Raw genomic sequence first — 114,500 nt, forward strand, 5'->3', positions numbered from 1 at the left:
CTCCTCGATCTCTTGGCGCGAGTAGACCAAGCGTCCGGCCACCCGCGGCACCCCGGAGGCTCCCAGGAGCCGACGCGTGGTCCCGGACCGACCGATGAGCTGCCGAGGAGCAATGGTGTCACTGACGCCCAAGAAGTTCCTGGTGAACCAGGCGACCCCGCCCTCCGGGTCCTCGACGGCGAGGACGTCCTGGGAACAGGGCCGGATTCTCCAGCCCCACGATTCGAGCATGGAGCTGACCAGACGCGAGAGGCGCGTAGTCCGGTGACCCCCACTCCGGTCGCCCACATACAGCGACATATCAGAGTCGGCCCGGCGCGAAGCCGGAAGCTCAGCCTGGCCTGTGGGCTTCGGACGGGTTCCCGCCAGGCGGATCTTCCACGTCTGCTCAGCCACATCCCGAGGCGTGCCGTAAAGCGGATAGGTGGAGCCCAGAAGGTCGGGGGTGGAGTTGATCTCGATGACCCAAGGACGGCCGGTGCCCTTCTCGACGAGGATGTCGCTGCCGCTCCAGGTCAGGCCCGGCACAGCTGCGGCTGCGGCCACGGCCGCTTCCTTGACGGCGTCCTCGACGTCGTCGAGCCTCTCAGCCGGCTCACCGCCGCTGGACAGGCCCCCCACGTCCCGCACGACCTCGCGGCGCCCGGCCTCCAGCACGGCGTTCAGGGCGAGGCCTTGGCACGCGAGATGCCGCTCGGTGACCGCATCGAGGGGGATGTAGCGGTTGATCAGAGCGGGGTTCCGACGTCTCAGCGCGTTCTTGGCGGTGATCAGTTCACGGATGGTGCTCACTCCGTCGCCGGTCACATGGGGAAGGAGCCGCTGCACCACGGAGATGCATCTGTCCTGCGTCGCGAGCACACGGTACTCACGGTCTCCTTCAATGTGCTCCTCTGCGATCACCCCGCCGCCGACATCAACGCGGAGCGCCCGCTCGAAGGCTTCTGTGACCTCGTGCCTGCCACGCAGGTTCACCGAGACTCCCTTGCCACCCATACCCGCCAGCGGCTTCACCACGATGCCGCCGCCTACCTCGCGCTCGAACTCGAGCGCCTCGGCCACGGACGCGCACCGACGAGCCGCAGGGGCGGGGACACCAGCCCCCCTCAGAAACTCCTTGGTCAGCCACTTGTCGGCGGCGATCTTGCTGCCCACCCACGCCTGGTCGCAGATGTAGCCCCCGAGCAGGACCTGCCTGCCGTCGAGTTCAGCCACGGCAGTCTTGCGGCCGAACCAGGACACAGCGGCCCCCGCTGCCTCCGCAGCCCGGGCATTGAGGATGCTCCCCAGATTCCGCCGCTCTTCCACATGTTGGCGAAGCACCTCTGCGGTATCCGCGTCCTCATAGGTCTGAGGCGGGCCGTCGAATCGCGGCAGCCGGTCAGTGGGGAAGCGGTCCATGGAGCGAACCATACTAGAGAGTTCAGGCCGCGTGACTCATTCCCCTGCGGGGTTCGACCTCGGCCTTCATCGCCGTCTGCCCGGCTATCCCCGAGGCCAGGGCCTTCTCCACCGTCTCCGAGACATCGGCGGCGGAGGCCTGCACAGTTCCGGCGACCCGTCCTCGGGCGATGTCGGTCACGGTGTACCCAGTCCTGGCCCCTTGGGCGCGTGCGTCCTCATTCAACGCGGCGGCGAAATCCTCTGGCGCCACCACACCGTCGAAGGCCACGTGGAACTCCCTGCGACCGAGATCCGGCAGGCCGAGCTCCCAGCCAGGAAGGGCCGCTCTGAGCACCTCTCTCGCAAGAAGGGCAGCACGCTCCGGTTCCTGACGGTGCTGGACCTCCAGCCAGGGACGCTCCGAGACGTCCACGACGACAGGCGCCGCCTTCGGCGACTCAGGCACGACAACATCGACGCTCAACACCGCCAGCCCGGGCAATGCAGCGACCGCAGCGGCCACCGCCTGCGCCAGGGAAGCCGGTCGGCGATCCTGGGCGACAACCTCTGCTCGCCCGCTCCAAGGGCCGCCCGGGCAGTACAGGACGTCCAGGACCTCCCCGTCGAGTACCAAGACCCTCAGATAGTCGCCGCGGACCTCCTCCTCCACGAGGAAGCGATATCCAGGAGGCACGGTCATCTGGCCGTTCCTGTGGCCGGGCTTCCGCAGCTCGGTGATCCCGTAGGCCGCCTGCGTGCTGCCGGGACGCTTCTCCGGAGGGGTGAGCAGGCTGTCTACAGCAGCCTCGAACTGGAGCCGATCGTGGATGCCCCGAGTGACGTCGATCGTACTGTCACCCAAAGCAGGCTTCACCACCACTGGATAACCGATGGTGGCCGCATAGCGGGCCGCGGCGCCTCGACTGCGCCCCACAGAGAAGGTCGCGCCGCGGGGCTGCCGCACGCCTGCCCGTCCCAGCAGGCCACGACGCATCCGCAGGTCCTGGGTGAAGGTCACTCCGGACAGACTGGAGGTCTGCGGGATTCCGTGGGTGAAAGCCGCTCTCCCCCCGTCTCCCGGGGCAAGGACCTGCAGGACCTGACGGGGAAACAGCCGGGTGCTCAGGCCACAGGTCAGCGCAGCCTTGTGGACCTCGACGCCGTCGCGCATCCCGCGCGTCACGCTACCGCCCGGCACGACACCCGTGCGCTGGTCATGGGCGGCCGTATGACTCATTCGGTCTCCTCGTTCTCTCGGTCGCCCCGGAGATCACCTGGGGAATCGTCGTCATCGGCACGGGCCAGAGCCGACATCTCCTCTCGCTCCTGGGCGGAGAGCTCCTCGGCGCTCGGTCGAGGTCGAATCTCGAACCCCGTCCCCGTCGTCGTCGCGTCCCGGGTGGGGATCACCGTGGCATTGTATGACGTCGGTATGGCGCGTGCCGGTCCCACGATGCACGAGGCGACCAATGGCGTGACCCGCTCAGTAGGACCGCTGAGGACTGCCTCAAGCGTGCGGCTGTCGAGATTGCGGACCCAACCCTGCACCTTCGCCCGCTCAGCCAGCCGATGCATCCACTTCCGAAAACCCACATTCGTCACGCGCCCCCGCACCGTCAAGTGGACGGCCAGCTGGTCCTGGGGCTCCGAGACGCGCAACCCCTTCTGTTCGATCGTCAGGTCCATCAGCCGCTGGGCCACTGGCCGTCCCGTGCCGAACATCGGGTATTCGCAGTTGCCAATCGCAGCGTGGGCATTCAGCTCGATGATCGCCGCATCCTGCTCCGGCAGGGACCTCGAGGGGTCCTCCAGCAGAAAGTCGACCCCGCAGTACTGCATGCCCGGGACTGCCGCGACGGCCCTCTCACAGGCCTCCACGATGCTGGGGTGGAGAGTGTCGAAGACGTCGATGGAGTCGGCGCCCTGGGAGATGTTCGCCGTGTTCGACAGAATCACTTCACGGCCCTCTGGCAGCACTGAGGCGAGGGGAAGGCCGAGCTTCGCCAGCTGGAGCTCCATGGACCTGTCGATCTTGGCCGGACGAGTCCACAGGTGAGGATTGCTGCGGCGTGCGACATTGCGGTGGATCAGCAGCTCGGCGATGCTGCTGCGCCCATCTCCGACGACGGACGCCGGCTTCCTCTGAATGGCCGCCACCACCTCTCCGCCGACCACCAGGATTCGGTGGTCGCGGCCGTGGATGTGCTTCTCCACGATGAAGTCCTGGCCCCCGAATCTGCTGTCGGCCATGAAGGAGAAGGCGTCCTCAAGCTGCCCGGGAGTCTCGATGCCGGCGATGACACCGATGCCTCGGATGCCCATGCTCGGTTTGACCACGACGGGGAAACCGATGACCTCCACAAAGGCTCGGGCACTGTCGAAGTCGCCGTTGCGAAAAGTCCGCCCCTGGGGGGTCGGGACACCGGCGTCCTCGAGCATGAGCCGGGTCGCCTCCTTGTGCGTGCAGACGGAGAGTGCCACCGCACTGGAGATCGGGCTGCGACTCCACTTGAAGTTCACCGGCGGATGGTCACCGTCGAAGGCCACGAAAGCGCTCTTCGAGTACCGCGTGGTCGAGAGGCCGCGAGCGAGCGCCCGCTTCTCCAACAGGTACCCTTTGGTGCCGTTCGGACCGAGAGGACGGACGTCCTCCACATGCTCATATCTGGCAGGCAGGCGCCCTTCATTCCGGGGCTCGGGGAAAGGCGGCGCCTGCGCGAAACGGCGTACTTCGCTGACCAACGGACCATAGTCGATCCCAATCCCATGTCCGGGGAGCTTTCGGGGTGCCGTGGTCTGGACGATCTGCACCTCAGGGCAGTCCGCGGCTGGGCGCACAGGGGCCATCTGCAGCCGCTGATCCTTGAGGTCGAGCGCGCCCGGCGCCGCCGCAGGCTCCTCCTCGAGCACCTCGGCCTCAGAGCTGTCCTCGACTTCGTCATCCTCGTCTGCGGCCCAGGCGAGGCCGTTCTCCGTGGCGGATTCGTCGTCGTCCGTCCATCGGAGGCCCTCCTGAGTCTCCAGCTCCTCTTCCCCTTCAAGCTCCTCGAACTGGAGCCAGTGGTCCCGCCACCGGGCGAACGGCAGGTCCGAGTGGCGGAAGGCAGTGGTCTGGACCCCATGGACCACGGGAAGAGCCAGCGCAAGATGCTGGATCGCGGACTTCGTGATCCAGCCTGCCCCATCCATCCTGGAGAGCATCACCACCGCGTCCTCCGACTGGCGCAGCGCCGCCTGCGCGAGGTCGATGGCGGGGAGCAGCCCGCCGGACTGCGCCGGACGGACCGTCACGCCACGCAAGCCCCCGAGCTTCCGGAGACGCCCCAGGCTGTGCTGATCCCAGATGGACTCATCTCCCAGCACCGTCAGCTTCAAGGGGCCTCCGCCAGCGGCGTCGACGATCTCATCGGCGCGGCGTTGCAGCAGAGGAAGGTGGTCGCCGAACCTCGCCGGGACAGGCTGCTCCAGGATCACCTCAGCGGGCAGATGGCCACGCACCATGCTCCGCGTGACCTCCTCCACGAGCGTCGTGGCACGCTCGCGCTCCAGCTGCCCGCCGCATTCGACCCACAGCGGCAACTCGTCCTGCCCCACAGCCCGTGAACGACTCACCGTGGCCAGGATCTCGAGGCGGTCCAGCGTCTTCCCCACCGTCCGAGCGGCCTTCACCCGGAGGCGCTCGTGACGGCCTGCCTGCTGACGAAGGCTGCGGCGCAGCTCCTTCACCGAAGGACGCACCTTCACCAGGGACGGGAACACTGGAGCCGACTCCCGCACGTCGCCCAGAAGCTCATGCAGGGAGATCCCCGCAGCACAGGCGAAGAAATCGAGCAGCGCCACCTCCACGCCCAGGAGTGTGCCCCGGAAGGGCCGCTTCAGACCAGGATCGTGGGCCATCTCCGCCGCCAGGTCGAAGAACTCATCCATGATGCTTCGGACCTGCTCCAGGGCCTGAGCCGGCGAGCCGACCTGCAGTGACCTGCCATGGAGACGATCGAGCATGGCCTCCAAGAACGCCCAGGACTCCTCGGCGGAGTCTCCTGTCAGTGCGGCCCGTGGCTGCCCCTCGCCCACGCCCTCCACGGTGATCCCGGCACCATCTGTGGCGGTCACCGTCACAACATGGTTCGTCGTCACCTTCTGCTGCCCCGGGACCTTGTAGGAGAAGGCCCGAGCCCTGGTGATCTCCACGGCACCGGGCCGGAGAACAGGACCGGTCGTTCGGGTCGACAGCGGTTCTTCACGAAGTGATGTGGTCATACGAGGTAACTCGTCAGGCTTTCATTCAGGGTTGCGCCGGGAGTGGGAACAAGGCCGACCGGAGGTCGTCCTCGCTCAGATCCCCGAGGGACTGTCCGCGCCGCAGCACCAGCATGTCATGAGCGTGGATCGAGAAGATCCTACCACCGGCGCTCAGCACACTCTGGGTGAATGCCGGGCCCGCGGACGCAGCTCGCCGGGTCAAGCCGATGCGTCGAGCAGTCTCCGTGGCAAGCATGATCGTGCCCAACGCCGGCGTCACATCGAAGGTCCGCTGGAGCTTGGGCGACTTGACGCGTACGGCACCATCGTCCGCTTTCACGTGCCAGCTCGCCCTGCCCACCATGTCTGCGCCAGAGTGCTGCACGGCCTGCAGCAGATCCGTGACGTGCCAGGGGCCGTAATGGGCGGTCTCCTCGATCACCGTGACATAGCCCCCTGCCGCCTGGTCGATCCCGATGTTCAGGCGGTCAGCCAATGTGCTGCGCGGCGGGGCCGTCACAATCCGCACCGACACCTCCCAGTCGGCCGTCTCCTCGCGGGCCCGGTCCTCGAACAGCGGATCGATGACGAGCAGCGGCTCGATCCGCGGGTGCATCTGATGTGTCAGGTTCGCCAGGGTGTGCCCCAGATTCTCCGCACGGCGCGAGACGATCAGGGCGGTGACGAGCGGCTCCGCCTGGACGGGAAGCCCTAGGAAGTCCAGCAGGCGCGAGGCCTGAGCCGCAGGGCCCCGCGTGGCGATCCTGGACCGCCGGTCAGCGATCCGCTCTCCAGCGAGCCCCTCAGGCTCCCCCAGCTCCTCCAGCAGCGTTCCCCTGGGGTCGACCGTCGGCTCCAGAAGCAGCGCACGCCCGGCGCCGAACCTCCGCCGCACCAGGTCGTGGAGATCAGGCCGAGTGGTGACAACATGGGAGACGACGGCCGCCAGCTGCCCCTCCAGGTCCTGCGACGACGCGACGCGGAGCACCGTGGGGATCCCGTCAGCCTCGCAGACCATGAGCAGCTCCAGAACCTCGGCGGCGAGACCGTCCGCGCCATCGGCCCGCTCCAGCGAGGCTCCCAATGCCACTAGATCCAGACCCCGGTGACGTTCCTTCTCCAGGTGATCCTCTGTGAGACCGGAGAGATCGACGGCGGCGCCCACCCGCTCCGGCAACGGATCTGTCCCGAGGTGGGCGGCTCGCAAGTACGGGTACGGCGCAGGTGGGGCTGAGAGCTCATTCATGGCGGGCCTTCCGATTCACGGAGCTTCGAGGCGTGATCTCAGGTTCAGCACAGGTCAGACGGGGCCCGTATTCCTCCAACCACAGGGCGAGCAACGCCAGGCCGCGCAACAGATGCTGGGGCTTGGTCCGGGACAGCTCCTCCGCCCATCCCTGAGCAGTGGCGACCCGCATCGACGCCGAAAGGAGCTCTCCCGCTGGACTGCCCAAGATGAGCTCCCGCAGCCATGCCGCCGACTCCAGGCTCGAGATCCGCCGGATATGCTGGCGGCGTCCGGTGCGGTCGGCGGCCGTCGCCAGTCCGACAAGGCGGGAATCGGCCCGTTCAAGCAGGTGCGGGTACCAGAGACCCTCCTGCTTCGCCTCCGCAGGGACCCGTAGGGCCTGCGACACGACCTCTTCGGCCATGATGGGAGTCCGGGTGGGAGCACCAGAACCCAGGACTTTCACCGGCGCCAGGCTGATTCCGGGGAGAGTCCGGGTCAGGTACGCGGTCAGCGTCGCTCCGTTGGGATGGTGGGCCAGCGGACGCGCGACGCTCTCGAAGTCGCTGCGGGCACGCTCCCTGAGGTCCTCTCCGACGCCGGGTGCGAGGATGTCCTCGGTCGCGTCGAGATATCGCCCCAGGCGCGCGAACCGGGAAGCCACCACGGCCTGCGTCGAAGCGGCTCGCACGCCTACTCCGATGACTGCCGGTTCATCGGGGAAGCCCCCGCCGAGGAACACCCCGCCGCCGAGGCCATCGAGCACGACCCCTGCCCCGGCCCGTGTGGCGCTCTGCGCGATCGCCCGGGAGACCGGCATCAGCCACATGTGGAAGGACGCCATGTGGTGCACAGTGCGGGCATAGTCTCGGGCATCGCAGGGGAAGTCCTCCACTGCGGCGGGCACGATCCGGTGATCGACCCCCAGGATCTGGGCCGTCCGGGCAGCGACCAGCTCCTCCATCGAGGTGCCCGTGTCGGAGGACGTGGTCCACGCCGTGAGGCCGTCCGGCCGCACCTGCTGGGCCAACGCCGTGAGCAGGCGGGAGTCTCGTCCACCAGACAGCATGGGGCTCAAAGGGCCCGCGTCACCCGCCTGCCGCAGCTGCGTACGGAGGATCTCGAGGATCTCGTCGGTCAGGGTCCGAGGATCCAGGCCGCCCTCCGGCTCGATCTCTGTCCATTCCCACGTGCCACGTCGGATCACCGCCTCGTCCTGCTCGCGCACGGCAGACTCTCCGGGCTGCAGACGACGGATCTCTTGGAACGGTGTCCGGCCCGCCAGAGGCGCGCCGAAGGCCAGGATCTCGGCCCACGCGGTCCAATCCGGGGTCAATGACGATCCGGAGGGGCCCAGCAGTGCGTCAAGCCTGTCGGAGGCGAAGGGAACGCCCTCGTCATCCCCAGCCGGAGCTGTCGGGGGCCGTCCTACGCGGACGAAGACAGGAGCGACCGCGGACGACGTCGCGTGGACTGTCTGGGCGAAAGGTTCCTGGACTGGCACTGCTACGATCATAGCGCGCTGACGCGCCCCCGGCCGCGCCGGGGCACTATGCATCTGCGTCGGCGCTTCCGGACCCGAGCACCCTGATGTGAGGCAAAAACCACCCATGGACCATTCCGGCCAGGACGAGCCCACTCCGCAGAACCGCCGCTTCCTCGTGAGCCCCGCTATGATCCGCACCCAGTTGGCCACCCTTGTGCAGGACGCAGACGAGACACGACGACGGATCAGGTCCACGGTCCGGAAGAAGCAGCGCACCTGGGAGGACTACCGGAAGTTCCTGCGCAAGGAGTTTCGCTGGGAGGCGCCTTTGACCCACCGGCGTCCGCTGTGGTGGCGTCGCGGGTTCCTCTCCCGTTCGGTCACGGTCTACGAACTCGACAAGAACGACCCGTCCCTCTATGTCAACGACGTCCAGCGATACACACGCACCAAGCGCATGGTCCACCCGACCCTTCAGGAACTGCTGGACAACAAGTTCGCCTTCTTCCTCCTGATGCACCATCTCGGGCTCAAGACCGACGTCGTACCACTGCTGGGGCTCTATGTCCGCGGCGGCGTCAATCTGTTCCCCCATGATCGCCGGGTGCCGCTCCAGGTCTTCCTCCAGAGCCACATTGAGGTGGACCAGAAGGTCTTCGTCAAGCCGCTCCGCGGTGCGGAAGGCCGCCGTGTGCGAGCCATCACCCGGACATCATCGGGTTTCCGGATGAACGGGGAATCCACCACTGCAGCCGAGATCCGTCAGTGGATCCAGGACCAGAAACGACCCATGATCTTCGAACGCGGCATCGAACAGCATGAGGATCAGGCCGCGCTGAATCCTGAGGCGACCAACACGCTGAGAATCCTCACCATGCCCGATGTGGACCAGGCGAAAGACCCGTTCATCGCTGTGGCCGTTCAGCGGATCGGCACAGCCCGGTCCGGCCATGTGGACAATTGGACGCAGGGCGGGCTCAGCGCCAAGGTCGACATCGAAACCGGCCGGCTCAGCCGGGCAGGTCAGCTGCCCGATGGACGACGTCCGGCGTGGTTCAGCGAGCACCCGGACTCCGGCGCCCCCCTCGAGGGAAGCACCGTCCCCTTCTGGGAGGAGACCAAGGAGCTCGTGATGGACGCATCCCGTCGGCTGAGCTTCATGGAGTACATCGGCTGGGACATCATCATCAGCCCGTCCGGTCCGGTCATCCTGGAAGGCAACATCAACTCCGGGATGAACGTGCTCCAGGTACACGGTCCCCTGCTGGCCGATGAGCGGGTGCGCAGCTACTACCTCAAGCGCGGCGTCATCTGAGATCTGCTCGCCCAGGTCCTGTGGCGCTCAGCAGCGAGCACCGTCAGAGATGAGCCCGCCGCAGAGCCCTCAGGACCTCCGCCGCCTGCTCGCGGGGGAACTCCACCACCGCGCCGACGCGTGTCACGAGCCGCCCAGCGCCGGAAGCTCCGATCAACCGGGCATCGATTCCCCTCCAGTCAGCGTCAAGGGCCGCGCTATCCGCCACGCACTGCACGACCGGACCACCATCGGCGAGTCCTTCCCCGGCGGCTCGCGCGATCGCCAAAGGCCCGGCTCCCGACGTCCTGCCCGAGGAAGGACCGATGATCTGTGCTGTGCTCCACTCCGCCGTCTGCGCCTCGGTCAGAGCCCAGGACACCTCACCCTCGGTCACTTCGATCACCGCCCCGGATGGCTGGGCCGAGGCCCTCTGCGCGTGGTGGACCACACAGGACAGCTGTGCACCGCCCCATGCGAACTCGACGGCCGTCCGGCCGGCGGGCAGGTCCCCCCACCAACCACGCAGTCCCTGTCGGACTCCTTCGACCCGGGTGACGAGCTCCTGCGCTCGCTGGACCGCAGTCTCGACGATCTTCGCGGGTGCGCGAAAGGTCACGGCGATCCGCCGTACAGCGTCCAGGCAGGACTCCTCGTCCTCCGGTGCCAGGACCAGAGACGCGCCGTACTCCCGCTGGGCCCAGGTCAGATGTTCCCCCACCGTCTCCAGCCAGTTCTTCCCAGGTTGCAGACGATGCAGCGAATCCTCGGCCAAGCAATGCTCCACGACCCAGTCCACTTGGCCGAACGCCGGAGAGGCGGCGTCATCGGTGAAGACAACGGCGCGGAACCCGTAGGTGGCTTCACGGATGAGTTCCACCGCCTGGCACAGCCCTGCGTGGAGGTGCCTTGATCGGCGCGTGAGCACGATCATCACCACTGGGATCCGCTGGAACGCCCGAGGCTTGGGAGCCTCGCGCGGGGCGAAGGGCATCGTGCCTCGCACAGCCACCGGGGCGTCCCCGTACCGTGATCGCGTCCACTGCTCGAGCGTCTGTGTCCAAGGACCCGTCGTCCGGCCGATGATCGTGCTGGTCATGCCCACAGTGCGCTCTCCTCAAGAATCTTCACAGCGACATCTTCCTGGGTGGTCTCTGCGTCCACGGCGCTCACTCCGCTCATCCGCACGGCGAGCTGGACGTCCAGCGGCGCACCGTCGTCGGGCCGCACCCAATGGTGTTCTATCGCCCGGCCCTCGAGAGCCTCCATGACCGGCTCCGGAACTTCGCCGGACACGGTGACGACACGTCTGGCCTCGGCGCTGCCAAGCAGCAGCCCCAGGCGACGGACGACGTACCGCCGTCGTGCGGCATCGCCGGCCTCCTCGGGAATGTTGAAGGACGCCGCACTGGGAACGTGGATCTCCCCCTCGTCCAGAGCGACTTCTGCGGGGTGATCGCTGAACATGGCCACCACCACAGGGGCTCCGGATCGGCGCAGATGCTGCGCGATCCCTCGCGAGAGCTTCAGATCAGCGGTGGAGAGGCACAGGACGACGGTCGGCACCGCAGCACACGGCCGACGCGACAGATCTCGGGGCTCAGCGGCGGGTGCCGCCGGGAGTTCGACTCCCAGCTTGTGGAGGCGACGAAGGTGCATGTCGGGGCTGAAACCTCGGGCGAACTCCTGAGCGCGGCGTGACTGCTTCAGGTACTTCTCCGGAGACCGCCAGTGATCGTCCACGAGCTTCAGGACCTCGGAAGGCTCCGCATACAACGCTGCGTCGCCGAAGAGCTCCTTCATGTAAGGAGGCAGGATCGCCACGCACCCCGCCGCGAGTGCCTCCATCGCGGCACGCCCGAACGCCTCCCTGAGGTCTGGATGATGCATGTAGACCCAGAAGTCGATACGCCGCAGGAAGTTGAAGGGTTCCTCGCCCCCGAAAGGGATCACGGTCCAGCGCCCCGGGATCCACCCGATCTTCCGCCGGGCGATCTTGGCTCCGCCCAGGATCTGGACGTCATAGCCTTCCGAGTTCGGGTAGGCCGCGAGGATGTCTTCCTTCGTGTCGGGCCATTTGCCCGGCTGTGGCCGAGAGTGTCGCCCGATCACCGGCTTCGAGCTGACGAAGCCCTCACGAGTCGTCGACCCGGCAGGCATCTGGAAGATGTTGACCCAGTCCGTCTCAAGCAGTGGGACTGCCTGTGTCTGCTGCAGGACAGTGCCCCGGACGACCGGGCCGATGGGAGCCCAGATCGGGTCCCTGCAGAACAGGGACCGGACCCGACGGTCTGTGGCCTCCACATCGTAGTGCTGAGTGCCGCCGCCGTCGATCGCAGCGTGGTTGACGACCACGACCACCTCATCCGCGGTGACGTGGTCGAAGGTGGACGGCGTGGACCAGATGACAGTGGGGTGCCGGATGACCAGCACCTTCGCGTGGAGGCGGTCCCGCGGCGTGGCCACGTGGACTCCGGGCAGGTCTAGGATCCTCCGGATGTGGGTGCTCCACGGGATCGGGTATCCCGTCACGGACCCGGCGGCATGCATCACAGCCGTGGAGAGACCAGCTTGGGACTGGGCCCGCACTTCCTCGGCGATGCTGCTGGTCGTCCCGCCGGGGAGCCGGAAGTCTGAGATCTGGACGACGTCGTACTCGGCGCGAGTCTCCATGGTCAGCGGGCACCGTCCCGGACACCGTCGGGGTCCTCCCAGGTCATCGTGACACAGGGAATCGAGGAGAAGGCGTCGTGGTACCTGCCGCGACGGACCTGATCGAGGGCCATGTCCTGCAGTCGACGCGCTTCGCGGAGGTTGCCTTGCAAGGCGTCGAAGGACGCCTCGGACTCCCCACGGACCTGGTGAAGCTCCTCGGTGATCAGAGCGAGGGCTTCACGGAGCTCCGCCGTGCTGGCTGCTCCGCGTCCGGAGTGTCGGCGCACGATCGTCTTGAGGTCAACGCGGGTCCGCTTGCCCTGGGCCTTCAGCTCAGCCATGTGCTGCTCGGCCAGCTCCTGGATCAGCCCGCGCGTGCGCTCGTGCTCAGCCTCCAGACTGGCCAGCCTCCCTGACAATGACCCGGTGGGCTCCGCCGCCTGAGATGTGCGCCCAGAGACCTGACCCTCCGCCCCCGGCGCGGCCTCGGCGGCGTCGTCGCCCAGCGTGACGATGCTGTTCTCGGCGTCGAGGTGGACCACCTTGGGCTTGTGCTCGGCGATCTCGGAGTCGGTGCCCATCTGGTAGGAGAGGATGATCACCAGGTCTCCAGGGGCCACGAGGTGTGCGGCGGCGCCGTTGATGCCGATCACCCCAGAGCCGCGCTCCCCGGCGATCGTGTAGGTCTCCAAGCGGGCGCCGTTGGTGACGTCGACGACGTGCACCTGCTCGCCCTCGAGGATGCCCGCCGCATCGAGGAGATCCTGGTCGACAGTGATGGAACCGACGTAGTGGAGGTCAGCCTGAGTCACCGTGGCTCGATGGATTTTGCCGCCCATGACGGTTCTCAGCATGCGGTGCTCGCTTTCGACATCGGTCCGCTCGGTTCAGGGTGCTGCGGGCGCGCGACACGCCTTCACCAGAATACTAGAGAGTACGGGAACGCCTTGGGTCCCACCGGATGTTCCAGTGGGACCCAAGGCGTTCGTGCAGTGGAGTGAGCGTTCAACTGCGGACGGTCGGCGCGTTGGAGTATTCAGCGTCCTTGGTCAGCTCGGCCACCAGCTTCTTGCGGCGCACCGCGTAGACCTCTTCGAGGCGAGCCTGGCGACGGGCCCGGCGGCGCTTGGTGGGCCAGGTGATGATCAGCGTGAGGATCGCCAGGATCGCGACCAGCCCGACCACGGCGATGCCCGCATCCATCCAGAACTGCTCCGGGTAGAGACGGATCAGCGTGGACTCCGGGCTGAACGTCCACGTTCCGTCGGCGAAGAAGACGCGGTGGAAGGCTTCGAAGAACTGCTGCCAGCTCAGAATCGCGACGACGGCGGCCGCGGCGATCAGCCCCAGGGTCACCCAGGCGCCGGCGAAGAAGCCGCGGGCCACTCCCCCCGGACGCCAACGCCGCAGCAGCAGAGCGAAGATGAGGACGAGCAGCAGCAGGACCAGCCCACCGCCCATGGCTGCCAGCATGACCACCTTGACATCGGTCATGTGGCTGACCTCTGCGTCGGTGAACAGCGCTTCCCCACCGGGGGCCAGCTCCGCCAGGTAGCGGGAGCCCGCAGCGTTGAAGAGGTAGTCCATGCCGTAGGAGCCGTAGAGCAGCCGGTCGGCGAGGTCGAAGCCGAAGGTGTCCTCCGGGAAGCCCGGCCTGTTGTAGGCGACCCAGAGGAACGCCGGAGAGGCCACCAGGCGGATCGCCGCCACGGTGACCAGCAACGGCACGAAGATCGCGATGAGGACCTGCAGGAAGCGGGAGACTCCGCGCTTGTCCCGAGAGACCTCCTCATCGAGGTCGGCATCGGTGATGGCCTCACCGGAGTCGGTGCGAGAGACAGGGCCCGCCACGGCGGCTGGTTCGTAAGGTCGGTAAGGTTCTTCCTCCTGGACGGCAGGAGCAGCCGAGGCTGCCGCTGGGGAGGTCTCCTTCGGGGAGCTCGCCGCAGAGATCGTCTCCGGGGAGTCAGCAGCGGCAGGGGAACCCGCCACCGGGGAGGCCGCCGTCGTCTTCGGCAGCGCGGTCGTGTCGGAGGTGGTGCCAGCTGCGGTGCTGGCGGTGGTGTCCGCAGCGGCGTCGTCGCCCGTGGCTGCGGCGCCGGCGGGCGCCGCCGTCCCCACTGCGGCGATGTCGCCAAGCGGGCGGGTCTCGTCCTGGGAGGGGCGCGGCACCGCTGTGGTGGCGTCCCCGTCTGCCGGGTCAGGGGTCACGGGCGGCGCCACGCCGCCCTGATCCTGAGGGGCCTCACCGGAGGTCTCCTGTGCCGAGGCCTCCTCGGCCTCCAGGTGATCCTCCGGGAAGTCCGGCTCGTCCTCAGCGAACTCACCGTAGTTGAGCCCCGACTCGAAGTCATTGCTGGCCCTGGCGGTCTCCTCGTTCTCGGACCGCTTCGAATTCGCGCTCATGTTCGCCTCTCCACGCAGTGCTTTCCACTCTCGAGAGTACGGTCTCCCCGAGACAATTCCATGGAGACCTGCCGCAGAGTGTCGGAACACCGGGCCTACCGGGCCGGTATAGCCCTGTCAGGCCGTTAACTCGTGGGCGCCGGCGTCGTACCGGCCCAGATCGCCGGTGACACCTGCACGGTGGGCGCGCCCGCCCAGCACCAGGGTGTACACCCAGTAGGCGGCCAGCACGACCGCGCCGATGAGGATCTTCAACCACGGGGGCAGCCCACTGGGCGTCACGAAGCCCTCCACGATCCCGGAGACCAGCAGCACGATCACCAGCCCGACGGCCACAGTGATCAGCCGCCGCCCCTCATAGGCCAAGGAGGTCAAGCGCCGCTGCTGTCCCGGCGCCACCCAGGCCCAGAAGATCCTCAGCCCGGCAGCCCCGGCGATGAAGATCGCCGTGATTTCCATCAGCCCGTGCGGCAGGATGTTCAGCCAGAAGACGTCGGCCGCACCCTGCTCAGCCATGATCCCTGCAGCGATGCCTATGCTCTGGGCATTGACAAACAGGATGAACGGCACCCAGACCCCAGACACTCCGAAGGCCACCTCCTGGGCAGCGATCCACGCGTTGTTCGTCCACACCTGAGCCGCGAACGAGGAGTTCGGGTGCTCGGAGTAGTACTCCACAAACAGGGACTCCGCGAGCTCCTGGCGCTCAGCCTCCGGCATGAGCAGATCAAGCTGCGGATGGTGAGAGGTCCAGACCCCGTAGCCGACCGCCACGGCGATGAACGCCGCGCCCAGGATCAGGGTCAGCCAGCGGATCCGATAGAACGCCGCCGGCAGCGATTGCGCGAAGAAGTAGGCGATACCTTCGAAGACGTTGCCTCCGGAGCCTGTCAGCTGGGTGCGGGCCCGGCCCAGCCGGGCGGAGAGGCCCGCTGCGAGCGAGCCGCCGGGCTCCACAGCCTGGACCATGGACAGATGCGTGGAGGTGCGCTCATAGAGCCGCAGCAGCTCATCAGCCTCCCCCGCACTCAGGCGGCGGCGGTCGGAGAGCACCGCCAGGCGGTCCCACTCCGACTGATGCACGGCGACGAAGGCATCGATGTCCACAGCATCGAGACTATCGGACCACCACAACTCCTCGTCAGCGGGGCCCGACTTCCACCCTCGTCTCGGGAAACATGACGTCCAGAACAGCGCCGGCCGCATCTCGCGGCGTTCCGGCCCAGGGAAAGTGGTGTCCCTGGATCTGCGGACTCGCGTTGATCTCGATGACGTTCATCTCGCCGCTGTGCCGCTCGACAGCCACGTCGAACCCAGCGCATCTCAACCCTGGCACAGCCTGCACACTGCGGGACACGAGCTCCCGGACCTGTCCCTTCAGCTCATCCGTGACATCGACGGCATCGCCGCCAGTGGCCAAGTTGGCTGATTCGCGGATCTGCACGTCCTCTCCTGATGCCGGAACGCTGTCCAGGGTGCGACCCTGGGAGACCAGGAATCCGCGGGCGACTCCATCCAACGAAATCTTCTTATGGGCGATGCTCCGATCGGCGTTCTTCCGCTCCACGAGTTCAGCGATCGTTGAGACGCCGTCACCCTGCACGTTGGCCGGTCGACGGCAGGTGATGGCGATGACGTCACCATCGACGACGAAAACTCGGTGGTCCCGCCCGGAGACCTGCTTCTCCACCAGGACGCTCTGGTGCCGGGCGGCCAGATCCCGGAACACCTGAGCAAGGGCCCCGCATCTCTGACACCCATGTGGACATCATTTCCCTGGCGGGCGTCCACAGGCTTGATCACCACCGGCGCGATCGACCGGGCCCAAGCCCATGCCCGGTCAGCGTCTCCGACATCAAAGACACAGTTCTCCGGACATCCGACCCCTGCGTTGCGCAAGAGCCGACTGAGGACGTCCTTCTGCGACACGCACCGTCGCGCCAGGCTGGAGTTCAACCCTGAATTACCTGCGTACCACCGATGCTCCGTGGCGCCGTGGCGCAGGTAGATGCTCTTTCTGTCTGGCTTGCCGAAAACCTCGATGCCACGTGCGATCGCCGACGCCACCATCACCACGTTGTTCCAGGCCGACGGGTTGAAACCCTGCTGCTCCATGATGTGTTGCGCAGCTTGATAGTCGGGTGAAGCCACGATCAGCCTCCTGATGTCATCGACAAACCTGGCACGAGACCGTGCATAGACTCTGCGACAGGGACCGGACGAACTTCTGATCCGACATTGACGCTAGGCACCCGACCTGATGGCTGCCTTTATGGCAGGTGGAAGCACCCTGCCCGAGCCGAAGAAGAGTGAACGGCGAAGATCGCTTCAGTACAGTGGACCCATGCGCACCGTGATCACCGGCGAGGCCGTCCAGCTTGAGCTTCCCGCGGCCTCCGTGGTGGTGCGTGGCACGTCGCTGCTGATCGATCTCGCCCTGTACGTGCTGATCTACATCGGCATCCAGCTGCTCTTCGGCTACTACTCGGGCCAGATCCTCCAGACCATGGACCCCGCCATGTACGCGGCCTTCAGCCTCAGCACCCTGGTCTTGTGCTTCGTGATCCTGCCCATCGTCATCGAGACGCTCTCCCGGGGGCGCTCGCTGGGCCGGCTCATCATGGGGGTCCGCATCGTCCGCGACGACGGCGGCACCGTCCGCATGCGCCACGCCCTGATCCGCGGCCTGGTCGGCTTTCCGGAGATCTTCATCACCCTGGGGGTGCTGCCGCTGTTCTGCGGCATGCTCAACGCCCGCGGCAAACGGCTGGGCGACATGGCCGCCGGCACCTACGGGATCCTGGTCCGCCAGCCGAAGGTCAGGCCGATGATGCTGCCGGTGCCGCAGCACCTGACCTCCTGGACCCAGATCGCGGACCTGGGCCGAATCCCCGACCGTCTCGCGCTGCGCCTCTCCCGGCTGCTGCGCCGGATGGAGACAACCGGCCGAGGCGACAACATCGCCGTGCTGCACCGCACCGCCGAACAGCTCGCTGAAGAGCTGCGTCCGCATATCTCCCCTCCTCCGCCACCGGCGACCTCCCTGGAGTTCCTCACCGCCGTGATGGCCGAGCGGCGCAACCGCGAGTACCGCCGGATGCGCCGACAGCAGGACCGCACCGCAGAGCTCGGACGGCGGCTGCACACCCTGCCCTACTCCTGAGTGACCTGACGGCGGAAAGGTTTGCCCACCACGGTGCTCCACCACTCATCCTTCTCGATCCAGTCACCACGAAGCCGATCTCTGCTGAGGGCTTGCCAGCATCATCGGTCAAGCTCCCAGACCTGGCGGGATGGGTTCCAGTGAGCCCCATCGGCGCTGCGATCCAGCACCGGCTCTGCAAAGCCCAGATAGCGGGCGAAGAGCTCTGCGAAGCGCTCAGGAGTCGTCGAGTGAAGCCGTTGTTTGCGCCGCCAGATCTCCCATTTCCTCTGCGCCAGCTCCGGCATTGTCACTGACAGGGGATGAAGGGACTGAAGCACGACCTGCCGGTGGTGCGCGACGACGTCGATGGCGGCCCGCTGCTCGGAATAGTCGATGTACCGTGAACTCGTCAGCGCGACGACGTCGACGAAATCCCGCCAGCGGGTGTTCTGCTCGCCCCGATCGAGAGCCGTGACGATCTTCTCCGCAAGCACCATATGATCTGGGTACCCCCGCAGCCGCAGTGTCCCGCCCAGCAGAAGCGGAATCGTCGCGTCGGTGGGCGCGGGCCAGATGGGATCGCCGAAGTTCACATCGACGTGCAACGGTATGCGTGCCTGGGCCAGGCGTGCGAGGACTTTGACGCGAACGCCGGTGTACTCAGCGTGATCCCGGATCGCTTCACTCGTCAGGGAGCCGGACTCGAAGGAAAGCCCATCGTCTGCGGGCCTGGCGATGACGGCACGAATGCGCTCTTCGACTTCAGTGACGTTGTTCGGGAATCCTGCTGTGGCGAGGTCGATGTCCCGAGTAGGGCGGCGTGCGGCGAAAGCGGCCATCAGCACGCCGCCCTTGAGCACGAAGTCCGAGGCCAGGTCCGAGGCGGCAAGTCGGACGAGAAATCCTTCGAGCCCGTACAAGGTGAAGTACTCGGCCGGATCACGGCCGTCTCGACGTGCGAGGTTTCGAAGATCGTTGTACACCTGCCCTTCGCGGGTGTCCCGAGTGGGCCCCGGCGTCACAGCAGCACCTCGAGCGCAAGACGCAGCTGCGCGTGAGCCTTGGGGAAATGCGCGCTCACCGACAGCAGCGCTGCCGGAGAAGAGCTGCTGCGGCGCAACCACCGCCGAAGCGCTTCGTAGGCCACGTCACTGCCTTCACGATGCCTGAGGCGGAAGCAATCGACGATCGTACGCTCGGCGGAGTAGATGCCGACGGTCACACCACCGGTGATCTCTGTGGTTTCTCGACCGAGGGAGAAAGTTTTCGCGTCGAAGCTATGCCAGATCACATGGTCGAATCCCGCAGGCTGACGAGTACCGCGAGGGATGGCTATGTCACTGCCGAAGGGAATCGAGTCAGTCAGATCATGATGAGTCAGCGCGCTGGTGAGGCACATGGCGGCCTCCGGTCGCACCGTTGCCACCGCGGCCAAGGAGGCGAAGAACGGGTCGATTGAGTCCGGCCGCAGATAGACGCCGCGGCCGATCCGCTCGATCTCCCCTGCTGCGATGAGGTCGTACACCTGATCCTTGCGCAGGCCCGTTGCTCGTGCCTGTTCGAGAGTGAACACTGGTGCCAGGTCGATCACGGCCATCGCACCCTCCTAACTGTTTACACATATAGCGTATCTGTTGACGGTTAGGAAAAGAAGCTGGAGCACTCCGCTGCGACTCGGCCGTCGGTTGCACACGCTTCCGCACTGCTGAGCGACCTGACTCCTGAGTGACCTGAGGTGACGCCACCGGGGCCTTGCGTCAGCGCCCCGCGATAGGCTGTGATTCATGCCCAGTGCGCCCCAGACGAACGTCATCTCCCCCGACGTCCTCGAGATCCTGCGCTGTCCTGTCACGGCTTCCGCGCTGCGCCAGGACGGCGACTTCCTGGTCTCCGTCAGCGATGACACCATCCGCTATCCCATCGAGCACGGCGTGCCGCGGCTGCTGGCCGACGCCGCCTCCCGCGACACTCCCGAGGAGACCCCCACCCCATGAGCTTCGACCACAAGATCGCCGACATCTCCCTGCATGAGGCCGGCCGGCACCAGATCCGCCTCGCCGAACACGAGATGCCCGGCCTGATGGCGCTGCGCGAGGAGTACGGCGAGTCCCAGCCGCTGGCCGGGGCCCGCATCGCCGGCTCCCTGCACATGACCGTGCAGACCGCCGTGCTGATCGAGACCCTCACCGCACTGGGCGCCGAGGTCCGCTGGGCCTCCTGCAACATCTTCTCCACCCAGGACGAGGCCGCGGCCGCCGTCGTCGTCGGCACCGGCACGCCGGAGGACCCGCAGGGCGTGCCGGTCTTCGCCTGGAAGAACGAGACGCTGGAGGAGTACTGGTGGACCGCCTCGCAGATCTTCGCCTGGCCCGGCGTGGATGAGGACCCCACCAAGGGCGCCAACATCATCCTCGACGACGGCGGCGACGCCACCATGCTGGTCCACAAGGGCGTGGAGTTCGAGGCCGCCGGTGCCGTCCCCTCGGCAGGTGAAGAGGACCCGGAGGAGTACCGCATCGTCCTGGAGACCCTTCGCAAGTCCCTGGGCGAGAACCCGCAGCGGTGGACCGGAGTGGCACAGAACCTGCTCGGCGTCACCGAGGAGACCACCACCGGTGTAAACCGGCTCTACCAGCTGGCCCGCGAGGACTCGCTGCTGTTCCCAGCGATCAACGTCAACGACTCGGTCACCAAGTCCAAGTTCGACAACAAGTACGGCATCCGCCACTCGCTGCCCGACGGCATCATGCGCGCCACCGATGTGCTCATCGGTGGCAAGGTCGCCGTCGTGTGCGGCTACGGCGACGTCGGCAAGGGTGCTGCGGAGGCGCTGCGCGGGCAGGGTGCGCGCGTGATCATCACCGAGATCGACCCCATCATCGCCCTGCAGGCCGCGATGGACGGGTACCAGGTGGCCACCTTGGACGAGGTCATCGACCAGGGCGACATCTTCATCACCACTACCGGCGGTAAGGACATCATCTCCGCCGCGGACATGCAGAAGATGAAGAACAAGGCCATCGTGGGCAATGTGGGCCACTTCGACAACGAGATCGACATCGCTGGCCTGGCCGCGATCCCCGGCGTGGAAAAGATCGAGATCAAGCCCCAGGTCCACGAGTGGGTGTTCCCCGACAGCAAGGGGAAATCCATCATCGTGCTCTCAGAGGGTCGCCTGCTGAACCTGGGCAACGCCACCGGCCACCCCAGCTTCGTGATGAGCGCGAGCTTCGCCAACCAGGTGATCGCCCAGATCGAGATCTTCGCGAAGTCCCACAAGACCCACGCCGGCGAGGACGTGTACCAGAACGCGGTGTACACGCTGCCGAAGGTCCTCGATGAGAAGGTCGCCAGGCTGCACCTGCCGGCCCTGGGCGTGAAGCTCACCGAACTGAGCAAGGACCAGGCCGACTATCTCGGCCTCGATGTCGCCGGCCCGTACAAGCCGGAGCACTACCGCTACTGAGCCACACTCAGGCCCACGGCACAGGGCCCGTTCCGAGCACACCATCAGGGTGATCGGGACGGGCCCTGTGCCGTCTGCAGGAGCGGCGCCCAGCACCCCAGCGCTGCAGACAGCTGTTTCCTTCTGCGTCGCAAACCCGCCAGGATTGGGTCGACGAACATGCCCACACAAAGAGCTGCCCCCGCGGTTCATAGGAGAACCACGGAGGCGGCTCCCGATGGGTCACAAGACCTCCTACATCGGTCAGGCCCGGACTCTGCTCCGACGGATCAGCGCCAGGCCCAGTGACAGGGCTGCTGCCGCAGCTGCAGCCATCAGGACAAAGCCAGAGGCACCTGTGGAAGCTAGATAGTCGCCTCCGGTGCCGTCTTCGGTGCCGTCTTCGGTACCGTCTTCGGTCACACCGTCTTCAGAACCGTCCTCGGTGCCATCCTCAGTCACACCGTCCTCGGTGCCGTCCTCAGTCACACCGTCTTCGGTGCCGTCCTCGGTGCCCTCCTCGGTACCCTCCTCGGTGCCACCGTCCTCGGTGCCATCCTCAGTCACACCGTCCTCGGTGCCGTCTTCGGTGCCCTCTTCGGTACCGTCCTCAGTCACACCGTCCTCAGTCACACCGTCCTCAGTCACACCGTCTTCAGTACCGTCCTCGGTGCCATCTTCGGTGCCACCGTCTTCGGTGCCATCCTCGGTACCGTCCTCGGTGCCATCCTCGGTGCCGTCCTCGGTGCCATCCTCGGTGCCATCCTCAGTCACACCGTCTTCGGTGCCATCCTCGGTGCCGTCCTCGGTGCCATCCTCGGTGCCATCCTCAGTCACACCGTCTTCAGTGCCATCCTCGGTGCCGTCCTCGGTGCCATCCTCGGTGCCATCCTCAGTCACACCGTCTTCAGTGCCATCCTCGGTGCCATCCTCAGTCACACCGTCCTCAGTCACACCGTCTTCAGTACCGTCCTCGGTGCCATCTTCGGTGCCACCGTCTTCGGTGCCATCCTCGGTACCGTCCTCGGTACCGTCCTCGGTGCCATCCTCGGTGCCGTCCTCGGTGCCGTCCTCGGTGCCACCGTCTTCAGTGCCATCCTCAGTCACACCGTCTTCAGTGCCATCCTCGGTGCCGTCCTCGGTGCCATCCTCGGTGCCATCCTCAGTCACACCGTCTTCAGTACCGTCCTCGGTGCCATCTTCGGTGCCACCGTCTTCGGTGCCATCCTCGGTACCGTCCTCGGTACCGTCCTCGGTGCCATCCTCGGTGCCGTCCTCGGTGCCGTCCTCGGTGCCGTCCTCGGTGCCACCGTCTTCAGTGCCATCCTCAGTCACACCGTCTTCAGTACCGTCTTCGGTGCCGTCTTCGGTGCCGTCTTCGGTACCGTCCTCGGTGCCACCGTCCTCGGTGCCATCCTCAGTCACACCGTCTTCAGTACCGTCTTCGGTGCCGTCTTCGGTGCCGTCTTCGGTGCCCTCTTCGGTGCCATCCTCGGTACCCTCCTCGGTGCCACCGTCCTCGGTGCCATCCTCAGTCACACCGTCTTCAGTACCGTCCTCGGTGCCATCTTCGGTCACACCGTCTTCGGTGCCCTCTTCGGTACCGTCCTCGGTACCGTCCTCGGTGCCATCCTCAGTCACACCGTCTTCGGTGCCACCGTCTTCGGTCACACCGTCTTCGGTGCCACCGTCTTCAGTGCCACCGTCTTCAGTGCCATCCTCAGTGCCATCCTCGGTGCCATCCTCAGTCACACCGTCTTCGGTGCCGTCTTCGGTGCCGTCTTCGGTGCCGTCCTCGGTGCCGTCCTCGGTCTCCACCGGAAGTTCATGCACATCATCGTCTGTCACCGGGTCGCCCTCACTCGGTGGGACGCCCTCCACACTCACGTGGTTGTCGATGAATCCGGTGTCCGCATCTGTATCCGTCGCCGTGTATGTCGCCCACGCGTTCACTGACTCGCCAGGCGCCAGCACGTGGGCCTCCCCCGGCCACTCGCCGTACTCGATCTCAGAGATCCCCTCCAGAGCATCGGTCAGCTGGATATCGCGCAGCGTCAGCACACCGGTGTTGGTGACGGTGAACTCATAACGGACATCGTCTCCCGCGTAACCAGGATCGCCCTCCACGAACAGTCCGTCTTTCTCGACCGAGATCCCGGCGCACTGTTTGTCGATCTGACCGATGAGGGCATTGCGCAGACGTGCGAAGTCCACCTCGAGGTAGTCATCCCCGAACTGTGGGCCCGTCACCTGCGGCATGTGCTCATGGAACAGCCCGTACTCGGAATGCGTCAGGTTGTCGACGACGCCGACTCCGATGACGCGAGACCCGGCCTCCTTGACCTGATTGGCGCTCCGGACGGCCGCGTCGATCGTGGCCTGATCAGTGGCGTTGCCGAGCCCTCTGGGCGGCACTCCCCGCTGGGTCGGGTTGCCGTCAGTGACGAACAGAACCGCGTCGTAGGACTCGCTGGAGCCGCTCAGCTCTTGGAACGCCCGGTCCCAGTTGGTGCCTCCTTGCATGGTGGCGGGCCGTTGTATACCGGTCACATGCTGGTCGATAGTCTCCAGCCCGGCACCTGACGTGGCGGTCAGCTCCAGCGGAAGGTTCGACGCCTGGGAGGTGGCCGGTGCGTAGGACGCCCAGTTGTGGAATGCCAGCCGGACCGGGTACTCCTCGAGTGACTGGGCGAACTCCACCAGGCCTGAACGCAACGTGGTGAGCTGCTGGTCATTGATGGAGTTCGACAGGTCGATGCTGACTGCCACGTCCAGCTCACACTGATCTGCCAGGGCAGGATTCGGAGCAGGTGTCACAGTGGATTGGACGGCGGAAGCCGGCGTCGCCACGGTCAGCGTCGCGCCGAATGCGAGGGACAGTGCTCCGGCGAGGGCTTCCACCCTGCGTGCGGTCCCACGTGACTTCGGCGGGGCGCTGGCCTGTCCTCCAGGACCTGGCCACGACGGCGAGTGATTCTTCGGGTTCACATCATCTCCTAGGTATGGGTGTCGAACGGGTGTTTACGGCTCATCGAGCCGAAGCACCAGGCGTGCAGCCTGGTGTGTTCAAGTGATGCAGCAGCGCGCCATGGAGCACGGAGAATGACCTCTCTGCCAGATCCTCGAGCCCTGCGCCCGAGACGGTCCCCGTCGTCCCGCTGTGCGCCAGCTGATTCCTCAGGGATACGAGCTCCGCGGCCCATGTCGATCTCCCCTGCGGAAGCAGCACGTCCTGGTTCTGCACCTCTGGACAGGAGCGGAACCGTTCTGCCGCCTCCGCCAGATCCGTCAGCTTGTGCCTCATGGGCGTGTCCTTGCGCTGGCGGGGGCTCTTCCCGGTGCTCGCCGCCCAGAGCGATTCGAGTGTCGAGAGCAGCAGGACCAGTCGCCCCTCGGGACTCATTCCTCCGCTGCGGAGCACATCGCCGATGAGCCGCCGCGTGGCGGGTCTCGTCCTGCGGAACATGAACCATGCGGGGACAAGATGAAGAAACTCCGGCATCACGTGTGCTGAGGTCGACGGCGGCGACCAGACACCGCCGGCAGACGAGGGATCGCCGCCGGGTACCGTTCCATTCGCTGCTGAGGCCTCCCCTGACTGCTGGGCATTCTGCCGACGTCGAGTCTCCGACTTTCCGCGCTCGTGCGGAGTTCCGCCCACGAGCAGCGCCAGTTCGTACAGCAGCTGGCCCACAGCCCGCGCGGAGGCATGACTCATCGACCTTGGTGCCGTGAGAGAGACCGAGATCTCGAAGAACGGGGACAACACCGCACTCGACTGCGGTGGATGCACAGTGATGGTGACCGTCCGGTCACGTCTGGGCGCCGCATCTGCAGCGCCGTCGGAGACGGTGACGGTCCCAGATGACCATGGCGTGAGAGTCGCGGAATCGGCGGATGGCCCGTGTGCGAGGAACCTGATGCTGGTGGGGTCCAGGGCCGTGAACATCGAGGGCCTGGTGACTGAACGGCTCGCTGGATCGACCGGCGGATGCGGTCACCTGGGTGTCCGCATCCGCCGAAAGCATCAGCGACGCTTCGTCAGGAATCCCCAGACAAAGGAGAACACCAGGGCGCCGATCACGGCGATGCCCAAGGAACCCCACGACCAGGGGTCACTGAGCACATCCCCGACACCCTTGCCGCCGAACAGGCCGAACAGGATCCCTCCGACGATGGCGCCGACGATCCCGAGCAGCATGGCGCCGATCCAGCCGCCGCCCTGCTTCCCGGGGAGGATGAGACGTGCCAGGGCGCCGGCGATCAGGCCGACGACGATCCAACCGATGATGGTCATGAACAATGCCAACTTTCTTCAGGTGAGAGGTGATGATCAACGGGCCGCGGCGTGTTCGCCGCCGGTCCGCACTGTCTCCGCATCATGTGATGGGAAGGGGACGGTGGCTGTGGAGGATGAGCGGGTGCGCAGCACCGGGTCGAGCACTACGGTGACCGATCCGAGGCGGGCCTCCAGGGACCGCGACAGATCACCGCAGACGTCGATCGTCAGGCGACGGAGCGCCTCTTGGAGGTCACCGCGCTCATCGACCTCCGCGACAAGCAGAACCTCCGGTCGGCGGGCCCGTCCGCCGATGTGCGCGCTGACGCCGACCACGTCGGGAATCTCCTCGGCCGCCTCTTCCACAGCGGAGGTGAGCACCTTGGACGGCAGAACAGTCACCCCGGTCCGTCCGTCCTGCTGCAGCTGAAAGTCAGGGCGCCGAGCCGGGCGGGGGAATCCGCGGACCAGCCAGGTCAGGACAAGGACTGCCACCAGGATGCTCAGCCCCAGAACCAGGGCGGGAAGCCATGTCAGGCCTGCCACCGCCTCGTCGAGCGTCTGATCCGTACCGGCGAGCTCGATGCCCTCAGGCAGCTGACGCTGCCACTGATCGGCCAGCCCGGTGCCCAGCAGCACCAGCAGTCCTCCGGCCACCACCGAGACCAGCCCGATGCCTGCCAGCCATGTGCGGTTTCGAGCATGCGAACGGGCGATCATGAGGTACCTCCGCTCCGCACGTGGACGCGCACCCGGTGCTGTCCTCGGGGGTGCAGGGCCAGAACTCTGCGGTCGATCCGCTCCTGGATCTCCCGGCGGGTCTCCACCAGGTCCGCCGCGACCGAACGTGCGTCCACCGAGATGCGGCGGCCCGTACAACGAGCTCCTACGCTGGTCACTCCGTCGGTGCGCCTCGCCTCACCCTCCGCCAGACGTCCCAGACCTCGCGAGGTCACGAAGCACGTGAGGTCCCCGACGTGGTCAGCAGATGTCCCAGAGGACGGGGCGATTCCGTGGACGACCGGTCGGCCCGGCCAGATCGCGGCACAGAGAACCAGGACCCCAACCAGCAGGAGCAATGCTCCGAGCGTCAGGACGACGGGGGATCCCCAGCTGAGTGTGCCAGCGGTCTCCAACGGCGGCACGCTCTCCCCTGCCAGCAGCAGCGCCGAGACCCATCCGGTCAGGCCTGCCACCACCAGGAGCACGATTCCCACGATCCACGCCGCGATGACCCGCTGAGGTCTGCGCCTGATCACCTGGTCTCGTCTCATGCGAGTCTCCTTCCCTCGGTGCCGTCCCGGGAGCCCAACCGTCCGGGAGAGCCCATCCGTTCGATCTGCAGATCCACCCGGCGCACCGGGATGCCGGTGAGCAGCTCGACACGGTCGGAGAGGTGCCGCCGTGCCGATTCGGTGACCTCGCGCACCGGCACCGGGTACGGAAGCGCCAGACGCACCTCGAGCGCAGCTGTGCCTCCGGAGAGGGTCGCCTCGACTCTGGGACGGGTGTTCCTGTCCACGCGCCGGAGGCCGAGAGGGCCCCGCCCGGCGGCCCAGACCTCCGGAAGCTCCGAGGCGGCCTGGGCGGCCGACTTCGCCACCACAGACTCGTGAATCACCAGGCTGCCGCCGACGCCTGCTGGGGCACTCATCGCCGGGCCCTCTCGCGGGAGAGCAGCCTGGTGAGATCCAGCCGTCCATCGACGACCGCTCCGACTGTGAGCCCGAGCGCTCCGAAGAACGCCACTCCCAGCATGGCCAGGAAGCTCCCGAAGACAGCGACGAGTCCCAGGACGAGACCGACAAAGAGTCCTGCGATGGTCGTATTCATGGTGCGCTCCTCTCGAACAGTTCGACGATCAGGCCAGGTCGTGGTCGTCGCCCTCGTCGTCGTCCTCCGGGAGGTGCACGTCAGCGACAGTGATGTTGACCTCCACCACCTTCAGTCCGGTGCCGTGCTCGACAGACCGGATGACGTTGCGGCGGATGTTCTCCGCGACCTCCACGACCGCGGCGCCGTACTCGACGATGACGGTGAGGTCGACAGCGGTCTCCTTCTCGCCCTTCTCCACGGAGACACCACCGCTGACCTGGGTCTTGGATCCCGGGATGCGCTCGGAGATCGCGTCGAAGGTGCGTCGTGCGACGTTGCCCATGGCATACACTCCGGGGATCTCACGTGCGGCGATCCCGGCGAGCTTCTGCACCACCGTCTCCTCGACCGTGGTGGTGCCGTAGGCGGTGACCAGAGGGCTGTCTGCGGGACGCCCGTCGTTCGGAGCCTGTACGGCCTTGCCCGTGCTGGTACCCGCGCTGCTCTGCGCGACGGCGGACGGGGTGGCGGTCTGACGGTTCTCAGCCATGATGTTCTCCTTCTGATTCACCCCCACGGGCCTTCCCGTGAGGTGTTGACATCAGTGATGACGATGACCGTTCGGTAACCTCACGCTCGATCTGAGAACTTTTTCGAGAATCTCTTCCCCCGTCCGGACCCCGCGCCGGATGTACCATGAGCCCATGAGGAGCAGTCATGCCTCGCGGCCACCGGCCTCACGTGACGTGGGGACCGCCGTCGCGCGGGCTCAGGATGGCGATGTCCAGGCCTTCGAACAGCTGCTGGACATGTACGAGGCGCCGTTGCTGCGCCTGGCGGTCCGCATGCTCCGGGACCGCTCCGAGGCCGAAGACATCGTGCAGGACACCTTCTTGACCGTGTGGAGGAGATTGCACACGCTGGAGGATGTCGAGAAGTTCAAGACCTGGATCTATCGACTGACCAGCAATGCCTGCATCGACGTGATCCGTCGCCGGGAACGGCAGCGCACGACGGCGACGGACCCGTCCGACCTCGTGACCGTGGTGTCGTCGGAGTCATCGCTGGAAGACGCCACCGAGAGAGGCGAAGCGCTCCGCCACCTGGAGTCGGTCCTGGTGACCCTGCCGGCCGAACAGCGCCTGGCCTGGCTGCTGTTCGAGATCGAGGGCCAGTCCTACGCGGAGATCGCCGCTGTCATGGACAGCACGGAAGGCAGCGTCCGGGGACGGATCTATCGGGCGCGCGCAGCCATCGTCAGGGGAATGGAGGGATGGGCATGACACGCACTCCAGACCAGTTCGCGCACGACCCTGATGACGCGCAGCTACACGATCAGGAGCTCGTAGGGGCCAGCTATCGGCGTCTCCAGGGCGTCATCGACGATTATCGGGACACGGAGCCCGAGGGCCCGTCCACGCTGGAGTCCCTGCGAGGGCGCATCATGGACATCGTCCATCGCGAATCGGCGCTGGGGCCCACCACGGAGCTCGCCACCTCCTCCGGTGGACGCTTCGAGATGCTGACCTCGACGATTCGGCAGGTGGTCCGTGAGGCGGTCGACGACGAACCCGGGGTCGTCGCACGGCGGGTGCACGTGCGCGTGACCGAGCAGGTTGATCAGCAGGGGCTCGACCTGGAGGTCTCGGTGTCGATCGGGCCCGACGTCTCCATCCCCGCAGTCGAGGACCTGGTACGAGACCGAGTCGCCCGCGCTGTGACAGCAACTGTGGGGACGCGGCTGGCGACCATGGACATCAGAGTGGAGGACATCCATGACATCTGAGCAGCAGCAGGTCCTCGACCCGCATGCAGCGGTGGTCCGGGCCATCGAAGGGGTCCCCGGGGTGGCGCGTGTGGTCCCGGGCTTCCGCCAGATCCTCACGTCGGCGGCCAAGTCCCTGCTGCGCCTGGACACCGCAGAGCGGGCCACAGGCGTGGACATCGTCACGCGGGAGGGGTCCCGGCGGGTCTATGTGGACTGCCACATCGACGGGACGCGTCCGGCGACTCTGGTCGCCGAGGACGTGCTGGCCGCCGTCGCCGAGGTGCTCAGCATGTCCCCGCAGGACGTCACCCTGCGGATCATGCGGGTGGAGCAGCAGGACGACAGAGGCTGAGAGCTCAGTCCTTCAGCATGCGCAGGTGGCCGCGCGTGAGGGCCGCCTCAGGAGTGGGCGGTTCGATCCGGCTGCGGCTCTCCCGGGTGGGCAGGCTCCCCGGGGCACGGGCGCCGGTCTCTTCCGCCGGGTTCTGCTCGGCACGAGCACGCTGGGCGGCTCGGTCGGCGTCCTCGCCGTGCCGCACGGCGTCGGCCAGGGCCAGCAGGTCATCCTGCGGCTCGGCGGGAGCTGAGGGGTAGTCCAGGCGCATCACCTCCCAGCCGCGCGGCGGGTTCACCGTGTCGGCGTGGTGGGCGCAGAGGTCGTAGCTGTGAGGCTCTGAGTACACGCTCATCGGCCCCACGACGACCGTGGAGTCTTGGTAGCTGTAGGTCAGCGTGGCGACAGCCGGTCGCCCACAGCCACTTCGAGTGCATCGTCGCGAGGAATCCACGGTGCTCAACCCTAACGGAGGCCGACGCCGGGACCCAACAGGCGCACCGGCAGGTGCAGGAGCAGTTCGGCGAAGCGGCCCATCTTCAGTGCGGCAGCCGGACGGGGACGGTCTGGCTGGGATCACGCAGAAGGTCCACGGTGCTCAGCGAGAGACGTTCCTCGTCACGGGTGGTCATCGCGGCATAGACGCCCGGCTCCGCCTCGTCCACGACGACGGCGACGGCATCACCGAGATCATCCGGGCTCAGCGTCAGCTCTCCTTCCGCCGGCACGGTCACCTCCTGGGCATCTGAGAACTCTCCGTCCTCGTCGAGCAGCCGGTAGCTGAGCCGAGACTCATCCTGCAGGCTGGTCAGCCGCAGCTCCGACTCCCCCACGTCCGGGATGAGCGCGCCCGAGCCCTCCGAGAGCGCCGTGGCACCGACCTGCCAGGAGAAGTCCAGCGCAGCGGTGTCCTCGGCGGGCTCCCCACCGTCGATCCCGTGGCTGGAGACGGCCACGTGCGTGGGTTCATCGGAGCGGACGACGACGTCGTACACCCCGGCGTCGAGCCCGCGCAGATCGACGGTGTCCACCTCGCCGGGCTCCACTGTGAAGACCGCAGGGCCCTCCAGCAGCTCCACGCCGTCCGCCCCATAGACCTGGACCTCCATGGTGGTCCGGGTGTCGCCGGGGGCATGGATCCACAGCTGGGCGGGACGGGGCGCGGGATCCTCCTCCGTCGACTCAGGCACCGGGATCCCCGGCATCACATGCTCGACGGCGGGGGCGGCACGTCCCGGAAGGAAGTCGATGCCCTGACCGGTGAGCCCCACCGCGCGGGAGGACTGCAGCTGAGCAGAGACCGGTGCGCCGGAGGCCTGCACGGCGACGGCGAACTCCGGATCCGATCCGGCCAGTGCCGCGATGTTGACGGTGCGCACGGACTCGCCGGGCACCACCAGGGTGCGAGTTCCCGAGGAGCCGCGGTGCCCGTCGGTGTCATAGCCGACCACCTCCACGGTGGCGGGACGGTCGAAAGGGTTGGCCAAGGTCAGCAGCGAGGTGGACCCGGCCCCGACCTCAGGGCCGAAGAACCACTGGGAACGCTGCGGAACGGTGCATGTCGCGGTGGCCAGGCCGGTCACCGGGCCGGAGTCGGCGAGGTAGGTGTAGCGCGCCGCCCCCGCGCCGGAGACCCCGCTGGGCAGCCCCTGGACCTCCAGCAGGGGGGCACGGGTCATCCCCCCGAACGATTCGTAGACCGCATCCAGCTCCCCCAGTGCGGGCGGATCCGGCGGCAGCTGGTCCAGGTCGACGCTCTCGGACTCCTTAGGATCAGTCAGCTCCGTGGTGTTCACCCGGTACTCCTGCCCCAACTGAGCCCACCAGGCCGCCGGGAAGGTGCCCTCGGCATCGGCCGCCAGCACCAGCGCCTGGAAGCGGACGGCGGCGGAGTCGTCACGGTCTCGGTACTGGAGCAGCCCATCCGTGCTCAACGAGTCGGCCAGCCCCGGCATCGGCGGACACACGGCAGCCGTGCCGGAGTCCGCGGCGGGGAATGCAGCCGCGGCGACCCCTCCCGGCTCGGTGGATCCGCCGCGCGGGTCCAGCGCCACCGAGCCGCCCACCACTCCGAGGATGCCCAGAGTGGCCAGCACCGCGCCGGCGCGCACGCCCGCACCAGGACGACGGGTGCGCTCCGGCTGTTCAGGCTGTTCAGGCTCTGCGAGCAGCTCAGGCTGTTCAGGCTGTTCAGGCTCTGCGAGCAGCTCAGGCTGCTCCGCCGCGTCTGCCGGCTCCGGCACCTCTTCCCGCTCGGGCGGCTCTTCCCGCTTTGGCGGCTCAGCGGGCCCGATGGCGGCATCCTCCGCCACAGGCTCAGCCGGGACGGCCTCCGGCTCCTGCCGCGCGGCACGGCGGAGCTCCTGACGACGCTCCTTCTTCAGCTGACGGATATGACGGCGGACCTTCTTCGCACTCACAACTGCTCACCCCTCCCGTCCATACGGGCCAGCTCGGCGTCGGCGGCCACCGGCAGCAGGCGTGCCCCACGCGGCAGCGGCACCGCGATCAGCACCACCAGCAGCAGGAGACCGCCCACCAGGATCAGCAGCGGCCACCGGTATGGGCTGCTGTGCTCGGCGGTGAGCTCTCCCGAGACCTCACCGGTGGACTGGCCGGTCAGCAACTCGGCGGGAACGTGGAAGCTCTGTGTCCAGGTGCCTCCGGGAGCAGGTTCCAGGGCCTCGCCGTCGAGCTGGGCGGACCATCCGGACGCCCGTTCCGTGGCCAAGCGCAGCACCAGGTCCTGATCAACGACCAGAGGCTCCCCAGCGACGTCGACCAGCTCGGCCAGGTCCACGTCGACCTGCCGCCCCTGGGAGGGCAGCAGTGCCACGGTGTGGCCATACTCATCCACGAGCCGCGCCCACGCCGTGGAGGCGCCCTCCACATCGGGGACGGCGAACACTTCCGCCCGCTCAGGGACCTCCGCGCGCCAGAGCAGGCCACGATCAGTCGGCCCCACCCCGATCAGTCCCCCGGCCGTGTCCACGGCGTCCACCAGCGGGGAGTCCTCACCGCTGCGGATCAGCACGTACCCGATGCCGAGCTCCTCCATCAAGGGGCCGACCTCCCCGGAACCGGGGGTCACCAGTGCCGCGACGAGCTGCCCCAGACGCCGGTCGCCGGGGGTCAGGTCACGAGCTGAAGCGGCCGGCTCGACCCACAGCGGGACGTCGCCGGCGCTCACGACGGCCCGGGTGGAGTCCAGCGTGCGGCCTTGCTCGGAGACCAGCTCACCGACGACGCCGTCGCGACCGGCGTCGAGCACCAGAGTGCGCAGCTGGGCGGGGCCGGTGCCCTGATCCGCCGCCGTGGCGGGGACCTGCCGCACCTGGCCTGGGGCGATCAGCGTCTCAGTGGGGGTGACCGCGGTCAGCGACTCGTTGCTCAGCTGCGACCCCGGCAGCGCACGCGGCACTGCCCAGGAACCCAGCGAGGCGATCACCGAGAGCACCAGCAGCGTGGCGGCCACCGGCGCCAGTGTGGGGCCCATCTGCGGCAGCGCACGCGGCAGGCGGTCCAACGAGCCCACGGCGGCGATCAGCAGGCAGAACGCCATCACTGAGACCAGTGGGCCGACGTCGGCGGGGATGAGCTGGACGCCGTCGTCGCCGGCAGCCATCCGGGAGGCTGCTGCCGAGACGCCCAACGCGGCCAGCAGGACCACCCCGGCCGTCAGCGCATGGGAGCTGCGGCGGGTCGCGGTGACCACGCCCAGCAGGGCCACCAGCAGCAGCGGGGCTCCGACCACCAGCGCCAGGCGCAGGCTCCAGAAGTCGGAGGCGAAGAACTCGGGCATCGTCGCGCCGAACAGGCCCGCGGAAGGATCGAAGGGACGCGAATGGCCGAGCAGCTGCTGCCACAGCGGCGCCGCTGCGGCGACCAGCGGGCGGGTCGGGTCCGAGAGCAGCACGGCGATCGCGTTCTGCCCAGTCAGCACAGCCGAGCCGAGCATGGGTGCGGCCAGTGCCAGCGAAGGCAGCGGGAGCAGCCAGAGCACCCGGCCCCGGCCACGCAGGACCAAAGCCCCGACCACGCACACCACGACCGTGAGCACCAGCAGCACCGGGGCGGCGGCGGTCACCACGGTCAGCAGCAGTGCGGCCGCCGCAGCGTGCTCCCAGGAGGCGGCGTAGAAACTGCGCGTCTGTCCGGGGCGCGAGGGCGACTCGTACACCGGTCTCGCGCCCAGTGCCCGAGCACCGGTGAGCACCACCAGCGGCAGCAGAACATGGGCCAGCACCACGCCCACCCTCCCTTCGCCGAGGGCGATGTGCAGACTCGGCACCCCGGCCCAAAGCAGCGCCGCCACCACACGGACCGTGGCCCGGGCGGTGACCAGCCGGGAGGCCAGCCAGGCGGTCAGCGCCGCCAGCGGCAGTGCGAGGACCGTCAACCAGACCAGAACTGTGGAGGCGTGCCCCCCGGAGAGCACAGAGAGGATCAGCAGCACCAGGGTGAACGGGTCAGCCCCGGAAAGCTGCCCCAGGCCGTCAGTGGAGATCAGGCTGACCATCGAGGCGGCGATCTCTGCCGGCACGGCAGTCACCGGCAGGGCCGCGCCCCCGATGAGTGCCTCGGCGGGGAGCAGGTCGCGGAACACCAGCAGAGAGAGACCGGTGAGCCCCAGAAGCATCAGGAACAGGCCCAGCCGGTCCCCCGAACGGCGGGTGGGCATCTCGTCGAACTCACCGTCGGCAGAGCCCTGTCCCAGCAGCGCGTCGTGGTCATCCTCTTCGTCACCCCGCGCCCCGGCCAGGCCATAGCCGGCCCGCTGCGGCGCGACCGTCTCGGCGGTCATCAACCGCCGGCGGTGCCTGCGCAGTTCAGCCGAACTCAGCCTCAGTTCGCGCTCAGCCCGGCGTCCGGAGCGCAGCAGCTCATGCTCGGAGTCGATCCGCTCGTCCCGCAGCAGCCTCTCCATCACGGCGCGCCGTCCCGCGCGGATGAAACGACGGGAATGCCCGATCGCACCGAATCCGAACAGCGCACCGGCTGAGGAGACCAGCTGGCCCACGGCCGCGTCAGGCGCCTTCACAGCGGTGAGCAGGACCGTGCGCAGCACGGCGGCCACCCATTGGCCGATCCAGAGGAAGGGCACCGCCGTCGGGGAAGATTCGGTGAGTCGCCGGCGGATCTGACCACGACGCTCAGGCCCGGGCAGGTGCAGAGCGCCGCCGAGCCGGTGGACCTCCTCACGAGGAGTCGGGTCCAGTCGGCGGATGCGGGCTGCCGGCCGGATGACGACGTGGGCACCGACTTCCCGGGCGCGTCGGCAGAACTGGGCCGCCGCGCCATCGGGTGGGAGCGTCGGGTCGAATCCACCCAGATCTCCGAAGAGCGGGGCATGGACGAGCATGCCGTGAGCGGCGACCGCCGGCACGGCGTCGCGGCCGTCGTACTGTCCCTGATCCAGCTCCTTGGGCTCGCTGAGCGGCACGACCTCCCCGGAGCGGGCGCTCCAGAGCCCGACGTCGACCAGCCGGTCGACGCCGACCTCCTCCGCGGAACCGCTCGCATGCAGCTGCTTGGCACCGATCACCTGGATCTGCGGGTGGGTCTCCTCATCGGTGACCGTGAACAGCCGCTCCTCGAGCTGCTCCAATGCGTCGGGCTCAGGAAGGGCGTCGCTGGGAAGGATCCACAACCACTGGGGGCGGGGGGAGAATCCGTCCGGCAGCCGGCGCTCCAGATGACGCCAGAGCGACGTCACGCGGCTGCCGCCCGGGCCGGGGTTGGTGGTGCGGGAGGCCTGCCCACGATCGCGCAGCAGACGGGAACGCAGCGAACGCGAGAGGTCCTGGGGGCCCCGCCACGTCTCGGCGGAGAGCTCGATGACCGCGTCGGGCTGCCGAGTCTGGGCGGCCAATGCCGCCCGCAGCTCCTGAACCCGCCCGTCGGACGAGGAATCGCCGCCGGCGTGCAGGACGACGGCGGCGATGTGTGGGACGGAGATGCCGGCGATCAGACCGCTCGCTTCCGCAGCTTGCGGCGCTCGCGCTCGGAGAGACCTCCCCAGATGCCGAATCGCTCGTCATTGGCCAAGGCGTAGTCCAGGCATTCCTGCTGGACGTGGCAGGCACCGCAGACCTTCTTCGCGTCCCGGGTCGACCCGCCCTTCTCCGGGAAGAAGGCCTCGGGGTCGGTCTGTGCGCAGAGCGCGTCGACCTGCCAGGCGAGCTCGCCCTCGATCTGCTCCGCAGGGATCAGCGACGGCAGTCCGAGCCACGCCTCGTTTCGGACGGGCTGGACCTCGGGCTCAGTGCGGCGGGAAGGAGCCTCACTGAGCGCGACCGGCGGCTCGACGTCGTCCTCGGACTGTGGGGTGATCTCGGGGTGCTTCTCCGCCTTTTCATGGGCGGCAAGGAAAGAGGTGGCCTGGTCATCCAGGGAGCGTCCGTGCTCCAGCCGGTCCGCGGCCTGCGGGTCCGCCGGGTCCACGAACCAATCGGCAGGGACGTCCAGCGAGGGTCGCTGGGCGGCGCGAGAGTGCTCGTGCTGCTCGTCGCTCAGCCGCTGTGCGTTCCCCATGGAGGCCTCCCCTGTCATCAGTCAGTGGTGTGAAGTACAGATGGTCCTTGACCACCATGCGGCCCGAAGCCGCCGACACCCCCTAATTACACTGGCGTAAGTAACCATCCGTCAAGTGCTGTGAGCCTGGTCTCCAGAGGCCTCGATCAGCGCCATGACGCCCGACACGCCGCGCCACGACCGGTCGACGATCGGTGTGGCGCAGGAGGAGGAATCCATGACACCGCTCAGCCTGGGCACAGGATCCCACGGAGTTCCCAGGGACTTCCCAGCTCTGATGGAGCTGCTGGGGTCCCGGCCCCAGCCCGCCGTCGTCTGGTATGGGCCGTCCGAGGACCGCGTGGAGCTCTCTGGAAGGGTCCTGCAGAACTGGGCGATCAAGCTGGTCGGGCTCTTCCGCGAAGAGGCCGAGCTGGAGCTCGGCGATCATGTGCTGGTGGACGTCGCCCCGCATTGGAAGGCCTGCGCCGTCGTGCTGGCGGCCAGCTCACTGGGCTGCCAGGTGACGCTGGGCCGCCCTCGGGAGATCGAGGCGGAGGAGGTCCGCCTGGTGGTCACCGACCGGCCCCAGGCCTGGGAGGCGTCCGAGGCGCTCGGCGACGCCGAACTGGCGGCCCTGTCCCCCGGCCTGCTCGATGACTCCTACGCCGACGCCCTCGGAGAAGACATCCCCGGATGGGTGCTCGATGTCTCCGCGGAGGTCCGCCAGCACCCCGATCAGCTCCTGGACCCGCTGCCGCAGGTCGCCCTTCCAGCGCACGAGGGGGCCAGCACAGCCGGATCCGAGCTGATGGCGCGCCGCGACGTCATCTGCGCCGACGCGGAGGGCCTGGCCGTCATCCTCGACTCTGCCCAGCGATGGACGGCCTGGCGCGCCCAGGCCTGGGACCCGCAGGCACCAGGAGCGATGCTCCACGCCTGGGCCGGCAGCGGGACAGTGGTGGTGGTCGACGCCCGCAGCCCTGGGGGCCGCGACGAGATCTGGGATCGGGTGCTCAGGAACGAGGGTGTCGACTGAGATCCTCGTCGCGGGCGGGCCGGTGCTCTCCGGTGACCACAGGGATGTCCCCGGTGAGCAGCTCGCGGTCGGAGATCATGTGCGGACCCGGCTCATGCTCGACCTCGGCCTCGCCGGTGAAGACCCAGAACTTATAGGCCACGAAGCGGAACGCGGTGGCCAGCACCAGGCCGATGACGTTGCCGGCGATGAACACCTGGGTGACCGAGTCCATCCCCAGGAGGTACTTGCTCACGCCCACGCAGCCGGTCTGGATTCCCAGCCCGATAGCGTTCATCAGCAGGAACATCATCAGTTCACGCATCTTGCCGCGAGTACGGCTGTGCCGGAAGGTCCAGTACCGGTTCGCGACCCAGGAGAACATGGTGGCCACCGCACCGGCGACGACCTTCGCCTTGAGCTGGGAGTCGTCGAGCGGCCCGCTGAGGAGCCAGAGGAAGATCGCGGAGTCGATCACGAACGCCACGCCGCCGACCACGCCGAACTTGGCGAGCTCCCGCCACAGGGCGAGGAAGAGGTCGCGGGCGCGGAACAAGAGGCGGGAGATCATGGACTGCAGGGACTCCATCAGCGGAAATAACGGGGGCGGGCGAGCAACTCAGGCCACAGCCTAGGCCTTACCCGCCGTCGTCCAGTGTACGGAAAACCCTGGACGTCTCCTGCAGAGCAGCTGGTTCGACCCCCGGCTATGAGCAGAATCACGGCCCCGCCGCGCCGACCGACACCCCGCGGGCGCGGCCGTGGGCGCACCCGCCATGCCCTCCCGGGTGTTTCCTCACCGCCGGGGCATCCCCGATGCTCCATAATGAGGGACTGTGACTCCAGCCGAAGCCCACTCATCAGTGACCCCGCCCCACCTGGCAGCTGCGGCCCGCGGCGATGCGCCGCGCGTCGGCGTCCTCGGAGACGGCCAGCTGGCCCGCATGATGGCGCCGGCCGCCGTGGAGCTCGGCATCGAGCTGCGGCTGCTCGCCAGCTCCGCGGACTCCTCCGCCGGTCAGGTGATTCCCCGCACCACCCTCGGGGACTACCGCTCCGTGGCAGACGTGCTGGGCTTCGCCGGCGAGGTCGACGTCATCACCTTCGACCATGAACACGTCCCGGCCGAGGTGCTCACCGCGCTGATCGACCAGGGCACGGCACTGCACCCAGGCCCAGAAGCCCTGCACTACGCCCAGGACAAGCTGGCCATGCGCCGCGCCGTCGAGGAGCTCGGCCTGCCCAACCCGCGCTGGGCGGAGGTGCACAGCGTCGAGGAGCTGATCGGTTTCGGCGAGGAGACCGGCTGGCCCGTGGTCCTCAAGACCTCGCGCGGCGGCTACGACGGCAAGGGCGTGCGCATCATCGCCTCCGCTGAGACCGCCGTCCAAGCTCAGGACTGGTTCGACCGCGCCGCAGCCCAGCACACCGGGCTGCTCGCCGAGGAGAAGGTCCCCTTCACCCGTGAGCTCTCCGCCCAGGTGGCACGCTCCGCCCTCGGCGAGATCCGTGCCTATCCTGTGGTCGAGTCCAACCAGGCCCACGGCGTCTGCGATGAGGTCATCGCCCCCGCCCCGCACTCCCACCCCACCCATATGGAGGACGCCGCGAGCATCGCCCGGCTCATCGCCGAGCGCCTCGCCGTGACCGGGATGCTCGCCGTGGAGCTCTTCGAAATCGCCGAGGGCGAGCGCGCCGGCGTCTACGTCAACGAGCTGGCCATGCGTCCCCACAACTCGGGCCACTGGTCCATGGACGGGGCCGTCACCGGTCAGTTCGAGCAGCACCTGCGCGCGGTGCTGGGCCTCCCCCTGGGCTCCACCGCCCCGATCGCCGGCCCCGGCAGCCGCACCGTGATGAAGAACCTCTTCGGAGCCTCCGCGCCGAACCTGCACGCCGGAGTGCCCGACGCCGCCCGCCACCTGCCCGAGAGCAGGATCCACCTCTACGGCAAGGAGCCCCGCCCCGGGCGCAAGGTGGGCCATGTGAACCTGGTGCTGGCTCCAGAGCCCGGCGAGCCCGCCGTCGCCGCCGGGGAGCTCCAGCGCGCCCGGCAGGCCGCTGCACGCGCCGCGGAGCTGATCACCGAGACGACTGCCGCACGACCACACCACGACGAAGGGACCGGCACCGATGGCCGATGACTCCAGCCCACTGGTCGGACTCGTGATGGGTTCGAACTCCGACTGGCCCACCATGAAGGCTGCCGCCGCGGCTCTCGACGAGTTCGGCATCCCCTTTGAAGCCGACGTCGTCTCCGCCCACCGGATGGCCGAGGAGATGATCGACTACGGGCGCACCGCCCACGACCGAGGGCTGCGGGTGATCATCGCCGGCGCCGGCGGAGCGGCCCATCTGCCCGGGATGCTCGCCTCCGTGACACCGCTGCCGGTGATCGGCGTGCCGGTGGCGCTGCGGCACCTCGACGGCATGGACTCGCTGCTGTCCATCGTCCAGATGCCAGCCGGGGTCCCGGTGGCCACCGTGTCGATCGGCGGGGCGCGCAACGCCGGGCTCCTGGCCGTGCGCACCCTGGCCTCCGGCGACGGTGACCTGGCCGCCCGCCTGCGCGAGCAGCTCGTGGAGTTCGCCGCCGACCTCTCCGCGCAGGCTCACGCGAAAGGGGCCTCGCTGCGCGAGGAGGCCGCTGAGCTGCCCACCTACCGTCGTCGCCACACGCATTCCTGACCGATGACCCCGGCGAACGTCACCTATCACCGCTTCACGACCGAACCCGAGGTCGTCCGCAGCCCGCAGAGGGGCTCCTCCACCGACCGCACCCGGCGGGCCGTCCTGCTGCTGGCCATGACCCTGTTCCTGCCCGGCTCCGCGCAGATCGCCGCCGGCCACCGGGGCTTCGGGCGCAAGGCTGTGGCGGTGACGATCGCGGTCTGGGCGGTGCTGCTGGTCGGCGTCGTCATGTTCTTCACGCTGCGCGGGCTGGTGCTGGGCCTGGCGACCCGTCCCTTCACCCTGTGGATGCTCACCGTGCTGCTCGGCGCCCTGGCCGTCGGCTGGGCCGTCCTGTGGATCGACACCTTCCGACTGCTGCGGATCACCACCCTCGCGCCCGGGCTGAAGCCGATCATGGCCGTCGCCACCGTGCTGCTGATGGCGATCACCTCGGGCGGACTGGGCTACGCCGCGCACCTAGTCAACGAGTCCCGCGGGTCGCTCTCGGGCATCTTCAGCGCCGGCCCGGCCATCGACGCCGTCGACGGCCGGTACAACTTCCTGCTGCTCGGCGCCGACGCGGGCGAGGGCCGCGAAGGGCTGCGCCCGGACTCCATCCACGTGGTCAGCGTCAACGAGAACAGCGGAGAGTCGATCCTCATCTCCATCCCGCGGAACTTCCAGAACGCACGGTTCAACGAGGGATCCCCCCTCTGGGACGCCTACCCCACCGGCTATGACTGCGGCAACGAGTGCATCATCAACTTCCTCTACACGGATGTGATGAACCACCATCAGGACCTCTACCCCGACGCCGACGACCCCGGCGCCGAAGCGATGATGGACGCCACCTCCGGCATCCTGGACCTCGACGTCAACGGCTACGTGATGATCGACATGGACGGCTTCGCCCACCTCATCGACGCCATGGGCGGGGTCACCGTGGACTCCGGAGGCTGGGTCCCCTACCGCGGCCCGCGACCGGACGGCACCTGGGGCGACAACTGGTGGGGCCCCGGAGAGCACACCTTCAGCGGCGAGGACGCGCTGGCCTACGCACGCTCCCGCACGTTCTCCTCCGACTACAACCGCATCCAGCGGCAGCAGTGCATCCAGCAGGCGATGATCGCCCAGTTCAACCCGCAGACCCTGCTCACCCGGTTCACCGAGATCATGGATGCCGGCGAGCAGGTCGTGGAGACCAACCTGCCGCAGTCACAGCTGGGCTCCTTCCTGGACCTCGCCGTGGACGCCAAGGAGCAGAAGCCGCAGCGCCTGGTCCTGGGGGCCCCGGACTTCGGCTCAGCCGGCGATCAGTTCTCCACCTACCCGGACTTCGATGAGATCCATCAACGCGTGGACGAGCTCATCGAGCAGGAGGAGGGAGGCGGCAGCTGGTTCAGCTCCGCCGGACCGCAGAAGCCGGTGCTGGGCGCCGCGGTGGTCACCACCGCCTCCGTGGAGACCCGTGATGCCGTGGAGGATGACGAGCCCTCCCTGGAGGATGAGACCGAGATCCCCACCCAGCCCGACGGCTCCCCCCTGACCGTGGAGTACCTGCGGGACCTGCAGGACGCCGGACAGCAGGGCGTCCTGGAAGAGGCAGCCTCCAGCAACTATGAGTGCACACCGCTGCGCTGAGCCCACCCGTCGGAGCAGGAAGGCTCCCCTGGGAGCTTGGCCACAGTTCTCCGGAAGTCCGCCCGCATCTGCCGGACCACGCCGCGCCCGCTGATAGTGTTCTGGCGATGTTCAGGATGACCAACCCCGTACGCGACTATGCCTGGGGCTCGACCACTGCGTTCAGCCGGCTCTTCGGCCTGCCTGCCGACGGACCGCAGGCCGAGCTGTGGATGGGTGCCCACCCTGCGGCCCCCTCCCAGGTGGTAGTCGACGGCGCGCCCACCGGCCTCGATGCCCTGTGCGAAGGCCGCCCCGAGCTGCTGGACGGGCACGACGGATTCCCCTACCTGTTCAAGGTGCTGGCCGCCGACCGGCCGCTGTCCATCCAGACCCATCCCACCAGGGAACGCGCCCAGGCAGGCTTCGCCGCCGAGGATGCGGCCGGGATCCCCCGGGACTCCCCACGACGCAGCTACAAGGACACTCACCACAAGCCGGAGCTGGTGGTGGCGGTGGAGGACTTCTCCGCGCTCTGCGGGTTCCGCCCATCTCCGGCGGCCGCCGACGACGTCGCCGTACTGCGCAGTCTGCTGGCCGACGTCTCAGCCGGCAGCACGGCCGACGTGCCGATGCTCGCGGCGCTGGAGCAGCTGCAGCATCTCCTGGAGGCTGAACGCCTGGCCGAGGCCCTGGAACTGATCCTGCGCGGAGAACGCGGAGCCTTCGCGAGGACCGCTGCCGCCGTGGTCGAGATGCTGGACGAGACGGGCACGGAAAAGTCCGGGCTGGACCCGACGGCTGCAGACACCCTGCGGTGTGCCGGCTCCGCCTTCCCGGACGACCCCGGCCTGATCGTGGCGCTGCTGCTGAACCGGGTGGATCTCTCCCCCGGCCAGGCCCTGTACCTGCCCGCCGGGAACCTGCATGCCTACCTGCACGGGGTGGCCGTGGAGATCATGGCCAACTCGGACAATGTGCTGCGCGGCGGGCTGACGTCCAAGCACATCGATGTGGACGAACTGCTGGCCGTGACGGACGCGGCGGTGCTGCCGGTGCCCTGGTGCACCCCTGCCTCGGTGGACGAGCACCGACGGCGCTACGCCCCGGACTGCGAGGAGTTCCAGCTCGAGCATCTGTCCCTGGGGGCTCACCGCCGGGAGACCGGTCAGGAGACCGCTGCCGTTCGAATCCGCCCCCATGGGCCGAGCGTGCTGCTGTGCCTGCGTGGCGAGCTCCACGTCGAGGGCGAAGCCGCCGACGGGACCTCGCTGGTCCTTCGAGCCGGTGAGTCGGCGTTCCTGGCTCCGGATGAGGGCGTCTCCGTGAGCGCCGAGGCTGAGTCTGAAGCTTTCCTCGCCGCACCCGGCCGTCCGGGGCAGGACTGACCCTCAGTCTCGGCTCTCCCCAGGAGGCGGCTCCCGCCGCAGCTCCCTGGGCCGAGCCTCACGGCGGCGGCGCGCCGTCCAGTAGGCCCGCGCCTCCTCCGGCGACTCGGTCGGCTCATGCGTGACGGCCGCCGAGGGCGGTGGCACGTCCTCCGAGGAGCGTTCCTCGGCGTCGTCCTCCTGGCCTTCACGGCCTTCACCCTCGACGGTCGTCATGCGTGGTCCTCTCTCAGGGTCCTGGTCTCAGGGTCCGGGCCCCGATCATACGCCTGGCTCAGCGTGTGGAGGCGTAGTCGTACACCTGCTCGGCCTCAGCGCCGAAGTAGGGCCCGAACATCACGTCGGGCAGGAAGGTGTAGCCGTAGGAGTTCACGGAGTTCTGCGCGCCGGCAGAGCCGGTGCCCAGGAACCAGGGGCCGCCGGAGGAGCCGCCGGTCATGTCGCACGGGATTCCCTGGGTGCTGCCGCCGAGCGGATCGTTGCTGGCGGTGCCCTGGCACTGGTGCAGCTCCTGGCCGTTGAAGGGTGCGGCAGCCGGATAGCCGTAGGCCGAGTAGTACTGGCCGCGGGGCTGGTTGAAGGTGATCGCGGAGGCGACGCCGACCTGCTGCTGCACGGTGGTGCCGTTCTTGGTCTCCAGGACCGCGAAGGCATAGTCATGCTCGAAGTCGCCGCTTCGCGCCCACTGGTCGGAGGTCACGAGCTCCTCGGCAGCCCAGACGCCGTGCTGCGACTCCCCGTAGTCGTAGGCGGGGGCGAAGACGAAGTTGCTCGCGAAGTCTCCCCCGCCGCCGTCGTGCAGACAGTGCCCGGCAGTGGCGACGGTGGACTGGTTGGCCGACGCCACCACGTTCGCCGAGCAGACGAAGTCGCCTGCGGAGGTGGAGAAGAAGACCTTGCCGATGTGCGGACTGTCCGCCGGGTTCTGCTGCTGGCTCTGGTGGGGCTCGATCGTCCGCGGGTCTGCCGCCTCGAACTCGCTGAAGATGTCCTCCAGGGTGGCGCCGTCCACCTCTTCCACGATCTCCGGCTCCACGGGTTCGGCGGCAGCCATCCGCTCCGGCGTCCAGTACTCCTCAGCCTCGGCCTGCTCGCCGTCAGGCACGACGTCGACTTCGACGCCGTCCTGGGCGGGCCCGGACGGAAGGTCCGCTCCGGAGTCTGCGGAGACGGGGGTGACCGTCACCAGTGCTGCGGCACTCAGTCCGAGGACGCCGCCCAGGCTCATGATTCGCCTGATGCTCATATTCTTCTCCCCTTTCAGGAGTTTCTCTGTCAGACCACAGCCCATGTTCCGAGCTGTGACCAACGACACAGTAGCAACGGGATTCACTCCTGTGAAGAGGTTGCCAGAAGAAAGTAACTCAGAAGTCACATGCTGATCAGGCTGACAGGAAGCACCCGAGAGTCGATGAATCGTTCCAGGTCAGCGAGACTCTGCGCGAAGATCAGACGACGAGGTCGTCGACGGCTACCAGATGTGCCGCCGCCGCGACTGAGCATCGTGGACCACCTGGCGCCGTGGCACTCCAGGGGACGTGTTACGATACGGACCGTGACGGATCTAAACCCAGATGTGACGACGAGACCACCTGGTCGCCCCCGTGACACCGCCAGAGAAGATGAGATTCTCGGTGTCGTCCTCGAGGTGCTGAGCACATCGGGCGTCGACGGTGTCACGTTCGAAGAAGTCGCTCGGCGCGCCCGAGCATCGAAACGCACTCTCTACCGCCGGTGGGCGACGAAGCAGGAGATGATCGTCGCCGCCATCAAGGCCGGTCCCGCCGCGGCGACCAAGCCCGAGCCGATCGACACGGGATCTCTGCGAGGAGATCTGCTGGCACTGCTCGAACGGCTGGAGGCGACGATGGACGCCGGCGAGCCCATCAGCCTGACGATCATGCAGGCAGGGTTGCGTGACCCTGAACTCTGCGAACACATCGAGGCGTCAGCAGGTCCGACCGGCGCCCGCCTCACCGATGCCGTCCTGCAGTCCGCGATAGCCCGCGGTGAGCTCCCCGCGACAGCGGACCGCTTCGCCTATGAGGAAGTCGCCGCCGGGGCGCTCATCATCCGCAAGCTCAACGGCCTGTCGACCGACGCGACCTACCGCGAAATCCTGGTCGACGCGGTCCTGATCCCTGCGCTCCGCAGCGGCGTGGAAGCCGGCCAGCACGGCATCTTCTCCGGCGCGCCCACACCGTCAGCTCCGACCAGCACCGATGAACACGAGAGACTCCATGACTGATCTCAGGATCCCAGGCTTCACCTACGACCGCCTCACCGGCACGGGCGGCGTCGGGCTCAACGTCGCGCATGGAGGGCACGGCCCGCCCGTCGTCCTCCTGCACGGCTTCCCGCAGACGCATCTGATGTGGAGCGCCGTCGCCGGTGACCTCAGCCGCGACCACTCCGTGATCGCCATCGATCTGCGAGGCTACGGGGACAGCGACAAGCCGGAGGCTGCGACGCCGGACACGTATTCGAAGCGCACCATGGCCTCGGACGTCGTCGAGGTCGCCATGCAGCTCGGTCATGACCGATTCGCCGTCATCGGCCACGATCGTGGCGCGCTCGTCGGCGTCCGTGCCGGCCTCGATCACCCCGACACGATCACCCACACCGGGATACTGGACGTGCTCCCGACGATGGACACCTGGGATGTCCTCCACGGCGTCGACGCCAAGATCGCCTGGCACCTCTACCTCATGGCGCAGCCCAGAGGGCTGCCCGAGAAAATGATCGAGGCAGTCGCCGGAGAGTTCTTCGCCTCGTTCCTCGACGCCTGGGACCCCACCGGCACCACCTTCTCCCCGGAGCTTCGAGCCCACTACGTGAGGGCGTCCACGGCGGCCGTGCCATCCATCGTCGCCGACTACCGAGCGACGGCGAGCATCGACCTGGACATGGATCGGGCAGATCGCGCGAACGGGCGACGACTCTCGATGCCCGTGGCCGTCATCTCACAGGACTGGGGTAGCCAGCTCGGGTTCGACCCCACCCAGATCTGGGGTGCCTGGGCAGCCGACTTCACCTACGAACCGATCAACGCCGGGCACTTCATGGCCGAGGAGAATCCTGCCCGGATCGCTGAGTTCACCCGACGGCTCCTGGCTCGATAGAACACGGAGCCGACCGCCGGCCCTGCGACCATCCAGCACAGGGAGGGAGTCCCGATCAGCTGCGGATGTAGGTCTCCCACTTGCGGGCCTGGTGCTCAGCCTCCACAGTGCGAACCGTGCCGGACTTCGCGCGCATGACGATCGAATGGGTCGTGACCCGCTCGCCCTCATAGCGCACACCGCGCAGCAGGTCGCCGTCGGTGATGCCGGTGGCGGCGAAGTAGCAGTTGTCAGAGGTCACGAGCTGCTCGGTGGTGAGGATGTCCGAGACGTCATGTCCCGCGGCCTCGGCAGCCTCACGCTCGGCGTCGTCGGTGGGGGCCAGACGGCCCTGGATGACGCCGCCGATCGCGCGGATGGCGCAGGCGGTCACGATGCCTTCCGGAGTGCCCCCGATCCCCATCAGCGCGTCCACGCCGGAGCCTTCGCGGGCCGCGGCGATCCCGCCGGCCACGTCCCCGTCCATGATGAACCGGGTGCGGGCCCCCGCATTGCGGATGTCCTCCACCAGCTGTGCGTGGCGCGGGCGGTCCAGCACACAGACATTCAGCTGGTTGATGCGCTTGCCCTTGGCCTTGGCGATCAGGTGCAGGTTCTGCTTGACCGGAAGGCGCAGGTCCACCATGTCTGCCGCCTCAGGACCGGTGACCAGCTTGTCCATGTAGAAGACCGACGAGGGGTCGAACATCGAACCCCGCTCGGCCACGGCCAGCACCGCCAGCGCATTGTTGTAGCCCAGCGCGGTCAGCCGGGTCCCATCGATCGGATCGACGGCGACGTCGGCCTCCGGCCCGGCGCCATTGCCCACCCGTTCACCGTTGAAGAGCATAGGCGCCTCGTCCTTCTCCCCTTCACCGATGACGACCACGCCGTTGAGGTTCACCGTGTCGAGAAGGGAGCGCATGGCGTCCACGGCGGCACCGTCGGCGCCGTTCTTGTCACCATGGCCGACCCAGGCACCGCCGGCGATGGCGGCCGCCTCGGTCACGCGGACGAGCTCGAGGGCCAGGTTCCGGTCCGGCTCGGAGTCCCCCACCGCCAGCCGGGGCGAGAGATGCGAGTAGTCCTGCGGGCTCTCGGCACTCGGGGCGGGGGTCGTCGTTTCAGTCTCGGACTCGTTGGACACGTCGTCAGCCACCTGTTCGTCTCGCCGTGGACGGCTTCGTCGCCGCCCGTTGCTGTCGGTGCCTCGATGATAACGCGGCGCATGCCCGGAGGAGCTGGTGACCGGCGGGTACAGGCGCCTGTGACGTGTAAGGTTCTGCTCACGCAGCCGGGCGGACAATGTGAGGCGACGGCGGAGGCGGCGGCGGAGGCGGCGGCGGAGGCGGCGGCGGAGGCGGCGGCGGAGGCGACGCCGGCGGCGCGGGCAGGCGAGCCCCTGCCTCCACGCCTGCGGGTTCCTCCACCCCTGCTCGCCTCCTGCCCGAACGGATCGCCCACCTCGCCGACGAACCCGCACTCAGACCGGCTCAGAGGCTGCCCGCCCCGACATCCTCTCGATCACCTGCACCGGACGCTGCGCCCCCTCCCGGCTGCGAGATCCCCGTGCTTCGTTGCGATATCGACCACCGGCTCCCCTACCCGGCAGGGGCCACCACCGGGGACAACCTCCAAGCACTCTGCCGCATGAGGGCGGCACCCCAGGGTCCCGTGCTCAGCGTGCCCACCCCTCAGTCGGCGCGCGCGTCGTCGACCGCTCCCGGGGTGGCGAGCAGGTCGAGGGCCTCATCCCGCATCTGGACCTTGCGCACCTTCCCGGTCACGGTCGTGGGGAACTCGTCGACGACTGTCACGTACCGGGGGATCTTGTACCGCGCCAGACGACCATGGCAGAACCCCCGCAGCGCCGTTACGGTGAGCGGCTCGGCCCCGTCGCGCAGCCGCACCCAGGCCATGAGCTCTTCGCCGTACTTCTCGTCCGGCACTCCGATCACCTGGACGTCGACGATGTCCGGATGGGAGTAGAGGAACTCCTCGATCTCTCGGGGGTAGATGTTCTCCCCTCCCCGGATCACCATGTCCTTCATCCGGCCGGTGATCTGCACGTACCCGGCACTGTCCATCCGTGCCATGTCCCCGGTGTGCATCCACCCCTCGGCGTCCACCGCCTCGGCCGTCCTGTCGGGCTGGTCCCAGTAGCCCTGCATGACCAGATATCCGCGGGTGCACAGCTCGCCGTCGCGATCCACAGGCAGGGTCACCCCACTGACCGGGTCCACCACCTTGACCTCCACGTGCGGGCCTGCACGTCCCACGGTTCCCACCCGGCGGCCCAGCTCGTCGTTCACGTGCGTCTGCAGAGACACCGGTGAGGTCTCAGTCATGCCGTAGCAGATGGTGACCTCTTCCATATGCATCACCTCGATCACCTGCCGCATGATCTCCTGCGGACACGACGAGCCGGCCATGATGCCGGTGCGCAGGCTGCTCAGATCGAAGGAGTCGCGGTCCTCGAGCCCGAGCTCGGCGATGAACATCGTGGGCACGCCGTAGAGGCTGGTGCAGCGCTCGTCCTGCACGGTCTGCAGCGTGATGCGCGGATCGAACGTCGGAGCGGGGATGACCATGGCCGCACCGTGGGTGGTGGCTCCGAGGTTTCCCATGGCCATCCCAAAGCAGTGGTAGAAGGGCACCGGGATGCAGATCCGGTCCCGTGCGGTGTATCGACAGGTCTCCCCCACGAAGAAGCCGTTGTTCAGGATGTTGCGATGGGTCAGCGTCGCACCCTTGGGGAAGCCGGTGGTCCCGGACGTGTATTGGATGTTGATCGGGTCGCCCGGGTCCAGCCCGGCGGCGACAGCGGCAAGCGTCTCCTCATCCGGCTCCGGGACCATCAGCTCCTCCCACTCCGGGGAGCCCAGGATCACCCTGAGCTCCAAAGCGCCCAGCTCCTGTTCGGCGGCGCGCAGCATGGCCGGATAGTCCTGGCCGCGGACGACGTCGGAGGCGATCACGACGGTGATGCCCGCCTGTCCGAGCACGTGGTTCAGCTCGTGCTGGCGGTAGGCGGGATTGATGGTGACCATGATCGCGCCCAGCTCGGCGGTCGCGTACTGGGTCAGCGTCCATTCCCAACGGTTCGGGCTCCAGAGGCCGACCCGCTGCCCTGTCCTGACTCCGGCGCGATGCAGTCCGGTGGCCAGCCGACGCACGTCGCGGCGGAACTCGGCGTAGGTCCAGCGCCGGCCGTGATGGACGTCCACCAGCGCCTCCCGCTCACCATGCTCCTCGACGGTGAGCCGGAGGTTGTCGCTGATGGTGGTCTCCAGCAGGGCCGGCTCGACCGGGCCGACGTCGTATGCGAGGGTGTCGCGGGTCTCATGGCTCAGGTTCATCTGTGCTCCGGATCCTGCCGAGGATAGTGGCGACGTCCGATGGATGACGACAGGGTCGAAGCTAACAACACGGTGAGGTGGATCACAACACTTCGGCCAGGAGAACTGCAGGGCAGCCTGCGGAACCCTGCTCAGCGGGGCATTTCGACCTCCACGGCGGCGCGCGCCATGACCTCCAGGGCGCGGGCGCCGATCTGCGAGGTCCGCGCCGAGGGGGCCTGGCCATGGAAGTGCCTGAGCGAGTGGGCGGTGGAGTTGATCAGACCGAAGAGGCCATGGACGCGGATCCGCAGCTCCTCGGCATCCGCCGTCGGATGGAGGGCACTGATGCTCTCGGCCCAGATGTCCATGTATTCGCGCTGCATCCGGCGGATGCGCCGCCGGTCGTCGTCCGCCAGACGGCCCAGCTCCTGCTCCTGCACCCGGATGACCTCAGGGTTGCCCAGCGCGAAGCGCACCTGGAAGGCGATGAGCCGATGCAGCCTCTCCTCCGGGGACAGCGACTGGGCACGCAGCTGCTCGGCACCTTCGAGCAGCTCCTCGCTCACCCCCAGCAGCAGCTGGCAGAGCATGTCCCGCTTTCCCTTGAAATGGCGGTAGATGGCCTGGCCAGTCACTCCCACCTCACCGCCGATGTCGTCCAGCGCCACGGCGGAGAAGCCGCGAGTGCCGAAGAGCCGGCCGGCTGCCTCGAGGAGTTCCCCGCGGCGCCGGTCCTTCTCCTGCTGGCGGCGCGTGAGCGGGGCACCCTCAGGGATGGACATCATGTGATCACCCCCACTAGAGTCGCTTTCAGTGAACATCGGTTAACTCAAATCTACCGGACTGCAGGAGGACGACGTGGAGCCACGGGGCATCTCGCAGATCCTCTCCAGCGCCGTGGACCCTCGGGACGAGACCTTTCAGGCCAACGCCCGACGGAACCGCGAGCTGCGGGCAGAGCTGCGCCAGACTCTGCGCCGCACCGCCCTGGGCGGCTCGGAGAAGTCCCGGCAGCGCCACCAACAGCGTGGCAAGCTGCTCCCCCGCGAACGCGTGGACCGGCTCCTCGACGCCGGCAGCCCTTTCCTGGAGATCGGCGCCCTGGCCGCCCACGGCATGTACGAGGACTCCTCCCCCGGCGCCGGCATCATCACCGGCATCGGGCTCGTGCACGGCAGACAGGTGATGGTGGTCTGCAACGACTCCACCGTCAAAGGGGGCACCTACTTCCCCCTGACGGTGAAGAAGCACCTGCGCGCCCAGCGGATCGCCGCGGAGAACCACCTGCCCTGCCTCTACCTGGTGGACTCCGGAGGAGCCTTCCTCCCGATGCAGGACGAGGTCTTTCCCGATGAGGACCACTTCGGCCGGATCTTCTACCACCAGTCCCAACTCTCCGCGCAGGGCATCCCCCAGATCGCCGCGGTGCTGGGCTCCTGCACCGCTGGCGGGGCGTATGTGCCGGCGATGAGTGACGAATCGGTGATCGTGCGCAACCAGGGCACCATCTTCCTCGGTGGCCCGCCGCTGGTGAAGGCCGCCACCGGAGAGGTCGTCACGCCCGAGGAACTGGGCGGTGCCAAGGTCCACACCGCCCAGTCCGGAGTCGCCGACCACATCGCCGAGGACGACGACCACGCCCTGCAGATCGCCCGAGACATCGTCGCCACCCTCCCGCCCCCGGGGCCGCGGGCCTGGGAACGCGCGGAGGCGGCACCCCCGCCCCGGCTTGACGTCGCCGAGCTTGACGGCATCATCCCGCAGGACGTCAACCGGCCCTACGACGTCCACGAGATCATCGCCCGGATCGTCGACGACGGCGCCTTCCACGAGTTCAAGCGCGACTACGGCACCACCCTGGTCACCGGATTCGCCCACCTCGACGGGCACCCGGTGGGCATCGTGGCGAACAACGGGATCCTGTTCTCCGAATCCTCGCTGAAGGGCGCTCACTTCATCGAGCTGTGCGACCAGCGCGGCATCCCGCTGCTGTTCCTGCAGAACATCTCCGGCTTCATGGTGGGCCGTGACTACGAGGCCGGGGGCATCGCCAAGAACGGCGCCAAGATGGTCACCGCCGTGGCCACCACCCGGGTGCCGAAGATCACCGTGATCATCGGCGGCTCCTTCGGCGCCGGGAACTATTCGATGTGCGGCCGTGCCTACTCCCCACGGTTCCTGTTCACCTGGCCCAATGCGCGGATCTCCGTCATGGGGGGAGAACAGGCCGCCGCGGTGCTGGCCACGGTGAAGCGCGACCAGATCGAATCCGCCGGAGACGACTGGAGCCACCAGGAGGAGGAGTCCTTCAAGGAGCCCATCCGACAGACCTACGAGCACCAGGGGCAGCCGTACTACTCCTCGGCCCGGCTCTGGGACGACGGCATCATCGACCCAGCCGACACCCGCCGAGTGCTCGCCATGGCGCTGGAGGTCTGCTCGCGGGCACCCCTGCCGGAGTCGAACTTCGGCCTGTTCAGGATGTAGGAGACCAGATGCCGCAGCACCCGAGGACCCGTCCCGCCCCGCTGTTCTCCACCGTGCTGGTGGCCAACCGCGGGGAGATCGCCTGCCGGGTGATCGCCACCCTGCACCGGCTGGGGATCGCCTCAGTGGCGGTGCACTCAGAAGCCGACGCCGACGCCGCCCACGTCCGCCTGGCGGACCGTTCCGTCTGCCTGGGTCCGGCCGCGGCCTCTGCCTCCTATCTGGACATCGAGGCGGTCCTCGAGGCCGCCCGCGTCACCGGGGCGCAGGCCATCCATCCTGGCTATGGCTTCCTCTCCGAGAACGCCGCCTTCGCCCGGGCCTGTGCAGAGGCCGGCATCGTGTTCATCGGCCCCGGAGTCCGCGCCCTAGAGATCATGGGCGACAAGATCCGCTCGAAGGACCACGTGGCCGCCGCCGGTGTGCCCCTGGTCGAGGGCGTCTCCACACCCGGGCTGGGTGACGACGAACTGGTCGCCGCGGCCGCGGGGATGACCTTTCCTGCGCTGATCAAGCCCTCGGCCGGAGGCGGTGGCAAGGGGATGCAGGTGGTCGAGCGCTTCGAGGATCTCGCCGCCGCGCTGCCGGCGGCACGGCGGGTCGCCCGGTCTGCATTCGGGGACGACGCGCTGATGATCGAGCAGCTGATCCGCTCCCCCCGGCATATCGAGGTTCAGGTGCTCGCCGACGACCATGGGCGCGTCATCCACCTCGGCGAGCGCGAATGCTCCCTGCAGCGCCGCCATCAGAAGGTCATCGAGGAGGCCCCCTCCCCGCTGCTGCTGGACTCCCCCGACGGTGAGCGGCTCCGGGCCGAGCTGGGTGAGGCCGCCTGCGAGGCGGCACGCAGCGTGGACTACCGCGGTGCCGGCACGGTGGAGTTCCTGGTCTCCGACGCGCAGCCGGAGAAGTTCTTCTTCATGGAGATGAACACCCGCCTGCAGGTAGAGCACCCGGTCACCGAGGAGATCACCGGGGTGGACCTGGTGGAGCAGCAGGTGCGCATCGCCGCCGGCCAGCCGCTGGAGCTCACCCAGGACGACGTCGTCCTCACCGGTCATGCCATCGAGGCGCGCGTCTACGCGGAGACCCCCGAGGCAGGGTTCATGCCCTCCACCGGCCGCATCCTGCACCTGCATGAACCCTCCGGGCCCGGGGTCCGGGTGGCCTCCGGGCTGCGTGAAGGCTCCTCCGTCGGGGTGAACTATGACCCGATGCTGGCCAAAGTGATCGCCTCCGGCCCGAATCGGGAGCAGGCGCTGGCGCGGCTGCACCGCGCACTCGGCGAGACCGTGGTGCTCGGGGTCCAGACGAACCTGGCCTACCTGCGCGGTCTGCTCGCCGACGAGGACGTCCGGGCAGGGCGGATGGACACCACGCTGATCGAGCGCCGGCTTCCCGAGCTCGAGTTCCCCCGGCCCGACGACGACGCACTCACCGCCGCGGCTCTGCACCTGGCCGGACCACAGGCCGGGCCGGCGTCGGGCATGGGATCAGGCTGGACCAGCGACGGTTGGCGGCTGACCGAGCCGGCGGTGCCCACCCTGCTGGTCACCCACTGCTCCCCCGGCGGGGAGCAGCTCACCGCCATGGTGCAGCTCGACGGCACCGCGACGCTGACCCCGCTGCCGACCGGCGCCTCGACCTCCCGCCCCGGGACGCACCTGCTGACCCGTGAGACACGGTCCCGACCGGTGGCGCTCGTGCGGGACGGCGCGGAGGTCTGGGTGTGGGCGGGCGGCCTCACCGTCCGGCTGACCGTGGCGGACCGGCGAGCGCAGACGGTGACCGCTCTCACCCAGCGGGAGGCCGAGCTCTCCGAGGCGTCGCCGGAGGTCACCGCACCGCTGCCCGGCACCGTGATCGCCGTCGAGGCCGACACCGGCACGCAGGTGACCGCCGGGGATCCCCTGGTGACGATCGAGGCGATGAAGATGGAGCATCGGATGCTCGCCCCGTTCGACGGCACGGTGAGCATCGCCGTGGCCGCCGGAGACCAGGTGTCGCTCGGCCAGGTGCTGGCGACCGTGACCAAGGAGGACTGAACCCATGCCACAGTCGATGGACCACATGCTCAGCGAGGAGCACCAGGCCCTCGTGGGCGCCGTCAGGGACTTCACCCGGGAGGTGGTCGCCCCCGTCTCGGCGACCCACGACGAGGCCCACTCCTTCCCCTACGAGGTCGTCTCCCAGATGGCCGGGATGGGGCTGTTCGGCCTCCCGTTCCCGGAGGAGCACGGCGGCCAGGGCGGTGACTACTTCGCCCTCTGCCTGGCCCTGGAGGAACTGGCGAAGGTCGACCAGTCGGTGGCGATCACCCTGGAGGCCGGCGTCTCCCTGGGGGCGATGCCGATCTACCGCTTCGGCACCCCTGAGCAGAAGGAACGTTGGCTGCCGGAGCTGACCAGAGGAGAGCGGCTGGCCGGGTTCGGGCTCACCGAGTCCGAGGCCGGCTCCGACGCCGGAGGCACCCGCACCCGCGCGGTGCTGGAGGACGGCGAATGGGTCATCGACGGCACCAAGGAATTCATCACCAACTCCGGGACCGACATCACCTCCCTGGTCACCGTCACCGCCGTCACCGGAGAGCGGACGCTGGGCGACGGGAGCGTGAAGAAGGAGATCTCCACGATCCTGGTGCCCACCGACACCCCGGGCTTCACGGCGGAACCGGCCTATGACAAGGTCGGCTGGAACGCCTCCGACACCCATCCGCTGACCCTGCGGAACGTCCGCGTCCCGGAAGAGAACCTGCTCGGCGAGCGCGGGCGGGGCTATGCGAACTTCCTGGGCATCCTCGACGAGGGTCGCATCGCGATCGCCGCACTGGCCACAGGGGCCGCTCAGGGCTGCGTGGACGAATCCGTCCGCTACGCCCAGGAGCGGGAGACCTTCGGGGCCCCCATCGGCTCCAATCAGGCGATCTCCTTCAAGATCGCCCGCATGCAGGCCCGGGCGCACTCGGCCCGGCTGGCCTACTACGACGCCGCGGCCCGCATGCTGGCGGGAAAGCCGTTCAAGACCGAGGCGGCCATCGCGAAGCTGATCGCCGGTGAGGCGGCCATGGACAACGCCCGCGACGCCACCCAGGTCTTCGGAGGCTACGGCTTCATCAATGAGTTCGTGGTCGCTCGGCACTACCGGGACTCGAAGATCCTGGAAGTCGGCGAGGGCACCACAGAGGTCCAGCTGATGCTCATCGCTCGCAGCCTCGGACTGGACTGACCGGCGCAGGAGGGAGAGGATCAGCCATGACCACTGAACGGATCATCCAGCAGCGCGGCCTGTACCTGGACGAGATCGAGGTGGGCGCCGTCTACCGGCACGCCCCGGGTCGCACGGTGACCGAATCTGACAACGTCCTGTTCACCACGCTGACCATGAACACCCAGTCGCTGCACCTGGACGCCCACTGGGCCGCCACCCAGCCCTTCGGCCGTCCGCTCATGAACTCCATGTTCACCCTCTCCACCCTGGTCGGAGCCTCGGTGGCGCAGCTGACCCAGGGCACGATCGTGGCGAACCTGGGCTTCGAGACCGTCTCCTTCCCGCACCCTCTCTTCCCCGGGGACACGCTCTCCTCGGAGTCCGAGATCCTCGAGAAGCGGCTCTCCTCCTCCCGACCGGGGCAGGGGATCCTGAAGATCCGCCACCGAGGGCGCAACCAGGACGGCACCGTGGTGGCCGAATGCGTCCGCTCGGTGATGCTCTGGGTCTCGGAGGACGCCCACCGGGAAGGTGCACCAGGAGGTGCCTCATGAGCCGACGTCGTGGATTCACCGTGGGCCCGTCCCTGCTGTTCTGCCCGGCTGACCGGCCAGAACGCTATGCCAAGGCCGCCGACCGTGCCGATGCGCTCATCCTCGATCTGGAGGACGCCGTGGCCGACCGGGACAAGCCGCACGCCCGCCGGCACCTGCGCCAACACCTGCAGACGCTGGCCGCACCTGAGACCGCCGAACTGCGGGCTCGCACCGTGGTCCGCATCAACCCCGCCGGCACCCCGGGCTTCGCCGCCGACGTCGACCTGCTGGCCGGCACCGGCGTGGAGCTGGTGATGCTGGCCAAGACGGAGTCCCGCGAGGAGGTCGACGCCGCAGCCCGGGCGCTGCCCGATGCCGGGATCATCGGCCTGTGCGAGACCGCCGCCGGGGTGACCCGCGCCGAACAGATCGCTTCCCACCCGCAGGTGGTCGCGCTGATGTGGGGCGCGGAGGATCTCCTGGCCTCGATCGGGGGGAGCTCCTCGCGCCGGCCGGACGGACGCTATCGGGATGTGGCCCGGCAGGCCCGCGCCCAGGTCCTTCTGGCCGCGGCCACCCACGGGGCGGCTGGGATCGATGCGATCTACGCCGACATCGAGGACACCGACGGGCTGGCCGCCGAAGCCGCCGACGCCGCCGCCAGCGGCTGGACCGCCAAAGCCTGCATCCATCCCGCCCAGGTGCCTGTCATCCGCAGCGCCTATGCTCCCACCGAGCAGGAGCTGGACCACGCCCGGGCGCTGCTGGCCGAAGTGCCCCACCACGGCGGAGCGTTCCGCTTCCGCGGGTCGATGGTGGACCTGCCGCTGGTCCGCCATGCCGAGCAGGTGGTCCGGCGGGCCGAAGCCGCGGCTCAGTCGCTCCGGTGACGCTGGCCGGGAAGCGGACGTGAGGAGGTGCCCTTCCAGCTGCGCAAGGCCCAGATGGTCAGGAGGACGACGACGGCCCAGGCGCAGAGCACGACGACCCCCGGCATGATCCCGGGCTGCGAGATGAACGCGCCCACAGCCACCAGAGAGACCTGGCCGGGGATGGTGGAGACCAGCCCGGCGACCACGAAGTCCCGCTGCGAGACCCCGAAGGCGCCTGAGCCGTAGTTCACCGGCCAGTACGGCAGCCCGGGCATGAGCCGCAGCGTGCAGACCGCGTGGAAGCCGGCGTCGGCCAGGTGCCGCTCCACAGTGGAGGCGTGGGTGCCCAGCAGGCGGATCACCGTGGTCCGGCCCAGGCCACGGGCGAGCCAGTAGGCGGCCCAGCAACCGATGAGCACCCCGATGATCGAGAGGATGCTGCCCTGCACGACGCCGAAGAGCAGCCCTCCGGTGACGGCCATGATCGTCACCGGGATGGGTGTCATGGCCACCAACGCGTAGAGACCGATGAACGCGAACCAGGCGCCCCATCCGAGGTCCTCCATCGCGGCGCGCAGCTCCTCCACCGAAGGCAGCCGGACGTTGAAGGCGAGCCACAGCATGAGCAGCAGCACCAGCACCAGCACCGTGTTGCGCAGGTAGGTGCCCCACTGCAGGGCGAGACCACGCCGGGGAGGGGTGTCCCCGCCGTCGTCGGGGGTGGTGCTCCCGTCCGGCTGGTCCTGACTCATCGGCTCCACTCTACGACGCTAGGCTGACGTCCATGACCCCAGACACGAGCACCGGGAGCACCTTCCACCAGCTGTGCGCCGAGCGTGGCAGGGCATTCCCGCTGCTCACCGATCGGCTGCTGCTGAGCCCTTTCACCGCGGAGGACCTCCACGAGGTGTGGGGGTACTGGCGCCTGCCGGAGACCACCCACTGGATGTCTCGCCGCTACGAGGCACCGGAGCAGCTGCGGGACCGCTGGCTGTCCCAGGGATCCAAGTTCACCGTCCGGCGCCGCAGCGACGGTGTGCTCGTGGGCGATGTCGGGGCGCGGCTGCAGGACAGCTGGGCCCAGCAGGAGGCGGCCGATCACGCCCGGGGCACGCAGGCCGAGCTGGACTGGACCCTCGCTCCGCAGCACCAGGCGCATGGATATGCCCGGGAGGCGGTACGGGCTCTGATGGAGCTCGCCGCTGACCTGGGTGTCCGCAGGATGCATGCCGGGTGCTTCGCGGAGAACACCGGCTCCTGGCGGCTTATGGAGGCCTTGGGCATGCGCCGCGAGACCTCCACGATCCGGGAGTCGCTGCACCGGGACCTCGGCTGGCGGGACGGCGTCGGCTATGCGGTGCTGGCCGAGGAGCTGCCGCCCCGTCATTGAAGGTCAGGTGGACGGATCACCGGCAGAACTTTGGGACAATGGCAGGGTGACAGAGCGCGAACACGAGCCCCGCCCCTCCGAGGACCACACCCCGGCCAAACCGCAGCTGACTCCTGCCCAGTCCAAGCGGATCTCGCAGCCGATGGTCGCCATGGTGATCACCATGGCCGTCACCGTGGGGGCCGTCGCCGCCTTCTACATGATGAACCCGGAGCCGGACGTGGAGCCGTACCACCGGGACGAGGACGTCCACCAGGAGGCGATCTACGTCGCCGAGGTCGCCGACTTCGCACCCCTGGCCCCGGACGTTCCTGAGACCTGGACCGCCAACTATGCCCGCTGGGAGACCCGCCCCGAGCATGGCGTGTCAGTCTGGGAGGTCGGATACACCACCGACGCGGTCGACTTCATCGGATTCGCGCAGACCGACCAGGGCAACCCCACCTGGATCGCGGAGGAGACCGACCAGGCCACCCCGGCCGGCATCGTGGACATCGAGGGGCTGGAGTTCGAGGTCCGGGACGGCGACCGCGGCCGCACCTACTATGTGCTCACCGAAGACGAGAACGACGTCGACGGCACCACCGTGGTGATCACCGGCGACGCCTCCGAGGAAGAGTTCACCCACGCCCTGACCGCGCTCGTCGACTCCCTCGGTGAGGAGCCGGACACCGAGGAGTGACCTGCGGTGGCTTAGTCTGATCATCATCGCCCAAGCCCGCGGGAGGCATCCCGTTCACTGTGACATCTGTGAGGAGCACGATGACCCACACGACCGCCCCTGAGCCCACGCCCTCGCCGCTGAGTCCCTTCGAGGTCTGGGAGCGCCTGCAGATCGGCAACGCCCGGTTCGTCTCCGGAGAGGTCGCACATCCGAACCAGAACGCCGAGCGCCGCAGCTCGCTCACCGAGGGGCAGCACCCCATGGCGGTGATCTTCGGCTGCTCGGACTCGCGGCTGGCCGCCGAGATCATCTTCGACGTCGGACTCGGTGACGTCTTCGTTGTCCGCACCGCCGGTCAGGTGATCGACGACGCTGTGCTGGGCTCCCTGGAGTACAGCGTCGACGTCCTGCAGGTGCCGCTGATCGTGGTGCTGGGCCACGACTCCTGCGGCGCGGTGACCGCCGCCATGGAATCCGCGGCCTCGGCGACCACGCCCACCGGCTTCGTGCGCAGCCTGGTGGAGCGCATCACACCCTCGGTGCTGGCCGCTCAGCGTCAAGGGCTGACCACAGTCAACGAGACCGTCGAGGAGCATGTGAAGCAGACCGTCTCGCGCATCACCGAGCACTCGCGCACCATCTACGAGGCCGTCGAGGAGAACCGCACCGCCGTCATCGGGGTGACCTACCGGCTCGCCGAAGGGCGTGCAGATCTGGTGAGCACCATCGGCAGGGTCTGACCCCCGCTTCACAGTGCGCCGGCTCGGTGCGGAGCCTGCCGGGCCTCCCTAGAATGGCCCCATGACAGAGAACTCTGCATCTCAGACCGAATACCGAATCGAGCGCGACACGATGGGCGAGGTGAAGGTGCCCGCCCACGCGCTGTACCGCGCACAGACCCAGCGCGCTGTGGAGAACTTCCCCATCTCCGGACGCACCCTGGAGCGCGCCCACATCGAGGCGCTGGCACGAGTGAAGAAGGCCGCCGCCCGCGCGAACGCAGAGCTCGGGGTGCTCGACGCCGAGCTCTCCGAGGCCATCGCCGGTGCCGCCGAGAAGGTCGCCTCCGGCGAACTCGATGAGCACTTCCCGGTGGACGTGTTCCAGACCGGATCCGGCACCTCCTCGAACATGAACACCAACGAGGTGCTGGCCACCCTGGCGAACCAGGCGCTGAAGGAGAAGGGCTCGGACAAGGAAGTCCACCCGAACGACCACGTCAACGCCTCGCAGTCCTCCAACGATGTCTTCCCCACCTCGGTCCATGTGGCCGCCACCTCCGCGCTGATCAATGACCTCAAGCCCGCCCTGGCCTACCTGGCCGAGGCCCTGGAGGCCAAGGCCGCCGAGTTCGCCGACGTCGTGAAGTCCGGCCGCACCCACCTGATGGACGCCACCCCGGTGACCCTGGGGCAGGAGTTCGCCGGCTACGCGGCCCAGATCCGATATGGCATCGAGCGCATCGACTCGGCCCTGCCGCGCGTTGCCGAGGTTCCGCTGGGCGGAACCGCCGTGGGCACCGGTATCAACACCCCGAAGGGCTTCGCCGAGAAGGCCATCGCCCACCTGGCCGAGGACACCGGCCTGCCGCTGACCGAGGCGCGCGACCACTTCGAGGCGCAGGCCAACCGCGACGGACTGGTCGAGGCCTCTGGCCAGCTGCGCACCATCGCCTACTCGCTGATCAAGATCAACAACGATCTGCGCTGGATGGGCTCCGGTCCCAACACCGGTCTGGGCGAGATCGCCATCCCGGATCTTCAGCCCGGCTCCTCGATCATGCCCGGCAAGGTTAACCCGGTGATCTGCGAATCCGCCATCCAGGTCTGTGCCCAGGTGATCGGCAATGACACCACTGTGGCCCTGTCCTCGACAAACAGCGCCTTCGAGCTCAACGTGGGCATCCCGGTGATGGCCGCCAACCTGCTCGAGTCCATCCGCCTGCTGAAGAACACCGGCTACGTGATGGCCGACAAGATGATCTCCGGCCTGACGGCCAACGAGGACCGCTGCGCCTTCCTGGCCGGAGCCTCACCCTCGGTGGTGACGCCGCTGAACAAGCACATCGGCTACGAGGCGGCCGCCGACATCGCCAAGCACGCGGTGAAGAACAAGGTCACCGTGCGCGAGGCCGTCGTAGAGCTGGGCTACCTCGAGCGCGGCGAGCTCACCGAGGCGCAGCTGGACGAGGCCCTCGACGTGAAGTCGATGACCCAGCCGGGATGACACCCCTTCCGGCAGTCGACTCCCCGGTGATCGCGGAGCTGCATGCGGCCCTTCCCGGGCGGGTCACCACTGACCCGTCCGGGCTGGTCGCGCTCTCCACCGACAAGTCCGGGCACCGCGGCGAGGGCGTTCCGCTGGCGGCCGTGCACGCCCAGAGCGTGGAGGACGTCCAACAGGTGTGCCAGATCGCCAGCGCGCATCGCACCCCGGTGGTGACCCGAGGTGCCGGCACCGGTCTCTCCGGCGGCGCCACCGCGGGCGCCGGGGAGATCGTGCTCTCCCTGGAACGCATGGACCAGGTGCTGGAGATCTCTGAGGGCAACCGGCTGGCGGTGGTGCAGGCCGGAGTGATCAACGGTCGGCTCGACGAACATCTGGCCCCCCACGGGCTCTGGTGGTCCCCGGACCCGGCCAGCAAGGACATCTCCACCGTGGGCGGCAACATCGCGATGAACGCCGGCGGGCTGCTCTGCGCCAAGTATGGAGTCACCCGAGAGTCGGTGCTGGCGCTGAAGGTGGTGCTGGCCGACGGGCGCCTGCTGGAGGTGGGGCATCGCACCGTCAAAGGTGTGACCGGCTACGACCTCACCGCGCTGATGATCGGCTCCGAGGGCACGCTGGGGATCATCGTAGAGGCCACGTTGGCGCTGCGCCCCGCCGTCACCGGAGACACCCCGACCCTGGGTGCGGTCTTCCCGAGCATCGTCGACGCCGCCGCGGCCGCCGCCGAGGTGGTCCGCGCAGGCCACGTGCCTGCGGCCATGGAGCTGTTGGACCGGCCCTGCCTGGACGCGATCGCCGCGCACACCGGCAAGGAGCTGGCCCCGGGCGGTCAGGCGTATCTGCTGCTGCAGCACGACGGCGCCGCAGCCCTCGAGGAGATCGCCTCCACCGCGGAGATCCTCGCCCGGCACCGGGCGCAGCTGACCCATGCCACCGACCAGGCCGACTCCGAGCGGCTCTTCGCGCTGCGGCGCCTGATGTTCCCCTCCCTGCAGGCGCTGGGTTCGCTGCTGATCGAGGATGTGGCGGTGCCGCGGGACCGGCTGGCCGAGGCGTTCGCGGAGATCCGCCGCATCGAGGAGGAGTTCGGGCTGAGCATCCCCACCGCCGCCCATGCCGGGGATGGAAACCTGCACCCCACGTTCACCTTCACCGGGGAGATCGTGCCGCCGCAGATCTGGGAGGCGGCGGGCCGGATCTTCGAGATGGCCCTGGCCATGGGCGGTACGCTCACCGGCGAACACGGGGTGGGGCTGCTGAAGCGCCGCTGGCTGGCCGACGAGCTCGGAGCCGACCAGATGGACCTGCAGCAGCAGATCAAGGCGGTCTTCGACCCTGCCGGGATCCTCAACCCGGGAAAGATCTTCACTCCATGAGCAGCTGCGCGGGCGCCCCGGCGTCGAGCGCCCAGTCGATGACCATGCGCTGATCCTCCGCGAGCGGCTCGGGCAGCGCGGAGACTGAGAACCAGCCGACGTCCACGGATTCGTCGTCGTTGACCCGCGGCTCGCCCTCCACCGGTTCCATCTCCAGCACGGTGTCCAGGAAGCGGCAGCGGTCCCCGTTGGCGTACTGGACCAGGTGGGTGGCGAACACTCCGGCCACCCGCACCGGACGCGCGAGGACGGCAGTCTCTTCCGCGACCTCCCGTACGGCGCCCTTCCCTGGCTGCTCACCAGGATCGAGGATCCCGGAGGTCACGGTCCACGCCCCGTTGTCACTGCGACGGACCAGCAGCACCTCCGGCTCCGGGAGGTCGACGTCGCCGACCCGACGGCGCAGGACGACGCCGCGCACAGCAGGAATCCACAGGTCAGAAGTGCCGATATGGGTGCGCAGGTCACGGATGAACTCTGGTGTCGGTGCCATCGCCTGCCACCTTAGCGGCTCAGGCCGCGATCATCGCGATCGCCGTACCCAGGATCAGGAAGGGTCCGAAGGGGAGACGGGTGCGTCGGTCTGCCTGCCGGGTCAGGAGCAGGACGAGAGCGACCGCCCCGGCCAGCAGGAAGGAGAGCAGCACGGCGGCCGCCACTGTCGCCCAGCCCAGAAAACCGGTGTAGAGCCCCAGCACGACGGCGAGCTTGACGTCGCCCATGCCGATGGAGGGCGGGTGCGCGAGCCGAGCGATCAGGAAGAGCACTCCCCAGAGCAGTCCGGCACCGATGCCTCGGAGAAGTCCCGGGATGTCCCCCAGCAGCACCGAGACCACGAGCAGCATCCCCGCGGTCACCGCCGCCCACGGGTAGAGGATCCGGTTGGGCAGCCGGTGCTCCGTGAGGTCTATGAAGCTCAGGGCGATCGCGCACACGGCGAAGACCATTCCCCCGAGGAGAAGCACCATCCCCGCCAGCACCTCCGCCGCCGCCCCCGAGGTGATGAGGTCGCCGATGAAAGGAATCACGCATCCAGCTTAGGAAGGCGCAACGCTGAGGGGAACCCGCCCGGTGCGCCCTGTGGAGAGCCTCTCCACCCTGTGCGCCAGCAGGTCGCCCCGACCGAGCAGGGGGCGCCGTACCGGTGACGGCTCCCCCTGCTCGGTGGACGTGGCGCTCAGTGGTGAGCGTGAGTCAGCGGCGCGATCCCTTGCGGCCGGTGATCAGCTGCCAGATGAACGCGACCAGGACGCCGCCCCCGATGGCGAACAGCCAGGTGGCCAGGTCGAAGAACTCGTCGTTGACGTTGATGTCGAAGACGGCAGAGGCGATGAAGCCTCCCAGCAGCGCTCCGAGCAGGCCGGTGATGAGCGCCCCCAGCCATCCGCCCGGGCCGTTGCCCGGAAGGATCAGCTTTGCGATGGCGCCGGCGATGAGGCCCAGGACGAGCCAAGCGATGATTCCCATAGGTGTCTCCCTCGTGTGGATGTGTTGTGTCACGGTGTTCGCTGGTCAGCGGACGGCGGATCGGGCCCGAGCGGGCCGCCGTGCCCGATGCCGTCATGCTTCCGCGAGCGGTCCGGGCAGTGTCCTTCTCCGGCAGGGCGGTTCAGGTGGTTCATGGGGCCGGCCTTCGCCCCTGCATGTCCTCGGGGAACAGGAAACCGACAGGGTCACGACCGTCGAGGACGAGGAAGGGACTCTCGGAGTCACAGGCCAGGAGGCAGGACATCGCTTCCACATCGACGAGCGAGGCGTCGACGCGGATCCGGGCCTGGTGCTCCACCAGGAGAGCGGCGCAGAGCTTGTGCCGCCACCCGGCGGGGTCCTCCGCCATGCGGCGTCGCAGGCGGCGCCGGGGCAGGTGGCCGACGATCTGACCGGAGAGGTCGATGACCCCCAGCTCGGCATCGTCCTCGAGCGCCATGGTCATCACGCTGTGCAGAGCAGCCGTGACGGGCACGGTGCTCGCCAGGGGCCGCATGACCTCGCCCGCGATCTCCGGTCTCCGCGTGGAGACGGCCCCGCCTCCCGGTCGGAGCAGCACGGCGCGCTGACGTTGCGGGAGTGGGCCCTGGAGGCGGCGCTCCAGTATGCGAAGAGCGCCGGCGTCCCAGCGGCCCACATGGCGCAGATCAAGGATGACAGGTGGAGTCCCTGGTGGTGACGCATGCTCTGACAGCGCGTGAAGAAGATCTCCGACAGCGATGTGGTTCAGTGCGCCGAAGACACGCAGACGTCGCGGGGCGACGGGGTCGTCGACGACAGAGATACGGGCAGCGGGCATCGGGGCACACCTCAAGCAGAGTCATTGAGGATGAGGCCCACTGCTGAACCTGATCCCTTCAAATAAACCACATCTCTTCCACGAGTGAAAACATCACCCCCTGAGCAGACATCGGCCATGACCCGCGGCAGGCGCCACCCGGAATGCACCCGCCCCGTGCTGGCGATGAGACGCGTGGTGTCGTACATTTGCTTCTCGTCGCATCCGCGGCGACCCGCAGGGCCTCCGAGAGCAGGGGATGAACGATGAGCCACGACGATCCCGAGGCAGCGGGTCAGCAGCTGTACGAGCTCCTGGCCAAAGACCGGGAGCTGACGGAGTTCCTCCACGAGGTCGCCGGCACCTCCGCCGGCCAGATCGGACGCCACGGCCGGACGGGCTGCGGGGTGATCCTGACCCGCGGCCGCCGGAACACCGTCGTCGGGTACTCCGATCCGGACGCCAGGAGGATGGACGAGATCCAGGCCGGGTTCGACGACGGCCCCTGCCTCACCGCCCAGCGCACCGAGACGATCTCCCATGTGGTCGACGTCCTCCATGAGACACGCTGGCCCGCATACATGTCGGAGGTCAGGGCCTTCGGCATCCGCAGCATCCTCGGGGTGCCTCTCGTGCTCGGCGATGCCGGAGCCGCCGCCATGAACTTCTACTCCACCGAGCCGGATTCCTTCACCACCGCGGACATCGAGGATGCGCGCAGGTTCTCCAGGATCGCCTCGCAGGCGCTCACCGTCGCGGCACGCATCGCCCGGGCCCAGGAGGCTGCGGAGCACCGACGCCGCGCCATGGAGTCCCGCACGCCGATCGATGTCGCGGTCGGCATCGTGATGGCGCAGAATCGTTGCAGTCAGGAGGCGGCGTTCGAGATCCTCCAGACGGCGTCGAGCCATCGCAACGTCAAGCTCCGGGACCTCGCGACAGAGCTTGTGGCCTCCATCGGCCAGCCGGTGCCGGTTGCGGCATTCGAGGAATGACCATCTCCGATCTCGGTCGGACGAGCAGCATGCGCTCGGTCATGACCAGAGGTTGCCGCCTCTGCACCCCGACGGGACTCTTGATCCCGAGACGGCTCTGAGGACGTGTCCGAGACATGCAGTGGGCTGATTCTCCGACCCCCTGTGGAGGGACGGAGGTCAGTCACCCATCGACCCCTGCCAGGCGGTCACGTAGCGCCAGACGCCCTCGCAGCCCTCGACGTAGTCGACACCGAGCTCCTCGATGACGGCGTCGGCGATCGCCTCGGTCTCCGCCTGCGACGCCGTGCCGCCGGTCCGGGCACGCTCGACAGCGGCGCAGATCCGCCCGTGCAGCTCACTGAGGTGGGACTCCACCCCTTCGATCCGCCAGCTTCTGGTCTCCTCCGTGGCAGCCTGATCAGGTCCGGTGGCCAGCGTCATCGCTCGCCCCCTGCCCTGACGGAGTGGTCGACCCGAACCTGGGGCGCCCTCAGTTCTGCAGAGCGGTGCCGGTGAAGCTCGTCGGGATCCAGGATGCCGACGGCCTCGTCGCCGTCGACCACCAGCAGCGGGCCGACCTCGGGCTCCTGACATCGGCGGATCGCCTCCGCCACCGACGGGTCGTCGAGGAAGGCGTCCACCGAGACGTGGTCGGCGAAGGTCTCCACCAGGGAGGCGCAGCGCTTGTGCCGCCAGTCCTCCTCGCTGTGCAGCATCATCGCTCGCAGCCGCTCCTGACGGATGAGCCCCAGCGGCTGGTGGGCGAGACTGAGCACCACCAAGTCTTCACCCTCGCTGACGCGCTCGGAGGCCTCCTGCAATGACTGCACGGTGCTGATCGTGGAACGGACCGGAGCCATCACCGTCCGGACTGGGACGCCGCCGTCGTCGGGCTCTCGGACAGCGCCCTGGGACATCTCACTCTGATGGCTCCACTCTTGACGGGCGTCGGTGACATGGCGGGGAACGACGGAGGCGTCGGCGGAGACCGGAAGGTCCACTGTGATGGCGGGTCCCAGGCCTCGGCTGTTGAGATCAGCCACACTCCGCATGATCTCGTCCAGGGCGTGCGGCTCGATCTCTTGGAGCCCACACAGGCTCAGCAGCAGGTCCGGGCAGTCGGGAAGGTGCGCCCGACGCTCCAGGAACGTGATCAGCTGCGGCACGGTGCGTGAGGTCAGAGATCCTCGGACCCGGATCCGCAGGGCCCCCCGGAGGCTGTCCGGTGACAGGTCGAAATGGAGTGCATGGTACATCGTCCACCCCTAGAACGGTGAGTGGAATGGGCCTGCTGCTAGACCCGGCTCTCCACTTAACCATAATGAATGCATTCGGGGAAAGGGCGTGGGGCCGACCAGGAGGATCCATCACTTCTCGCCCCGATCACGTAGGATGGGTGACCCCGCTCATAGGCGGCCACGAAGCTCGTCGAGTTCCAGGAGAGAGGATTCATGGTGACTTCCGGCGAAAGTTCGACGGCGGCTGCTGAGATGCTCTACGACCTGCTGGTCGACAACGAGGACCTCGCCGGTTTTCTGGGCGATCTCGCGACCATCTCGACCACGCAGGTGGGGCCGGGCGGCGCCACGCACTGTGGGGTCCTCCTGGAGCGGCACCGCCGCAACGTGGTGGTGGGCTGGAGCAGCCCGGAGGCCCGGAAGCTCGACGAGACGCAGGCCGGATTCGACGCCGGACCCTGCCTGGACGCCCAGCGCACCTCCACCCTCATCCGTGTGCCCGATGTCCGCTACGAGGCGCGCTGGCCCGCCTATATGGCCGTGGTGCGCGAGTCCGGGATCCGCAGCATCCTGGCAGTGCCGCTGACCTTGAGCGGGGCGGGTGCGGCTGCGATGAACTTCTACACCTCTGACCCTGTCGGATTCGACGATGCCGACATCGAGCGTGCTCGGCAGCATGCCGCCCTGGCCTCCCGCGCCCTGTCGGTCGCAGTGCGGATCGCCAAGGAATCCGAGGAGGCCGCGGACCGACGCCGGGCCATGGAGTCCCGCACCGCGATCGACGTGGCGATCGGGGTGATCATGGCGCAGAACCGGTGCCGCCAAGAGGAAGCATTCGACATCCTGCAGAAGGCCTCCAACAATCGGAACCTCAAGCTGCGCACCCTCGCCGAGGAACTTGTGGGCTCGATCGGACAGCAGGCGCCGATCACCAGCTTCGACAGCTGAACATTTCCTCTCCCCTGTTGTTAAGTCGCACTCTCGCAGATCCCATCAGCCGAAGCTGCACGACGACGAATAGCGATGCTCTAAAGTCGATGAGTGCAAAAAATCACCCCTGCGGGTATCCTGATTAGACATTCGCTATTCTGGTGACGGAATCAGGGAGGCACTCATGGCTGAGGCATGGCGTGAAGCACGTCTGATTCCGACCTCGGGGATCCGAGGCACGACGGAGCAGGAAGTCAGGGCCACGTCTGCCCTGCTGGCCGTCTTGAGCATCGTGCCCAGCTTCGCTCATGCTCTGCTGAAACCCTGCGGTGCGTCATTGGGCCGCATGCGGGCGAATGTCGAGTGCTTCGTGGAAGTCGCCTTCGAGGACAAGAGGAAGAAGCGCTCTCCCAGACCCGATGGTCTGATTCGTGTGACCCGAGGGAGCACGGTGTGGACCGCTCTGGTGGAGGTCAAGACCGAGGGCAACGGACTCGACCAGGAGCAGGTCGAGAGCTATATGGACGTCGCCAAGGAGCACGGATTCGACGCCGTCATCACCATCTCCAATGAGATCCCTCCGATCCAGGGGACCCATCCTCTCTCGCTCGATGGGCGGAGCCTTCGCGCCATACCCGTCTTCCATTACTCGTGGGTCCGGATTATCACTCTCGCCATCATGGAACGGGAAGTCCGTGGCATCGAGGACGATGAACAGAAGTGGATTCTCGGCGAACTGATCCGGTATCTGGAACACGAGAACTCCGGTGCGCTGGACTTCACCGACATGGGCGCATCCTGGAAGGCCGTCACCGAGTGCGTGAAGACCGGGCTGGTCCGTCGCGGAGCCTCCGATGTGCTGGAAGTGGCCACGAGGTTCGACGGATTGATCCGCTATATCTCCTTCAAGCTGGGGCAGCGGCTCGGAGTTGACGTCACTCCCCAACTCCCCCGCAAGCAGAGAGAGAATCCTGCCGAACGGGCAGCGCAGCTCGCCTCGGAGCTTGAGAAGGAAGGATCCTTCTCAGGGAGCATCCGCATTCCCGGCACCGTCAGCGACATGGACATCCGCTGTGACATGCGAGCCAAGCAGATCCAGATATCGACCACTGTCCCGGCCTCCGGTCACGCGCGGAATGCAACCCGGATCAACTGGCTCCTCCGTCCGCTGGATGACGATCTGACGGACGTCGTCGTCGAGGCTCATGCTGGGAGGCGACACCACGCCGAAAGCCTCGAAGCACTCCGCGAAGACGTGAAGGACGCCCTCCCCGAGGGCTTCCCGGAGATCAGGAGCTTCACCATCACCCGTGTCAGCCACCTGGGCCTGCAGGGGACCACGCGGGGCAAGGCGTCGTTCATCAACTCCGTCATCCAGGCAGTCGATGACTTCTACGCCAACATCCTGCAGCGTCAACGTGTCTGGACACCACCCGCCCCCGAGTATCGCTCTCGCGCCAGCGAGCCCGGCCAGGAGGAGGTCTACTCCTCTGAAGAGCTGGCCTCGCCACCAGCTGAGGTCTACCACTCCGAGGAAGACATCACCGCGAACGACAGCTGAACATCCCTCCGCGCCGCCTCGTTCATCTGCCCTCCCTACAATGGACGCGAGTCGATTCGAAGGGCGAGACATGATCATGAGGAGACGCTCCACCCCGGTGCCGTCCGGGAGCGATCCGCAGGGCTCCGACTCCTGGGGGTCACTCTGGAAGGACGCCCGCCGTCACGCGCTGCGGACGTTCGCCCCGGTGCTGATACCCCTGGTGCTGATGTGGGGGTTCTACATCGTGAAGCTCGCCACGGGGAACTGGATCAACATCGCCCTCAGCCTAGATGCCCGCAGCGTCTCCGGGCTCGTCGGAATCCTCTTCATGCCGCTGCTGCACGGCGGATTCAGCCACCTCCTGGGCAACACGTTCTCCTGGCTGATCCTGGGTGGGATGACCGCCCTGCTGGACCGACGCTTCCTGCTGATCATGGGGCTCATCTGGCTGCTCACCGGGGCGATCCTGTGGGTCATCGGCACTCCGTGGCTCTGCCACGCCCCGGACGGCTATGACTGCGTCCGGCGACACGTCGGCGCTTCCGGGGTCATCTACGGCTTCGGCGCGTTCCTGGTGGCCTACGGATTCCTCACCCGCCGCATCTCCGCGATCCTGGTGGCCCTGTTCGTGCTGCTCTTCCATGGGCTGTCCATGCTGGCCGGCATCCTGCCGCTCACCGCAGGGTCCGGGGTCTCCTGGACCGGACACCTCTCCGGTGCGATCGCCGGCGTCGTCGTCGCCTTCCTCATGACGAAGGAGGCTCGGGCCGCGCGTGCGGCCCGAGCCTCCCCTTGAGAGCTGACGCGCTCCCGGTTCAGTCAGATTCGAGCACGGAGGTGACCAGCGCGGCGATCCGCGAACGCTCGGACCGGGTCAGGGTCACGTGGCCGAACAGCGGGTTGCCCTTGAGGAGCTCGACGACGGCGGCGACCCCGTCATGGCGGCCCACCCGCAGGTTGTCACGCTGAGCGACATCGTGGGTGAGCACGATCTTGGAGTTCTGCCCCATGCGGCTCATCACGGTCAGCAGCACGTTCTTCTCCAGGGACTGGGCCTCGTCGACGATCACCCAGGCATCGTGCAGGGACCGGCCACGGATATGGGTCAGCGGCAGCACCTCCAGCATTCCGCGGTGGGTGACCTCATCGAGCACATTCTCTGAGACCAGAGCCCCCAGGGTGTCGTAGACCGCCTGGCCCCAGGGGTTCATCTTCTCCGCCTCGGTGCCGGGCAGGTAGCCCAGCTCCTGGCCGCCCACCGCGTAGAGCGGACGGAAGACGATGATCTTCTTGTGCTCGCCGCGCTCCAGCACCGCCTCCAGTCCGGCACACAGGGCCAGCGCGGACTTCCCCGTCCCCGCGCGACCGCCCATGGACACGATCCCGACAGAGGGATCCATGAGCATGTCGATGGCCAGTCGCTGCTCGGCCGAGCGCCCGTGGAGCCCGAAGACCTCCTGATCACCCCGGACGACCTCCACATGCCGAGGAGTCGAGGAATCCGGCTGGGCTTCGCCCGCGGCCGTCTTGACCCTGCCCAGCCCGGAGCCGCTTCCCGAGGAGATGATCAGCCCGGTGTTGACGGGAAGCTCAGAGGCCTCCTCGAGGTCGATCCTCTCGCCCGCATAGAGCTCGGAGACCTGCTGCTCGGTGGCGGAGACCTCAGCCAATCCGGTCCATCCGGAGTCCGTCACCCACTCGTTGCGGTACTCGTCGGCGTCCAGACCCATGGCTGACGCCTTCACCCTCATGGGCAGGTCCTTGGAGACCACGGTGACATCCCGACCTTCGTCGGCGAAGCTCTTCGCCACGGCGAGGATCCGCGAATCGTTGTCCGTGCCGCGGAACCCCTGCGGGAGCACATCCAGCGAGATGTGGTTGAGCTCCACGATCAGGTGGCCTCCCTCCTCATTGAGCGGGATGGGCCGGTTGAGCACACCATGGGTGACCCGCAGCTCGTCCAGCAGGCGCAGCGCGGAACGGGCGTAATACCCCAGCTCGGAGTCGTGACGCTTATTCTCCAGTTCGGAGATCACGACGACGGGGATGATCACCTCGTGCTCGGCGAACCTCAGGATCGCCTTCGGATCCGAGATCAGGACCGAGGTGTCGAGCACATAGGACTTCTGCGCAACCTCACGCTCGACGGGGTCGTCGGTGCGCTCGGCGGCTGCAATCTGGTCGGGGGTGTTGACGGAGGCCACGGTAACTCCAGTCCGGAAACGACAAGAGGCTCCGCCGTGCGGCCGGCTGCGCTCCTGGAGAGCGTGCACTGCCACTTCGACGGAACCTCACGTGTTCCCGCATCGATAGTCGGACGATGTCTGCGGCTCGGCCCCTGCAGGGGCCGGACCGACCCTTGCTGCCATTCGGCATGTGTATGGGCCTCCCCGGTCAGGTACCTGACACCTTCAGAGTAGAGCCCACCATGCCCTCTGACGCGGATGCGTGCGGAGTGTCACATGACGATTCGGTGAACACCGGTGCTCATCCGCCGAACCTCCGCTGCCGCTGAGCGTAGTCGCGCAGGGCGCGGACGAAGTCCACCCGCCTGAAGTCCGGCCACAGCGCCTCGCAGAAGTAGAACTCCGAGTAGGCCGACTGCCACATCAGGAACCCGGAGAGGCGCTGCTCTCCTGAGGTGCGGATGATCAGGTCCGGGTCCGGCTGCCCGCGCGTGTACAGCCACTGGGAGATCGCGCCCGGCGTCAGTTCTTCGGCCACCTCCTCCAGGCCACGCCCCTGGGAGTCGGCCTCGCGCAGCAGCTCCTTGACCGCGTCGACGATCTCCTGCCGACCCCCGTAGCCGACCGCGACGTTGACGTGCACGGCCGGCGAGCGCTCGCGGCTGCGGCGCACGATCCGCCGGATGCTTCCGGTGCGGGTGGTGACGGTCTCGGCGTCGTCGTCGGCGGGCTCCGCGGCATCCTCGGCCTCGTCGGCCGCCGCGTTGCGCTCCCCCAGCTGGCGCAGACGAGCCGCCAGAGGCTCTGGAAGCAGCTCCAGGGCGCCCACCGGATGGACCCGAACCGGGCGCCCGCCCGGGCGGCTCTCGGCCAGCCGATCCAGCGTGTCACCGATGATCTCCATGAGCTGGTCCAGCTCCGCGGCGGAGCGGTTCATGTTGTCGGTGGAGAGCATGTAGAGGGTCACCGTGGGGATGCCCAGCTCCGCGCACCAGTCGATGAACTCCACGATCTTGTGAGCGCCGGCCAGATGCCCGTCGGCGGTGGGGGTGCCAGCCAGCTTGGCCCAACGACGGTTGCCGTCGACGACGACTCCGATGTGCTGCGGCATACGCTCTCTGGGCAGGGCGCGGCTCAGCCGCGACTCGTACATGCTGTAGGCCAGATCCATCAGCCCCATGCGGCCTTCCTTCCTCAGCGCCCCGCCGTGCTCCCCCACCGTACCGCGCCGACACGGGTGGAATCGTTGACACCCACCTGCGGGTTTGCGACAGTGAAGTCACCCACGATGGAGACCACGGAGGCAGCTCATCCCCATGATCCAGCGGAGACCCCGCAGCCGAGCCGAAGCCGCGGTGGCCGCCCTGGCCGCCGCCGGCGTGCTGGTTCTGCTGGGCTGCGCTCCCGAAGCCCCGCCCGCAGCCCCGGAGGAGCCGCAGGAGTCCGACCCTTCGGAGGAGACTCCTGGCACGGAACCCGACCCCGAACCGGAGCCCGAGGAGGACCCCGGGGAAGATCCTGAGGGGACGGACGCCGTCGTCGTCGACCAGGCCGTGTGGAACTTCGACACCATGGAGGAGGTCGACCTCCGGGTGGAGGTCCATCCCTTCGTGCGGGTCTCGACCGAGGAGGGCGACTTCCTCAACGGGCTGATCACCTATCAGATCACCTCCGACTCCGGCGAATACCACCTGGACCGGCACGGAGTGCACCCCCACGAGGTGCGCCTGGTGGACACCGAGGCCCAGAGGATCACGCATCCTGCCTTCGCCACCGACGGCAGCGGCGAGGAGCACCTGGCCGATGTCGAGGACTCCACGGTGCATGCCGGCGACGACCCCGTGCGCTGGGCCGGGGTCCACGCCGATCCGGGCACCGAGAGCACCGCGGTGCTGCTCCCCTACCTGGGACTGATCGAGGACGTGGCCATCGTGGACGCGGAGGACGCCGACACCTCCGACTACCTGCCGGTGGAGGAGGCGCTGCCCGAACTGGTGGAGATCCATGAGGCCACCTGGGACCTGCAGTCCCACCGCGAGCGCGCCGACGGAGACGTCCAGATCCGCCAGAGCGACGATGGAGCCACCCTCACCCTGGACTCGGACATCCTCTTCGCCGTCGACGAGCACACCCTCACCGAGGAGGCCGAAGCCGCTCTGCAGGTGGCCTCCGACGAGCTGGAGGGCTTCGAGGGAGGTGAGCTCAGGATCGTCGGGCACACCGATGACGTGCGCTCCCTGGAGCACAACGAACAGCTCTCTGCGGATCGCGCCGAGGCCGTCCACCAACGCCTGGAGGAGCTGCTGGATGCGGAGGACCTCACCGTCACCACGGAGGGTCGTGCCTTCCACGAGCCGGTGGCCAGCAATGAGACCGAGCAGGGCCGGGCGATGAACCGACGGGTGGAGCTGCACTACACACCGGCCGAGGCGTCGGATCCGCCTGACACCGAAGACGCCGGGGAGCTCGAGGACACCGGAGAGCTCGACCAGACCGAGGACGACGATCTGCCGGCCACCTCCGGACCGGTCGGAAGGGCCGGGGAACCCCTGGAGATCACCGGAGAGCACGGCGGGGTCGTCGAGGTCAGCGTGGAAGAGGTCCACACCGCCGGGAATCTGCTGGTCGGCAGAATCCGGGTGGAGGTGCTGGAGACCGCCGACGACGGCGAGGAGCCCCTGCCGCTGTCCTGGGCGCTGGGATTCGGTGACCGGGGCATGCACGAGAGCCATGAGAACCCCTACAATCCGGGGAACCAGACCGACGCGCTGACCCTGCTGAACGCGCAGGAGCGGATCTTCCCGCTGGAGTTCGACGACACAGAGAGCTTCGAGGGTGCCGACGAGGAGGGATTCATCCGGGAACAGGGTGACCCCTGGCGCTCCGTGGCGGCCGACCGCGGCTTCGGCATGGACGCCGAGGCCGAGGTGGGAAGCTGGTCGGTGGCCACCGTCCTGTGGCCGCAGACCGGAACCGAGGAGGTCGTCGTCGACGTCCCGGGGCAGAGTGAGCACGCCGAACGCCCGTGGTCCGAGCCGTGGCGTGTGGTGGACGTGCCCGTCGAGACGGAGAAACCGTAGTGCAGGAGACCCTCACACCGACTCGCCGGCGCCTCGCCCTGCCGATCTTCATCGCCTGTGCCTACGGCCTCGCATGGCTGGTGGCCCTTCCGCTGTGGCTGGGTGACGGCCTGAACTCACCGTGGTTCATGGTCGTCACCATCGCGATGATGTTCACCCCCGCCGTCGCCGCGCTCGTCGCCGTATTGGTGGAGAGGCCGCAGAAGAAGGCCCGGGCACTCGGGTTGGTCCCGCTGCAGCCGGTCGGCAGGCTCCTGCGCCACCTGGCGCTGGGACTCGTGGTGCCGATCGTCGTATGCCTCGCCGCGCTGCCGATCGGCCACCTCGCCGGCGTCTTCCCTGCGGACTTCACCGGTCTCAGCGGCTTCCAACAGATCACCGAGCAGCAGCTGGCCCAGGCCGGCGTCGACGAGCTGCCCCTGCCGATCGAGACGCTCGCCGCCCTCCAGATCATCAACGTGCTCGTCGCGGCGCTGGTCATCAATCTGCTGCCTGCACTGGGAGAGGAGATCGGGTGGCGCGGATGGATGCTGCCCAAGCTCCTGCGCTTCGGCCCCTGGGGCGCCATCGGGATCTCCGGGATCATCTGGGGCCTGTGGCATGCCCCGCTGATCCTGCTGGGCTACAACTACCCCGGCACCCCGGGGTGGCTCGCTCTGATCGCGATGGTCGCCCTGTGCACGATCATGGGCGGCGTCTTCGGCTGGCTGCGCCTGCGCAGCGGCTCAGTGTGGCCGGCGGCGCTGGCGCACAGCACCTTCAACGCAGCGGCCACCACATACCTCCTCTTCATCGCCGCCGACGCCACCTTCGACCCCCTGCAGGCCACCATCACCGGATGGACCGGGTGGATCCTGCCGGCCGTCGTCGTGCTGCTGGTCGTCCTGACCGGCAGGTTCTCCCCCGTGAGCCAGGAAACTGCAGGAGATCTGCCGCGCGACGACCAGTGAGCCGTGCGACACAAAGTTACCCGCAGGTTACTTGTGGCCTTTAGACTGGGCCTATGGCACAGAAGTCCGCCGTGGGCACCTCCCGTCCCACCGTCGCACCCGCCGACCGGCTCTTCGACTCAGACCTCGCGCTGAAGCCGCGGATGCGCGGCTGGCTCCACGCCGGAATGGTCCCCCTGGCTCTTGCGGCCGGCATCGTGCTCATCGCCGTGGCCCCCACGAGCACACTGCGCGTCGCCTCGGCGGTCTACGCCCTCACCGGGCTGCTGCTCTTCGCGGTCAGCGCCACCTACCACCTGGGCCGCTGGTCACCGCGGACCAAGCTGCTGCTCAAACGGCTGGACCACACCAACATCATGCTCATCATCGCCGGGACCTACACCCCACTGACCCTGGCGCTGCTGCCCGAGCCCAAGGACCTCATCCTGCTGGTCGGCGTCTGGGTCGGTGCGCTGGGCGGGGTGGCGTTCCGGATCTTCTGGACCTCCGCCCCGCGCTGGCTCTACACCCCCGTCTACGTGATCCTCGGACTGGCCGCAGTCGTATTCATCGGAGACTTCTTCGCCGCGGATCTGGCAGCGGCGATCCTCATCTGCGTCGGCGGCGCCGCCTACATCACCGGAGCCGTGATCTACGGACTCAAGCGACCCAACATCTCCGCGCAGTGGTTCGGCTTCCACGAGCTCTTCCACGCCTGCACGCTGATCGGGTTCATCTGCCACTACATCGCGATCATGCTGGCCCTGCTGGGCTGACCTGCTCCAGCGCCTCCTCCACCGAGGCCACCGGGGGCAGACAGACCATCGCCCCCGGGGCGTTCAGGCACAGACTCAGCTGCAGCTCCACCGAACCTGCCGGGGCGGAGCCCGCAGAACCTTCCACGCTCTCCCCCGCACCCGGCTCGACCGGGATCCCCACCAGCGCGGCGGCCCGGCGCACCTGACGCGCCTGCTCGACGTCGGCGGAGACCAGCCGCAGCGCCGGGGAACGACGCGCGGCCCGACGAGCCACCAGCAGGCTCGCCCCGGCCACACTGGGCGCCTTCGACGTCACCAAGGGCAGATGATGCAGCAGATCCGTGGCACGGAGCCGATGATGGTCCCCCAGCGCCTCTGCCAGCTGCAGAGCGACCGCCAGCGAGGCGACCGGACTCGGCTCCGGGCCGTCCAGCGCACCCGCCAGACTGGGGCCGTCCTGCGCCGCAGTGAGCAGGCCGTCGTCGTCGAGGCTCTCCAGCACCTCCCAGCCGTGCTCGCCGTGGCGGGTGAACGCCTCCAGCGTGGCCGCGAGGACGGCGACCCCGCGCTCCAGCCAGAGGCGGGCCCCGGTGGCCGAGCTGAGGGTGAAGCAGGCCGAGGCCAGCTCCGCATGATCGGCCAGGGTGCCGGGCCGGCCCGCCGTCCGCCCGTGATGGGAGACCCGTGCCACGCCCGTGACCCGACCATTCTGCTCCTGGGCCACGTGGATGCCCCAGAGGGTTTCGGCGATCTGCTCGGCCAGCTCCACCGGGGCGTCCTCGCCCCAGAGCATGCCCGCCTCGGCCAGTGAGCGGATCGCCGTGGCGTTCCAGGCGGCCACGACCTTCTCGTCCCGGCCGGGCTGGGGACGCTGGTCACGACGGCTCAGCAGCTCCTCGGCGATGCTCTCCCAGATCTGCTGGTCCGCTGCGGAGAGCGGCACCGAGAAGTGCAGCGTGCGACCGGTGGTGAGGTCCACGTGGCCGCCCTCCGGCGGGGCGCCGCGGCTCAGTGTGGCCAGCCGCCGAGCCTGCTCCATGCTGTGCCCCGCCGCCCGGGCGGCGTCGACGATCTCCACGTCGCTGAACAGGTAGGTGCCGCCCTCGACGTGCTGGCCCTGATCGTCCACCGTGTCCGCATCGAGGGAGGCCGCCAGCAGCCCTTCCGGGGTGAGCATGCGGCCGGTGAGCCAGCCGATGGTGGCCCGCGCGCGCCGTCCGGCCCGGTCCTGCTGCGCCGCGGTGGCAGCCGGATGCACACTCAGCCGCGCGCAGTGCCCCAGCAGCTGAGCGTTGTCGGCGAGCATCTTCTCGAAGTGCGGAACCATCCAGGCACGGTCCGTGGCGTAGCGGGCGAAGCCGCCGTCGAGCTGGTCGAAAAGCGCCGAACGGCCCATCGCCTCGAGGGTGCGGACCGCGAGCCCGCCGGCCACGTCCGCTGGCTCTCCGCCGGCTCGCTGCTGCCAGCAGGACTCCTCCAGCAGGAACGCGAGCAGCGGAGAGGGCGGGAACTTCGGGGCAGCCCCGAACCCGCCATGGACGGTGTCCTCCTCGGGGGCGAGCACTCCCAGCGCCGTCTCCACCCACTCCTGGGTCTGTGCCCAGGCCTCAGAGCCTGGGCCGGTGTCCTCGGCCGGGAAGAGTGCCAGCTGCGCCTGCTGTCGGCGCTGGACGCCCAGCGCGCGAGCGATCTTCTCCGCGGACTCCTCGACCTCCTCGCGGCGCTGCGTCCAGGCGGTGTGGACGGCGTCGAGCACCTCGGTGAAGGCCGGGATCCGCCCGTGGCGCGCCGGCGGGAAATAGGTGCCCGCGTGGAAGGCGCGTCCGTCAGGCAGAACGAAGACGCTCATCGGCCAGCCGCCCTGCCCGGTGAGGGTCTGAGTGGCGGCCATGTAGGCGTCGTCGACGTCGGGGTGCTCCTCCCGATCCACCTTGATCGCCACGAAGCGGGAGTTCAGCGCCTCCGCGGTGCCTCCGTCCGCGAAGGACTCGGCCGCCATCACATGACACCAGTGGCAGGCGGAGTAGCCGATGGAGATGAAGACCGGCACATCCCGTCGGCGAGCCTCCTCGAAGGCCTCCGGGCCCCACGGATGCCAGTCCACGGGGTTCTCGGCGTGCTGCCGTAGGTACAGCGAGGAGCTCTCAGCCAGACGATGTCCCATCACGTCAGTGTCCCGCACCGTCGACGACGGCGTCGATGGCCTACGCCACACCGTCGTCACCTGAGGACATACGCGGAATAGTGCGGACAGGACCCCCGTTCCTCCTCTCGTGCCGCGCCGAGCCCCGGCCGCGGAAGACCACGAACACCCCTGAAGACCCTGAACGGAGCTCACCCATGTCCACCACAGCGGACACCGCCGAGACGACGCCGACCAGGCGCCTGCCCGCCTGGATGACGTCCTTCGGCAACCAGATCCTCGCCGCACTCGTGCTGGGCCTCGGCGTCGGATTCCTCGCCCGCGGCATGGGCGGGACCGAGGAGGATCCCAACTGGCTGACCGCCACCGTCACCGAGGTCGGCGGGGTCTACGTATCCCTGCTGACCGCCGCCGTCGTGCCCCTGGTGTTCACCGCGGTGGTCACCTCCATCGCCCAGCTGCGCCAGGTCACCAACGCCGCCCGGCTGGCCGGCCAGACCCTGCTGTGGTTCGCCATCACCGCGTTCATCTCAGTGCTGATCGGCATCGCCATCGGGGTCATCGGGCAGCCCGGCCAGCACACCGACGTCACCGCAGAGTCCGCCGCGGAGCCCGGAAGCCAGGGCTCCTGGATCGGATTCCTCGAATCCATCGTGCCGGCGAACTTCATGGGGCTGACCGCAGACTCCTCGATGGGCGAGGACGGCGCCCTCACCACCGATCTGACGTTCAACGTGCTGCAGGTGCTGGTCATCTCCATCGCCATCGGCATCGCCGCGATGCTGATCGGCAAGAAGGCCGAGCCGTTCCTGAACCTCACCTCCTCGGTGCTGGCCATCATCCAGAAGGTCCTGTGGTGGATCATCCGGCTGGCTCCGATCGGCACCCTGGCGCTGATCGCCCGCGCGGTGGCCACCTACGGCTGGGACGCACTGTCCTCGCTGGGGGTCTTCGTGCTGTGCATGTATGTGGGCCTGGCGATCGTGTTCTTCCTGGTCTACCCGCTGCTGGTCCGCGCCAACGGGCTCTCCGCCAAGCAGTACTTCACCGGCGTGTGGCCGGCCGTGCAGCTGGGCTTCGTCTCCCGCTCCTCGGTGGGCACCATGCCGCTGACCCAGCGGGTCACCGAACGGAGCCTGGGCGTGCCCCGCTCCTACGCCTCCTTCGCCGTGCCGCTGGGGGCGGTGACGAAGATGGACGGCTGCGCGGCGCTCTACCCGGCGATCGCGGCGCTGTTCGTGGCCCAGTTCTTCGGCCTGGACCTGACCATCACCCAGTACGTGCTGATCGTGTTCGTCTCCGTCATCGGCTCCGCCGCCACGGCCGGCACCACCGGTGCGACCGTCATGCTCACCCTGACGTTGTCCACCCTGGGGCTGCCCCTCGAAGGCGTGGGGCTGCTGCTGGCGGTCGAGCCGATCGTCGACATGGGCCGCACCGCGCTCAACGTGGCCGGGCAGGCTCTGGTTCCCACCATCGTCGCCAAGCGTGAAGGCCTGATCGACATGGAGCTCTACTCCGCGCGCCGCACCGGGGTGCCCTTCGACGACGACACCGAGGATGAGGAAGCCGACGACACCACGGATCTCCCCTCGTCCGACGGGGACACCGACGTTGGCCCGGAGGCGCGCCAGTCGGCTCGCTGAGGCAGCACCCGCGCCTCCTTCGCTTCCCCTCCGTCGAGTGGGGGATTCACCCGCAGCTCACTCGCCGATCCGGCAGTGAGCCGCCGGTGAATCCCCCACTCGACGTGACGGGGCCCGGGCCCGCCGCATCCGCCGCGCGCCAGGTCCCTGACAGCTCGCGGACTCAGATGAGTGGGCGGCGCCGACGTAGCGCCTCAGCGACGGCGGCCACCGCTGCACGGAAGTCCGTGCGAAGGTCCTCCCCATTGACGTGGAGCACCTCCCAGCCTGCCGCCCGGAAGATCGTGTCTCGACGCTGATCCCGGCGGTGCTGATCGGCATCGTAGTGGGTCTTGCCCTCGTACTGGATGGCGATCTTCCACTCCGGATAGCCAAGATCTGCCCGTGGCGACCAGAGCGAGTCAGGGTGCGCCGGCACCTGCAGCTCCGGCTCAGGCAGGCCCGCCTCGACCAGTGCCAGCCGAAGCAGCGTCTCCGGCGGAGAATCCGCGCCCACGCGAACATCCTGGAGCGCCAGTCGGGCGGTCCGTCGACCCCTCACCCGGCGAGTCATCTCCACCACCTCGTGCAGTTCGTCGATCGTGGCGAAGGGCTCAGACCGTCCTTCGTACCGGTCATAGGGGCGGCGCACGAACTGGTCTCCCAGGACGACCAACTCCCGCTGTGAACAGACTTCCGCCAGTTCGAGCCAGTTTCGCGGTGCGGAGCTGACGGAGACGCCGTCGAACTCCACCACATCCTGATCTCTCACCGCGCGCCGGTGCCCGACCACGCCTGTGCGCTCCACACGCGTATCCGGCGAGGGCCTCTGGGTCAGATGGACGCGGCGGTCCATCGCCAGGTGTCGCGGAAGATCCACGCCTCGCAGCTGGGCCGCTGTGGTGTCAGAGATCCACGCCTCGGGGTGCTCCGACGTCAACGCTCGGGCCACAAGATGATGGCGCCTCTCCGGTAGCGTGCGCTCCACCAGCTCCGTGGCAGCATAGACTCCCGCTCCCAACGGGACGACGTCGTCATAGGCGAGGCGCCGTTCGTCGACGCCCATGGCCACGGCCTGTGCACGGGTGAAGGCCGAGCCCAGGAGCGGCTCAGGAAGGGGATGGCGACGGGGCGATCGTCGAGGCATGCGATGAGTGTGCCGTAGATCGATGACCGCCTGCAGGCGTTATCCACAGGTTCGCTCCGCGCTCCGTCGAGCGGGGGATCTGCAGGCACTTAACTGCCTGTATGGGCGAGTTAGCTGCCTGTATATCCCCCACTCGACGGTGGGAGGTGGTGGGAGAGGGAGAAACGTCAGCGGGTGAGTTCTAGCCGCGGGATGCCCACCGGTTCGAAACCGAACACCTGCCCGTAGAAGCTCAGCGAGGCTTCCTGGGCGGCGATGATGTTCTCCGCCTTCCTGAAGCCGTGCTGCTCCCCCTCGAAGAGCAGGTAGGCATGCGGGATCCCCTTGGCGGCCAGCGCATCGCGGAACATCTCCGCCTGATTCGGCGGCACGATCGGATCTTCGTCGCCCTGGAGCAGCAGCACCGGGCAGGACAGCGAGTCCACGTGGTTCAGCGGTGCACGCTCCACGTAGACGGACGCCTCCTCCGGGTACCGGCCGATCAGTCCGTCCAGGTACCGGGACTCGAAGTCATGGGTGTCCTGAGCCAACGCGACGGCGTCAGCCACCCCGAAGCTGGAGACCCCCGCGGAGAACTCCTCGGTGCGGGTCAGGCAGGCCAGCGTGGTCCAGCCGCCCGCACTGCCCCCTTCGATGCCCAGCCGCTCCCCGTCGGCGATGCCGGCCCTCACCAGGTGCCGCATCACCTCCACGGTGTCCTCGACGTCGACCACGCCCCACTGGCCCTTGAGCCGGTCACGGTAGGTCCGCCCGAAGCCGGTGGAGCCCCCGTAGTTGATGTCCACCACGCCGATCCCTCGCGAGGTGTAGTACGCGATCCCCAGTGACAGCCCGACGGCGGCCTGCCCGGTGGGGCCCCCGTGGACCTGCGCGATGTACGGCGGCAGCTCTCCCTCGGGCGCCTGCGCCCCGGCGTTGCGCGGCCGGTAGAGCACCGCGTGGACCTGCTGGCCTGCGGCAGCGGTGACAGTGATCGGTTCGGGCACCGGCAGCAGCCCCGGGTCCGGGGCGTCCTCGCGGGAGGAGCGCACCGTATGGAGCCCCTCGATCCGCCAGCCGTCGGCCCTGCCGGCCCCATCGTCCCCGACTCCTCGGACCAGCGCCCCCGCGTGCACCCCCGAGAACTCCTCGGGAGACACCCCGGCGAAGGCGAGCAGGCCGTCCGCGCGGTGCCGCACCCCGGTGATCATGGTGTGCGGCAGGTCCAGTTCTCGCACAACACCGGCCGGGATGTCCAGCACCCCGAGACGGTCGACGGCGGTCCCATGAACCACCAGGGCGGTGTCGGCGTCGAGCAGGGTGAGCCAGGTCTGGCCGAGCTGCCACAGCGGCCCGGCGAACTCCTGCTCAGCGACCTCCGGATCACCGGCAGGACCGGATGTCAGCACCGGGCGCGGATCCTTCCCGAGGGTGGCGGTCCAGGGGTTCCACCACCCGGTCCGGTCGGAGAGCCAGATCAGCCGGGAGGCGTCGCGCCACTCCGGCTGCAGCACGGAGGTGCCGGTGTCGCCGTCGAGCACGGCGTCCTCGACGACGACGCCGGCCTCCACCCTGCCCACACGCAGTTCGGTGCCGTCCCAGGGCATCTGCGGGTGCTCCCAGGAGATCCAGGCCAGGTGCGCACCGTCGGGCGAGAGCCGCGGGTGGGCGACGAAACGCGATGACGGGGTCACCCGCCGGATCAGGGTGGCGTCATCGGCGGCGGACCCGTCCAGCGGCACCGCGGCGACGTACCGTTCGATGCCCTCTGCACCGGTGTGGTCCTCACAGATCCACCAGACCTCGTCGTCGTGTCCGGGCCGCTGCACGTGCACGGGCTGGGCCCAGCGCAGCGAGGGCCCCGCGGCAGAGGCCACGGTCTCGCCGATCGGACTGAGCGGCGTGGGGGCCTCACCTTCCCGGAAGCGGTGGATGCGCTGGTCGGCGAAGTTCACGAACAGGATCAGCGGAGAGTCCCGGCCATCGTCGATCGCCAGCCACGAGGCTCCGCCATATTCGTGCACGCGCGAGCGAGCGTTGTAGGGGGCAGGCAGCACGGTGACGGTCTCCACCGGCCCGAGCCCGTGGGACGTCACACCGGGCCGTCGCACCGGCCGCGCGCTGCGCACGATGGCCTGACGCCCGTCCTCGGCGGCCAGCCCCTCGGTCCACCACAGGTGGCCGCCCACCAGAGAGGGTGCGGAGACCCGGTTCCCTCCGACGGCGAGCTGCTCGGCGGTGATGCTGGAGGGCCACTCCCCGAAGGGCAGGGTGGCGGGGGTCGTCGTGGGGCGTATGGCGTCAGACATGACGCCAGTCTAGAGATCAGCGCACGGCGTCGGTGCCGGGGCGCTCCTCGTCGGGCTCGGCGGACTGCGCCTCGGGGTCTTCTGCGGAGCTCTCCGGGGGCGCTTCTGCTGCGGGGCCGAAACGCTCGGCCGCTGCGGCGTCGCGGGCATGCCGCTGGGCTTCGGAGATCTCTGCCGGGACCACCTCGCCCGGAAACTCAGGCTCCTCGCCGGCCAGCTCGGCCTCCACCTGAGTGCGGTACTTCATGCGCCTCATGCGCTTGGCGAGATCACGGACCACGAAGATCAGCAGCACGACGATCAGTGCAGTGAACAGGAACCCCTCGATGCCGGGGCTGATGTCAGACTCTTCCAATCCGGGGCGCAGGTCGGGCGCGTCACCACCGCCCCCTCCGGGCCACCAGTTCGTCAGTGCTGGGAATGGATGCACGGGAGTCTCTCGCCTCTGGTCCGAAGTCTGTCGCTTGTCCGAAGGCCAAGTCTACGCCGTGTAGAAATCGAAAGCACACGCGGCAGGTCAGGTCGATCCCCGCTCATCGCGGGAGGCTGCGAGGATCTTCTCCAGCGCTGCGACATGACCGGTGTAGGCCTCTCGACCGGTCTCGGTCAGCGAGACCAGCAGCCGGGACCGCCCGGCACGGAGGAAGGGGGCCTGCCGAGCATACCCCGCCTCCGCGAGCTGACCGAGATGCTTGCTCAACGCAGACTTCGACAGCCCGGTGCGCCGCTGGATCTCGGAGAACTCGATGCCGCCGGCCTGGGAGAGCATCGCGCTGATGCGCAACCGGTGCGGCGCATGGATGAGCGGATCGAAGCGCGGCTCGGGCGAAGGGTCAGGCACGACGCCGGATCCGGACATAGAACAGGTCCACCACGACGATGAATCCCGCGAGCAGGGCGCCCCCCGCGATCCACACCCAGGAGCCGAGCATGCTCTCCAACAGCAACGGGGAGAGCGCCAGGAGTACGACCACGATCGACGCCGGCACCACCCGTCGCCAGCGGACATCCATCCTGACATAGCCCTTTGGCGGATTCGCCGTGAGCACGAGCCAGAGCACCAGGCCGGCCGCTGCCAACGCCAGCACGGACAGCGTCACCTGAAGAGCGGGCGACGAGCCTCCCACCCCCTGATTGACGAAGCCGAGCAGGAGCATCACGGCCAGGGCAGGGACGTACCACCGGGAGAAACCTCTGTAGAGGGTCTGGTCCTCCTCAGCGCGTGCGGCCTCCAGCGCCTCCCTGGCGGCCTCCACACCAGGGAGCTCGTGGGGCGACGGGCGATCACTCGGAGTTGCCATAAGGGAAACTCTAATTCTCAGTTTCCCTTATGGCAACACGCCGTGATCAGCGCAGACCCGCGAACAGATCGTGTTCGGGCAGCTGCGTGTCCACCCGAGAGTCGATGAGCACGTAGTCGTCGTAGGGCCACACCTTGCGCAGGAAGTCGTTGGGAGTGGCGAAGAAGAACCCATCCGGCTCCACCTGGGTGCGGTGGGCGCGCAGGGCGCGATCCCGGTGTTCCAGGTAGTCCCCGACCGGCACCTGGGTGGTGACCTGATGCTTGGTCAGCCAGGGCACCTCGCCGTCCTCGTCGAATCGGGCCAGACGCTCCCCGTAGGGCGAGTCGAAGCCCGCCTCGACCAGCGCCTCGTGGATGGCACGGAACCGCCCCGGGTTGAACGCACGATCGTAGTAGAGCTTCTGCGGCTCCCAGGGCTCCCCGGCATCCGGGTAGAGTCCGGCGTCTCCTGCCGCATGGAAGGCGTCCACGGTGATCTTGTGGGACATGATGTGATCCGGGTGCGGGTAGCCCCCGGACTCGTCGTAGCTGATGATCACATGCGGCCGGAACCGGCGCACCAGACGCACCAACGGGTAGGCCGCCTGCTCCAGGGGCAGTGCCGCGAACGACCCGGCCGGCAGCGGCGGCATCGGGTCGCCCTCGGGCAGCCCGGAGTCCTCGAAGCCGAGCCAGACATGCTGGACGCCGAGCGCCTCGGCGGCCTCACGCATCTCCACCCGACGTACTCCGGGCAGATCCCGATGGCACTGCTGCAGCTCCCCGGCGGCGGCGTTCAGCAGATCACCGCGCTCCCCGCCCGTCGCCGTGGCGACCATGACCTCCGCGCCGGCATCCGCATAGGCGGCCATCATCGCCGCGCCCTTGGAAGACTCATCGTCGGGATGAGCGTGCACGGCCAGCAGACGCAGCCCGGCTGAACGCGGCACATGCTCGTGGTGCTCCGCCGCGTGCGGGTCGACGGCGTCGCGGAGCCCGCGAGGGGGACGGACCGTCGCGGCGTCCTTGCGGATCACCGGCGTCGAGGCGGCGAGGGGGTCGGCGGGGTGGTCTGGGGTCGGGGTCACAGGTGATCTCCGTGGCTGGTGGGCTCGGTGAGGGTCCGGGATCGGGTCGGTTCTGATCGAACGTCATCGTCCCTCGACGCATCAGAACCCCTCGAGACACTAGAATAATCCCGATGAGTCACTCGACCGCCCCGCACAGCCTCGCCGAGCGCTACGGCGCCCCGAAGCGGCCCCTCTCGTCCCGGACGCGCGTCGGGCTCGTGGTCGGTGCGCTGGTCGCAGCTCTGGCGGTGGCCGTGTACTTCACCGTGGGCAACACGGTGGGTCAGCTCACCTCGAAGGACGTCGGTTACATCATCCACTCAGACACCTCGGCCTCGGTGGACTATGAGCTCACGAAGGACTTCGACGCCACTGTGCAGTGCATGGTGCAGGTGCTCGACGACTCCTACGCCATCGTGGGCGCCAAGACTGTGACCATCGGCCCGCACGAAGGCAGCGGTTCGGCGGACCGCAGCCAGTACTTTCGCACAGATGTGCGCACCGAGTACCGCGGAGTCACCGGCATCGTGGACTCCTGCTGGGAGCTGGGCTGATGCGACCAGGCTCGTTGATGCACCGCATGCGCGGTGTCATCGCGCTGGTCCTGCTGGTGTGCTTCGTGGCCGCCTTCGTGCTCACCGCCTGCGACGGCGACTCCCCCGATCCCGAGTCCGCCGCCACTCCGGACTCCGAGGTGGTGGTGCTCGCCGCCGCCTCGGTGGAGCCGGTGCTGCAGCGGATCGAACAGGGCCTGCAGGAGCGCGACGCCGGACTCACGCTGGCCGCTGAGTACGGCGGCACCTCGACGCTCGTCTCGCAGATCAGGTCAGGCCGCCCCTTCGACGTCGTCATCACCGCCTCCCGAGCGCACATGGGCGAACTGGTCGAGGACGGCCACGTCAGCAGAGACGCCTACCCGGTGGCCACCAATCGGCTCGCCCTGGTCGTCCCCGCGGAGAACCCCGCCGGCGTCGACAGCTTCGACGACTTCATCGCCCACGCCGACGACCTCCTCACCGCGACCTGCGCACCGGAGGTCCCCTGCGGTGAGCTGACGCGCACCATGGAGGAGGAGCTCGGGGTCGAGGTCCACACCGACACGGAGGAGACGTCGGTGTCCTCGGTGATGACGAAGGTGCGGATGGCAGAGGTCGACGCCGGCTTCACCTACATCACCGATGCCCGCGCCGCCGGAGACGAGGTGCAGGTCTTCGAGATTCCGGACTTCGCGAACAACGACACACAGATCTGGGCGGCCATCGCCGCCGAGCCCGAGGACCGCGAGGCCGCCGAGCAGCTCCTCACCCTGGTGGCCGGCGAGACCGGACGCACCGCCTTCGAGGAGGCCGGCTTCCTGCCCCCTCCGGCCGCTGAAGCCTCGAGCACTGACTGACCCTCCATGGCCCGACACGTCGACCGCCTCCCCGGCGTGCTGTGGCTGCCCGCCCTTGTCGGCGCTGCGCTGCTGACCCTGCCGGTGCTCGCCCTGCTCCTGCAGGCCGACCTTCTGGCGGTCCCGGCCCTGCTGTCCTCGCCGGTCACTCGTGACGCCCTCGCCCTCAGCTTCCAGACGGCGACGGCGGCGACTCTCCTGTGCGTAGTCTGCGGAGTCCCGCTGGGGGTGCTGATGGCGCGCGGCAAGTCCGTCCTGCTGCGTTGGGCGCGCCCGCTGGTACTGCTGCCCCTGGTGCTGCCGCCGGTGGTGGCGGGTGTGGCCCTGCTGTCCGCCTTCGGCCGCATGGGCCTGATCGGAGCGCCCCTGCAGGCTCTTGGCGTCCAGATCACCTTCACCTGGGTGGCGGTGGTGCTCGCCCAGGCCTTCGTCGCGATGCCGTTCATGGTGCTCTCGGTGGAGTCTGCCCTGTCCTCGCTGGACCGGCAGTACGAGGAGGCCGCCGCGACCATGGGGGCCGGTCCGCTGGCCGCGCTGTGGTGGGTGGTCCTTCCGCTGATCCGCCCCGGCGTGTTGGCCGGCACCGTGCTGTGCTTCGCCCGCTGCTTGGGCGAGTTCGGCGCCACTCTGGCCTTCGCAGGCTCGGCCTCCGGCACCACCCGCACCGCGCCGATCGAGGTCTACCTGCTGCAGCAGTCCGACCCCGAGGCCGCCGCCGCCCTGGCGGTGGTGATGATCGCCGTCGCGCTGGTCGTGGTCGGGCTGGTCTATGGGCCTGGACGGCGGCTGTTCACCCCGCTGCGCTGAGCCGCTCACCGTTTCGCCCAGGTTGCCCTCGCGGCCGCACCGTTGAGGTTCTGCCGCGACAGCACTACGATTGTGGAAACGCAGAACAACCCCGCCGGGGAGCGACCGGGCCAGAGGTCCGGGACGTATGTCCTCAGGCGGGGTCTTTGCATGTACGACGAGGAACCTCACGGCATCGCTGTCTGGACGGGAAACCCCCGGCACGGAGGGCGATGCCGACTGATGTGGCGGCGGACCCTCCGTCCGCGGCCGGGTTCCTCCTCAGACCCGAGGAGATCAACAGTGGCGACGCACGCGCACCAGACCGACGAGAACGCACAGTGGCTGACCCAGGAGGCCTACGACCGGCTCAAGTCCGAGCTGGCGCACCTCAGCGGCCCTGGTCGCCAGGAGATCGTGGACCGCATCGAGTCCGCCCGGGAAGAGGGCGACCTGAAGGAGAACGGCGGCTACCACGCGGCCAAGGAGGAGCAGGGCAAGGCCGAGGCACGGATCCGCTACCTGACCAGTCTGCTCGAGAACTCCTACGTGGGTGAGGCCCCCGCCAGCGACGGCACCGTCATGCCCGGCATGGTCGTCACCGCGACGATCGCCGGAAACGAGATGCGATTCCTCTTCGGCAACCGTGAGATCGCCGGAGACTCGGATCTGCAGGTCTACTCGGCCAGCTCACCCATCGGTGAAGCCATCAATGGCGCCAAGGCCGGGGACAAACTGTCCTACCCGGCACCGAACGGCAAGGACATCCCGGTGGAGATCCACTCCGCAGAGCCCTTCACCGGCTGATCCTCAGACCCAGCCGTCGAGGTCGCTGGCGTTGTCCTGACGCCGGCGGCCGCGGCGGACGCTGCGCCGCGTGCGCCGGGAGGTCGGAGCGTGTCCCTTCGCGGAGGCATCCTGACCCCCGGCGGCCGGGTGCTTCCGACGCTGCTCTCGATTGCGCATCCAGCGGCCCAGCACCCAGGCCAGCCCGGCCAGGGCCGCCAGGCTCAGCGCCCACATCAGGCCGATCAGAGCCAGCCCGATCAGGTCCGCCCAGGCGCCGTCGGGGCCCCCGGTCCCGGCGCCGTCCTCGGGGACCACGCTTCCCGCGACGCCGATCTTCCACGGCATGACTGTGCTCATCACCACGTCCTCAGTTCATCACGATCGGCTCATAGCCTTCAGCGCGCAGGCTGTTGAGCACCAGGGCGGAGTGCTCCTCCCCTTTGGTCTCCATGTTGATCACGATGGAGACGTCTCCCATGGACAGCGCGCCGCCGATGCGGGTGTGGTCCACCCCGGTGACGTTGGCATCGGTCTCGGCGATGATCCGCGAGATCATCGCCAGTTCACCGGGCCGGTCCTTCAGCATGAGCTTCACGGTGAGGAAACGGTTGGCGGCTGAGAGGCCGCGCTGAATGACCTTGAGCATCAGCATCGGGTCGATGTTGCCCCCGGAGAGCAGGGCGACGATCGACTTGGGCTCGATCCCCAGCCCGGCGAGCCGGCCCTCCATCAGAGCGGCGACGCCGACCGCGCCGGCCGGCTCCACCACCATCTTGGAGCGCTCCATGAGGAAGATCAGCGCCTGGGCGATGGCATCCTCACTGACGGTGACGACGTCGTCGACGAGGTCCTTGATGATCTCGAAGGGAATCTGCCCGGGCCTGCCCACAGCGATGCCGTCGGCGATCGTCCGGACGCCCTTGATGGGCACCAGCGCGTCGGCGGCCAGCGAGGGCGGATAGGCGGCGGCGTTCTCCGCCTGCACGCCGATGATGCGCACCTCACGGCCCTGCCGGGCGGCCTCCTGCTTGATGGCCACCGCATTGCCGGCGAGCAGACCGCCGCCGCCGATGCCCATGATGACGGTGTCGACGTCGGGGACCTGCTCGAGGATCTCCAGGCCGATGGTGCCCTGACCGGCGACGACGTCGGTGTTGTTGAACGGGTGGATGAACACCGCCCCGGACTCGGAGGCGTAGTCCTGCGCCTCGGCCAAGGCCTCGTCCACGTTGGAGCCGTGCAGGATGACCTCGGCGCCGTGATCCCGGGTGGCGGCCAGCTTGGGCAGCGCGACCCCGCGCGGCATGTAGATCTTGGCGCGGATCCCCAGCTTCTTCGCGGCCAGCGCCACACCCTGGGCGTGGTTCCCCGCGGAGGCGGCGACGACGCCGCGCTCCTTCTCCTCCGCGGACAGCCGCGCCATGCGCACATAGGCGCCGCGGACCTTGAAGGAGCCGGCACGCTGGAGATTCTCGCACTTGAGATGGACGGTGGCGTCCATCATCCGACCCAGGGCCCGGGAATGCTCCATCGCGGTGGGCACGATGACTCCGTCCAGCAGCTCCCGGGCGGCGCGGATGTCCTCCAGCTGCACGCTGAGGTGCCGGCCGGGCAGCTGCTGCGGGGCGTGATGCTCCGTGATGGCGTCTCCTCCTGCCGCGGAGCCCTCCGGGCTCGTCATGGGCGTCTGGCGCTGGATCTGGTCGATCTGGGGCATCCGGTGTCCTGTGTCAGTCCTCGTCCTTGGAAGCGTCCTTGGAACTGTCCTTGGCTGTGTCCTGGGAAGTGTCCTCTGTGGTGTCCCCAGACGTGTCTGCAGCAGTGTCCTGGGAGTCAGCGGCGCCGATCTTCCCCAGACGCCCGCCACGGCGGACGAACCCGGGCTTGTCCGGATCCAGACCGGGCATGGTCTCCAGGAAGCGGCGCTTGATGCCCGCCGTGGTCTCCTGCTCCTGGACCTCGATCTCGCGGCGGGCGACCTGGCGGCGCAGCTCTTCCTCCTGCTGCTCCTGCTCCATCGCGATCGCTTCGTCGTCTCGGCGCCACTCCTCCTTGACGATGTAGCGCACCGAGCGGTTGACGAAGGCCAGCACCGGCACGGCGAACAGGGCGCCGACGATCCCGAGCAGCGTGGTGCCGGCGGTCACGGCCAACACGACAGCCAGCGGATGCAGCTTCACGGCCTTGCCCATCACGATGGGCTGCAGCACGTTGGATTCGATCTGCTGGACCAGCAGCACCACGCCGAGCATCAGCAGCGCGTTGACCAGGCCGTTGGCCACCAGGGCCAGCAGGACGGCGATCGCACCGGTCACCACGGCACCGATGATCGGGATGAAGGAGCCCAGGAAGACCAACACGGCCACCGGCATGGCCAGCGGCACGCCGAGCAGCGCGGCACCGATGCCGATGCCGACGGCGTCGACGGCGGCGACGAAGACCTGCACCCGCACATAGGTGCCCAGCGAGGTCCATCCGCGGCGGCCAGCCCCGTGGATCGCCGGGCGGAACTTGCGCGGCACGAAGTGCACCGAGAAGTCCCAGATGCGGCGCCCGTCGGAGAGGAAGAAGATCAAAGTGAACAGTGCCAGGATCAGTCCGACGACCAGGTTGCCGGCCGTGGAGCCGATGGACATGGCTCCGCCGAGGATCGATTCGGAGTTGTCCTGCACCCACTGGGTGACCTCGGCGATCCACTGGTCGAACTCCTCAGCCGAGATGGAGACGCCCAGATCCCGGCCGACCTCCTCGGCCATGGCGACGAGCTCCATCACCCCGGTGCGGACTTGGTCGGCCATCTCGGCGAAGCCGGTGATGATCTGTTGGCCCACCTGGAAGAGCAGACCCAAGACGAAGGCGATCAGCAGCAGGATGGTGGTGATCGCCGCGAGGATCCTGGGGAAGCGCAGTCTGCGGAGGAAGTCATGGACAGGGCGCAGCAGCGTGGACAGCAGGGCCGCCACCAGCAGCGGAATGATCAGCAACGAGACATAGCTCAGCAGCCACAGCAGCACACCGGTGAAGGCCAGGATGAGCAGCACCCGCCAGGCCCAGGCCGCGGCGATGCGCACCCCCCACGGGATGTCCTCCTGGACGCGCTGGGCGTCGGTGAGGCCGGCGAGCCGGTCATGCTCGAGCCGACCGGCGCCATCGATGCCGCCCTCCGCGCCAGGCGTGTGGGCCGACGGTGCGGACGCCGACTCCCGGGGACCTGCACGCCTCGTCGCCCCGACGGACCCTTCGGCACCCGACGCCGCCGCGTGCGCGCCCGCGGGCACGGCGGCCGGCTGCCTGTCGGCCCCATCGTCGACGGCGCCTTGCCGGCTGTCAGCGCGGTCTTCCTCAGCGTTCATGCGCTCCATGGTGACACAGCTCTCCTGGACTCGAAGGATCAGTGCGTGAAGGTTCAGTGACTGAGACGTCCTCAGACGACGACGGGCCCGCTGCGCACCCGGTGCGGCGCGCGGCGGACCCATCGCGGTGTCATGCGAGGCACAGCAGAGTGCTGCCTCGCCGAGGCTGCTGCGTCAATCCGCCATCGACCTGATGATGGCGATGATGCGCAGGATCTCGATGTAGAGCCAGACCAGGCTCACGGTCAGGCCGAAGGCGGCGGCCCAGGCGTACTTGCGGGCGACGCCGGCCTCCACCCCCTCCTGGATGTTGGTGAAGTCCAGGACCAGCGAGTACGTGGCCAGCAGGATCGCCAGCGCGCCGATGGCCAGGCCGATCCACGGGCTGAACTCGGTGCGCAGGCCGAACATGGAGGAGGTGCCGCCGAACATCATCAGTCCGAAGTTGACCAGGCAGAACACCAGGTAGGCCATGCCGGCGACCATGAACATCTTGTTCAGCTTCGGAGTGGCACGCACCTTGCCGGAGCGGAAGAGCACCAGCACCGAGGCGAAGACGATCACGGTGCCCAGCACCGCCTGCAGGACGATGCCCGGGAACTGCCACTCCAGGAACATCGAGATGCCGCCCAGGAAGAGTCCCTGGAATGCGCTGTAGGCCAGGATCAGCGCCGGGTTGGGCTCACGCTTGAAGGCGTTGACCATGCCGAGCGCGAAGCCGCCCAGCACACCCAGGATCATCAGGCCGCTGGCCAGTCCCGGAGACATGGCACCGACGGTGACGGAGACTCCGGCACCGATGAGCACCACGACGAAGCTGATCAGGGTCCTGCGGATGACCTCGTCATAGGTCATCCGGCCCAGGTCTTCGCCGGTCGGGGACGGCTGGCCGTACATCTGGCGCAGCTGGTCGGCGCCCGGAGTCTGCTGGCCGGGCAAGCCGTGCTGCTGGGCGTAGGTCGGACCGGCGCCGGGCTGCTGAGCCCGGGGCTGCTCGGTGACGCTGCCCTGGTCGCTCATGTAGAAACGACGCCGCTCTCGCTCCTTGAACTGCGAGGGAAACGCCTGCGAGTTGAAGATCGGGTTGGACATGTCGTGGGCCGCACTCCTATCGGGGCTCGTGGCTCTGTCGAATGCGCAGCTCCTGCAGTCCGCCGGTGAGCGGCTCTGCGGCGAGCACCTGCCCGCCGCGGCAGGGGTGCAACGCTGACGCACCTTGCGGACAGTCTACCGGGAACCGGGCGTGATGTGCGCCGCATATCCCCTGGTGAGGCGCCCGAGGTCGATCTCGTCCGCGCAGGGCTGAAGCGCGCCGGAATGTGCGGCGCCTCCGGAGCCCGCTGGCGCTGGGCGCGAACGCGTCCTACAGTAGGGCGGCAGACCCTCTTGAACACCGTTCAAACCAGTCGATCCCTCAGCCCGACATCAGGAGCACCGATGACACCGCCCGCGGGCCCCCAGCACCCGACCACCCCGGAGGCCAGCACCTCGGGCAGCGACGCTCGTCCTTACGAGGCCCTGGTGGCCGGCCCGGCCACCGCCTCGGTGCGCGGCGTCGCACAGATGGCGATGTTCGCCGCCCTGGTCGGCGTACTGGGTCAGCCCTTCGCCATCCCGCTGATCGGCGGAGTCCCGGTCACCCTGCAGACCCTCGGCGTCATGCTCGCCGGTGCGATCCTCGGCCCCTGGCGGGGCGCGGGCTCCATGCTGCTGCTCCACGCGCTCGTCGCCGCCGGCCTGCCGCTGCTTTCCCAGGGCTCAGGCGGGCTCGGGGTCTACGCCGGCCCCACGGCCGGCTTCGCCCTGGGCTGGATCCCTGCGGCGTTCGTCATCGGCCTGATCACCCAGTGGCGGTGGCCGCTGGCCTGGTGGCGCACCGGCCTGGGCGTGACCCTCGGCGGCATCGGGGTGATCTACCTGTGCGGGATTCCCGTGATGGCCCATCAGCTCGGCCTGACTCTGACCCAGGCGGCGTTCGCCAGTGCAGGGTTCCTGCCCGGCGATGCGGCCAAGGCCGTCATCGCCGTGGGCATCACCCATGCCCTGATCAGGGCCTACCCCGCGCCGTTCACCTGGGCACGCCGTCGATGACGCCCGGCACGGTCCGACGGCGGGCCCCCCGGGCGGCCTCGGGCGGACCGGGGGGCATGGCGGCGGCGATCATGCCGCTGCACCGTCCCGGCACCTCGCTGCTGCACCGCACCGGTGTGGGCACGAAGTTCCTGCTGGTCTTCCTCTTCGCGCTGGCCGTCTCGCTGCAGCGCGAGAACGTCTGGGTGGTGCTGGGAGCCTGGGCGCTCGTGCTGCTCGGGCACCTGGCCGCCGGCGTCGGCGTGACCGGGCTGCTGCGGCGCCTCTGGGGGCTGCGCTGGATCCTGATCATCCTCACCGTCCCGCAGCTGATCTTCCTGGACCCGCAGACGACCGCGCTCAACGTCTCCCGGGTGGTCGCGGTGATCATGGTGGCCGGACTGTTCACACTGACCACCCGCACCACGGACATCATGACGGCGTTCGACCGTGCCCTGAGGCCGCTGGGACGCTGTGGGGTCGACACGTCGCGGATCTCGCTGGCGCTGTCGCTGACCATCCGATCGGTGCCGGTGATCCTCGCCTTCTCCTCCCAGATCCAGGAGGCCCTGCGCGCCCGAGGCCGGCGGGTGACTCCGAAGGCGCTGGTCATGCCGCTGCTGGTGATGTCATTGCGGCATGCTGAAGAGACCGCCGAGGCGCTGGCCGCCCGCGGAGTGCGTTGAGACGAGCCGATGGAGCGGGTGCTCCTCCGCCAGAGCCAGCAAGGTCACCGCGCCGTCCACGCCCTCCCCTGCCTCTGCCGGGAACCCGGCCTCCGGAACGGCTTTCCGCACCAGTCGGCGAAACTCCTCCCGCACGACGGAGGAGCGGAGGACGCCGCCGATCGCGGCGACCTGCGGGGCCGCGCCCGCACCGTCCTCCCCCACCCGCCGCAGAGCGGTGAGGGCTGAATGGGCGAGCTCTCCGGCGGCCTCGGCGCTGATGCGTCGGGCCACCTGATCGTTCTCGGAGAACTCCGCCACCGCCGGAGCGAAGGAGGCCATCACACTGACCGCCGCGGGATCGTTCTGCAGCTGGATGTAGGCGCCCTCGAGGTCGGGCCACCGGGATCGGACGACCTCGGTGAGCGCGGTGGCGGGCCCGCGGCCGTCATAGGCACGCATCACTGCCTGCAACGCGGCCCGACCCATCCAGCAGGCGCTGCCGGCGTCGCCCATGAGATGACCCCAGCCGTCCACTCGGGCCACCTCCTCGGCACCCACACCGAGGGTGACGACTCCGGTGCCGGCGGCCACGACCACGCCGCGCACGGCACCCAGCGCACCGAGGTAGCCGGTGACCGAGTCATGGGCCAAGCGCAGGGTGCCGATGCACTCGTCCGTGGAGGCGGAGCCGTCGAGCAGCTCAAGCAGGCGCGCGGCGTCGGCATCCGCAGCGGTGAGCCCGGAGACGCCCAGGGCGACAGTCGCAGCGCCCCGCGAGGGACCCGCGACTGCCTCTGCCAGACCCGCAGAGTCTGCGGCGGCCCGGATGATGTCGCGCAGCTGGGGCAGCAGGGGCCGATGGGTCTGCACACCGGGCAGCTCGAAGCGCTCCGGCGGGTGTCCGGCGTGCAGCAGACGCGCCTTGGTGGTGGTCTGCCCGACGTCCAGGGCCAGGGAGGACGCGCGGAGCTGCGGCGGAGTGCTCCGGGGTTCGGTGATGGGCACTGGTCCTCCGTCCGATGGTGGGGATCATGACATCGTAGGACATTCGTGCGCGGTCAACAATGAAAGGGAAGAGCTTTCACCTGCGTCACACATGTCCTACGCTGTCATGGTCAGCCGGTCAGCCACCCTCAGGAGGCGGGGATGTCCCTGCAGCAACGTGCCACCCTCGACGACGTCGCCCGCCTCGCTGGTGTGAGCCGCAAGACCGTCTCACGGGTCTACAGCGAACCGGAGAAGGTCGCCGGCACCACGCGGGACCAGGTGCTCGCCGCCGCACGAAGGCTGCGTTTCCGACCCAACACCTTGGCCCGGACGCTGCGCCGCGGCGGCACCTCCTCCACGGTCGGACTGCTGATCGGGGACATGAGCAACCCCTTCTACCACAGCGTCGCGGCCGGCATCGAGCGTGAACTCTCCTCGGCAGGACTGACCCTGGTGCTCGGCTCCAGCGACGATTCGGAGGAGGGCGAGGAACGGGTCGCCGACGCCCTGCTCTCGCAGCGTGTCGCGGCGCTGATGATGATCCCGGCGGCCGCAGACCAGTCCTACCTGGACGGCGAGCGCCAGCTGGGCACCCCGGTGATCGCCGTGGACCGGCCGGCGAAGAACCTGCTGGCGGACGCCGTCCTGCTGCAGAACCGCAGCGGCGCCCGGCAGGCCACGGAGGCGCTGCTTGCCCAGGGGCACCGCCAGATCGCCTATCTCGCGAGCCCAGCCGACATCTATACCCAGCGGGAACGCCTGGCCGGATACCGGGGGGCCATGACGGAGGCGGGCCTGGGCAGGACCGGACCGCTGGAGCACCTCAGCGACGATGCGGACGAAGACGCCGTCGCCCGGGCCGCCCTGGGCTCTGCGGAGCCGCCGACGGCCGTGCTGGCGGGGAACAACCGGATGAGCGTGGCGGTGCTGCGTGCGGCACGCGAGCTGCAGGTCAGCCCTGCGCTCATCGGATTCGACGACTTCGACACCGCCGATGTGCTGGGCATCAGCGTCATCAGTCACGACCCTCTGGAGATGGGGCGCCGGGCGGCGGCCCTGGCCGTGGAGCGCATCGCCCGGCCGGCGACCGTGCCGGAGGTGGTGGAGCTCCCCACTCGTCTGGTGCTGCGCGGCTCCGAGCGACCGGAAGGGGTGTCGCTGTGACCAGCGGCGAGATTCGTCCGGGCAGCGGTCCTGCCTTCTCCCCCACCTCGGCCACAGGCCAGGGGCTGCTGAGCCCACAGCCCCTGCTGCTGAGCGTCCCCGCCGGCCAGGCGAGCGTCGCCCTCCCGCTGCCCGGCGTCGGGGACGGGCCCACGTCCTCCTTCCTCGGGGCCGGACTGGTCGGGCGTCGTATCCGGGCTGAGGACGAGCTCACCTTCGCGGTCCTCCCGGAGGCGGGCGACGCCACCGAGGATCCGGAGCGTCGTTGGGCGGCGACGGCCGTGACCGTGGACCTGTTGCTCGACGACGGCACGCGGCTCAGCGCCCACGGGGTGACCGACCAGTACGGGGCCGCCCTGGATCCCGAGGCTCAGGCCCGCGCGCGACGCACATGGGTGGACCAGTGGAACCTGCGGACCGTGGCCCTGCGCCCTGCCGCAGGACGGAGCATCGCGCAGGTCCAGGTGCGGGCGGCCGCCCATCCTGAGGCCCACATCCGCTGCTGGATCGACGCAATCGCAATCGGCCCGGGCGCCCCCGTGCCACGGAGCCTGGTCGACGCCGTGGACATCCGCCGCGGCACCCACTCCAGCGGCGAATTCTCCCGCGGCAACAATGCTCCGCTGGTGTGCGTCCCCCACGGCGGACTGTTCGGCCTGCCCATGACCGACGCCTCCGCCGGAAACTGGCCCTACTCCTATCAGGCACATTCCGCGGTGGACCCTTCCCCGCGCCACGGAGAGCCCCGGGTCCGGCCGCAGCTGCAGGGCTTCGGGACCAGCCATCTCCCGAGCCCCTGGATGGGCGACCGTGGGGTGTTCATCCTGGCTCCCGCGCTGAGCAGCTCTCCCACCTCGGCCCCTGCCGACGAGGCGCGTCGACGTCGGGCGCTGTGGTTCGACCACGCCGAGGAATCCCCACACGCGCACCAGTATCAGGTGAGGCTCGAAGGTGAGGACGATGCCGGTCGGCGGCGCCGGATCGAGGCCGCGTTGACCGCGACGCACCACGGGATCGGCCTCGCCCTGGACTATGAGGTGCCCGGCAGCCTCTGCCTCGACCACCGGGGCCGGATGGAGAACCTCAGCTGGCAGCTCGAGGACGGAGTCCTGCTCCTGGAGGGGACGCTGCATGACCGGGAGGACACTCCGGCCCAGCACGTGGCGCTGCGCGTGGAGGGCGTCACGGCGGCGCAGCTGAGCACCGAGGACGTCGCAGCAGGCCTGTGCGGGCACCTCACCGTCGGTGCAGGACACGTGGAGGCCGTCGTCGGGATGTCCTCTGTCAGTCCGGCCCTGGCCCGCGCCCATCGCGACGGGCTCCCCGACGTGGCGACCATGGGAGCCCGGGCCCGGCAGAGCTGGAGCGCGGTGCTGGACCGTATGCAGGTTGCGGAGCCCGCACTGCTCGGGGACGTTCCCGCCCAGCGCGACCGGCTCACCACGCTGGCCTCGAGCCTGTACCGGGTCTGGGCGTATCCGCAGCGATCCGGCGAGCCGGTCGACGGCGGCGGCCTGGTCCACCGGGCGGTGGCGGGAGAGGCACTGCGGATCCCGATCACCCCGGACGGGGCCCCCGAGGTGGCCGCAGGAGAGCTGACGGTGACCAACGGATTCTGGGACACCTACCGCACGGAGTGGCCGCTGCTGGCGCTGCTGGATCCCGTGCGGACCGGAGAACTGGCTGACGGGCTGCTCGCCCATGCCCGGCACGGCGGGTGGGTGCCCCGATGGAGCGCCCCAGGGCCCTGCGACATGATGACCGGCACCTCCAGCGACATCGTCCTGGCCGACCTGCTAGCCCGCCAGGTGCCGGGGGTGAACTGGGAGGAGGCCTATCGGACGGCGGCCCGGCATGCCTTCACGGCCCCGCCCGACGACAGGGTCGGCCGCAAAGGGCTGCGTCCGGCGATCTTCCGCGGCCATGTGGACACCGCCACCGACGAGGGTCTCTCCTGGACCTTGGACAACGCGATCAACGACGCCGGGGCGGCCCTGCTGGCGCGTCACCTGCTGGAGGCCGGCGCCGACCTGCCCGGCCATGACCTGGCCGCCGAGACGGAGCACCTTGAGCGTCGTGGCCTGGCCTACCAGGACGTCTTCCACCCGGAGCACCGGTTCTTCATCGGTCGGAGGCCCGACGGCGCCTGGCGCGTGGACCAGGACTTCGACCCCGATGTCTGGGGCCATGACTACACCGAGACGAACGCCTGGGGCACCCGGGTCACGGCACCGCACGACCCGTTGGGACTCGCCGAGCTGTTCGGCTCAGAGGCCGCACTCGGCGAGGCACTGGATGAGATCCTCGACCGCCCGGAGCTCGCCCGGGAGGAGACCAGCGGCAGCTACGGATTCGTCATCCACGAGCAGCGCGAGGCTCGGGACTGCCGCCAGGGGATGCTCGCGCTGTCCAACCAGCCGGCCCATCACATGCCGTTCATGCTGATGGCGGCCGGACGTCACGACGACGCCCACCGGGTGCTCGGCGACGCGCTGGACCGGCTCTTCGTGGGGTCGGATCTGGGACAGGGGCATCCAGGCGATGAGGACAACGGGGAGATGAGCGCCTGGTGGCTGTTCGTCTCGCTGGGCCTGTACCCGCTGGTGCCGGCCAGCGGCGAGTACGTGCTGACACCGCCGCGCTGGCGCAGCATCAGCCTGCAGATCCCCGGGGCCTCAGCGCCGCTGCGCGTGACCACCGACGGTCCGCTGCCCGGGGCCGGCCCCCGCTTCATCCAGGAGGTCCTGCTGGACGCCGAGCCGTGGGACCGGATCTCCGTGCCCCATGCCCGGCTGCGCGACGGCGCCCATCTGCACATCTCACTGAGCGACCGGCCGCAGGGTTGGGCCTCTGACACCCGCCCCGGCGGGCTGAGCGACCGGCTGCGGGCCGCCGGACGCCCGGACACCCCGCTGCGGGATGCGTTGACGGCGGCCCAGGACCCGGCCCATGCACCCCTGGTGGACGACGTCGGCCAGACCGCCGTGGAGCTGGCGCCGGGAGAGTCTGTGGTGCTGGAGGCGCTGCGCACCGAGGACGGCACCACCGCCCGGAGGACGCCGCTCTACACCCTGAGCTCCGCCCGGGCGGAGACGTCGGCGAGCTGGCAGCTGCACGGGATCACCGCGGCCGGCGGCGAGCTCCTCCTGGATGAGCGGACCGACGAGCGCTTCGACCAGCCGCGCAGCACGCGCCCGTTCCTCACCCGGGCACCTGTGCCCCCCGGGGTCCCAGACTGGGCAGCCGTCCGGCTGACCGCAGGCACCGCCCTGGCCCTGGAGCAGGTCGAGCTCTTCCTGGACTGAGCAGCCGCGGCCTGTGCCCGGACCGGGACTCAGCAGGGAGGAGCGGTGCTCGCCCGAACCTCCAGGGTGGCCTGGGGTCCCGGCTCTTCGCGGGCCGGGCCGCCGGCGACGGCGGCGAGCAGCAGCCTGGCGGCCTGTGCCCCCAGAGCGGTGGTGTCACGGGAGACGGCCGTGATGGGTGGCCGGACGAGTCGGGCGACGTGCGAGTCGTCGAAGGAGGCCAGGGAGAGGTCTCCGGGCACGGCGACGCCCATCTCGTGGGCCACGTTGAGCCCGGCGACGGCCATGACGTCGTTGTCATAGACGATGGCGCTGGGCCGCTCCCCCAGGCTGAGCAGGCTGCGGGTGCGTGCAGCGGCCGAGGCCGCTGAGAAGTCCCCGTCCTCCACGAGGGCCTGCAGCCCTCTGCCCTCGGCGGTTCGCCGCAGCTGAGCTCGGCGGGCCGCCACGTGGTCGAGCTCAGGATCGCCGCAGACGTAGGCCAGCCGGCGGTGCCCGAGCGCGGCCACATAGTCGAAGAGCATGGTGGCCACGCCGTCGTTGTCCATCCACACGGCCGAGACCTCCGGCCTCGGGGCGTGGGAGCCGACCACGACGGCGGGCAGCTCCAGCTCCGCCAGGAGCTTCAGCCGAGGATCGTCGGCGTGCGGATCGATCACCACGACCCCGTCCACCCGCCGACTGGACCACCAGCTGGAATACGTCTCCAGCTCCTCCTCCTCCGCAGAGACCACACGGACCATCAGTGCGCTGTGGGAGTCACCGAGCCCGAGCTGCAGACCGGCGATGAGCTGGTTGAAGAAGGCCTCTGTGCCCAGCGCCGCGGGCGGTCGGTCGATCACCAGACCGATCGCCCCCACGGTGCCGCCGGTCAGCGCCCGGGCCGCTGAGTTGGGACGCCACCCCAGGTCCCGGGCGATGCGCAGGATCCGTTCCCGGGTGGCCTCGCTGACCCCGGGCCGCCCGTTCAGCGCGAAGGACACCGCACCCTTGGAGACACCGGCCTCTCGGGCGATGTCGGCGATGGTGGTCCGATGTCCGCTCCGTGATGCTGGCACTGTGCCGTCCTCTCCGCGTCCTCGACGTGCGCACTTCTGGTCCATCGTCGCCCATACCCATGCGGCCGGGACTGACAGTCCCTGATGATCTCGTCATACTCGAGGGCCTTGACTCTACCGGTTTAGATCACCATTATAGGGGACTACCGGCATCATCGTGAGCCAAGTCACGAAGAATTGCTGAACAGTTTTATCACTCGTATCCGCGTCCGTCGCAGGACGCCGAGGAGGAACGGACCATGACCCCCAGAGCCCCGCACCACCCAGGTCTCCCTCGCCCGCACGCCGGCCGCACCGGCCCTCGGGCCGCCCTGGGCGTCGTCGCCCTCTCCGGGCTGGCCCTGACCGCCTGCGGCGGAGGCGACGATGCCTCCGCCGAAGCCCAGGACGGCGAGATCACCGGCTCGGTGACTCTGCAGACCTGGGCGCTCACCCCGAGCTACACCGACTATCTCGACGACGTCATCGAGGCCTTCGAGGAGGCGCACCCCGGCACCGAGGTCACCCTGCTCGACCAGCCAGGTGACGGCTACTCCGACCAGGTGCTCACCCAGGCGGCCGCCGGAGAGCTTCCGGACGTGGTCAACCTGCCGCCGGACTTCGCCCTGCCGCTGGCCCAGGAGGGCATGCTCCTCGATGTGGCGGCCGCCGATGAGACCCTCCGCGACACCTATGTGGAGGGCGGCATCCAGGCCTACGAGTTCGAGGGCCTCGAGGGCGTCTACGGCTACCCCTGGTACCTGAACACGGACATCAACTACTGGAACATCGACAAGCTCGAGAGCTGCGGGCTCGATCCTGAGAACCCGCCCGCGGACCTGGATGAGCTCTTCGAGCAGGCCGCCGTCATGCATGACGAGTGCGACGGCGAGGAGCACCTGATCAGCGCCCGGCCAGGACTGGGCACCTTCACCCTGGCCGGCATCGAGATCCTCGACGACGCGGGCGACGAGTTCGTCTTCGCCGTCCCGGAGGCCGTCGAGATCCTGGACCGGTACCGTGATGCCTACGCCGAGGGCCACATGCCCAGCCAGGTCCTCAACGACGACTACCTCGGCAACGCCACGATGTTCACCGAGGGTCAGGTCGCTTGGACCACCGGCGGCGGCACCGCCATGGGCGACTTCATCACCAACAACCCCTCCCTGGAAGGCAACGTGGCGGTGAGCCCCGCGCTGGACACCCCGCCGCTCTACGTGCAGGGGTTCTCCGTGGCCGCCGACTCGGACAACCCGGCCACCGCCCTGGCGCTGGCCCAGTGGTTCACCAATGCGGAGAACCAGGAGGCCTTCGCCGCGGAGGTGAACATCTTCCCCTCCACCATCGCCTCCGAGGACAGCGAGGAGCTCGCCGAATCCGACGGCACACCGGAGGACGACGCCCGGGTCCTGGCCTTCGAGTCGATCTCCCAAGCTGAAGTGGTCCAGCCCTTCGCCATCAACGAGGCGATGACGGACTACTTCAACCAGCAACTCAGCCTGGCCATCAGCGGGGACATCACCAGCGAGGAAGCCCTGGAGACCGCCCAAGAACGCATGAACCAGCTGCTCGACTGAGACGTGAGGACATCCCTGTGACTCTGGCCACACGCTCCGGCCCCCAGTCCGTGAAGCTCAGAAACGCCCGCAGCACCCAGGTGCCGACCAACGGCCCCGTCGTGCCCTGGGTGCTGCTGGCTCCGGCGATCCTGTTCCTCGCCGTCTTCACGGTCTGGCCCTCCCTCAACACCATCCGGGTCGCCTTCACCGACACCACCCCGCTGGGAGGCGGCGACTACATCGGATTCGACAACTTCGCCGCCATGGCGCAGGACCCCCAGGTGGTCAACGCGCTGCTCAACAGCGTCGTGTTCATGATCGTCTGCCTTCCGCTGCTGATCATCCTCCCTCTGCTGATCGCCATGCTGGTGCTCAAGGCGCTGCCGGGCATCGCCTTCTTCCGGATCGCCTACTACACCCCGGTGATCGCCTCGGCCGTCGTGGTCGGCCTGGTCTGGCAGTGGATGCTCAACGATCGTGGCCTGATCAACAACCTGGCGCTGCAGCTCGGCGTCCTCCAGACTCCGATGCCGTTCCTCACCGAACGCTGGCTGCTCATCTTCAGCGCCATCGCGCTGACGGTGTGGCAGGGCCTGGGCTACTACATGATCATCTACATGGCCGCCCTGGGGAACGTGGACCGCAACCTCTATGAGGCGGCCGCCGTGGACGGAGCGGGCGCCATCCGCCGCTTCATCTCCGTGACCATTCCCGGGGTCCGGCGGACCATGACCCTGATCGGCATCCTGGTCTCCGTCTCGGCCCTGCGCGTCTTCTCCGAGATCTATGTGCTCTCGGGAGGAACCGGAGGGCCGGGCGGGCAGGCCATGACCCTGGTGATGCTCATCCAGCAATACTCCCGGGGCTTCTTCGGAGACCTGGGCTATGCCGCCACGCTGAGCATCCTGCTGTTCCTGGTCACCCTGGTCCCGCTGATCGTGCTGGCCAGACTCAACAAGGGAGACGACTGATGTCCACCACCGTCAGCACGGTCACGGAGCCCGTCGCGCCCGAAGGGCCGACCCGCCGTCCAGACCGCCCGGCCCGGCGCCGTCGGCCGCGCAGACGAAGCGGCCGCGGCTTCGGCACCCTCTCCCCCAGCGGCATCGCCCTGCGCTATGCCCTGCTGCTGTTCGTCCTGGTGATCACGATCGGGCCCTTCCTCTGGCAGTTCTCCACCTCGTTGCGCGGCCCCGGGGAGGACGTCTACTCCCGAGAGATCTCCTTCATCCCTCAGGAACCGACCCTGGACAACTATCTGCGGGTCACCGACGCCATCCCGGTGTTCGGATTCATCATGAACTCGGTGATCGTGGCGGCCCTGGCCGTCGGAGGCAACGTCCTCTTCGCCACGCTGGCCGGCTTCGCCCTGGCCCGTCTGCGCTTCAAGGGGCGGGTGGTCCTCATCGGCGCGCTGCTGGGCACCCTGGTGCTGCCCGGGGAGGCCACGATCATCGCGCAGTATCTGACCATCCGCGGCATGGGGCTCTCCGACACTCTGCTCGGCGTCGCCCTGCCCGGCATGGTGGCCGTGCTCAACGTCCTGCTGATGTACAACGCCTTCCGTCAGATCCCTCCGGAGATCGATCTCGCCGCCGTCGTCGACGGGGCCGGGGTCTGGCGCCGGCTCTGGAACGTGGCGCTGCCCTCGGCCAAAGGGACCATCGCGGTGGTCGCGATCTTCTCCTTCATCGGCGCCTGGAACGACTTCCTCTGGCCGCTGATCGCGCTGACCACCCCGAGCAACTACACCCTCACCGTCGGCCTGCAGTTCCTCGCCGGCACTTTCGTCAATGACCAGCGACTCATCGCCGCCGGAGCGATGATCGCCTTCATCCCGATCGCGATCGTCTTCGCGGTGCTGCAGCGTTACTTCTTCCGCGGCATCGAGGAAGGCGGGGTCAAGGGCTGAAGCCCGCCCTCCTCAGTCCCACACGATCCACCAGTTCAGCAAAGGACCCCGCATGACCTGTTCCTGTCCCACCCCTGCCCCTGCCCCTTCGCCGATCGGTACGGTGCGCTGATGCGGTTCGGGCTCAATCACACACCGCGGCGCGGCTGGTTCCACGCCTGGCAGGACCTCGACCTCGCCGACGTCGCCGACGACATGTCCGCCATCGCCTCCCTCGGTGCAGACCATGTGCGGATCTTTCCGCTCTGGCCCCTGATCCAGCCCAACCGGGGACTCATCCGCGAGCGCGGACTGGCCGACGTCGTCGAGGTGGTCCGGGTGGCTCACGAGCATGGGCTCGACGTCGTCGTCGATGCGCTCCAGGGGCACCTCTCGAGCTTCGACTTCCTGCCGGCCTGGCTGGGCACCTGGCATCGTCGGAACATGTTCACCGACCCGGAGGTGGTCAGCTCCACCGCCGAGTACGTCCGGCGGCTCACGGCCGCGGTGGCGCGGGAGCCGAACCTGATGGGCATCACCCTGGGCAACGAGATCAACCAGTTCGCCGCCGCCCCGCATCCGGACCCGCACCCGGTGGACGCGGCCGGCGGCACCGCGTGGTTGGAGACCATGCTCGGCGCCGCCCGCGCCGAGACCGACGCCCTGGTGACCCATTCGATGTACGACGCCGGCTGGTACGACTCCACGCAGCCCTTCGGTCCCGCCCACGCCGCCGAGCTGGGCGACGCGACGATCACCCACTCCTGGGTCTTCAACGGCGCCGCCCAGCTCGCAGGAGGGCTCGCCGAGGAGTCGGTCAGCCACGCGGAGTACCTGACCCGCCTGGCCCAGGCCTGGCACCCACCCGGCTCGGCCCGGCCGATATGGCTCCAGGAAGCGGGAGCTCCGACCACCGTGATGGATCCGGCCGAGGCACCCGAGTTCATCCGCCGCAGCATGCGCCGGGTCGCGCAGGTCCCGCACCTGCTGGGGATCACCTGGTGGTGCAGCCATGACGTCTCCCGGGACCTGCTGGACTTCCCCGAGGTGGAGCACGACCTGGGGCTGATCGACGTCTCCGGCCGGATCAAGCCCACCGGGGAGGCCTTCGCCGAGACGGTGGCCGAGCTGCGCGCCGAGCCTCCTGCCGGCACCGCGGCGCAGGCGCCCGCGGTGATCATCGACGACCTCGGCCGGGATCCCCGCGACGAGCTCGGCCCAGGCGGTGCCGTGCATCGGGCCTGGCTGGACGCCCGTGACGGGCATGTTGGCACTGCGCTGACGCTGCGCTCCCAGTCCCAGGATCAGGACCCGACCCAGGACCAGACCCGCGGATCCCTGTCCGCTCACCACCACTCAGACCTTCCGACCCCTGCCCCCACCCCCCAGAGGAGCTGACCTGTGCACGACGACGTCTCACTGACCCTCGGACGAGTCCGCCGCGTCCTGACCGAGCGCATCCGCCCAGCCGTCCATGGTCCCCGCCTGCCGATGGAGGTCCGGTCGCATCGGCTGCCGGGTGAGCCCGTGCCGCCCGACCAGGGTCTCGGGCTCGAGCATGACCCCTATGAGGTCGGCACCCCCTGGGGCCCGGCCTGGTCCACCACCTGGTTCCGTCTGAGGGGCGAGATCCCCCAGCAGTGGGCCGGCCAGCCGGTGGAAGCCCTCATCGATCTCGGCTTCGACGTCAACATGCCCGGATTCCAGTGCGAGGCCCTGGTCTACCTGCCTGACGGCACTCCGGTGAAGTCGCTCAACCCGCGCAATCAGTGGGTGCGGGTCTCCGATGCCGCCGTCGGCGGAGAAGCGGTGGAGCTCCACCTGGAGGCCGCCGCGAACCCGGTGCTGCTGGACTATCACCCATTCCTGCCCACTCAGGAGGGCGATGTGCAGACCAGCTCTCCGAAGCCCCTCTACACCACACGACACATGGACCTCGCAGTCTTCCACCCGGAGGTCTTCGAGCTGGCGAGCGACCTCACGGTGCTCCTCGAGCTGGTGGAGCAGCTGCCGGAAGGAGCCCGTCGGGGACGGATCCTGACCGCTCTCGACGCCGCACTGGACCAGGTCGACCTGCAGCGCATCCCTGAGACCGCCTCCGCAGGACGAGCTGAGCTGGTCGAGGTGCTGCAGGCTCCCGCCTCGGCGAGCGCGCACACGATCTCGGCGATCGGGCATGCCCACATCGACTCCGCCTGGCTGTGGCCGGTGCGCGAGACCATCCGCAAGGTGGCCCGGACGAGCTCGTCGATGACGGAGCTGATCGACGCGACCGACGACTTCCTCTACGGAATGTCCTCGGCCCAGCAGTACGCCTGGCTCAAGGAGCACCGGCCGGAGGTCTTCACCCAGGTGAAGCAGGCCGTGCAGGAGGGCCGCTTCGTGCCGCTGGGCGGCATGTGGGTGGAGTCGGACACCACCATGCCCTCCGGGGAGTCCCTGGTCCGACAATTTCTCCACGGACAGCGGTTCTTCGAGTCCGAGTTCGGGATCCGCTGCCGTGGTGTGTGGCTGCCGGACTCCTTCGGCTACTCCCCCGCCCTCCCGCAGCTGATGCGCCGGGCCGGGTTCGAGTGGTTCTTCACACAGAAGATCTCCTGGAACCAGGTCAACAGGTTCCCGCATCACAGCTTCGACTGGGAGGGGATCGACGGGTCCCGGGTCTTCACCCATTTCCCACCCATGGACACCTACAACGCCCAGCTCTCCGGGGAGGAGCTGGCGCGTGCTGACCGCCAGTTCCAGGAGCACCGCACCTCCACGAGCTCGGTGGCGCCCACCGGATGGGGAGACGGCGGAGGCGGCACCACCCGGGAGATGGTCGCGGCCGCGCGCAGGGTGGCCGACCTGGAGGGCAGTCCGAAGGTCCGCTGGGAGCACCCGGATGACTTCTTCTCCCGCGCCAGGTCCGAGCTGCCCGAGCCGCCGGTCTGGGTCGGTGAGCTGTACCTCGAGCTCCACCGGGCCACGCTGACCAGCCAGCACGGCACCAAGCGCGGCAATCGCCGCACCGAGCACCTGCTGGTGGCCGCCGAGCTGTGGTCGACGCTGGCGGCCGTGCGGACCGGCGCGGACTACCCGTATGAGGCACTGGAGACGCTGTGGGAGACGGTGCTGCTGCACCAGTTCCACGACATCCTGCCGGGCACCTCGATCGCCTGGGTCCACCGCGAGGCTGTGGAGACGTACGCCAGGGTGGAGGACGAGGCCCGCAAGATCATCGACGGCGCCCTGGATATGCTCGCCGGCAGCGGCACGGATCACCTGGTGGCCAACGCCGCCCCGGCGCCGGCCCGGCTGCACGGCATCGAGCTGCCAGCCGACACCCTGACGGCCCCGGGATCCGCCTCTGCGCCGGCCGTGGAGCTTCGCCGCGACGGTGAGGGCCTGCTGCTGGAGAACTCCCTGGTGAGGATCCGCCTCGACGACGCCGGGCACGTGGTCTCCGCCGTGGAGCTGGCCACCGGACGGGAGGCGATCGTGGCCGGTGAGCGCGCCAACGTGCTTCGTCTGCACCAGGACTTCCCCAACATGTGGGACGCCTGGGACGTGGACCGCTTCTATCGCAACACCGTGGAGGTCATCGACGGCGTCGACGAGCTGACCGCTGAGGTCGACGCCGCCGGTGCTGCGGTGGTCACGGTCACCCGTTCCTTCGGCAGCTCGACGGTCACCCAGCGGCTCACCCTGGAGCCGGAGAGTCGGATGCTGCGCATCGAGCAGGAGACCGACTGGCACGAGGCGGAGAAGTTCCTCAAAGCGGTGTTCCCCCTCCAGGTCTGGGCCACCGAGACGATCGCCGAGACGCAGTTCGGCGTCCAGCGGCGTCCGACCCACACCAACACCAGCTGGGAGGCGGCGAAGTTCGAGACCTCCATGCACCGGTTCGTGCTGGTCGAGGAGGAGGACTTCGGCGTCGCACTGGTCAACGACTCCATCTACGGGTTCGACGTCACCCGCGATGCCGACGGTGAGGTCACCACCACAGTGGGGCTCTCGCTGCTGCGCGCGCCCCGATTCCCCGACCCGGAGACGGACCAGGGCCTTCAGCACCACTGCCTCGGGCTGGTCGTCGGCGCCGATGTGGCGTCCGCGACCGCCGAGGCGTCCGCACTGAACACCCCGCCGGTGGAGATCGCCGGCGATGCACAGACCGCAGCTCGGCTGGGCCGCCCCCTGGTCCAAGTTGAGGGCCCAGCCGTGCTGCGGTCCGTGGTGAAGCTGGCCGCCGACAGATCCGGCGATGTGGTGCTGCGTGTCTACGAGCCCGCCGGCCGGCGCAGCCGGGCCCAGGTCACCCTGGATCCCGTGCTGGACGCCGAGGGAGCGCGCGCCGTCTCTCTTCTCGAGGAGGAGACCGATGACGCCCCGGAGCTCACCGTGGACTCCCAGGCAGGGCGACTGAGCTGGCCGATCAGACCGTTCGAGGTGACCACGGTGCGCATTCCGCAGGCCTGATGCCCGCCAGACGACGGGAGCCCCTCCACCGTCAGGGTGGAGGGGCTCCCGTCGCTGCGAGGTGGTCAGCTGATCGCGTCCTCGATCTCGCCGTGCATCCGTTCGGCGGCCTCCTCGGCGGTGACGCGGCCGAAGAAGAACTCGTCCTCGTACCGGATGACGATGTCCTGCACCGCGCCGTAGCCTTCGGGCGCCAGAGGCGGGGAGTCCGCGACGACGTCCTCGAGGCTCTCGGAGAACTCCACGATCCGAGACTCGACACCGTCGAGGTCGTCGCGGATCTGATCCCGGATCGAGGCGTTGCCGGGGATGCCGCGCTCGATCTGCTGCAGCTCACCGGCACGCTCATCGTTGACCAGGAAGTCCACGAACAGCTGGGCCTCCTCTGGGTGGTCGCTGCCCGAGGCCACGGAGTAGAACATCGAGGCCTTGTAGTACATGTAGGCGTCGGAGGCGTCCCCGGTGAGGCTGGGCATCATCAGCGGCTCGAGGTCGATCTCCTCGTTGCCGGAGAGCGCCACGAGCATGGCGTCCCAGGCGGGGAACATCGCTCCCTCCCCGGTGGCCAGCAGGGTCTGTTCGCGGGCGATGCCGCGCTGCTCGGCCATCTCGGCCGCATCGGGGAAGGCCCCGGCCTCGTCGAACTCGCCGAGCATCTCGAAGTAGCCGACAGCGTCCTCCGGCTCCCAGGCCAGCTGCCCCTCGTCGTCCACCATGCTGACCCCGTGGGTCTGCCGCAGCCAGGTCTCCAGACCGGCGGAGTCGAAGGAGCCGGACTGTCCGTAGGCGTCGGTGTTCTCCGAGACCCCGACGGCGAGGTCCTTCAGATCGTCCCAGGTCCAGGTGGAGTCATCGGGCATCTCCAGCCCCGCCTCCTCGATCAGCTCCGGGTTGACCGCGAAGGTCAGTGCGGTCTGACCCACCGGCATCGCGTAGAGCTCGCCGTCGAGGGTGCCGGTGTCCATCAGCTCATCAGTGAACTCGCTGGTGTCGATGTCCTCAAGCGGCAGCAGGATGCCGCTCTCGATGTATTCGCGCAGGTACACCAGGTCCATCTGGATGATGTCGGGAGTGTCACCGGCCGCGGTCTGAGTGGCCAGCTGATCCCAGTAGCCGTCCCATTCACCGTACCGGTGGTCGATGGTGATGTGCGGGTGCTCCTCCTCGAAGATCTCGATGATCTCCTGGGTGTACTGGTGACGCACGTCCCCGCCCCACCAGCTGAAGGTCAACGTGACGTCGCCCTCGTCGTCGCCCCCGTTCCCGCAGGCGGTGGCGGCCAGACCGACGATCGCCAGGCCCGCACCTGCCTTCATCCATCGTCTCCGGCGAGCGCTCGGGGGCACGTGCCTCGGAGTTGTCAGTGTGCTGCTCATGGGGTGCTCCTCATCATCGGGGGCTCTGCCGGTCCAATAGGGTCTCGGGAGCGCTCCAGACCTGGAGCCGCCCGCACATGCCGAACAGCCGCGGCTCGGGTCTGGGTGCCCCACGGATCACGGAGGCTTCGCTGAGATGGGCACCGTCGCCTGCCGCCAGCGCGTCCATCTGGGCCCGCGTGCGCTCGGTCTCGGCCTCCACCGTGGCGGCCCAGATCCTCCGCCACTCGTCGAGGCGCGGCCGGACCAGCTCGACGGCGCGGGCATGAAGCCGCTGCAGCGCAGCAGGTCCCTCACGCTCGACGTCGGCCAGCAGCGTTCGGTAGCCCTCGATCGCCAGATCTCTGCGCGTGCGCGCCGCCTCGGCCCGGGCCTGCTCGTCACCCTCGGACGGCAGCGCGACGGCCCGGCGGTACCGCTCGGGGTCGGCGAGGATCTCGTCCGGGAAGGTCATCACGGCATCACCGGCCTCCGGGAGCCCGGCGTTCTGCATGATCACGGAGAGCTCCAGGCCCGCATGGTTGACCAGACGGTGCACCGTGCCGGGGGTGAACCACAGCAGCGAGCCCTTCTCCAGGTCGTCCCGGGCGGCACCAGCGGAGCTGAGCGTGTGGACCTCACCGCGCCCGGCCGTGACCACGTAGGCCTCGGTGGAGAGCGTGTGCAGGTGCGGCGTCCCGCCGTGCAACCCGTCCGGGGTGTCCCAGTCATAGACGCACAGGTCGCTGACCGAGGTCCCGCCGGGGAAGTCCGGGAGAGAGCGCAAAGGCTTCGCAGGGCTCTGATGCGCGGCGCTCACCAGGCGAACTCCCTGCCCAGCTCGTCCAGCTCCGCACGGGAACAGACCTTGGCGATGAACACGAACCGGTGGCCCAGCCGCAGCCGACCCTCATGGGGCAGGTGGATCTCCTGATCAAAAGCCGGGGACTGGCTGGTCACCGTGAAGATCCCGGTGCGGGTGAACCACTTGATCGGAGGCAGCTCAGCGTCCTGGGACTCCGAGGCCCCGGCGAAGGCCATCACGGTCCCACCGCCGTCGATCTCGTCATGTGCGGAGGAGAAGGCGACCCAGTCCGCCACCGCACCCATGGTGTTCTCCTCACCCTCGGCACCTGCGGAGTTGACGACGTCGCATCCGGTCCAGGAGCGCGGGCCGCGCCAGAACCAGCCGGTGTATCCGGCGTTGGGCCGGCCGGCCGTGGTCGGGCTCCCCATCGGCAGGGTGCGCCCGCTGACGTTGGTCAGCTCCGTGGTCAGATCGATGGCCCAGAGGCCCTGCCCGGGGCCGAAGCGGTCAGCGTCCAGGGAGTGGATCCGCTGGACGCGGTGCTCGTCGAACCAGTGTTCTCCGCGGGAGGTGAACCACTCCAGGGATTCGTCGAACACGACCTCCTCGCCACCCTGCGGCGCTGAGGCGAATCCGGTGTGCTTCATCGTGCCGAGGTTGTCCCGCATCTGGTAGCCGGATTCGGTGGAGAAGGTCGGCCCGCCCCAGAAGTTCTGGTCAGCCACATGGGACCAGGTGAACTGCAGGCCGGTGTGCCAGCGGTGATCCCAGGGGCGGCGGACCGCGGCGGGACCGCCGTCAGTGAAGCGCAGCGGGTAGAGGTAGGGCTTCGGGGCCTCCTCCTGCGGTGAGTCCGGGTGGATCACATAGCGCAGGATCTCGGTGCCGCCGGCGTCGACGGAGACGGCGTCCTGCTCGGTGCGGACGTCGAAGCGGGTGGTGACTGCCGTGGTGGTCACTGGACGGTCTCCTTGCTGACAGCGGTGTTCTCCGCGCTGCCGTAGATGAATGCGGGGTCGTGCATGCCGGTGTAGTAGGTGCCCGTCGCGGCGAGCTGGTCGCGTGCGACGGTCCGGCCTGTCTCGGCGGACTCGTAGAGGGCTGCGATGAACTCCAGCACCCGACGGCCGTCATCGCCGGAGGCGCGTGGTCGGACCCCCGCCGCCATGGCGTCGAGCAGCTCGGCGAGCTGCTGCTTGTGCGATGAGGGGATGTTCTCCTGCGGCACCCAGCCGGTGGCCGCCTCGTCCCCGGCACGGTGCGGGGCCGGGGTCCAGGTCCAGGAGCTGTTGTCATAGCCGTAGAGGTGCTCGACCTCCACCGTGGCGTCCTGGAAGTCGAAGCGCAGGTAGGAGACCTCGCGTGGGGAGAGGACGCTGTTGACGATGGAGGCCATCGCGCCGTTGGCGAAGCGCACCGTGGCCATGGAGACGTCCTCAGTCTCGACGTCGCGGTCCAGCGCGTCGGCGACGGCGGTGACCTCAGTCCAGTCGCCGAGGATCTCGAAGAGCAGGTCCATCTGGTGGATCCCGTGGCCCATCGCCGGCCCTCCGCCCTCGGTGGCCCATTTCCCGCGCCACGGCACCTCGTAGTAGCCGTGGGTGCGGTACCAGAGCGTGTGGCAGACCGCCACGAGGGGGCGCCCGAGGGTGTTGTCCCGGACCTGCTGCTTGAGCTGCTGGGCTCCGGATCCGAAGCGGTGCTGGAAGACGTACGAGGCGAAGGGCCCCTGCGCGCCCTCATGGGCGGCGACCTCGTCGTACTCGGCGAGCGTGAGCACCGGAGGCTTCTCGCACCATACCCAGGCGCCGGCCTTGAGCCCTTTGATGAGTCCTTCCTTATGGGCCACCGGAGGGGTGCACAAGATCAGCAGGTCGGGCTCCTCGACCGCGAGCATGGAGTCCACGTCGGTGTGGCGGCCTGGGATCCCCCACTCGTCGGCGACGGCGGCCACCCGGTCGGCGTCGACATCGGCGATGGCGACCACCTCCACGCGGTCCTCGTGGGCCTTCAGCGTCGGCAGGTGCGCCCCGCTGGCGATCCCTCCGGCGCCGACGACGGCGGCACGGATGCGGGCGGAAGAGGCTGTCATGGAAGGGCTCCTGGAAGTCGAGGGGCGATCTGCGCGTCAATGTGATCGATCACTATTCGGCGTCGGACACGAGCCTAAGGAGCCGATGGATATGCTGTCAACACCCTGATGTTGCTCAGATCACCTCTTCCCGTCGTCCTGGGCGCCCTGTCGCCCGGAACGGCGGGCGCTGACAGACTGGAGGAGATCAGCTCCACCCGACCCGACCAGAGGTGACCACGTGGCGTCCCATCCCACATCCGAGGCGCGGCCGGCACGCGCGGCGACGATCCACGAGGTCGCCCGGCGCGCCGGGGTGTCTCATCAGACCGTCTCGCGATTTCTGCGCGGGCTGGGTCCGTTCCGCCCGGACACGGTGACCCGCGTGGAGGCTGCGATCAAGGAGCTCGACTACCGGCCCAACATGATCGCCCGATCCATGCGCACCCGGCAGACCGGGGTGCTCACCGCCCTGCTCCCCTCCCCCGTGACCCAGATGCCGACCCCGATGCTCGCCGCGGCGGCCGAGGCCGCCCATGCCGCGGGCTACTTCATGGAGATCGCCGTCGTGGAGGGCCCCGCGGAGGCCCGCAGCCGCCGCGCCCGGGAGCTCATGGGCTCCGGGCGTGTGGAAGGGGTGCTCTCCCTGGCCGGCCTGCCGGACATGGACGACCAGCCGAAGACCGCCACCTCAGGGGCACTGACGATCATCGAGCAGTTCGATGATGACCTGCGCGGACTGGGCGGACTGGCAGACGCCGGAGCGCTGCGCGAGATCGTCCGCACCCTGGCCGACTGGGGACACCGCCGCTTCCTGCACATCCAGGGCCCCGAGGAATGGACCTCGGCTCGGGCCCGCCGTGAGGTCTACGAGCAGACCATCGCCGAGCGAGGACTCGAGTCCCACGGCGTGGTGGGAGGAGGCTGGTCGGCCGCCATCGGATATGAGTCCATCCGCGCGCTCGAGGACTCCTCCGGCGTGACGGCGGTGATCGCGGCCAACGACTTCGTGGCCATGGGAGCGATCCGCGCCGCTCACGAACGCGGCTGGCAGATGCCTCGAGATATGAGCGTGACCGGCTGGGACGACATCGACGTGGGCCGGTACGCGACCCCCTCACTGTCCACGGTGACGGTGGACCGGGCGGGGCGGGGCCGCGGGGCGATGCGTCGGCTCATCGCCCTCGTCCGCGGCGAGGAGCCGCCGAGCAGCGCACCGGAGCCGAACCGCGTGGTGCTGCGCGAGTCCACCGGACCGGCGCCGCAGCGCTGACCCGCCATCACGACCCGCGGCCCCTCCCGGTGTCATCGAGGGGTCGATATGAATGCCGCAGGCCCTCGATCTCGGCCTCGCAAGCGATCAGATCGACGATTCGATGAGTCAAGGGCGGTGCCCCCACTGGGACTCGAACCCAGACTGTGCTGATTTTAAGTCAGCTGCCTCTGCCG

Annotated in this window: 101 protein-coding genes, 1 tRNA gene and 2 pseudogenes (2 of these 104 only partly in view); 47 read left to right on the forward strand and 57 right to left on the reverse strand. The window is 68.6% G+C overall.

The genetic code is table 11. The features are described from left to right. The 5 genes from HNR09_RS02115 to HNR09_RS02135 form a co-directional block, all read right to left on the reverse strand. Nucleotides 1-1,401 carry the 5' portion of an ATP-grasp domain-containing protein gene (locus HNR09_RS02115; RefSeq protein WP_179540547.1) on the reverse strand. The gene continues 486 nt to the left of window position 1, outside the view, so 1,401 of the gene's 1,887 nt are visible here — the first part of the coding sequence; the start codon lies at nt 1,399-1,401; the stop codon falls past the left edge of the window. Between the two features lie 22 nt (nt 1,402-1,423). Next, nucleotides 1,424-2,620, reverse strand: coding sequence for an ATP-grasp domain-containing protein (locus tag HNR09_RS02120; protein ID WP_179540548.1), 1,197 nt, complete (start codon nt 2,618-2,620; stop codon nt 1,424-1,426). Then, a complete protein-coding gene (locus HNR09_RS16445) occupies nt 2,617-5,574 on the reverse strand; it encodes an acylphosphatase (protein ID WP_179540549.1) in 2,958 nt (985 codons plus the stop codon). Before HNR09_RS16445 ends, HNR09_RS02120 begins: the two co-directional genes overlap by 4 nt. 94 nt (nt 5,575-5,668) lie before the next feature. Next, on the reverse strand, nt 5,669-6,871 hold the full coding sequence (locus HNR09_RS02130; protein ID WP_179540550.1) for a glycosyltransferase family 2 protein: 1,203 nt from the start codon (nt 6,869-6,871) through the stop codon (nt 5,669-5,671). Continuing rightward, nucleotides 6,864-8,357 (reverse strand): asparagine synthase-related protein, encoded by a 1,494-nt coding sequence (locus tag HNR09_RS02135; RefSeq protein ID WP_179540551.1) that lies wholly within the window; start codon nt 8,355-8,357, stop codon nt 6,864-6,866. The genes HNR09_RS02130 and HNR09_RS02135 overlap by 8 nt, the downstream gene beginning before the upstream one ends. Before the next feature lie 106 nt (nt 8,358-8,463). Here HNR09_RS02135 and HNR09_RS02140 point away from each other — a divergent pair, with 106 nt between their 5' ends. Continuing rightward, complete coding sequence (locus tag HNR09_RS02140; protein ID WP_179540552.1) at nt 8,464-9,654, forward strand: sugar-transfer associated ATP-grasp domain-containing protein; 1,191 nt, start codon at nt 8,464-8,466, stop codon at nt 9,652-9,654. 43 nt (nt 9,655-9,697) lie between these two features. On the opposite strand, the gene HNR09_RS02145 is transcribed toward HNR09_RS02140, so the two are convergent. The 6 genes and pseudogenes from HNR09_RS02145 to HNR09_RS02170 all read right to left on the reverse strand — a co-directional run bounded on the left by HNR09_RS02145 (nt 9,698) and on the right by HNR09_RS02170 (nt 16,297). Beyond that, entirely contained in the window at nt 9,698-10,732 is a 1,035-nt protein-coding gene (locus tag HNR09_RS02145) for a hypothetical protein (RefSeq protein WP_179540553.1), read from the reverse strand. Further along, on the reverse strand, nt 10,729-12,306 hold the full coding sequence (locus HNR09_RS02150) for a glycosyltransferase (RefSeq protein ID WP_179540554.1): 1,578 nt from the start codon (nt 12,304-12,306) through the stop codon (nt 10,729-10,731). Before HNR09_RS02150 ends, HNR09_RS02145 begins: the two co-directional genes overlap by 4 nt. Before the next feature lie 431 nt (nt 12,307-12,737). Beyond that, nucleotides 12,738-13,142 (reverse strand): annotated as a pseudogene (panD, locus tag HNR09_RS16045) (aspartate 1-decarboxylase); the annotation flags it as partial. A gap of 151 nt (nt 13,143-13,293) precedes the next feature. Further along, nucleotides 13,294-14,694 carry a TIGR01906 family membrane protein gene (locus HNR09_RS02160; protein ID WP_179540556.1) on the reverse strand — a complete coding sequence of 467 codons (1,401 nt, stop codon included), beginning with the start codon at nt 14,692-14,694 and terminating at the stop codon, nt 13,294-13,296. Between the two features lie 117 nt (nt 14,695-14,811). Then, nucleotides 14,812-15,801: a stage II sporulation protein M gene (locus HNR09_RS02165; RefSeq protein WP_179540557.1), complete on the reverse strand. Its 990-nt coding sequence runs from the start codon at nt 15,799-15,801 to the stop codon at nt 14,812-14,814. Between the two features lie 34 nt (nt 15,802-15,835). After that, nucleotides 15,836-16,297, reverse strand: a complete 462-nt coding sequence (locus tag HNR09_RS02170) for a hypothetical protein (RefSeq protein ID WP_179540558.1) — start codon at nt 16,295-16,297, stop codon at nt 15,836-15,838. Between the two features lie 741 nt (nt 16,298-17,038). On the opposite strand from HNR09_RS02170, the gene HNR09_RS02175 reads away from it, so the two are divergent. After that, nucleotides 17,039-17,857, forward strand: a complete 819-nt coding sequence (locus HNR09_RS02175) for an RDD family protein (protein ID WP_179540559.1) — start codon at nt 17,039-17,041, stop codon at nt 17,855-17,857. 101 nt (nt 17,858-17,958) lie between these two features. Here HNR09_RS02175 and HNR09_RS02180 read toward each other — a convergent pair whose 3' ends face one another. Both HNR09_RS02180 and HNR09_RS02185 read right to left on the reverse strand, forming a co-directional pair. Continuing rightward, nucleotides 17,959-18,861 (reverse strand): nucleotidyl transferase AbiEii/AbiGii toxin family protein, encoded by a 903-nt coding sequence (locus HNR09_RS02180; protein ID WP_179540560.1) that lies wholly within the window; start codon nt 18,859-18,861, stop codon nt 17,959-17,961. Next, nucleotides 18,858-19,436 (reverse strand): type IV toxin-antitoxin system AbiEi family antitoxin domain-containing protein, encoded by a 579-nt coding sequence (locus HNR09_RS02185; RefSeq protein ID WP_179540561.1) that lies wholly within the window; start codon nt 19,434-19,436, stop codon nt 18,858-18,860. Before HNR09_RS02185 ends, HNR09_RS02180 begins: the two co-directional genes overlap by 4 nt. 187 nt (nt 19,437-19,623) lie before the next feature. Here HNR09_RS02185 and HNR09_RS02190 point away from each other — a divergent pair, with 187 nt between their 5' ends. The 3 genes from HNR09_RS02190 to HNR09_RS16560 all read left to right on the forward strand — a co-directional run bounded on the left by HNR09_RS02190 (nt 19,624) and on the right by HNR09_RS16560 (nt 23,240). Then, complete coding sequence (locus HNR09_RS02190) at nt 19,624-19,833, forward strand: Trm112 family protein (RefSeq protein ID WP_179540562.1); 210 nt, start codon at nt 19,624-19,626, stop codon at nt 19,831-19,833. Further along, nucleotides 19,830-21,305, forward strand: coding sequence for an adenosylhomocysteinase (gene ahcY, locus HNR09_RS02195; RefSeq protein ID WP_179540563.1), 1,476 nt, complete (start codon nt 19,830-19,832; stop codon nt 21,303-21,305). Before HNR09_RS02190 ends, ahcY begins: the two co-directional genes overlap by 4 nt. Nucleotides 21,306-22,697: 1,392 nt before the next feature. Further along, nucleotides 22,698-23,240: a glycine zipper family protein gene (locus tag HNR09_RS16560; protein WP_425488286.1), complete on the forward strand. Its 543-nt coding sequence runs from the start codon at nt 22,698-22,700 to the stop codon at nt 23,238-23,240. On the opposite strand, the pseudogene HNR09_RS16565 reads toward HNR09_RS16560, so the two are convergent. The 7 genes and pseudogenes from HNR09_RS16565 to HNR09_RS02230 form a co-directional block, all read right to left on the reverse strand. Further along, nucleotides 23,136-23,807 (reverse strand): annotated as a pseudogene (locus tag HNR09_RS16565) (DUF7507 domain-containing protein); the annotation flags it as partial. The gene HNR09_RS16560 and the pseudogene HNR09_RS16565 overlap by 105 nt on opposite strands. A gap of 1,504 nt (nt 23,808-25,311) precedes the next feature. Continuing rightward, nucleotides 25,312-25,581 carry a GlsB/YeaQ/YmgE family stress response membrane protein gene (locus tag HNR09_RS02205; RefSeq protein WP_179540564.1) on the reverse strand — a complete coding sequence of 90 codons (270 nt, stop codon included), beginning with the start codon at nt 25,579-25,581 and terminating at the stop codon, nt 25,312-25,314. A gap of 36 nt (nt 25,582-25,617) precedes the next feature. Continuing rightward, a complete protein-coding gene (locus HNR09_RS02210; RefSeq protein WP_179540565.1) occupies nt 25,618-26,283 on the reverse strand; it encodes an Asp23/Gls24 family envelope stress response protein in 666 nt (221 codons plus the stop codon). Further along, on the reverse strand, nt 26,280-26,837 hold the full coding sequence (locus HNR09_RS02215) for a DUF6286 domain-containing protein (RefSeq protein ID WP_179540566.1): 558 nt from the start codon (nt 26,835-26,837) through the stop codon (nt 26,280-26,282). The genes HNR09_RS02210 and HNR09_RS02215 overlap by 4 nt, the downstream gene beginning before the upstream one ends. After that, a complete protein-coding gene (locus HNR09_RS02220; RefSeq protein WP_179540567.1) occupies nt 26,834-27,217 on the reverse strand; it encodes an Asp23/Gls24 family envelope stress response protein in 384 nt (127 codons plus the stop codon). The genes HNR09_RS02215 and HNR09_RS02220 overlap by 4 nt, the downstream gene beginning before the upstream one ends. Next, nucleotides 27,214-27,396 carry a hypothetical protein gene (locus HNR09_RS02225; protein ID WP_179540568.1) on the reverse strand — a complete coding sequence of 61 codons (183 nt, stop codon included), beginning with the start codon at nt 27,394-27,396 and terminating at the stop codon, nt 27,214-27,216. Before HNR09_RS02225 ends, HNR09_RS02220 begins: the two co-directional genes overlap by 4 nt. Nucleotides 27,397-27,424: 28 nt before the next feature. Beyond that, nucleotides 27,425-27,928 (reverse strand): Asp23/Gls24 family envelope stress response protein, encoded by a 504-nt coding sequence (locus tag HNR09_RS02230; RefSeq protein WP_179540569.1) that lies wholly within the window; start codon nt 27,926-27,928, stop codon nt 27,425-27,427. A gap of 154 nt (nt 27,929-28,082) precedes the next feature. On the opposite strand from HNR09_RS02230, the gene HNR09_RS02235 reads away from it, so the two are divergent. Genes HNR09_RS02235 through HNR09_RS02245 form a run of 3 tightly spaced genes read left to right on the forward strand, consistent with a single transcriptional unit; the run spans nt 28,083 to nt 29,498 of the window. Then, nucleotides 28,083-28,661 carry an RNA polymerase sigma factor gene (locus tag HNR09_RS02235; protein WP_179540570.1) on the forward strand — a complete coding sequence of 193 codons (579 nt, stop codon included), beginning with the start codon at nt 28,083-28,085 and terminating at the stop codon, nt 28,659-28,661. Continuing rightward, entirely contained in the window at nt 28,658-29,164 is a 507-nt protein-coding gene (locus HNR09_RS02240) for an Asp23/Gls24 family envelope stress response protein (protein WP_179540571.1), read from the forward strand. The genes HNR09_RS02235 and HNR09_RS02240 overlap by 4 nt, the downstream gene beginning before the upstream one ends. Further along, nucleotides 29,154-29,498, forward strand: a complete 345-nt coding sequence (locus HNR09_RS02245) for a hypothetical protein (protein ID WP_179540572.1) — start codon at nt 29,154-29,156, stop codon at nt 29,496-29,498. Before HNR09_RS02240 ends, HNR09_RS02245 begins: the two co-directional genes overlap by 11 nt. A 4-nt stretch (nt 29,499-29,502) precedes the next feature. Here HNR09_RS02245 and HNR09_RS02250 read toward each other — a convergent pair whose 3' ends face one another. The 4 genes from HNR09_RS02250 to HNR09_RS02265 all read right to left on the reverse strand — a co-directional run bounded on the left by HNR09_RS02250 (nt 29,503) and on the right by HNR09_RS02265 (nt 36,014). Next, nucleotides 29,503-30,060 carry a DUF3499 domain-containing protein gene (locus HNR09_RS02250; RefSeq protein ID WP_343047416.1) on the reverse strand — a complete coding sequence of 186 codons (558 nt, stop codon included), beginning with the start codon at nt 30,058-30,060 and terminating at the stop codon, nt 29,503-29,505. After that, nucleotides 30,020-31,900: a DUF5719 family protein gene (locus tag HNR09_RS16450; protein WP_179540574.1), complete on the reverse strand. Its 1,881-nt coding sequence runs from the start codon at nt 31,898-31,900 to the stop codon at nt 30,020-30,022. Before HNR09_RS16450 ends, HNR09_RS02250 begins: the two co-directional genes overlap by 41 nt. Continuing rightward, nucleotides 31,897-35,352: a hypothetical protein gene (locus HNR09_RS02260; protein ID WP_179540575.1), complete on the reverse strand. Its 3,456-nt coding sequence runs from the start codon at nt 35,350-35,352 to the stop codon at nt 31,897-31,899. Before HNR09_RS02260 ends, HNR09_RS16450 begins: the two co-directional genes overlap by 4 nt. 95 nt (nt 35,353-35,447) lie before the next feature. Continuing rightward, on the reverse strand, nt 35,448-36,014 hold the full coding sequence (locus HNR09_RS02265; RefSeq protein WP_179540576.1) for a WhiB family transcriptional regulator: 567 nt from the start codon (nt 36,012-36,014) through the stop codon (nt 35,448-35,450). A gap of 217 nt (nt 36,015-36,231) precedes the next feature. Here HNR09_RS02265 and HNR09_RS02270 point away from each other — a divergent pair, with 217 nt between their 5' ends. Continuing rightward, nucleotides 36,232-37,032, forward strand: coding sequence for a TIGR03089 family protein (locus tag HNR09_RS02270; protein WP_179540577.1), 801 nt, complete (start codon nt 36,232-36,234; stop codon nt 37,030-37,032). On the opposite strand, the gene HNR09_RS02275 is transcribed toward HNR09_RS02270, so the two are convergent. Then, nucleotides 37,010-37,582, reverse strand: coding sequence for a GtrA family protein (locus HNR09_RS02275; protein WP_179540578.1), 573 nt, complete (start codon nt 37,580-37,582; stop codon nt 37,010-37,012). The genes HNR09_RS02270 and HNR09_RS02275 overlap by 23 nt on opposite strands. Before the next feature lie 265 nt (nt 37,583-37,847). Here HNR09_RS02275 and HNR09_RS02280 point away from each other — a divergent pair, with 265 nt between their 5' ends. The 4 genes from HNR09_RS02280 (at nt 37,848) to manA (ending at nt 42,692) form a co-directional block, all read left to right on the forward strand. Further along, nucleotides 37,848-39,155 (forward strand): 5-(carboxyamino)imidazole ribonucleotide synthase, encoded by a 1,308-nt coding sequence (locus HNR09_RS02280; RefSeq protein ID WP_343047417.1) that lies wholly within the window; start codon nt 37,848-37,850, stop codon nt 39,153-39,155. Continuing rightward, complete coding sequence (gene purE / locus HNR09_RS02285) at nt 39,145-39,699, forward strand: 5-(carboxyamino)imidazole ribonucleotide mutase (RefSeq protein WP_179540579.1); 555 nt, start codon at nt 39,145-39,147, stop codon at nt 39,697-39,699. Before HNR09_RS02280 ends, purE begins: the two co-directional genes overlap by 11 nt. Before the next feature lie 3 nt (nt 39,700-39,702). Then, entirely contained in the window at nt 39,703-41,325 is a 1,623-nt protein-coding gene (locus tag HNR09_RS02290; protein WP_179540580.1) for an LCP family glycopolymer transferase, read from the forward strand. Between the two features lie 107 nt (nt 41,326-41,432). Further along, nucleotides 41,433-42,692: a mannose-6-phosphate isomerase, class I gene (manA, locus tag HNR09_RS02295; RefSeq protein ID WP_179540581.1), complete on the forward strand. Its 1,260-nt coding sequence runs from the start codon at nt 41,433-41,435 to the stop codon at nt 42,690-42,692. A gap of 3 nt (nt 42,693-42,695) precedes the next feature. Here manA and HNR09_RS02300 read toward each other — a convergent pair whose 3' ends face one another. Continuing rightward, entirely contained in the window at nt 42,696-42,908 is a 213-nt protein-coding gene (locus HNR09_RS02300) for a hypothetical protein (RefSeq protein WP_179540582.1), read from the reverse strand. Between the two features lie 58 nt (nt 42,909-42,966). Next, complete coding sequence (locus HNR09_RS02305) at nt 42,967-43,938, reverse strand: trypsin-like serine peptidase (RefSeq protein WP_179540583.1); 972 nt, start codon at nt 43,936-43,938, stop codon at nt 42,967-42,969. Between the two features lie 402 nt (nt 43,939-44,340). Between HNR09_RS02305 and HNR09_RS02310 the strand changes: the two genes are divergently transcribed. Together HNR09_RS02310 and HNR09_RS02315 are read left to right on the forward strand one after the other, a co-directional pair. Next, nucleotides 44,341-44,940, forward strand: coding sequence for a TetR/AcrR family transcriptional regulator C-terminal ligand-binding domain-containing protein (locus HNR09_RS02310; RefSeq protein ID WP_218881864.1), 600 nt, complete (start codon nt 44,341-44,343; stop codon nt 44,938-44,940). Next, the gene (locus HNR09_RS02315) at nt 44,933-45,814 is read left to right on the forward strand and encodes an alpha/beta fold hydrolase (protein WP_179540585.1); all 882 of its coding nucleotides are present in this window, start codon (nt 44,933-44,935) and stop codon (nt 45,812-45,814) included. The genes HNR09_RS02310 and HNR09_RS02315 overlap by 8 nt, the downstream gene beginning before the upstream one ends. Before the next feature lie 55 nt (nt 45,815-45,869). Here the strand turns inward: HNR09_RS02315 and glpX are convergent, their stop codons facing one another. From glpX to HNR09_RS02330, 3 genes are all read right to left on the reverse strand, one after another. After that, nucleotides 45,870-46,940: a class II fructose-bisphosphatase gene (glpX, locus tag HNR09_RS02320; protein ID WP_179542962.1), complete on the reverse strand. Its 1,071-nt coding sequence runs from the start codon at nt 46,938-46,940 to the stop codon at nt 45,870-45,872. Between the two features lie 547 nt (nt 46,941-47,487). Continuing rightward, a complete protein-coding gene (locus tag HNR09_RS02325) occupies nt 47,488-49,152 on the reverse strand; it encodes an AMP-binding protein (protein ID WP_179540586.1) in 1,665 nt (554 codons plus the stop codon). A 131-nt stretch (nt 49,153-49,283) separates the two neighbouring features. After that, the gene (locus tag HNR09_RS02330) at nt 49,284-49,919 is read right to left on the reverse strand and encodes a TetR/AcrR family transcriptional regulator (RefSeq protein WP_179540587.1); all 636 of its coding nucleotides are present in this window, start codon (nt 49,917-49,919) and stop codon (nt 49,284-49,286) included. A gap of 112 nt (nt 49,920-50,031) precedes the next feature. Between HNR09_RS02330 and HNR09_RS02335 the strand changes: the two genes are divergently transcribed. Genes HNR09_RS02335 through HNR09_RS02355 form a run of 5 tightly spaced genes read left to right on the forward strand, consistent with a single transcriptional unit; the run spans nt 50,032 to nt 56,254 of the window. Beyond that, nucleotides 50,032-51,621 carry a carboxyl transferase domain-containing protein gene (locus HNR09_RS02335; RefSeq protein WP_343047575.1) on the forward strand — a complete coding sequence of 530 codons (1,590 nt, stop codon included), beginning with the start codon at nt 50,032-50,034 and terminating at the stop codon, nt 51,619-51,621. 8 nt (nt 51,622-51,629) lie between these two features. After that, nucleotides 51,630-53,666 (forward strand): acetyl/propionyl/methylcrotonyl-CoA carboxylase subunit alpha, encoded by a 2,037-nt coding sequence (locus tag HNR09_RS02340; RefSeq protein ID WP_179540588.1) that lies wholly within the window; start codon nt 51,630-51,632, stop codon nt 53,664-53,666. Between the two features lie 16 nt (nt 53,667-53,682). Then, nucleotides 53,683-54,846: an acyl-CoA dehydrogenase family protein gene (locus HNR09_RS02345; RefSeq protein ID WP_179542964.1), complete on the forward strand. Its 1,164-nt coding sequence runs from the start codon at nt 53,683-53,685 to the stop codon at nt 54,844-54,846. Between the two features lie 26 nt (nt 54,847-54,872). After that, nucleotides 54,873-55,382 (forward strand): MaoC family dehydratase, encoded by a 510-nt coding sequence (locus HNR09_RS02350; RefSeq protein WP_179540589.1) that lies wholly within the window; start codon nt 54,873-54,875, stop codon nt 55,380-55,382. Continuing rightward, nucleotides 55,379-56,254, forward strand: a complete 876-nt coding sequence (locus HNR09_RS02355) for an HpcH/HpaI aldolase/citrate lyase family protein (RefSeq protein ID WP_179540590.1) — start codon at nt 55,379-55,381, stop codon at nt 56,252-56,254. Before HNR09_RS02350 ends, HNR09_RS02355 begins: the two co-directional genes overlap by 4 nt. Here HNR09_RS02355 and HNR09_RS02360 read toward each other — a convergent pair. Next, entirely contained in the window at nt 56,239-56,988 is a 750-nt protein-coding gene (locus tag HNR09_RS02360; protein WP_246348690.1) for a TVP38/TMEM64 family protein, read from the reverse strand. The two genes, HNR09_RS02355 and HNR09_RS02360, sit on opposite strands and share 16 nt — an antisense overlap. Nucleotides 56,989-57,020: 32 nt before the next feature. On the opposite strand from HNR09_RS02360, the gene HNR09_RS02365 reads away from it, so the two are divergent. The 5 genes from HNR09_RS02365 to HNR09_RS02385 all read left to right on the forward strand — a co-directional run bounded on the left by HNR09_RS02365 (nt 57,021) and on the right by HNR09_RS02385 (nt 61,895). Continuing rightward, nucleotides 57,021-57,626, forward strand: a complete 606-nt coding sequence (locus HNR09_RS02365) for a GNAT family N-acetyltransferase (RefSeq protein WP_179540591.1) — start codon at nt 57,021-57,023, stop codon at nt 57,624-57,626. A 46-nt stretch (nt 57,627-57,672) separates the two neighbouring features. Then, complete coding sequence (locus tag HNR09_RS02370) at nt 57,673-58,308, forward strand: DUF4245 family protein (protein ID WP_179540592.1); 636 nt, start codon at nt 57,673-57,675, stop codon at nt 58,306-58,308. Nucleotides 58,309-58,388: 80 nt separating this feature from the next. Then, on the forward strand, nt 58,389-59,030 hold the full coding sequence (locus HNR09_RS02375) for a carbonic anhydrase (protein WP_179540593.1): 642 nt from the start codon (nt 58,389-58,391) through the stop codon (nt 59,028-59,030). Between the two features lie 61 nt (nt 59,031-59,091). After that, nucleotides 59,092-60,516, forward strand: coding sequence for a class II fumarate hydratase (locus tag HNR09_RS02380; RefSeq protein ID WP_179540594.1), 1,425 nt, complete (start codon nt 59,092-59,094; stop codon nt 60,514-60,516). Continuing rightward, nucleotides 60,513-61,895 (forward strand): FAD-binding oxidoreductase, encoded by a 1,383-nt coding sequence (locus HNR09_RS02385; RefSeq protein WP_179540595.1) that lies wholly within the window; start codon nt 60,513-60,515, stop codon nt 61,893-61,895. The genes HNR09_RS02380 and HNR09_RS02385 overlap by 4 nt, the downstream gene beginning before the upstream one ends. Here the strand turns inward: HNR09_RS02385 and HNR09_RS02390 are convergent. The 4 genes from HNR09_RS02390 to HNR09_RS02405 all read right to left on the reverse strand — a co-directional run bounded on the left by HNR09_RS02390 (nt 61,885) and on the right by HNR09_RS02405 (nt 64,182). Then, nucleotides 61,885-62,388, reverse strand: coding sequence for an NUDIX domain-containing protein (locus HNR09_RS02390; protein ID WP_179540596.1), 504 nt, complete (start codon nt 62,386-62,388; stop codon nt 61,885-61,887). The genes HNR09_RS02385 and HNR09_RS02390 overlap by 11 nt on opposite strands. Nucleotides 62,389-62,407: 19 nt before the next feature. Then, nucleotides 62,408-62,923: a prepilin peptidase gene (locus HNR09_RS02395; RefSeq protein ID WP_179540597.1), complete on the reverse strand. Its 516-nt coding sequence runs from the start codon at nt 62,921-62,923 to the stop codon at nt 62,408-62,410. 166 nt (nt 62,924-63,089) lie between these two features. Continuing rightward, the gene (locus HNR09_RS02400; RefSeq protein ID WP_179540598.1) at nt 63,090-63,362 is read right to left on the reverse strand and encodes a GlsB/YeaQ/YmgE family stress response membrane protein; all 273 of its coding nucleotides are present in this window, start codon (nt 63,360-63,362) and stop codon (nt 63,090-63,092) included. Nucleotides 63,363-63,513: 151 nt separating this feature from the next. Further along, entirely contained in the window at nt 63,514-64,182 is a 669-nt protein-coding gene (locus HNR09_RS02405; protein ID WP_179540599.1) for an STAS domain-containing protein, read from the reverse strand. Between the two features lie 245 nt (nt 64,183-64,427). Here HNR09_RS02405 and HNR09_RS02410 point away from each other — a divergent pair, with 245 nt between their 5' ends. Next, nucleotides 64,428-65,156, forward strand: coding sequence for a GAF and ANTAR domain-containing protein (locus HNR09_RS02410; protein ID WP_179540600.1), 729 nt, complete (start codon nt 64,428-64,430; stop codon nt 65,154-65,156). A 159-nt stretch (nt 65,157-65,315) separates the two neighbouring features. Here the strand turns inward: HNR09_RS02410 and HNR09_RS02415 are convergent, their stop codons facing one another. Together HNR09_RS02415 and HNR09_RS02420 are read right to left on the reverse strand one after the other, a co-directional pair. After that, a complete protein-coding gene (locus HNR09_RS02415; protein WP_179540601.1) occupies nt 65,316-65,579 on the reverse strand; it encodes a hypothetical protein in 264 nt (87 codons plus the stop codon). After that, complete coding sequence (locus HNR09_RS02420) at nt 65,576-66,394, reverse strand: hypothetical protein (RefSeq protein ID WP_179540602.1); 819 nt, start codon at nt 66,392-66,394, stop codon at nt 65,576-65,578. Before HNR09_RS02420 ends, HNR09_RS02415 begins: the two co-directional genes overlap by 4 nt. Before the next feature lie 195 nt (nt 66,395-66,589). Here HNR09_RS02420 and HNR09_RS02425 point away from each other — a divergent pair, with 195 nt between their 5' ends. The 3 genes from HNR09_RS02425 (at nt 66,590) to HNR09_RS02435 (ending at nt 69,645) form a co-directional block, all read left to right on the forward strand. Next, nucleotides 66,590-67,324: a GAF and ANTAR domain-containing protein gene (locus HNR09_RS02425; protein ID WP_179540603.1), complete on the forward strand. Its 735-nt coding sequence runs from the start codon at nt 66,590-66,592 to the stop codon at nt 67,322-67,324. A 166-nt stretch (nt 67,325-67,490) separates the two neighbouring features. Beyond that, a complete protein-coding gene (locus tag HNR09_RS02430; protein ID WP_179540604.1) occupies nt 67,491-68,867 on the forward strand; it encodes a hypothetical protein in 1,377 nt (458 codons plus the stop codon). A gap of 76 nt (nt 68,868-68,943) precedes the next feature. Further along, nucleotides 68,944-69,645: a rhomboid family intramembrane serine protease gene (locus HNR09_RS02435; protein ID WP_179540605.1), complete on the forward strand. Its 702-nt coding sequence runs from the start codon at nt 68,944-68,946 to the stop codon at nt 69,643-69,645. Between the two features lie 19 nt (nt 69,646-69,664). Here HNR09_RS02435 and phoH2 read toward each other — a convergent pair whose 3' ends face one another. Next, nucleotides 69,665-71,026: an RNA 5'-3' helicase PhoH2 gene (gene phoH2, locus HNR09_RS02440; RefSeq protein WP_343047576.1), complete on the reverse strand. Its 1,362-nt coding sequence runs from the start codon at nt 71,024-71,026 to the stop codon at nt 69,665-69,667. A 310-nt stretch (nt 71,027-71,336) separates the two neighbouring features. Further along, a complete protein-coding gene (gene uppS, locus HNR09_RS02445) occupies nt 71,337-72,215 on the reverse strand; it encodes a polyprenyl diphosphate synthase (protein ID WP_179540606.1) in 879 nt (292 codons plus the stop codon). Between the two features lie 136 nt (nt 72,216-72,351). On the opposite strand from uppS, the gene HNR09_RS02450 reads away from it, so the two are divergent. Genes HNR09_RS02450 through trhA form a run of 3 tightly spaced genes read left to right on the forward strand, consistent with a single transcriptional unit; the run spans nt 72,352 to nt 75,820 of the window. Continuing rightward, nucleotides 72,352-74,115, forward strand: a complete 1,764-nt coding sequence (locus tag HNR09_RS02450; RefSeq protein ID WP_179540607.1) for an OmpA family protein — start codon at nt 72,352-72,354, stop codon at nt 74,113-74,115. After that, on the forward strand, nt 74,115-75,065 hold the full coding sequence (locus tag HNR09_RS02455) for a CPBP family glutamic-type intramembrane protease (RefSeq protein ID WP_179540608.1): 951 nt from the start codon (nt 74,115-74,117) through the stop codon (nt 75,063-75,065). Before HNR09_RS02450 ends, HNR09_RS02455 begins: the two co-directional genes overlap by 1 nt. A 53-nt stretch (nt 75,066-75,118) precedes the next feature. Continuing rightward, a complete protein-coding gene (gene trhA / locus HNR09_RS02460; RefSeq protein WP_179540609.1) occupies nt 75,119-75,820 on the forward strand; it encodes a PAQR family membrane homeostasis protein TrhA in 702 nt (233 codons plus the stop codon). Here the strand turns inward: trhA and HNR09_RS02465 are convergent. After that, a complete protein-coding gene (locus tag HNR09_RS02465; RefSeq protein ID WP_179540610.1) occupies nt 75,798-77,966 on the reverse strand; it encodes a thioredoxin domain-containing protein in 2,169 nt (722 codons plus the stop codon). The genes trhA and HNR09_RS02465 overlap by 23 nt on opposite strands. Before the next feature lie 176 nt (nt 77,967-78,142). Between HNR09_RS02465 and HNR09_RS02470 the strand changes: the two genes are divergently transcribed. Next, nucleotides 78,143-79,591 (forward strand): dicarboxylate/amino acid:cation symporter, encoded by a 1,449-nt coding sequence (locus HNR09_RS02470; protein ID WP_179540611.1) that lies wholly within the window; start codon nt 78,143-78,145, stop codon nt 79,589-79,591. Between the two features lie 163 nt (nt 79,592-79,754). Here the strand turns inward: HNR09_RS02470 and HNR09_RS02475 are convergent, their stop codons facing one another. From HNR09_RS02475 to mca, 6 genes are all read right to left on the reverse strand, one after another. Continuing rightward, nucleotides 79,755-80,717 carry an endonuclease domain-containing protein gene (locus HNR09_RS02475; RefSeq protein WP_179540612.1) on the reverse strand — a complete coding sequence of 321 codons (963 nt, stop codon included), beginning with the start codon at nt 80,715-80,717 and terminating at the stop codon, nt 79,755-79,757. 167 nt (nt 80,718-80,884) lie between these two features. Further along, nucleotides 80,885-83,005: a S9 family peptidase gene (locus HNR09_RS02480; protein ID WP_179540613.1), complete on the reverse strand. Its 2,121-nt coding sequence runs from the start codon at nt 83,003-83,005 to the stop codon at nt 80,885-80,887. 16 nt (nt 83,006-83,021) lie between these two features. Next, nucleotides 83,022-83,435: a hypothetical protein gene (locus HNR09_RS02485; protein WP_179540614.1), complete on the reverse strand. Its 414-nt coding sequence runs from the start codon at nt 83,433-83,435 to the stop codon at nt 83,022-83,024. Between the two features lie 87 nt (nt 83,436-83,522). After that, nucleotides 83,523-83,846 carry a transcriptional regulator gene (locus HNR09_RS02490; RefSeq protein WP_343047419.1) on the reverse strand — a complete coding sequence of 108 codons (324 nt, stop codon included), beginning with the start codon at nt 83,844-83,846 and terminating at the stop codon, nt 83,523-83,525. After that, on the reverse strand, nt 83,839-84,306 hold the full coding sequence (locus HNR09_RS02495; protein ID WP_179540616.1) for a hypothetical protein: 468 nt from the start codon (nt 84,304-84,306) through the stop codon (nt 83,839-83,841). The genes HNR09_RS02490 and HNR09_RS02495 overlap by 8 nt, the downstream gene beginning before the upstream one ends. A gap of 46 nt (nt 84,307-84,352) precedes the next feature. Then, nucleotides 84,353-85,237 (reverse strand): mycothiol conjugate amidase Mca, encoded by an 885-nt coding sequence (gene mca, locus HNR09_RS02500; protein ID WP_322478362.1) that lies wholly within the window; start codon nt 85,235-85,237, stop codon nt 84,353-84,355. Between the two features lie 251 nt (nt 85,238-85,488). Here mca and HNR09_RS02505 point away from each other — a divergent pair, with 251 nt between their 5' ends. The 4 genes from HNR09_RS02505 to greA all read left to right on the forward strand — a co-directional run bounded on the left by HNR09_RS02505 (nt 85,489) and on the right by greA (nt 88,343). Then, the gene (locus HNR09_RS02505; protein ID WP_179540618.1) at nt 85,489-85,911 is read left to right on the forward strand and encodes a DUF4307 domain-containing protein; all 423 of its coding nucleotides are present in this window, start codon (nt 85,489-85,491) and stop codon (nt 85,909-85,911) included. Nucleotides 85,912-85,937: 26 nt separating this feature from the next. Beyond that, a complete protein-coding gene (gene modA, locus HNR09_RS02510) occupies nt 85,938-86,750 on the forward strand; it encodes a molybdate ABC transporter substrate-binding protein (protein WP_179540619.1) in 813 nt (270 codons plus the stop codon). Nucleotides 86,751-86,756: 6 nt separating this feature from the next. Next, nucleotides 86,757-87,557, forward strand: a complete 801-nt coding sequence (locus HNR09_RS02515; RefSeq protein ID WP_179540620.1) for an ABC transporter permease — start codon at nt 86,757-86,759, stop codon at nt 87,555-87,557. 282 nt (nt 87,558-87,839) lie between these two features. Continuing rightward, on the forward strand, nt 87,840-88,343 hold the full coding sequence (gene greA / locus HNR09_RS02520) for a transcription elongation factor GreA (RefSeq protein ID WP_343047420.1): 504 nt from the start codon (nt 87,840-87,842) through the stop codon (nt 88,341-88,343). Nucleotides 88,344-88,346: 3 nt separating this feature from the next. Here greA and HNR09_RS02525 read toward each other — a convergent pair whose 3' ends face one another. From HNR09_RS02525 to HNR09_RS02540, 4 genes are all read right to left on the reverse strand, one after another. Continuing rightward, the gene (locus HNR09_RS02525; RefSeq protein WP_179540622.1) at nt 88,347-88,682 is read right to left on the reverse strand and encodes a hypothetical protein; all 336 of its coding nucleotides are present in this window, start codon (nt 88,680-88,682) and stop codon (nt 88,347-88,349) included. Between the two features lie 10 nt (nt 88,683-88,692). After that, nucleotides 88,693-90,042, reverse strand: a complete 1,350-nt coding sequence (gene ilvA, locus HNR09_RS02530) for a threonine ammonia-lyase (protein WP_246348692.1) — start codon at nt 90,040-90,042, stop codon at nt 88,693-88,695. Between the two features lie 13 nt (nt 90,043-90,055). After that, nucleotides 90,056-91,678: an AI-2E family transporter gene (locus HNR09_RS02535; protein WP_218881865.1), complete on the reverse strand. Its 1,623-nt coding sequence runs from the start codon at nt 91,676-91,678 to the stop codon at nt 90,056-90,058. 174 nt (nt 91,679-91,852) lie between these two features. Beyond that, nucleotides 91,853-92,770, reverse strand: coding sequence for a Bax inhibitor-1/YccA family protein (locus HNR09_RS02540; RefSeq protein ID WP_179540623.1), 918 nt, complete (start codon nt 92,768-92,770; stop codon nt 91,853-91,855). A 345-nt stretch (nt 92,771-93,115) separates the two neighbouring features. Between HNR09_RS02540 and HNR09_RS02545 the strand changes: the two genes are divergently transcribed. Both HNR09_RS02545 and HNR09_RS02550 read left to right on the forward strand, forming a co-directional pair. Next, the gene (locus HNR09_RS02545) at nt 93,116-93,769 is read left to right on the forward strand and encodes a biotin transporter BioY (protein ID WP_179540624.1); all 654 of its coding nucleotides are present in this window, start codon (nt 93,116-93,118) and stop codon (nt 93,767-93,769) included. Between the two features lie 56 nt (nt 93,770-93,825). Continuing rightward, nucleotides 93,826-94,434 carry an energy-coupling factor transporter transmembrane component T family protein gene (locus HNR09_RS02550; protein WP_179540625.1) on the forward strand — a complete coding sequence of 203 codons (609 nt, stop codon included), beginning with the start codon at nt 93,826-93,828 and terminating at the stop codon, nt 94,432-94,434. Here HNR09_RS02550 and HNR09_RS02555 read toward each other — a convergent pair. Next, on the reverse strand, nt 94,378-95,421 hold the full coding sequence (locus tag HNR09_RS02555) for an N-acetylglucosamine kinase (RefSeq protein ID WP_343047422.1): 1,044 nt from the start codon (nt 95,419-95,421) through the stop codon (nt 94,378-94,380). The two genes, HNR09_RS02550 and HNR09_RS02555, sit on opposite strands and share 57 nt — an antisense overlap. A 141-nt stretch (nt 95,422-95,562) precedes the next feature. Here HNR09_RS02555 and HNR09_RS02560 point away from each other — a divergent pair, with 141 nt between their 5' ends. Next, the gene (locus tag HNR09_RS02560; protein WP_179540626.1) at nt 95,563-96,567 is read left to right on the forward strand and encodes a LacI family DNA-binding transcriptional regulator; all 1,005 of its coding nucleotides are present in this window, start codon (nt 95,563-95,565) and stop codon (nt 96,565-96,567) included. After that, nucleotides 96,564-99,872 (forward strand): glycoside hydrolase domain-containing protein, encoded by a 3,309-nt coding sequence (locus HNR09_RS02565; protein ID WP_179540627.1) that lies wholly within the window; start codon nt 96,564-96,566, stop codon nt 99,870-99,872. Before HNR09_RS02560 ends, HNR09_RS02565 begins: the two co-directional genes overlap by 4 nt. Before the next feature lie 29 nt (nt 99,873-99,901). On the opposite strand, the gene HNR09_RS02570 is transcribed toward HNR09_RS02565, so the two are convergent. After that, nucleotides 99,902-100,930: a LacI family DNA-binding transcriptional regulator gene (locus HNR09_RS02570; RefSeq protein WP_343047423.1), complete on the reverse strand. Its 1,029-nt coding sequence runs from the start codon at nt 100,928-100,930 to the stop codon at nt 99,902-99,904. Between the two features lie 239 nt (nt 100,931-101,169). On the opposite strand from HNR09_RS02570, the gene HNR09_RS02575 reads away from it, so the two are divergent. From HNR09_RS02575 to HNR09_RS02595, 5 genes are all read left to right on the forward strand, one after another. Beyond that, on the forward strand, nt 101,170-102,486 hold the full coding sequence (locus tag HNR09_RS02575) for an ABC transporter substrate-binding protein (protein ID WP_179540629.1): 1,317 nt from the start codon (nt 101,170-101,172) through the stop codon (nt 102,484-102,486). Nucleotides 102,487-102,503: 17 nt separating this feature from the next. Beyond that, nucleotides 102,504-103,439 (forward strand): ABC transporter permease subunit, encoded by a 936-nt coding sequence (locus tag HNR09_RS02580; RefSeq protein WP_179540630.1) that lies wholly within the window; start codon nt 102,504-102,506, stop codon nt 103,437-103,439. Beyond that, nucleotides 103,439-104,380 carry a carbohydrate ABC transporter permease gene (locus HNR09_RS02585; RefSeq protein ID WP_179540631.1) on the forward strand — a complete coding sequence of 314 codons (942 nt, stop codon included), beginning with the start codon at nt 103,439-103,441 and terminating at the stop codon, nt 104,378-104,380. Before HNR09_RS02580 ends, HNR09_RS02585 begins: the two co-directional genes overlap by 1 nt. Before the next feature lie 111 nt (nt 104,381-104,491). After that, the gene (locus tag HNR09_RS02590; RefSeq protein ID WP_179540632.1) at nt 104,492-105,757 is read left to right on the forward strand and encodes a glycoside hydrolase 5 family protein; all 1,266 of its coding nucleotides are present in this window, start codon (nt 104,492-104,494) and stop codon (nt 105,755-105,757) included. Between the two features lie 3 nt (nt 105,758-105,760). Further along, entirely contained in the window at nt 105,761-108,817 is a 3,057-nt protein-coding gene (locus HNR09_RS02595) for a glycoside hydrolase family 38 N-terminal domain-containing protein (RefSeq protein ID WP_179540633.1), read from the forward strand. 65 nt (nt 108,818-108,882) lie between these two features. Here the strand turns inward: HNR09_RS02595 and HNR09_RS02600 are convergent, their stop codons facing one another. The 4 genes from HNR09_RS02600 to HNR09_RS02615 are packed head-to-tail and all read right to left on the reverse strand — an operon-like array spanning nt 108,883 to nt 113,072. Beyond that, nucleotides 108,883-110,193: an ABC transporter substrate-binding protein gene (locus HNR09_RS02600; protein ID WP_179540634.1), complete on the reverse strand. Its 1,311-nt coding sequence runs from the start codon at nt 110,191-110,193 to the stop codon at nt 108,883-108,885. A gap of 13 nt (nt 110,194-110,206) precedes the next feature. Further along, entirely contained in the window at nt 110,207-110,992 is a 786-nt protein-coding gene (locus HNR09_RS02605; protein ID WP_343047424.1) for a cupin domain-containing protein, read from the reverse strand. Continuing rightward, nucleotides 110,989-111,939 carry a DUF6807 family protein gene (locus HNR09_RS02610; protein ID WP_179540635.1) on the reverse strand — a complete coding sequence of 317 codons (951 nt, stop codon included), beginning with the start codon at nt 111,937-111,939 and terminating at the stop codon, nt 110,989-110,991. The genes HNR09_RS02605 and HNR09_RS02610 overlap by 4 nt, the downstream gene beginning before the upstream one ends. Continuing rightward, on the reverse strand, nt 111,936-113,072 hold the full coding sequence (locus HNR09_RS02615) for a Gfo/Idh/MocA family protein (RefSeq protein ID WP_179540636.1): 1,137 nt from the start codon (nt 113,070-113,072) through the stop codon (nt 111,936-111,938). The genes HNR09_RS02610 and HNR09_RS02615 overlap by 4 nt, the downstream gene beginning before the upstream one ends. 220 nt (nt 113,073-113,292) lie before the next feature. On the opposite strand from HNR09_RS02615, the gene HNR09_RS02620 reads away from it, so the two are divergent. Beyond that, nucleotides 113,293-114,324, forward strand: coding sequence for a LacI family DNA-binding transcriptional regulator (locus tag HNR09_RS02620; protein WP_343047425.1), 1,032 nt, complete (start codon nt 113,293-113,295; stop codon nt 114,322-114,324). Nucleotides 114,325-114,442: 118 nt separating this feature from the next. Here HNR09_RS02620 and HNR09_RS02625 read toward each other — a convergent pair. Further along, a tRNA-Leu gene (locus tag HNR09_RS02625) sits at nt 114,443-114,500 on the reverse strand (it continues 16 nt past the right edge of the window).

The sequence above is a fragment of the Nesterenkonia xinjiangensis genome (assembly GCF_013410745.1).
GTDB classification, from domain to species: domain Bacteria; phylum Actinomycetota; class Actinomycetes; order Actinomycetales; family Micrococcaceae; genus Nesterenkonia; species Nesterenkonia xinjiangensis.

Bases quoted from the DNA above. Each gene is read 5' to 3' on its own strand.
- HNR09_RS02120 (WP_179540548.1), bottom strand. From the start codon at position 2,620: ATGAGTCATACGGCCGCCCATGACCAGCGCACGGGTGTCGTGCCGGGC.
- HNR09_RS02130 (WP_179540550.1), bottom strand. From the start codon at position 6,871: ATGAATGAGCTCTCAGCCCCACCTGCGCCGTACCCGTACTTGCGAGCC.
- HNR09_RS02140 (WP_179540552.1), top strand. From the start codon at position 8,464: ATGGACCATTCCGGCCAGGACGAGCCCACTCCGCAGAACCGCCGCTTC.
- HNR09_RS02145 (WP_179540553.1), bottom strand. From the start codon at position 10,732: ATGACCAGCACGATCATCGGCCGGACGACGGGTCCTTGGACACAGACG.
- HNR09_RS02150 (WP_179540554.1), bottom strand. From the start codon at position 12,306: ATGGAGACTCGCGCCGAGTACGACGTCGTCCAGATCTCAGACTTCCGG.
- HNR09_RS02160 (WP_179540556.1), bottom strand. From the start codon at position 14,694: ATGAGCGCGAATTCGAAGCGGTCCGAGAACGAGGAGACCGCCAGGGCC.
- HNR09_RS02175 (WP_179540559.1), top strand. From the start codon at position 17,039: ATGCGCACCGTGATCACCGGCGAGGCCGTCCAGCTTGAGCTTCCCGCG.
- HNR09_RS02185 (WP_179540561.1), bottom strand. From the start codon at position 19,436: ATGGCCGTGATCGACCTGGCACCAGTGTTCACTCTCGAACAGGCACGA.
- HNR09_RS02190 (WP_179540562.1), top strand. From the start codon at position 19,624: ATGCCCAGTGCGCCCCAGACGAACGTCATCTCCCCCGACGTCCTCGAG.
- ahcY (WP_179540563.1), top strand. From the start codon at position 19,830: ATGAGCTTCGACCACAAGATCGCCGACATCTCCCTGCATGAGGCCGGC.
- HNR09_RS02205 (WP_179540564.1), bottom strand. From the start codon at position 25,581: ATGACCATCATCGGTTGGATCGTCGTCGGCCTGATCGCCGGCGCCCTG.
- HNR09_RS02210 (WP_179540565.1), bottom strand. From the start codon at position 26,283: ATGATCGCCCGTTCGCATGCTCGAAACCGCACATGGCTGGCAGGCATC.
- HNR09_RS02215 (WP_179540566.1), bottom strand. From the start codon at position 26,837: ATGAGACGAGACCAGGTGATCAGGCGCAGACCTCAGCGGGTCATCGCG.
- HNR09_RS02220 (WP_179540567.1), bottom strand. From the start codon at position 27,217: ATGAGTGCCCCAGCAGGCGTCGGCGGCAGCCTGGTGATTCACGAGTCT.
- HNR09_RS02225 (WP_179540568.1), bottom strand. From the start codon at position 27,396: ATGAATACGACCATCGCAGGACTCTTTGTCGGTCTCGTCCTGGGACTC.
- HNR09_RS02230 (WP_179540569.1), bottom strand. From the start codon at position 27,928: ATGGCTGAGAACCGTCAGACCGCCACCCCGTCCGCCGTCGCGCAGAGC.
- HNR09_RS02235 (WP_179540570.1), top strand. From the start codon at position 28,083: ATGAGGAGCAGTCATGCCTCGCGGCCACCGGCCTCACGTGACGTGGGG.
- HNR09_RS02240 (WP_179540571.1), top strand. From the start codon at position 28,658: ATGACACGCACTCCAGACCAGTTCGCGCACGACCCTGATGACGCGCAG.
- HNR09_RS02245 (WP_179540572.1), top strand. From the start codon at position 29,154: ATGACATCTGAGCAGCAGCAGGTCCTCGACCCGCATGCAGCGGTGGTC.
- HNR09_RS02265 (WP_179540576.1), bottom strand. From the start codon at position 36,014: ATGGGGAACGCACAGCGGCTGAGCGACGAGCAGCACGAGCACTCTCGC.
- HNR09_RS02270 (WP_179540577.1), top strand. From the start codon at position 36,232: ATGACACCGCTCAGCCTGGGCACAGGATCCCACGGAGTTCCCAGGGAC.
- HNR09_RS02275 (WP_179540578.1), bottom strand. From the start codon at position 37,582: ATGATCTCCCGCCTCTTGTTCCGCGCCCGCGACCTCTTCCTCGCCCTG.
- purE (WP_179540579.1), top strand. From the start codon at position 39,145: ATGGCCGATGACTCCAGCCCACTGGTCGGACTCGTGATGGGTTCGAAC.
- HNR09_RS02290 (WP_179540580.1), top strand. From the start codon at position 39,703: ATGACCCCGGCGAACGTCACCTATCACCGCTTCACGACCGAACCCGAG.
- manA (WP_179540581.1), top strand. From the start codon at position 41,433: ATGTTCAGGATGACCAACCCCGTACGCGACTATGCCTGGGGCTCGACC.
- HNR09_RS02300 (WP_179540582.1), bottom strand. From the start codon at position 42,908: ATGACGACCGTCGAGGGTGAAGGCCGTGAAGGCCAGGAGGACGACGCC.
- HNR09_RS02305 (WP_179540583.1), bottom strand. From the start codon at position 43,938: ATGAGCATCAGGCGAATCATGAGCCTGGGCGGCGTCCTCGGACTGAGT.
- HNR09_RS02315 (WP_179540585.1), top strand. From the start codon at position 44,933: ATGACTGATCTCAGGATCCCAGGCTTCACCTACGACCGCCTCACCGGC.
- HNR09_RS02325 (WP_179540586.1), bottom strand. From the start codon at position 49,152: ATGAACCTGAGCCATGAGACCCGCGACACCCTCGCATACGACGTCGGC.
- HNR09_RS02330 (WP_179540587.1), bottom strand. From the start codon at position 49,919: ATGATGTCCATCCCTGAGGGTGCCCCGCTCACGCGCCGCCAGCAGGAG.
- HNR09_RS02340 (WP_179540588.1), top strand. From the start codon at position 51,630: ATGCCGCAGCACCCGAGGACCCGTCCCGCCCCGCTGTTCTCCACCGTG.
- HNR09_RS02345 (WP_179542964.1), top strand. From the start codon at position 53,683: ATGGACCACATGCTCAGCGAGGAGCACCAGGCCCTCGTGGGCGCCGTC.
- HNR09_RS02350 (WP_179540589.1), top strand. From the start codon at position 54,873: ATGACCACTGAACGGATCATCCAGCAGCGCGGCCTGTACCTGGACGAG.
- HNR09_RS02355 (WP_179540590.1), top strand. From the start codon at position 55,379: ATGAGCCGACGTCGTGGATTCACCGTGGGCCCGTCCCTGCTGTTCTGC.
- HNR09_RS02360 (WP_246348690.1), bottom strand. From the start codon at position 56,988: ATGAGTCAGGACCAGCCGGACGGGAGCACCACCCCCGACGACGGCGGG.
- HNR09_RS02365 (WP_179540591.1), top strand. From the start codon at position 57,021: ATGACCCCAGACACGAGCACCGGGAGCACCTTCCACCAGCTGTGCGCC.
- HNR09_RS02375 (WP_179540593.1), top strand. From the start codon at position 58,389: ATGACCCACACGACCGCCCCTGAGCCCACGCCCTCGCCGCTGAGTCCC.
- HNR09_RS02380 (WP_179540594.1), top strand. From the start codon at position 59,092: ATGACAGAGAACTCTGCATCTCAGACCGAATACCGAATCGAGCGCGAC.
- HNR09_RS02385 (WP_179540595.1), top strand. From the start codon at position 60,513: ATGACACCCCTTCCGGCAGTCGACTCCCCGGTGATCGCGGAGCTGCAT.
- HNR09_RS02390 (WP_179540596.1), bottom strand. From the start codon at position 62,388: ATGGCACCGACACCAGAGTTCATCCGTGACCTGCGCACCCATATCGGC.
- HNR09_RS02400 (WP_179540598.1), bottom strand. From the start codon at position 63,362: ATGGGAATCATCGCTTGGCTCGTCCTGGGCCTCATCGCCGGCGCCATC.
- HNR09_RS02405 (WP_179540599.1), bottom strand. From the start codon at position 64,182: ATGCCCGCTGCCCGTATCTCTGTCGTCGACGACCCCGTCGCCCCGCGA.
- HNR09_RS02410 (WP_179540600.1), top strand. From the start codon at position 64,428: ATGAGCCACGACGATCCCGAGGCAGCGGGTCAGCAGCTGTACGAGCTC.
- HNR09_RS02415 (WP_179540601.1), bottom strand. From the start codon at position 65,579: ATGACGCTGGCCACCGGACCTGATCAGGCTGCCACGGAGGAGACCAGA.
- HNR09_RS02420 (WP_179540602.1), bottom strand. From the start codon at position 66,394: ATGTACCATGCACTCCATTTCGACCTGTCACCGGACAGCCTCCGGGGG.
- HNR09_RS02425 (WP_179540603.1), top strand. From the start codon at position 66,590: ATGGTGACTTCCGGCGAAAGTTCGACGGCGGCTGCTGAGATGCTCTAC.
- HNR09_RS02430 (WP_179540604.1), top strand. From the start codon at position 67,491: ATGGCTGAGGCATGGCGTGAAGCACGTCTGATTCCGACCTCGGGGATC.
- HNR09_RS02435 (WP_179540605.1), top strand. From the start codon at position 68,944: ATGAGGAGACGCTCCACCCCGGTGCCGTCCGGGAGCGATCCGCAGGGC.
- uppS (WP_179540606.1), bottom strand. From the start codon at position 72,215: ATGGGGCTGATGGATCTGGCCTACAGCATGTACGAGTCGCGGCTGAGC.
- HNR09_RS02450 (WP_179540607.1), top strand. From the start codon at position 72,352: ATGATCCAGCGGAGACCCCGCAGCCGAGCCGAAGCCGCGGTGGCCGCC.
- trhA (WP_179540609.1), top strand. From the start codon at position 75,119: ATGGCACAGAAGTCCGCCGTGGGCACCTCCCGTCCCACCGTCGCACCC.
- HNR09_RS02465 (WP_179540610.1), bottom strand. From the start codon at position 77,966: ATGGGACATCGTCTGGCTGAGAGCTCCTCGCTGTACCTACGGCAGCAC.
- HNR09_RS02470 (WP_179540611.1), top strand. From the start codon at position 78,143: ATGTCCACCACAGCGGACACCGCCGAGACGACGCCGACCAGGCGCCTG.
- HNR09_RS02475 (WP_179540612.1), bottom strand. From the start codon at position 80,717: ATGCCTCGACGATCGCCCCGTCGCCATCCCCTTCCTGAGCCGCTCCTG.
- HNR09_RS02480 (WP_179540613.1), bottom strand. From the start codon at position 83,005: ATGTCTGACGCCATACGCCCCACGACGACCCCCGCCACCCTGCCCTTC.
- HNR09_RS02495 (WP_179540616.1), bottom strand. From the start codon at position 84,306: ATGGCAACTCCGAGTGATCGCCCGTCGCCCCACGAGCTCCCTGGTGTG.
- HNR09_RS02505 (WP_179540618.1), top strand. From the start codon at position 85,489: ATGAGTCACTCGACCGCCCCGCACAGCCTCGCCGAGCGCTACGGCGCC.
- modA (WP_179540619.1), top strand. From the start codon at position 85,938: ATGCGCGGTGTCATCGCGCTGGTCCTGCTGGTGTGCTTCGTGGCCGCC.
- HNR09_RS02515 (WP_179540620.1), top strand. From the start codon at position 86,757: ATGGCCCGACACGTCGACCGCCTCCCCGGCGTGCTGTGGCTGCCCGCC.
- HNR09_RS02525 (WP_179540622.1), bottom strand. From the start codon at position 88,682: ATGAGCACAGTCATGCCGTGGAAGATCGGCGTCGCGGGAAGCGTGGTC.
- ilvA (WP_246348692.1), bottom strand. From the start codon at position 90,042: ATGCCCCAGATCGACCAGATCCAGCGCCAGACGCCCATGACGAGCCCG.
- HNR09_RS02535 (WP_218881865.1), bottom strand. From the start codon at position 91,678: ATGAACGCTGAGGAAGACCGCGCTGACAGCCGGCAAGGCGCCGTCGAC.
- HNR09_RS02540 (WP_179540623.1), bottom strand. From the start codon at position 92,770: ATGTCCAACCCGATCTTCAACTCGCAGGCGTTTCCCTCGCAGTTCAAG.
- HNR09_RS02545 (WP_179540624.1), top strand. From the start codon at position 93,116: ATGACACCGCCCGCGGGCCCCCAGCACCCGACCACCCCGGAGGCCAGC.
- HNR09_RS02550 (WP_179540625.1), top strand. From the start codon at position 93,826: ATGGCGGCGGCGATCATGCCGCTGCACCGTCCCGGCACCTCGCTGCTG.
- HNR09_RS02560 (WP_179540626.1), top strand. From the start codon at position 95,563: ATGTCCCTGCAGCAACGTGCCACCCTCGACGACGTCGCCCGCCTCGCT.
- HNR09_RS02575 (WP_179540629.1), top strand. From the start codon at position 101,170: ATGACCCCCAGAGCCCCGCACCACCCAGGTCTCCCTCGCCCGCACGCC.
- HNR09_RS02585 (WP_179540631.1), top strand. From the start codon at position 103,439: ATGTCCACCACCGTCAGCACGGTCACGGAGCCCGTCGCGCCCGAAGGG.
- HNR09_RS02590 (WP_179540632.1), top strand. From the start codon at position 104,492: ATGCGGTTCGGGCTCAATCACACACCGCGGCGCGGCTGGTTCCACGCC.
- HNR09_RS02600 (WP_179540634.1), bottom strand. From the start codon at position 110,193: ATGAGCAGCACACTGACAACTCCGAGGCACGTGCCCCCGAGCGCTCGC.
- HNR09_RS02615 (WP_179540636.1), bottom strand. From the start codon at position 113,072: ATGACAGCCTCTTCCGCCCGCATCCGTGCCGCCGTCGTCGGCGCCGGA.